Origin of the sequence: Blastopirellula sediminis, from assembly GCF_020966755.1 — a bacterium.
Lineage (GTDB): Bacteria > Planctomycetota > Planctomycetia > Pirellulales > Pirellulaceae > Blastopirellula > Blastopirellula sediminis.
The window spans coordinates 115,344-199,722 of the sequence record NZ_JAJKFT010000001.1 but is presented as its reverse complement, the minus strand read 5'-3'; the positions used below and the strand labels follow the sequence as shown (position 1 = coordinate 199,722).

Sequence of the window (84,379 nt, the reverse complement as noted above, 5' to 3'; positions counted from 1 at the left end):
CCTTTCGCCGCTTTCACTCAGGAGCAAGCTCCCAAGATATCGCGCGACTTGCATGCCTAATCCATGCCGCCAACGTTCATTCTGAGCCAGAATCAAACCCTTCAATTGTTATATGCTTGAACGATCAGCCGAAGCCTTTCGCTATGTAGCAAAATTAAATGGTTTGAACTGCTCTTTGCAAAACAATTCAAATTCAAGTTCATTGTGATTGACTTCTACAAAGACGACCCGAAGGCCCTCTCTGCGAAGCACAGTCTCACGCCGAACTCAACAGAGGTCACAACCAAATTGTCAAAGATCAAGCTCCGAGAAACGTTGTCTCTCGGTTTTGTTTTTCCCCTTGGCCGCGTCAGCAACCAACTGGGAAGAGACAAAGAGTACCAGAACTAACCGGGGCGTCAACGGCCCACGTCCATTCCGCAAAAGTTTTTCGTTCGATTTTGCATTTCGCCCGAGAAAACAAGGACCAAACGCCGCGAAAAAAGTTCACGAGAATCTGAAAATCGACCCTTCGCGAGCCCTTTCGGCGACTGATTTTGGATCGCTTCCGAACGAAATTGCCATCTGATTTACGACTTTGAACCGCGCGCGGTTCGCCCCTTTCGGGAGCCCGCATTCGACGCGCGATTCTGCCGGCAGATCCGATCATTCCGATCGGCGAAAAGAGAAAGCTGCCCAATTGGCGGCGGGTCGGTCCCAATCTGGGCAGGGGCGCCAACGAAAAACTAGGGTTGGAAGTTCATTTTCCCGTTTTTCGCATCGCCGGAGTCCAATCCGATGCCCAAACCGGTCGTTTTGCTGCTGGCCCTTGGTACGTTTTTGCTGCCCATCGGCGTTGTCGTCGTGATGAACGCCGACAAGATCCAGCTCCCAGAGCCTCCCAAGCCGCACGAGATCCAGGGAAAGGTCTACTTCTTCTCCGCGCCTTGGTGCGGAGCCTGCAAGCGAGCCCAGCCCACCTACGAACAACTGCGTGACGAGGGCTATCCGATCAAGAAGATCAACGTCGACAACGATCAGGACCTGGCGATGAAGTACAACATCCGCTCGATCCCGACCTTCGTCTACGTCCGCGACGGCAAAGAAGTTGGTCGAACCAGCTCGCCTGGATCGGTGAAGATGCTGTTTCCGTGGTGGTAACGGTTACTGGGTGAAGCGGAACGAGGTTTTTAACCTCTCAAGGTCGGTCTCGGAAACGAGATTTCGATCCACCACGCCGCGAATATCGTAGACGCCGCTGGCATGCGAAACGGTCATTGAGACCCACCAGACCGGCAATTCTTTTCCTACGGCGCGGCGTTCGACGGCATAGTTGTCGTAGCGGGTTAGCACGTGCTGCAGAATTGGATTTCCACGAAATCTATCTTCTGGCGTTGGGCATCCGCTTAGCTTCTCGATCCGCCGCACCGCCTCCTGGTCCGTTTCGCCGGGGAATCGCGGATAGTAAGTCACTCGAAGCATTGCATATCCAGGGGCAAGTTCTCCGCCACGAAATCCGTCATGGTCGCCGATCCACAGGTATTCCGTGCGGTCTCTTTTGGGGAGAGTAGCGATCCTGGCGGTCGGAAACTTAACCTCAAACGGCTGCTTGTCGCTCTTGAAGGTGTGCCACGTCGGGCCGAAGAGATTTTTGGGCGTCGTCGGTGGTGCGGCCGCCACGGGCATTGCAGGCGAAGGCTTCGGCGTTGGCGGCGCAGCGACCGCCATTGGCGGCTGAAAATCAGGATCCTTCTGAGAACGTTCTGGATTGGATTCCGCCGGCGCCGGACTCCCTGCGTGAATACGAAAGGAATCTCGAGCCGCCATCATCTGCGTTTGCGAATAGGCTTGAACTAACGCAATTCCCGTCACGATGTAAACGCCGGTCGGGTGCGCAACCGAGAGCGAAAACAGCGTCATCTCATCTCCCCATGGACCAGTCGCAGTTCGTTCCACCGCGGTCAATCCCTTGAATTCGATTTGCCGCCGGGAAACCTTCGCTCCCTTTTTCTCCGTTCCATCTGGGGCAATCTGCGCCAGCTTTTCGGTGCGATTAATCGCCCCCATGTCCGACTCCCCAGCCAGTCGGTTGAAATGGCTAACCGCAATGACGGCATACTTGTTCGGGTTTCCCACGCCCAGCCGCTGAGAAGTCCAAACGAAATGTTGCCCCCCTTCGCGTGAAGCGACTTCAACGTGCGTGTTCGGCAAATAGATTTCAAACGGCGGATCGTCCGAGTGATACAACTTCCAATCGCCGATTCCAGCGACTCTGGCTTTCTCGGCAGGCGTCATTTCGTCGGAAGCCACTTTGGGCGTCTTCGGAATCGGATGCATCTGGCCGTCCCCCAGCACGCCGTCGGTCAGGCGAAATGATGCGATAACCGCCTCACGTTCTTCCTTGGGCGAGATTTTGACGTTCACGCGATAGACGAATGACTCGTCGGCGACGAAGAAAATCGAGGAGTTTGGATTTCCCCATTCTCCAATCATCTTGTAATCAACGCCGCGTTTGCCCCCGATCAGCACATCGCGGGTCTCAATCTTCGTGTCGAAGTCTTCCAAAATCTCCTGATGAAAGTCTTGGTCAGTCTCCATCGACTCGTTAACAAGATTGCGAACCGCCAGCGACGGAGTCTCAAACGCTCCGAGCGGGCGACAAGTGACGACCAGAATCCAGTGATCGTAGGAAACGACGGAGACCCCGCGGGCTTTCCAGGCGTAGCGAAAATACCCTTCACCGAGATCTTTCGTGCTGAACTCGCAATCGGCAGGCACACGCCACGAGAATGGATGCTGACTAGAAGCGAAAGAGGCCCACTCCCGCTTCGACGCGTCGATGATTTCCTGCGTTTGCGGCTCATCGAGTTCGACCAGAGGAGGCGGATCCTGTCCAATACCGAAGTTCGGCAATTCTAGGCCGTCCATCTCTGCAACCGCCTGCCAAGCGTAGCTGATCGCAATCCCCACTCCGCCAATCAGCAGCAACACGCCGAGCGTCGCACCGCCAACCAGCAACCAAACGCGATTTCCTTTTCGCGACGCTCGCTTTCGCGGAATGGGCACGGCCCCCTTCGTCGAATCGGCGGCGGCCAGCGACTTTAATTCGAGCAGCGCATCGCCGCCGGAAGCGTCGCCGCGCGCCGATGGCGTGGGGATCGAGATCACCCCTTCGCTACATTTCGGACAACGGATCTTCCGCCCGGCGAACTTGTCGGCGACCTGATAAGTCTTTTGGCATTGCGGACAGCAAACGGAAATCGGCATCGATGCGTCTCGGTCAGGCGTGGGAAAATCAAAGATCACATGGTAGGAAGGCGAGCGACGTGAATCGTCGGTCGTTACTCAACCGGGATTTCCTCCCAGCGGACGTACTGTCCGTTCGGGTCAGGTTGCCCGGAGATATTTCGCGGCGTAGGACGCGGACCTTTGGGGTTGAGAACAGGGATCAGTTTCGAGCCGTCACCTGGCGTGCCGGGGGCGCTGAGGAAGTGGAACGAATTGATGAACCGATCTTCGACCGCGCGTCCTTCTTTCGAGCGAGCCGCGACCGAGTAGACGCCGGTCGGGTGAAAAAAGATTCGGACTCTCTCGGTCAACCCGATACCCGGAATCGACGTTCCGGTGGTCTGCGTAATATCGAGGGCGGTAACGCCGTCGACGGAGATCGTGTTCACGTCAAGGTTCACACCCGGGCTTTTACCAGCCAACGCAAACCCATCCATCAGCGTTTTCATCATCTCATCCGCCGAAATTCCTGCGGCAAGGGGCGCGTAGGTTACGCTAAAAACCGTCCCATAACCGCGAGTCAAATCGGTGTGCAAGATATGCTCGCCATGAACCATTCCTGCGTCGAGCCGGTGCAGGTAATTCACCGGTTGGGTAGCGCTGGGGTTTAACTGATTCTTGGGGAACGCGATGACGTCGCTCGTGGGGAACTCGACTTCAAAGGGATGCAGTTTCGAGCGCATCTTGACCGCCCCACCCCACAAACCGCTGACGTCCAGTCCTCCCAGCAGACCACTCAATCCGGACGCCGGAGCGCTGGAGGTCGGCTGCGCTGGCATCGTCGACTCTGGTTGCGGCGCCGCGGGGACTTCCGTTGGTTCAACTCTCGGCGGCGGCGATGAAGCGACGAGATCGTTGAAGCGGATCGAGTGGACGATGTCCATCCACCGATTGGGAAGACAATTGGCCTCGGCTACCGCCAACAAAACGTAGACCTGCTGGCGATGCGGAATGTAAGCGGCGAAGTTTAACGTTCGCTGCGACGGCATCTCGAAACTGACCATGTACGCCGGGCGCCCAACCAGCGACGCACTACCCAAGCGTGCATTTCTGATCAGACTTTCGTCCGGTGGAAGAGGGCTGACCCGTCGCTTGGCCGCCTCGATCGCATCCAAGTCGTTTTGGTTCGGCTCGCGGGGCAAGACGATCAACTTGACTTCCGTGATGCTGCCGACCTCCGAGTTTTTGTATTGCGGCGAAATCGCCCAACGAAACTGCTCCAGCCCGGCGATCTGCTCCTGCACCACCGGTCCGGATGGAAATCTCACTTCGATTGGGTAGTTCGGCGGTCGAAACATCTGGCCCATATTTGGATCGGACATCACGCTGCTGGGGCCGATTTGATTCACGTTCTGCGGCACGTTCGGCGGCGGAACGTTCGGAGCCGGTCCACCATTTTCGACCGGAACCGTCCAGGGGTTAGCGGGCGGGATCGGATTTGACTTACTGGCGAGGTCCCACGCGTACTTTCCGGCGATCGCCATACCGCCGAGCAAAACGACAAGCCCAAGCAATCCGCCGCCAACCATCAACAGAGTGCGCGTCAGACGACGAGAAGAAGCGTGGGGACGAAGCGGCGGAGAGGCAAACGCATTTGCGGCGGTCGGCTCATCCGGCCGTAACTGCAAATCATCCGACGGGAAGCTCGACGGAGCGGGCACGGCGGCAGGAACCTGAATGACGCCCTCTTTGCATTTCGGGCAGCGCACCTTGCGCCCGGCAAATTTGTCCGCGAGTTGAAATTCGTTTTGGCAGTGCGGGCAGCGGACAGGAATCGGCATCAATTCGACTTTAGCTGGATAAGAAAGCGGGAGTCATGTCACTGCGTGAAACGAAATGAATTCTTGATCGTGTCGAGATCGGCGCCGGACATTTGCGGTCGGGGGGCAATTCCTTGAAAATGATAGATGCCGGTCGGATGCGCCACCGTCAACGAAATCACGCCTAAATGGTTCTCACCCATGAGCTTGCGATCAACGGCAGTATATCCACTCACATTGGTCGCCGCCCGAACAATCGGTGCGCCGTGCAACGCATAGACCTCTCGGCCAATTCCTCGCGTCCCTTCCAGACGCTGGATCGCTTGCTGATCAGATTCCCCGGGCATCCGTTGAAACTGCATGATACGGAGCAGCACGCCGCCATACCGGCCCGTCGGTACCCATTTGTATACGGTTTCGACTCCCATCGGGATGACAAGGACGTTTTGGCTAGGAAGCAAAACCTCGAACGGATGCTGAGCTCCGCGATAGGTCATCAAGGGGACAGAATTGGGGGACGAATACTGCCCAGGGATTGGGGACGACGGGACAGCGACGATCACGGAGGAGTTCATGCGGGAATCTTCGGCATTTCCCGATGGCGAATTCGGAGCCGGTTCGCCCTGTCTCACGTTGACAATCGCCTCGCGAGTCGCAGTTTGCGAAGCTGGCGTCGACCGAAAGCTACCTTCGTCTGGCGCTGACGCCTCATCGCCGACTCCCAAGTCAGGCAATTCAATCGCCCCCAGCCGAGCGACCGCTCCCCAGGTAAAGAGGCTCGCCACGGCAACTCCGCCCAGCAGCAGCATCACTCCCAGAACGATGCCGCTTATCAGCAGCCCGTTGCGTAGCGCTGATCGCGGAATGTCATCCGAAGCCCCGGAGGCCGTTCCCCCAACAGTATCGGCGGAAGCGAGCGGTTTTAGTCGATAGGGCGCATCGGCGTTTGTCGCGGTCGGACCAGGTGATAGAGAGGGGACCGAAAACTCCGCGGCGCCGCACTTCGGGCAGCGGATCTTGCAGCCCGCGAACTTGTCGGCGAGCTGAAAGCTCTGGTGGCACTGAGGACAGCAAACCGGAATCGGCATCGAACGCCTCTGCCGAGATTTTCAATTTGGGAAGAGAAGAGTACCGCTCCTCGGCGTCGAGCGGTCGATGCCGGGCAGACTCTATTGTAGGGGAATCACTTCCCACAAAATATACTCGCCTTGCGGATTTGGTTGGCCGGAAATGTCATAGCCAGGCCACCCCGGATCAGGTCCAGAGGCCAGCGGAATCGAAACCAGGCCGAGCGACGACTCAGCGCGATCGGTGAAATGCAGCGACGTGATAAATCGCTCCAATGCCGCATTGCTCCACCCCTTCGCTTGCGCGGTAATGACGTAAATCCCGCTCGGATGGGCGATGACGCGTCGGCGCATATGGATCAGATTCTGATACTGCTGAGATTGTTGGGGAGAAAGTTCGGTATCGAGAGCAGGATAGCCTTCGTGCTGCGTCACGGTGTGAATTTCGCCAGTCGATGTGCTGTTTCGCGTCGAATCGACATGGGAGACGCGTTGAATCGCCTGCTGGTCAGACTCGCCGGGTCTCCGTGGCCCTACGGCGACCGCAAACATCGTCGGAAAACCAAAGCTCAACGCTCGATCAAGCAGCGTCCTTCGGTTGACGACCCCTTTATCGGGACGCTGCATGTAAAGAACGGCGCCACGCTCGATTGGCGAGGGAAATCCGATCACCTTATTGCTGGGAAACTCGACTTCAAACGGATGGATGGTCGACCGCATGCGCGTTCCACCGCGCCACAAATTCTCGATATCTCCCGCAATCGAACCGCTATTGCCTGCGGTGTTGGGACTTATCGTCATCGGCGCAAAGGAGTCAGCGGAGGGGCGAACGTTCGCCTGGACGGCGGAGGAAAAACCGTCCGCTGTTTGACTGTAGGGGGAAGGACTGGTCGGAGATGACTCCGTTCCCGACGGCATCGAACGCTCAATCGAACTGTTCCCCTGCGAATTGGCGACAAAATTGTCGCCCCCGGAGAGCGGATTGAACGGAGCAGGAGAGGTCTCGAGCGGCTTCACCGTCGGGGTCATGCCAGATTCAACGGCAACCTCACGCCCGGCCATGTCGAGCTCGCCAAAGCCGTACCAAAGATAGTACCCGCACACGATCAGACCGCACGCGGCGACCGCCGATCCGATCCAAACGCGGCCGCGATGCATCCAAAGGCGCGCGGATCGGCTCTTCATGAACGAGCCGCGCCGTTTCGGACTCTCATCCACCGCATTGTGGATCGTTTCGTCCGGCTTCAGGCGAAAACCGCCGTCATCCCATAGCGGCTCACTGGCGGCGATCTGAATCACCCCCACTTTGCACTTCGGACAGCGGATTTTCGACCCAGCGTATTTATCAGCGACCTGAAACGAGCCGCCGCATTGCGTACATTGAACGGAAATAGACATCGTGCGCCCCAAAAAACGATGACACGGAAACCCCGTGATATCCCGCCAGAGGGGTAAAGTCAAGCACGATTCTAGAGTAACTCCACCGGGCTAGGGGCTCCCTTACTCCACCGTCACGCTTTTCGCCAGATTTCTCGGCTTATCGACGTCGCAGCCCCGGAGTTGGGCGATGTGATAGGCCAGCAATTGCAGCGGAACGATCGAGACGATTGGCTGCAAGAATTCTTCGACCATGGGGATCCGGATCACGTCATCGGCGATCTTGGCGACTTGCTCGTCATCTTCGCTTGCGATCGCGATCACCGGGCCGCTGCGAGCTTTGATCTCTTCCAGGTTCGACATCACTTTGTCATACACCACCCCTCGCGGCATGATGAAGACGCTCGGGGTCTGCTCGTCGACCAGGGCGATCGGCCCATGCTTCAGTTCGGCGGCCGGGTAGCCTTCCGCATGGATATAGCTGATTTCCTTCAGCTTCAGCGCCCCTTCCAGCGCCGTCGGGAAGTTAAAGTGCCGACCGAGATAAAGGAAGTTGGTCGCTGATTGGTACTTCTCAGCGATCCGGCGCGCGACGTTGTTCGTCTCCAGCGCCTTCTCGATCGCGGCAGGCAACTTCTGTAGTTCTTCGATGATGCGATACCCCTGGTCGAAGCTGAGATGAGTCAGCCGACCGAAGTAGAGCCCCAGCATCGCCATCACCGCCAATTGCGACGTGTAAGCCTTGGTCGAGGCGACGCCGATTTCCGGCCCGGCATGCAAATAGATGCCCCCGTCCGCTTCTTGGGCGATCGTGCTGCCGACCACGTTACAGATCGCCAGCGTCGGATGTCCTTTCCGCTTCATTTCTCGCAGTGCGGCCAGCGTATCGGCCGTTTCTCCGCTTTGCGTAATGCCAAACACCAGCGTCCGCCGCGGAACGGGAGGATTGCGATACCGCAGCTCCGACGCGTATTCGACTTCGACCGGGATCCGGGCCATCTCTTCGATGATGTATTCGCCGACCAGCGCCGCATGCCAACTGGTGCCGCAAGCGGTCAGCAAAATGCGATCGACGCCCCGTAATTCTTGCGGCGAAAGATTCAATCCGCCAAAGACCGCCGTCGCGTCGTCCAGGCTCAATCGCCCGCGCATCGTGTTTTGAATCGATTGCGGCTGCTCAAAGATTTCCTTCAGCATGTAATGTTCATAGCCGCCGAGATCGACGTCCGACGCGTCGATTTCAATCACTTCGACGCTATGCTCGATGGCGCCATGATCGCGATGGCGAACTTGCAGCGAGTCGGCCTTCAGCAGCGCGATCTGATGATCGGCCAGGTAGACGATCTTGTCGGTGAAACCGGCCAGCGGTGAAGCGTCGCTCGCCAGGTAGTGAACTTCGTCCCCAACGCCAACAACCAGCGGACTTCCCAACCGGGCGGCGACGATCAGATCGGGCCGCTCCTTAAAGAGGATCGCCAGGCCGTAGGTCCCGCGCAGCTGGGCGAGCGCATCTTCCACAATGTCGATCAGTTGTTCGTCGGTCGGGGCGCCCTTCCCTTTCGACTGGGCCAAACGGCGGCGGCGACATTCTTCGAGCAGATGGGCGATCACTTCGCTGTCGGTTTCGGTGGCGAACTCGTACCCGCGAGCAATCAGCTTTTCTTTCAGCTTGGCGTAGTTCTCGATCACGCCATTGTGGACCAGAACGACCTCGCCCCCTTGGCCGATATGCGGGTGAGCGTTGGTTTCGGTCGCCGGACCATGCGTCGCCCAGCGGGTATGGCCAATCCCGGCCGAGCCGACCAGGTGCTGCTTGGCCAATCGTGCCGCCAGATTGTCGATGCGCCCCGCGGTTTTGCAGACGCTGATCTCGTCATCGCCCGGGTCGATCGCGGCGATACCGGCGCTGTCGTAGCCTCGATATTCGAGCCGACGGAGCCCCTGCAGGATGAACTCAACCGCCTGACGATCCCCAACTACACCAACGATGCCGCACATCGCATGCTCCCGAAACGTCGAAGAATAAGGACGCACCCCGAAGGAAAGATACGCCCAATGTCGGCAAACTAGCAAAATTTAGGCAATTTAAGAACAGCGATCGGGTAAGGGGCGGAAATTGGTCTAGTTGTTTTATTTATGCCGAATTTACAATCCGGCGATTCCCAGTTCGTTCTCCAGGCCAAGGAAGGTCGCCATGTCCCCGCAAGCTCCGCTTCGTCTCCATCTTCGCACCGCCGTCATCATTCCGGCTCGTCTGCAGTCGACCCGACTGCCTCATAAGATGCTGCTGGCCGAGACCGGCAAACCGTTGATCCAGCACACCTACGAAGCGGCCGTGGACGCCCTCCGCCCTGAAAAAGTGATCGTTGCAACCGATCACCCCTCGATTCGGGACGCGGTGCTGGCATTCGGGGGCGAAGTCCTGATGACCAGCGAGTCGTGCGCGAGCGGAACCGATCGTCTGGCCGAAGCGGCGACGCAGATGCCCGATTTCGACCTATTCCTCAACGTTCAAGGAGATGAGCCCGAAATCGCATCGACCTCGATCGATACGCTGATCAAGATGATGGAGGAAAACCCCGGCGTGAACATGGGAACGCTGGCGACCCCGATCCGCGACAAAGCGCTCCTTTCGGACCCGGCCTGCGTGAAGGTGGTCCTCGACCAAAACGGCAAAGCCCTTCTCTTTAGCCGCAGTCAAATTCCGTTCGTCCGCGAGTGGGATGACGCCGTTCTGGAGGCCAATCCCCCCCACTTTTTGATGCACCTCGGGATTTACGCTTACCGTCGTGATTTTCTGTTACGGATTGCCGCGGCGCCGCGGACCGAAATCGAAAAGCTGGAAAGTCTGGAGCAGCTTCGAGTTCTGTCGATGGGCGAGTCGATTCATGTCGGCATCGTCAACGAAGCCTCGTCCGGCATCGACACGCCGAGCGACTATGCGGCATTTGTCAGCCGCAAGCTTGCTTGCTAAGATAAAGCCCCAGGGCTGACGGTCCTGGCCGCTTCAGTCTCTTGCGTCTCTCGCGCCCTTAAAAGTTGGTTTAAGGGCGATTAGGGAATTCTGACGCAAATTACACCTCGCCGCTCATCGTTGGGCGGCGTTCGTCTTTTGGGGTACGCTAGCAGCAATGGGCTGCAATTGCAGGGAAGGTTCATGACCAAGCATATTTTCGTGACCGGCGGCGTCGTTAGCTCACTCGGTAAAGGGCTGACCAGCGCTTCCATCGGCATGCTGCTCGAGCAGCGCGGGCTTCGCGTCAAAATGCAAAAGCTCGACCCCTATATCAATGTCGATCCCGGCACGATGAGCCCCTATCAGCATGGCGAAGTCTACGTGCTGGACGACGGCAGCGAAACCGACTTGGACCTGGGTCACTACGAACGATTCACCAACAGCCCGCTGACCCGCGACGCCAACTACACGACCGGTCAGATCTATCTGTCGGTGATCAACAAAGAACGTCGCGGCGAATTCCTGGGCAAGACGGTCCAGGTCATCCCCCACATCACCAACGAAATCAAAAGCGTCATCCAGAAGCTCGCCGATGACGACACCGACGTCGTGATCACCGAAATCGGCGGCACCGTCGGCGACATCGAAAGCCAGCCGTTCCTCGAAGCGATTCGTCAGTTTTCGCTGACCGCCGGCAAAGAGAACTGCTTGTATATCCACCTGACGCTGGTTCCCTACCTGAAGGCGGCGGCCGAACTGAAGACCAAACCGACGCAGCACTCGGTCGGTCAGCTCCGCGAGATCGGTATTCAGCCTGATATCTTGATCTGCCGCACCGAACGGAACCTGAGCCACGACGATCGCGAAAAGATCGCCCTTTTCTGCAATGTGCCGATCGAAGCGGTCATCGAAGAAAAAGACAAAGACTTCTCGATCTACGAAGTGCCGCTCAGCTTGCACGAAAACCGTCTGGATCACCTGATCGCAAAGAAGTTCGGCTTCCCGCGCACCCAGGTCGATCTGACGCAGTGGCAAGAGATTCTGCACACCCTCCGCAATCCAGAAGCGGAAATCAGCATCGCCGTGGTCGGCAAGTACGCCGAACACAAAGACGCCTACAAGTCGATCTACGAAGCGATCGACCATGCCGGGATCGCGCACCACGCCCAGATCCGCATCGGCCGCATCCAGAGCGAATCGATCGAATCGGAAGGCGCCGAGCGTCTGCTGTCGGGCTACGACGGCATCCTGGTCCCCGGCGGTTTCGGCGAGCGCGGGATTGAAGGAAAGGTCGAAGCGATTCGTTACGCCCGCGAGCGAAACATTCCGTTCCTCGGCATCTGTCTCGGCATGCAGTGCGCCGCGATCGAGTTCGCCCGCAACGTCGTCGGCCTGGAAGGCGCCCACTCGACCGAGTTCTCGAAAGATACGCCCCACCCGGTGATCTGCTTGCTCGACGAGCAGAAGAACATCACCGACAAAGGGGGCACGATGCGGCTGGGCGCCCAGGATTGTGCGCTCACGCCGGGCACGCACGCCCATAACGCGTATGGCGCCGATCTGATCAACGAACGTCACCGCCATCGCTACGAGTTCAACAACAAATACCGCGAACAGTTCATCAAGCACGGGCTCCGTTTCTCGGGGCTGAAGCCGGACGGCTCGCTGGTCGAGATCATCGAAAACGAAGATCACCCCTGGTTCGTCGCGGTGCAGTTTCACCCTGAATTCAAGTCGAAGCCGATCCAGGCGCAGCCGCTGTTCGCCGGATTCGTCGGCGCGGCGATCCAGCGTCGCGGCAAGTCGGCGCCCAATGCCGCACAGGCCGAAGAGACGGCCGAAACGTAGTCACGTATTCCGGGAGACACGCCCCATGAGCTCGGAAGAAGAAAAAGAAGCCGGTGCGCCGATTCCTGAAGAAACGGCGACCGAAACGCATCGCGGCGGGAAGTTCGACCCCAGCAAGATCCCGCCGCCGGATTTCAAAATGCTCGTCTCGATGTTGGCCACCCAGGCCTTCGCCGCGATGGGACAAATCCCCAACCCGGAAACGGGCCAGCCGATGCTCGAACTGCCGCTGGCCAAGCACATGATCGACATGCTGGTCGTTATTGACGAAAAGACGAAGGGGAATCTGACCCCGGAAGAAGCGCAATTCATCGAACACGCGCTGCATGAACTGCGGATGGGGTACTTTGCGGTTTCGCAGGGGAAGAAGTAGCGATCAAGCGTAGGTTGGGCGCCGGTCGACAACCTACCGCACCCCCGGCCACTCCAGAAAAAAGCACTCTGGCGGGATCGGGACTGCTTCGTTCGTCCCCGGCACAACCCATCGCAAGCTGGCCACGTTGCTGCCGGCTGTTTCGGCGATGGCGACCTGAATCCGATAGGGGCGCCGTTTTAGTTCCTGAATGGTCGTCTTTCGATAGCTGATCGGAATCTGCGGCTCCGTCCCAGGATCAGAGAAGATCGACGTCTCGTCCATCATCAGGGAAAGCGAATTGCCGCCGATCAGGTCGAGTTCGTAATTCCCATCGACCGGCGGCATGAGCCAGCCAACCCAGCGGACCGAGAAGTTGTCAGGATTCAGTTCCGGCCGGGGCGCCTCTTTGCACCAAAACTCGTTGATGCCGGGCGTTTCGCTGGTCGCCACCAACTGGTCGAAGCCGCTCCCTCGGTAGTACTCGACGTGAAGCCCGTTCTCGCTAGTCAAGTTGCTGTCGGACATCGCCGGAACGTTCGCCTCGGCGGCCATCTTCTCCCCAACAAACAACCAGCTCGCCGGCACGGCGTGTAGCCTTCCCTTGGCATCGCGCACCATCAGCGACAAACAAGAGGGCGCCGGCGTCGTTTGATTGTATTCGACCCGGATTTCCTGTGGCTGATCTGCGAATGTCGTCACGAACTCGTAGCGATCGATCGGCGAACCGTAAAATCGGGATTCACCTTCATTCAGACGATGCTCTTCCCATTTGTCGAGCACCAGGGCATCATCGATCCAAATCCGCACTCCGCCATTACTGACGATGCAAAAGTCATAATCTCCCCCCGAGGGCGTCTTCAGCCAACCTTTCCAGCGCGCGTAGTAGGGTGCGTAGATCTTCTGGCCCGCCGGCGGCAAAACTCCCTTCATCCAGAGGAAGTCGATGTTCTTGTCGACGCGCGTCGCGACTCGGGTCAACATCTCGGGGTCACGGGAAAACGCCGCCACCAAACCATGACCGTCTGCGGATAGCTGGTCAGGTTGAAACTTCTCGAGCGGAAAACCGTCCCTCTCGATCGATGGAGACGCGGTACCACCTTGCGGCTCGGCTTTGTTAATCGCCTGCCAATGGGCATCGGAACGCTTGGCCGTCGAATCGGCCTGGGCGAAGTAGCCGCGATTCAATAGCGCCGTCGACGCCAACAACAGAAAGACGATCAGACCGCCTGCCAGACCATATCCCCAGCGGCGACCAAAGCTGGCGCGTCTCGCAGTCACATTCGCCGCAGCAACTGGTTCCGCAACTATCAACGCCTCTTCCCCACTCGCATCGAGCGATGAAAGCGCCGCTAACAGTTCTTCCGCGTTCTGAAAGCGATCGGAAGGCGATTTCGCCATGCACTTTTGCATGATGTCGGCGATCCCTTGCGAGACGTCGCTACGGAAATTGCGAATGTCGGGCGCCGGCTCTTGTCGATGCGCCATGACGATGTCTTGGACCGACTTCTCCTGGAACGGAGGCGATCCGCTCAACAGGTAATAGAGGGTGCAACCAAGACTGTAGATGTCCCCCCGGCGATCGACCTGCTTCGAGTCGACCGATTGCTCTGGCGACATGAAGGAAGCGGTTCCCATGATGCTCCCCTCAACCGTCAAATTGCGCCGACTCGTCGCCCCCAGAATGCCAGTCTCCGGCGATGCCGTTTCGACGTCATCTTCGGCCGAATCGACGATCCGCGCGATTCCGAGATCGAGAATCCGGACGACGCCCCGTTGATCAAGCAGGATGTTGTCCGGCTTGATGTCCCGATGGACCAGGCCTTGTTCGTGGGCGTACGCCAAACCGGTCGCCGCCTGTTTGATCACGTCGATCGCTTGCGACGGCGACAGCGGACCTTGCTCTTTGACCAACTTCGCCAAATCGGGGCCGTCAATCAGTTCCATCACCAGAAAGTGGAGCCCTTCCGATTCACCGGCGTCGTAGGCGGTCACGATGTTGGGATGGGTCAGCCGGGCCGCCGCTTCCACTTCCTGAAAGAACCGCTGGATCTTTTGCGGATTCCGCATGTGCTTGCGGGAAAGAATCTTGAGCGCGACGACGCGGTTCATCCGAAAATGCCGCGCCTTGTAGACGTGTCCCATCCCTCCTTCGCCCACCTTGTCGAGCACGATGTAGTGCCCCAGGCGAATGCCGCGCGTCTTCCCATGCTCAATCGCACGCAACTGAAACGCCGTCAGCAAACCGCGGCCAATGAGCAGATTGCCCAGTTCTAGCGCCGTACTCACCTGACGATCCTGCAGAATTGCCGCCAGCTCCCGCTCTTCCAGCACGCCGGCCTGCAGCAAGACGTCGCGCAGTGCATCGGCGCTGGCGTACCGCTGGAAAAACTTGGCGCAGCGAGAAGGCTCGTCGGTGGGCATTTCCTGTCCCTGAAGGTTCCTGAAACTGGCGTCGAACTTCCTATCCGGCCAATTGTCGAAAGAATATACCTATCGTATTTCAGCAATTCGACTCGGTCGACAGCCAGTTTGGGGTTCACGCGGTGGACGACCAAACGCTCGCTGGAAGCCTCCGATTGCATTGCCCCACGAGGGCGGATCCAATAGAGCCCGTCCAGTCGGTCCCAACAAAGTAGAATCGCGATGGCAAGTATCGAAAAAGCGGTAGCGATCGCCGCTCAGGCCCACGCAGGCGTCAAAGACAAGCAGGGGCAACCGTACCTGTTGCACCCGATCCGCGTGATGATGGGGGTCGAAGGAGAAGCGGCCCAAATCGTCGCGGTGCTGCATGACGTCGTCGAAGATACTTCCTTCACGTTCGACGATCTAGAGCAAGAGGGTTTCAGCGACGAAGTACTCGCGGCGCTCCGTCTGGTCACGCACGAAAAGGACCAGCCGTACGCCGACTACGTCATCGCCTGCAAAGCGAACCCGATCACGCGACAAGTGAAACTATCGGACCTGCGCGATAACGCCAATCTTTCGCGACTGCTGCTCCGCCCCGATCAATTCGAACGAGACGCCGAGCGGATGCAAAAGTACGTGCTGTCGTATCGCTTTCTGACCGACCAGATTTCGGAAGCGGACTATCGTCGGCTGACGGCGTGACGCTAGTCCCGAACAGCAGTCAGAGCGTTGTTTTGGGCGGCGATCGCCGCCCAAAAAGACCGCCGGCAACAGATCGATAAAACTACGCCTGACAGACCGGCTTTTTCTGTGCGACGAAATCATCAAACGCTTTGACCGCCTGCGATCCGTAGTAGTGCGATGGGCCGCCCCCCATCATCACGGCGACGGAGGCGACTTCCAAGATTTCCTCCCGCGTGGCGCCCAGGTCGGCACAAGCCTTCAAGTGGTAAGAGATGCAGCCTTCACAGCGTGAGGCGATCGCCAGGGCCGCTGCAATCAGCTCTTTCGTCTTGTAGGAGAGGGCGCCGTCCTTGCAGACCGCTTTTTGAATGCCGACAAACGCCGCCCCAAATTCGGGCAGTCCGCGATTCAGTTCCCCCACCACCGCCGGCAATTCTTCCGAGATTTTGACCCACTTCGACTTTTCCATTAGAGACGCTCGCTTCGCTGAAGTTGAAGAAATTTCGCCGCCTGATCGGCCAGCCGCGACTTGTAGAGCACTCACTCCACAAATACAATCGTAGCGAGGACTCCAACTGCGTCAATAGACTTCTGTAGTACTTATTCCATATTTCCGATCAGGGCGCCGAACCAATGCCGAGAACTGGCCGACCGCGAGAGTTTGACCGAGATGACGCCGTCCGCCAGGCGATGCACCTGTTTTGGGAATATGGCTACGAAGCGGTTTCGGTGGCCGATCTGCAAAAGGAGCTCGGCGGCATCTCGGCGGCCAGTTTCTATGCCGCGTTCGGCTCAAAACCGCAACTCTTCGCCGAAGCGATGGCCCTCTACATGGAAACCTGCGGCGATATCATCGCCCCACTCCAAGATCCGCAGCTTCCGCCGCGCGAAGGACTGCGACAAACCCTCCGGCGCACCATCGAAGTGCAAACCGGATCGGAACATCCGCTCGGCTGCATGGCGGTTTTGGCAGGGACCAATCTGTCAGCCAAGAATCAGGAGATCCAAGCGATCGTAACCTCGGCTCGGGCCGCCACGCGGTCCGCGATCGCCGACTACGTCGACCGAGCGGTCAAAAGGGGCGACCTGCCAAAGAAAGCGGATCGCGAGTCGCTGGTTGTCTTATTCGACACCTTCATCAAAGGAATCGCCATCCAAGCCCGCGACGGCATCCCTAAGTCCTCCTTGCTGAAGTCTGCGGAAAACGTAATGAAAGCGTGGGACCAAGCGGGCGGAGCAGCGTAGAGCAACGCTCCTGCGCTACGACTATACCCGGATGTAGATCTTGCGGCGGTCCATCAGCGCCACAATCAGCCAATAAACCGCTAACAGACAAACGCTGAAGAGAAACGAGCCGAGTCGCGGATCGACGTCATCCCAGCGGAAGAAGTTGCCGTAGAGCCATGGCAGCGGACTGGTCCAGCGATCGCTCCCCTCGGGATGCCAGCGAAACAGGGCGAGCAGTTTCACCACCACAGCGCTGAAGACGAAGATGAAGAGCGGGTTCTTGCCGAAGACTTCGAAGAAGCGAAACAGCCCACCGAGAAGCGATCGCGCTGCGGACGAGATTCGCGGGAAATTCGGCGATTCGCCGGCTGGGACTTCCATCCAGTAATTGATTGACGCCAACACCAGCGTCGCCAGACCGCAAGTATGCAACACAAACGACGAAGTCCAGATCTTCTTATTCAGCGGAAAGGTTAGCTGCCACAAGTAGGCGATCAGCAGCAGATGAACGCCGACGAGCATCAACCGCCCGACCAGCGCCAAATTCTTCTCCGAGCGCAGCATCATCTGCCCGACCACCCAACCGATCATTACCTGGGCGATGCCAGGAATCGTGCTGAAGAGCCCTTCCGGATCGAAGGGGACTCCTTCGCCGTGATAGAGATGGCTTTCGCCCAACAGCGCCCGATCAAGCTTCGTCCCAATAAAACCTTCGAGACTGTACGGATCGGTCGCGTCGCCAAGCATGATGCAGGCGATCCAATAGCCGACCAGCAAGATTGCCGTCGCAATCAGCACGCCGCGCGTCTTTCCATCGCGGCCCAGCAACCAGACGAGCGTCGCCGCTCCACCAAAGCTGAGCGCAATTCGCTGCAGCACGCCGAAGATCCGGCAATGCTCCAGAGACTTGAATGCCAACTCGCCAGCGTCGTCCCAACGGACGAAAGGAAACAGATTCAGCAAAAAGCCGATCGCAAAGATTAGGAACGTGCGGAGCGCAATCCGCTGCGCGACTTCAATAGTGCTAGCATTCTCCATTCGCATAAAGACAAACGCCAGCGCGTTGCCGACGGCGAACAGGAAGAAGGGAAAGACCAGATCGGTCGGCGTGCAGCCGTGCCACTCGGCATGCTGAAGCGGCGGATACATCGCCGACCAGGTTCCCGGATTGTTGACCAGGATCATCAGCGCGACCGAAGCGCCGCGGAAAACGTCGAGCGAGCGAAAACGCTGCGGCTTGGCGACCGGCTTCTCGGCAGCATCGGTACCGTCGTGCGTTGCGCTGACGTGCTGGTCCATCGTGGTCGACTTTTTCCGAGAAGGAAGGAAAAGCCGGAGTCTAGCAAATCGGTAGAACCAATCACGGGAAAACAGGCAAAAGCGAGAGACGCGTGCGCATAACGATCGGTTGGAGTCCAAATCGACCGCAAGCGCAAAGAAAAAGCCGCTGAATCCAGGGGACTAATCTGGATTCAGCGGCCATTAATCGGTGCAAGTATCGACTAAAAGCTCGGCTTCCATGCCGAATTTGGCCATCCTTGGATGTGTCTTGCCATCAATCTAAGCACTGTGGACTAAACAGCTTCTCAGTTGACGATCAGTCGATACGAATCACCGGGGGTACGTGATGTATTGCTAGTTGGACAAACCGTCGAGCAAGCTGCGGAACTCAGGCATCTGGGCCTCGAGGTTCGACAGCCAGGCGTCAGCTCGCCAAATCTCCACACAGACGGCGGCGCCAACGATCAGCACTTCGCCTCCTGCTTCGACTCCTAAAAACTCGCGAAATCCTTCTGGAATCAGCAGTCGCCCTTTGGCCGCCAACTGCACGTTGCGTTGACGTGTGGACAACAACCGCCCCAACATCTGCACGTCGGCGATCCGACCTTCCAGGCGACCGGCGTCAATCTTGGCTTTCACCAGGTTGACCCCTGCGTCGAGCTTCGCCTGCCACTGGGCCGAGTTCCACAAACTCAGACAGCCAGGCCGCTCTTTGACCAGGATTAGGTCGGCCGAATTCTCGCAAAGAGGGTCGGCCAATTCCGTTGGAATCGACAAGCGGAATCGCTCGTCGATCTTGCGGTTGAACTCGCCCAGGATGAAGTCAGCGGTCGCCATATCTGTCGAGGAAATCCCCGGGCAGGTTGCGGGCGGAGCCTAAATCCGGTTCTGGGCCGATTTCCCACAAGATTGACTAAAGCTTTCCGTAAGTGGGCTCAAATCCCACGTCCAGAAGTGTAGCGGATCTGGCCTGATTCGCAAGCGCCGCGGGCCAACTTTTCCGTAAATTGCGAAACGCCGCCGCAAAGTGGGTCGAAATCCCACCTAGCCGTATCCCACAGAAATTGGTGTCGCGGCGGATCGAGATTTTTCGTACTCTTCGCCCCGCTTCGGAGACCGCAGTCACCCAGCCTTTTGACCTACTCGGAAAACTACGCCCATTTGGTTTGTTTCGTGATTTCGCATCTTCCTACAGAACCTGTCGTCATCACCGGAATCGGCATGATCACTTCGATCGGCCGGGACCGTGAATCGACATGGCGTGCCGCCCAGCGGGGCGAATGTGGGATCCGCCGAATGACGAACCTCGGGCCGATTCCGGACAATATGGTCCTGGGCGCGCCGGTCGATCTTCCGAATCAAAATCCCGACGTCATGAAGCCGATGCAGCTGAATGACATCGCGGCCGAAGAAGCGATGCGCGACTCGCAAATTGATCTCAGCGACGTCGATCTTGATCGCTTCGGATGCGCCATCAGCGGGCACATGGGAGACGCCGCGGGACGGAGCGTCATCGAAGGGCGTAAAATCAACTGGATCACCACCGGCAATCAGTGGTGGAAACAGCTCTACCCGAACACCTCGTGCGGACAAATCGCCAATCGCTACGGCTTGATGGGTCCACGGATTTGCCATTCGACTGCGTGTGCGAGCGGCCTGGTCGACATGCTCAGCGCCGTACGGGCGATTCGCGACAATCAATGCGACATCGCGCTGGTCGGCAGCGGCGAAACGATCGATCCCCTCTTCGCGGCCGGATTCCGCAGCATGCGGGTTCTTTCGGATAGCGAAGACCCGAAAAACTCTTGTCGCCCGTTCGATAAAAATCGGAACGGTTTTGTGATGGGAGAAGGCTCGGCGATGTTCGTGATCGAGCGGCTGAGTCATGCGATGGCTCGCGGCGCCAAGATCTACGCCGAGATCCTCGGTTGCCGCTGTCTATCGGAAGCGCATCACGTAACCGGGCTCGATATGGAAAGCATCGCGCTTGAGCGTCTGCTGACCGATACGCTCCGCGTGAGCGACTTGACGCCGCGCGACATCGAATACGTCAACTGCCACGGCACCGGCACCAAGCAAAACGACATTAACGAGATCCGCGGCATTCGCGGCGCGTTCGGCATTCAAGCGCAGCGGACATGCGTCAGCAGCCTGAAGTCGATGCTCGGTCATTTGGTCAACGCGTCGGGAAGCGTCGAACTGGCGATCACCACGCTGGCGCTGCGAGACGGCTTCATCCCGCCGACCTCAAATCTGCGAACTCCCGACCCCGAATGTGATCTCGATTGCATTCCCCAAGTGGGGCGTCAGCTCAAGGCGCAACACGCGCTCAAGCTTTCAGTCGCCTTCGGCGGGCATCTGGTTGCAGTTGCGATTCGCCGCTGGAACAAAGCTGCGAGCGGCTTTGGCTACCCCGAAGAAATCCGCCGCGCCGCCTAATCGACAACCACTGGTCGGCCGCCGATCAACGTGGGTGAATCGAAAGCGCGAATCCGCCTGAAATTGGCGCCAAAACCGCTTTTCCTACGTTTGGCATGTGAACTGCAATCCACTTCGAGTTAAGCGGGCGAAGGAAAATCACGTCGTTGACGGTACGTCCTACGACGCCCAGGAAAGGTTAATCGCATGGAGACGCAGCTCCGTCTGATCGAAGCGAAACTGCTTCGCAATACTCGCAACCGTCGATTTCGCACCATCGTCGTCGATCCTGCCGATCGACTCGCACAGATCGGTCAACGTGGATGCCAATCTGATTTCGCGATGACCGTTCAAGTTATGCGACCATCAACGGAACAAGCTACCGAGCAATCCCATGACGGTTCGATGGAATTCTGGTCGCAATAATTGGCCCTATGAATTCACTGCGAAGTGGATCTGGAACCGTGCCAGTTGGATCCTAGAATCGGGTTTTGCCGTGAACCGCAAGCCCCATTTATAGAGTCACAACGTGTCGCCAACCGCTTCTCGCTTTCTTCCGTACGCCGCAACGTTTGTCCGAGTCGCTCTCGCCGCTTCCTTCTTGTCGGCGGTCGCCGACCGCTTTGGGATTTGGACCAAACTCGGTTCAAGCGAGGTTGCGTGGGGAAACATGGAGCAGTTCCTCGCCTACACCCGACTTTTGCTCTGGTTCTTGCCGGGAAACCTGGCGAACACGGTCGGATGGACGGCAACGGTTCTGGAAGTGACGCTTGCCGTCGCGCTGCTCGCCGGGATCGCAATTCGCCGCGTTGCGCTGTTAAGCGGAATCCTTTTGCTCAGTTTCGGGGTAAGCATGACGTTGGCGACCGGCCCCGAAGGCCCGCTCAGCTACTCCGTCTGGACAGCGGCCGCCGCTTCGTTCCTATTGGCGACGCTTGATCCGTCGACAACCGGTCCGTCGCTCTGGCGAAAACGCGGCTGACGAGCCTAAACAATGAAGATTGGAACAAAGCTCACGCAACCGATTGACTTCGAATCGTTCGACGTCTATCGTTTCAAACATGAAACCGAAGCAAACGCCCATCGGGCGTCAATTGGCGCTGACGACCAAGGTAGTCGCTCGCGCATTTGAGGATGCGCTGGCCGAATCCGGAGGTTCGATGCCGACCTGGTTTGTCCTGCTAGCTCTCGTGCAACAGGAACATCGCGCGCAGACCGAGTTGGCGGCGGCTGTCGGGATTCAAGGCCCGACCCTCACGCATCACCTCAATGGCATGGAAGCGGAAGGATTGCTTACCCGAACCCGCGATCCAGAAAATCGCCGCGTTCACCAGGTAACGCTGACCCAAGCGGGTCGCACGAAGTTCGAGCAGATGAAAACCGCCGCGGTCAAGTTCGACAAAGAGCTGCGAGCCGGTTTTTCGGCCCAGGAAATTGAAACGCTCCGCGACATGCTGTGGCGAATGGAAATCAACGTCGGCTCGGACGGGATCGATCCATTTCCTCCTTGTGCCGAATAAACGACCGCAACGTGCGACCGCACCGACGCTCGCACCGACCATGACGCGTGCTACGAGTTCCCTGTCCTTGCCTCTTTCAGGAACGATGCGATGAGTGCGGAATCGAGCGAACCGATCGAACAAGCGGAACCGACGTCGCGGCTAAAACCGCTCCGCATCTGGCCTCCCATTCTCCTGCTGATCGGGATGGCGGTGTTGCGCTACTTGCCGCTCATGCTGGAAGATGGACCGCCGATGCTCTGGATGTCGGCTGCGTTCGGGCCGGCGCTCTGCAGCATCGCCATTTTGCTGTGGTGGTTAATTGCCAGTCGGGCTGCTTGGTACGAACGTCTGACCGGCTTCGTCGTGTTGATCGCCGCGCTAGTGATTACGGTAGCGACGGTCGACAAATCGATGATCGGCCCTGGTACGCTGACTGTCACGTTGCCAATGGGATTCGCCGGGTTCGCACTGGCGACGATCGTCTGTGCGCAGCTGTTGTCGTTCCGTAGGACCGTCATTGCCCTCTTGGTAGCGATCGCGGGGTTCGGCTACTCAACGCTCTTGCGAAGTGCAGGGATGTGGGGAGATTTCGGGATGACGCTCTCTTGGCGGTGGACTCCCACCAACGAAGAAAAGTTGTTGGCCCAACCTGGCGCCGCCGCGCCAGCCCAAAACGTCGTCGCCGAACTACAGGCGGCGCTCGCCAATCCAACTTGGCCCGGCTTCCGCGGCCCGAACCGCGACGCTCGCCAACATGGCCCGAAAATCGATAGCGACTGGAGCGCCAACCCGCCCGAGTTACTTTGGAAGTCGTTCGTCGGCCCTGGCTGGTCGTCGTTCGTCATCGCCGGCGACTATCTCTTCACGCAAGAGCAACGCGGGCCGAACGAAGCGATCGTCTGCTACGCCGCCGACACCGGCAAAGAAATCTGGAAACAGGAGATCGAGTCGCGGATCGAAGACCCGCTCGGCGGTCCCGGTCCCCGCGCCACTCCGACATTGGCTGACGGTGGACTCTACGCGATGGGTTCGACCGGCTATCTGATGCGTCTGGATGCAGCGACCGGCGAAGTCGTTTGGAAGCAGGACCTGCGTGAGTTGGCCGAATGCGAAACGCCGATGTGGGGCTTTTCGGCCTCGCCGCTGGTGGTCGACTCTCTGGTTATCTGCTATTCCGGCGCCCCAGGAGATAAGGGACTGCTCGCGCTCGACGCCGCGACCGGCGAAATTCGCTGGTCGGCGCCATCGGGGACCAAATCTTACAGTTCGCCGCAATTTGCGACCGTCGCCGGCGAGCCGCTGATCTTGATGCTGACCGACCTTGGCCTGGATCTGATCGACCCGGCGACCGGCAAAGTGCGACTCAATTTTGAGTGGGTCTACGAAGGGTATCGAGCCGTTCAACCGGAAGTGATAGACGATGATACGATCCTGATCCCAACCGGGCTGGGGCAGGGAACGCATGCAATTCGGATCAACAAATCGGGGGACGAGTTGACCGCGGAAGAACTTTGGACCTCCCGCAACATGAAGCCCGACTTCAACGACATGGTCGTCCACAAAGGGCACGCCTATGGTTTTGACGTCGCGATCTTCAGCAGCATCGACCTGGCGACCGGGGATCGCAACTGGAAAGGAGGCCGTTACGGCAAAGGGCAAGTTCTACTGCTCGCCGATAGCGACTTGCTGCTGGTGATCAGCGAAGAAGGAGAAGCGATTCTGCTGAAAGCCGATCCGGAGGAATTGGTCGAATTGGCGAAACTGCCGGCGCTGGAAGGCAAGACCTGGAACCATCCGGTCGTCGTCAGCGATCGGCTTTACGTCCGCAACTCGCAGGAAGCGGCCTGCTATCGGTTGCCGCTGGTCCAAGAGGTCGCCGCCCAAGCGGCCCCTTAACTACGTTGCACAAGCGATGGCCGGTTCCGCCGAAATGTTGGCCCCATCGTGAGCCAGACAGCAGTTGCGGCCGCTATGTTTGGCGACATAGAGAGCTTCATCGGCTCGATTAAGGATTGCGCGGAGATCGTCTCCCGTTTTCACTTCCGCGACTCCGCCGCTCAAAGTGAGTCGCAATTCATCCTGGATCCTGGCGCCGCACATCTCGTTGATTTTCGCGCAGACCCGATGCGAAACTTGCAGCGCTTCGTTCAAGTGGGTCGAAACGAAGATCACCGCAAAGACTTCGCCGCCGAGCCGCGTCACCATGTCGGTCGCTCGGAGTTCGTTGTACAAACTTTCGCCGACGACGCGCAACGTCTTGTCGCCGACGTCATGTCCCCAGTCGTCGTTGATTCGCTTGAAGTGATCGATGTCGAACACGGCTAAACTGAAGGGGATGCCGTGACGGCGATTTTCGTGGAGTCGACGCTCCATTTCGCGTTCAAAAGCGCGGCGATTGCCGATGCCGGTCAGCGCGTCGGTCATCGCCTGCGACTGGGCGGTCAGTAGATGCTGCTGTCGCGCCAGCGAATGGCGGATGATTCGCACCAATTGCGGTGATTGGAGATCTTGTTTCGAGAGACGCTCTTGGGCGCCATGGCGAATCGCCTCGAGCGCATCCTGCTCATCTTCGTCGCTCGATAGCACGATCACCGTCGCCGATGGCGCCGCTTCTCGCAAGCGGGTGACGTTCGCCAAACCGGCGCAGTCCGGCAGTTCGAGATCGACGATCAACAGGTCATACGAATGGTCATGCGTCGCGGCAATCGCGTCGCTCAGAGTGGCGGACCGATCGAGCGTAAGCGAAAATTCAGCGCAACTCTCCAGGCAATTCAGAATCAACTGCGCTTCGGAGTCGTTGTCTTCGACCAACAGCAAGCGAACGAAATCATTCATGCGATGTTACCTGAGCAGACCAGCCCGACAGATGAGATTCGAAGGCGTTACGCCTGTTTTGAATCTACGTCAATCGAGCCCAGCGACTCCGATTTATCGCCCCTGATGCGTCATCCCCGCCAGTCCAAGCGAGTTATGTTTGCGAAGACCGGCGCAATCGTTACGACATGAACCAGCCAAAATGACCGCTACACCGCATCATGAAAGATGATCCCCAGCGTATGCCGCCGTCCCGAACGGAGGCGACTGACGCCATGCCGCATGTCGATCGACTCGAATCCGGCCTCTCGGGCCAAGGGTCGCTGCCGCACAGGGAAGATCACCCCTTGGCCTTGTTGGAGCGGAACGACTTCCGCTTGAGGCTGCATGCGACTCCCTTCCGCGGTCAGCACAAACTCCCCTCCGGTGAAGTCGTCGCCGGGAGAACTAAGCAAGATGGCGACCTGCAGCGGGAAAACATGCTCGCCGTAAACGTCCTGGTGCAGACAATTGAAGTCGTCCGCTTCGTACCGCAACAACAGCGGCGTCGGTTTCTGCTGCCCCGCTTCATGACAGCGATCTAAAAACTGCTGGTGCGTAACTGGAAAACGGACGTCGATCTGCAGCGTTTCGTTCCAGCGATTGGCGATCGCCGCCAAACCGGGATAGAGGTTCGTCCGCAGCTGGGCGACCTTCTCCGGCAAGGGATAGACGAAGTACTTGTATTGGCCGCGACCGTACCCCTGCTCTTCCATGATCACGTGCTTGCGGAAGAGTTCATCCGCTTCAAACAAGGTGATCTGAGCGGCGCACTCTTCCGGCGATAAGAGGTCGACCACCGAACAGCCGTAGTGGTCCAACTGATCGGCAATCACGTCCCAATTAAGTTGCAGTGGTTCCATGTTCGACATCATAGCCCGAGGCGCAAGCCGAGGGAATGCGTTTGGCAGAATGACGAATGTCGAAGCTCGAAGCTCGAATGACGAAAGAATGGGAGAGTCGCTATTTCCTCCCGGCCGCATTTCCCTTGCTTGCGCTTCGGGCTACTACTGCAGGATGTCGCTGACCACATTGCCGGCGATATCGGTCAGCCGGAAATCGCGACCTTGGTAGCGGTAGGTCAAATCCAAGTGATTGACCCCCAACTGATGCAGAATGGTCGCGTTCAGATCGTGGATGTGAACCGGGTTTTCGACGACGTTGTAGCCGAACTCATCGGTCTTGCCATATTGAATGCCGGGACGAACGCCGCCGCCGGCCATCCAGATGGTGAAGCAGCGGGGATGATGATCGCGGCCGTAATCGTCGGCGGTCAACTCTCCCTGGCAATAGGCGGTGCGGCCAAACTCGCCCCCCCAGACGACCAGCGTATCTTCGAGCAGCCCGCGGTCCTTCAAATCTTGCACGAGCGCCGCCGACGCCTGATCGACGTCGCGACATTGCCGCGCCAAGTCGCGCGGCAAGTGAAGATGCTGGTCCCAACCGCGATGGTAGAGCTGAATAAAGCGGACGTCACGTTCCGCCAGTCGCCGGGCTAACAAGCAATTCGCCGCAAAGGTCCCCGGCTTTCGCGCATCTTCGCCGTAAAGAGCGAACGTCGCTTCCGGTTCGTCCCGAAAATCGACCAGTTCCGGCGCCGAGGCCTGCATACGATAGGCGAGTTCGTACTGAGCGATTCTCGCTTCAATCTCCGGATCAGGAATCGACTTGGCTTCCAAGCGATTCAACTGAGCGACCGCTTCGATCATCTGGCGTCGCGACTGTCGCGAAACGCCGGCCGGGTCCCCCAGATAAAGAATCGGATCGCCGCTACCGCGGAACTTCACTCCTTGATGCTCGGCCGGCAAAAAGGCGCTGCTCCACAGCTTGTCGGCCAGCGGCTGCTGATTCCCAGGACTGCTACCGCGCGAAATGAGGACGACGAACGCCGGCAGATCGGCGTTCTCGCTCCCCAGGCCGTAGCTAACCCACGCGCCTAGACTTGGTCGCCCTGGCTGCTGCGTACCGGTTTGCAGCAGCGTCATCGCCGGATCGTGATTGATCGCTTCGGTATGCATCGAGTGGATGAAGCAAGCGTCATCCGCGAGCTTCGCCATCTGCGGCACGGCCGAACTGAACCACGCGCCGCGAGCGCCATGCTGCGTGAACGGGAAGATGCTCGGGGTCAGCGGGAACGTCGTTTGATCGGCGGTCATCCCGGTCAGACGTTGTCCGCCGCGGATCGAATCGGGGAGCTCTTCTCCCTGACGTTGCGAGAGGAGCGGCTTGTAGTCGAATAGATCATGCTGCGACGGAGCGCCGGACTGGCAGAGGTAGATTACCCGCTTCGCCTTCGCCGCCGCATTGCGCACAGCGGCCTCCGCCGGCGATTCTCCCAGTGACAGAAGCGCCGCCGCGCCCAGCGCCGTCCCGGCCTGGCCGAAGAAGAGTCGGCGGCTGAGCAAGTTGGCGAGTTGTCGGTTGGCGTCGTGCATACGGTTAGTTGGCGTGAATCGCCTCGTCGAGGTTCATGATCGTACTTATGACCATCGTCATCGCGGCCTGCTGTACGGCGGGCACATCGGCCGCCGGCGCTTCGCCGATCGCAATCAGCAACTTCGCCGCGTCAGGAGACTCTTCATAGTGTGCCAGCTGCGACTGATACAAACGCGTCAGAATCTGCTGTTCTTCCTGGCTGGGCGCACGTGACGTCAGGTCCACGAACGCCGCAGCAATCTGCTCATCGACATCATCGTGCGACTGCATCACTTTGGCCGCCAACACGCGGGCCGCTTCGACGAAGGTCGGATCGTTCATCAGCACCAGCGCTTGCTGCGGCGTGTTGGTTCGACTGCGGGTCAGCGTGCAGAATTCACGATTCGGGGCGTCAAACGCCGACAAGTTCGGTGGCGGTGACGAACGTTTCCAGAAGGTGTAAAGGCTACGGCGATAGAGCCTATCCCCATGATCCTGGGCATACCGCTGGGCGGTGAAGTCGCGTCCATACGAAATCGCTTCCCACAGCCCCGGCGGCTGATAGGGACGAACGCTCGGTCCGCCGAGTTGTTCGTTCAGCAGACCGCTGGCCGCCAGCGCGGCGTCACGCAGTTGCTCGGCCGTGAGACGGAGGCGTGGACCGCGAGCGACAAACTGATTGGTCGGATCGGCCTCCCATTCGGCCTCGGAAACGGCGCTCGTTTGCTGATACGCGGCGGACATCACCATTTGCTTCAGCAGCCGTTTGACGTCCCAGCCGCTTTCGCGGAAGTCCGCAGCAAGGTAGTCGAGTAACTCTGGATTGCTCGGCGGTGAGCTACGCAGACCAAAATCTTCGGGCGACGCCACCAGCGAGTTGCCGAAGAGCGTCTGCCAATAGCGATTGACCGCCACGCGGGCGGTCAGCGGCTGACGATCATCGACCAGCCAATTGGCAAGCGCCAAGCGATCGGCCTGGGCGTTCTTCGGCAGCGGCGGCAAGCCGGCGAGCACATCGGGCGCGACCGTTTCGCCAGGGAGATCATAGCGACCACGCTGTAAGATGCGGGCGGGGCGACGATCGGTCCTCTCTCGCATCACCATCGTCTCAGGAAAATCTTCCATCAGACGACGGCGCTGCCGCGCAACCGCATCGTGTCGCTCGACCGTTTCGGCATACTTCGGATCGCTTTTGCGCAGATAGTAGTCGAGCAGCGTCGCTTGCTCGGCGGCGGTTCGTTCGGAGATCGACTTGGCCAGAATCTCGCCAATCGGATCACCGCCGCCGAGACGCTGGACCTCGAGCGGACTAAGCGTCCGTGCATAGATGCGGACGTCATCCAGCAGCCCGCGAAAACCATCGGTGGCGCCGGCACCGGCAATTTGCAACTGATGCACTTCGGGGGAGGCCTCGTCGACTTCCATCGTGTCGACCCGTTCGCTCTCTGATAATGGAAGCGCGACGCCGTCGCGATAAAGAGCGATGCTCTTGCCGTCGACGGTCAGGGTAACTTGTTGCCAGAGGTTCTTGACCATGACCTCCGTCGTGTGCAGACGGCGCTCAATCGACTCGTAAACCATTTCGCCCCGATCGAGCATCAGCGTAAAGTCAGGCGACGCAGCCAGCACGGTCGGACTCGACGTGGTCGGGTAAACCCAAAGCCCAATCGAGAAGGTGTCGCCCAACTGGATCGCTTCACTCGGCGTGATCAGCGTTCGCCCGTCGCAGAGGAGCGCCTGATCGAATTTGCCCGGCAAAAACAACGGCGGCTCATCGTTCTCGCGGGCGATCTTCACCGCGGCGCTGTCGCCGTCCAACGAAAAACGGGCCGCACTGTCAGCCGGCGGTTTCGCCGCGGCGGCGTCTTTCTCGGCGGAAAGTTCCCACGCGGCGAGAGCCTCCTTCGCATGATCACGCGAAGCGGCAAGCGCCGCGTCGAGCGTCGCAATCTGCTGGTCGAAAACGGCGAGCTGCTCGCGTTGGCGTTTCGTCGGACTGACGATCACGGGCGCCGCATTGCCGCGGCGACCGTCGAGACCGAGGTCGTCAACGTTGTTGAAGAAGGCGTAGAACTGGTAGTAGTCGCGCTGCGAGATTGGATCGTACTTGTGGTCATGGCACTCGGCGCAGGCGAGCGTCAGTCCCAGCCAAACGGTCGCTGTGGTGTTGGTTCGGTCCGCGGCGTAGAAGTGGAGATACTCTTCTGGGATCGCTCCCATCTCATCGTTGATGGGATGATTGCGATTAAAACCGGTCGCGGTGATTTGGTCGACGGTGGCATTGGGCAACAGATCGCCAGCCAACTGCTCCCGCGTGAATTGATCGAACGGCATGTTGGCGTTGTAAGCGTCGATCACCCAATCGCGCCATCGCCACATGTCGCGGTAGCTATCGATGTTAAAACCATGCGTGTCGGCGTATCGCGCCAGGTCGAGCCACTGCCGCGCCATCTGCTCTCCGTAACGTGGCGACGCGAGCAGCCGATCGACAACCCGCTCATAGGCGTCCGGCCTGTTATCGGCGACAAAGTCTTGAATCTCTGCAGCGGACGGCGGCAAACCGGTTAGCGCGAAGGTGACGCGGCGGAGGAGCATCTCCCGATCGGCCGGCTTGGCGGGAGTCAGCCCCTGCCCTTTCCACTTCGCAGCGACCAGGCGATCAATCGGCTGATCGCTCCAGCCGGGATAGGCTGCGGGAAGCTCTGGTTTGACGATCGGCTGAAACGCCCAGTGCCCTTCCCATTTGGCGCCGGAATCGATCCAACGCTTGATCGTGGTGATCTCGTTGAGGGAGAGTGGATCGCCATGCTTGGGCGGAGGCATTTGGGCGTCAGGGTCGCTGGCGACCAGGCGGCGATAGAGCTCGCTATGTGCGGCGTCGCCGGGCTGAACGATCGCCGGTTCATCACCACGACGGTGGAAGAACGAAGCGGCCTGATCGAGCCGCAGGCCGGCTTCCCGTTTGTTTTCGTCAGGGCCATGACAAGCGAAACAGCGCTGCGTCAGGATCGGCAGGACCTCGGCCGCGAAGTCGGGGCGTACACCGTCCGGACTGTCGGCCAGGACATAGCGAGTCCCGATCGCCGAAAGGGCGAGGATAGCAAGCTGGAAGAGCGACAGCTTCAACGGCAAATGCACAAATTGGGGAGATAAGGTGACGTCACCTTCTATCTTATCGCCCTTCGGGAGAAGGCAAATGCGCAAAAAAGCGGGCACAACCTACGTCGTGCCCGCTTGTAACGATTTTGCCGGTGAAAGGCCCGGATTAGCCCAGATTCGTGAGCCGTCCGTTCGAATCGCCAAAGCGATCGGTCTTGGCCCCCATGATTTCGAGCATCGACACATAGAGGTTGGTCAGCGGCGTGCTGTCGGGATAAACCAGGTGACGATTCGGCTTGATCGCTCCGCCGCCGCGCCCCGCCATGATGATCGGCAGGTCGTTGTGGTTGTGGCGATCGCCGTCGCTGATGCCGCTGCCGTACATGACCATGCAGTTGTCGAGCAGCGTGCCGTCTCCCTCGCGGATCTTCTGCAGTTCCTTGACGAGGTAAGCGTATTGCTCGACGTGATAGGCGTCGATCTTGGCGATCTTTTCGAGCTTCTCTTTGTTCCGCCCGTGGTGCGAAATCGAGTGGTGCCCGTCGCTGACGCCGATGTTGTTATAGGTGCGGTTGCTGCCGGCGTTGGTGAACATGAAGGTCGAAACGCGAGTCATGTCGGTCTGGAAGGCCAACACCATCATGTCCATCATCAAGCGGACGTGCTCGCCGTAATCGGCCGGCACACCTTTCGGACGCGGATAGTCCGGAACGTCGACTTCGGTCCCTTCCAGCTTGATCGACTGCTGTACGCGGCGTTCGATCTCGCGAACCGCATACAGGTATTCATCCAACTTGCGTTGATCCGACTGGCCTAGCTTCTGGTTCAAACGCTTGGCGTCGTCCATCACGAAGTCGAGGACGCTCTTCTTTCGCTTGTAACGCAGAGCGCGGCTCTCCGCCGATTCCTTCGCGTTTTCGTTGCCGAACAAGCGATCGAACGCAGCTTGCGGGTTGATCTCTTTGCCGACGTGCGAAGTCGAATTTCGCCATGCCATGTTCGAGGTGTAAACGCAGCTGTAACCGGAGTCGCACTTGCCGGCCTGGGCGCTCGGTTCGCAGCCGAGTTCCAGCGAGGGGAACTTCGTCGCGTAACCCAATTCCTTGGCGGCGAACTGGTCGACCGAGACGTCGTTGCTGATGTCGGCGCCGTCGGTCTTCTTCGGATGCGAGCCGGTCAAGAAGGAGGCGACGCTGCGAGCGTGGTCGCCGCCGCCGTCACCCAATGCGAACGCGCCACGCAAGGTCAGACCGGTGAACGCGGTCATCTCCGACTTCACGTCTTTCAGCGACGAAAGGGTCGGCGAAAGCTGCCAATCGGCGCCTTCCCCTTGGGGACGCCACTGGTCGACGTTCACGCCGTTGGGAACGTAGAGGAACGCCATGCGTACCGGCGGTTTGCCGGTTGCGGCGGCGGCCGAAGCGGCGGGAGCCATCTGTTCCAGCCACGGCAGCGCCATGGCGGCGCCAAAACCGCGAAGCATCGTACGTCGAGAAATCGTGGTGCTCATGTCGGACTCCCTCTCCGTTCTAATTCGTACGGCGCTTCTGGAAGGGATCGCTGTGGACGATCGCTTTCACCAGCGCGGAGAAACGGTAATCGTTACGTTCCAGTTCGTCTTGAATCGCGTCGACGGCGCACATGTCGTAGTACTCGACGCCGCGTCCCAAGGCGTAGGTCAGCATCTTTTCGGAAAACGTGCGAACGAATTCGTCACGATGTTCGGTGAGGATCAGTTGGCGCAGTCCTTTCGCCCCATCAAATTTTATCCCCCCAGGCAACTCGCCGGAGGCGTCAATTTTCTGCCCTTCGTCCTTGTCGCGGAAAGCCCCGACGGCGTCGAAGTTTTCCAGGGCGAATCCAATCGGGTCCATTCGGGCATGGCAAGATGCACAACTGGGATTGGCCATATGCTGTGCCATCCGCTCCCGGAGGGTTCCCTTCAGCTCTTTTTGCCCTTCCAACGTCGGCACGTCGGCCGGCGGATCCGGAGGAGGCGTTCCCAGCACGTTTTCCAGGACCCATTTCCCCCGCTTCACCGGCGAAGTCCGGGTCGGATTTGAGGTAACGGTCAAAATGCTCGCGTGGGTCAAAATGCCGCCGCGTCCCTTGTCGCCAAGCGACACTTTGCGGAACTCTTCCCCATTAACGTCCTTCACGCCGTAGTGCTTGGCAAGCGATTCGTCCAAATAGGTGTAGTCGGCGCCGATCAGGTCGAGGATGCTCCGATCCTCCCGCACGATCGACTCGAAAAAGAGCTCCGTTTCGCGCCGCATCGACTTGGCCAGTTGCGGCGTGAACGAACGGAACTGGCGAATGTTCGGCTTGGCCGATTCCAGGTTCCGCAATTGCAGCCACTGCCCAGCGAAGTTTTCGACCAGCGCGGTGCTCTTTGGCGATTTCATCATCCGCTCGATCTGTTGGTCGAGCTGCGATCGCAACTTTCCTTCGTAGGCCAGCGTCAACAGTTCCTGATCCGGAGCGCTGCTCCAGAGGAAGTAGGAAAGCCGTGCGGCCAACTCGTACTCCGTCAGTTGGCGGACCGGGCCTTGAGCCTCATCCACTTCGACGCGGAATAGGAAGTTTGGCGAGCAGAGGATCGCGATGATCCCCTCACGAACCGACTCTTCAAAGTTCGCTCCGTCGGCCTGAGCGGCGGCGACCAGCGTGTACAAGCGATTGATTTCGTCCGCGGTGACGGGACGGCGATAGGCACGCGACGCAAACCGGGTCAGGTTCCGTCGGGCGGCAACCTCAAACGTGATCCCCTCGTCGCCTGGATAGGCGACGAAAATCTGGCGATGCGACTCGGGATAGCTGTCCGGTTTGATCTCCGGCGGTCCGACCAACTTCACGCTGGTCACAATCAGGTTGCGATCGCGAAGATTCGGATTGGCGTTGTTCGGATCGTAGTGGTCGTTGGTGAACGAGATCTCGAGGTGATGCTTTCCCTTGCTGAAGCGTTTGGTGATCTCGTAGTCTTTCTCTTTGCCGCGCGTTGCGTCGACGGCGAAGTCTTTATTTTGGTCGTCCAACTTGACGTGCATGTTGGGCAACTGGTCGCCGGCTCGCGTGCCGAAGGCGCGAATCGAGATTTTGTACTCGCCCGGCGCATCGACTTCAAAATCGGTCGTCCCAACATTGTGCGATGCGAAGGTGAGTCGATCGTCGCTCTTCGAGCCATCTTTCAGCTTGAAGTTCTTCAAGCGTTCGCTGCGAATCAGGCTCTTCGGATCAGACACAATCGCCTTGTCGGCGATCGTTACCGCAGCGTCGTAATACTTCTCCAACAGAAGCGGCGAGAGGGAAAGGACGTCGCCGATATTGTCGAACCCATAACCAACGTCATCGGCCGGGAACTCTTCGGTGGCCTTAAACTCGACGCCGACCAGATCACGAATCGTGTTTTCGTATTCGGCGCGGTTCAGACGACGGATCGTCTCGCGGCCGGGGTCGGCCGGACCGTCACATGAGTAATCGGCCAGGGCGCCTCGGATCCACTCCAGGGTTTGCGCCATCTCTTCGGCCGAGGGTTGCGTCTCGTCTTTCGGCGGCATCGCTCCCGAGGCGAGTTGATCAAGCGTCTTCTGCCAGCTCTTGCGACCGCTGGTCATCACCTGTTCCGCCTTACTGAACGAGGCGAAATCAATGCCTGACTCGGCCGAATCACCCGAGTGGCAATCGTTGCAGTACTTGGTCAGAAACGGCTTCACTTGCTTGTCGAAAGCGGCCTGATGCTGCGCAGGATCAGCCCGTAGCGACGAGCAGATCGCTAGCGTGAGCGCAGTCGACAAAAGGAGCGAAGGAAATCGCAAGGATGCAGTCCGATGAAAGGCGGGAATCAGGCGTGGAGCTGGGAGGAGCCGAAAGGTAGGCAGGAAATGGCTAAGCCCAGCTGGAGATTATACAAATCGGCGCATGGTACGTCCATCAAATACGCCGAATTGCCCATCATTTCCGATTCCCGCGCAAATCGCTGCAAAAATGTGCGGGATCGGGGGTACTTTGCGGGAAGTCGCCGCCAAAAGTGGGGGCGACTCAATTTCCATCGAATTTGGGTGAATCGCCTTAGGCGACCGCCTTCTTGTTGACGGCGACGTAGAACTGCTCGATCGATTCGACGACTACCCGCTGCTCGGCGGCGGTCAGCTCCGGGAAGATCGGCAGGCTCAACACTTCCTTGGCCGCCTTTTCCGTTTCGACCAGCGAGGCGTGCGGCCCCATGTTGGCGAAGCAGACCTGCTGGTGGAGCGGTACTGGATAGTAGACCTCGCTGCCGATCTTGTGATCGGCCAGGTGCTTCCGCAGGTCGTCTCGGCGACCCTGCGGCACGCGGACGGTGTACTGGTTCCAGGCATGCTTATGTTCCGGCGATTCGCTCGGCAGGATGATGCATTCGTCCATCCCGGCGGCGCGGAACAGTTCGTTGTAACGAGCGGCGTTCTCGCGACGCATTTCGGTCCACTCGTTCAGCTTTTCCATTTTGACCAGCAGCGTGGCGGCCTGGAACGTATCCAGGCGGCTGTTAATGCCGACCACCGAGTGGTAATAGCGCGGTTCCATGCCGTGACCGCGGTACAAACGGAGCTTGGCGGCCAACTCTTCATCGTTGGTCGTCAGCATGCCGCCGTCGCCCATCCCGCCCAGGTTCTTGGTCGGGTAGAAGCTGAAGCAACCGACGTCGCCGATCGAACCGACCGGCTGGCCATCGTATTCGGACAAGATCGCCTGGCAGGCGTCTTCAATCACCCATAGATCGTGAGCGGCGGCGATTGCGTTGATCGCGGTCATGTCGGCCGCCTGGCCGAATAAGTGAACCGGGATGATCGCCTTGGTGTTCGGGGTAATCGCAGCGGCGATCGCTTCCGGGTCGATATTGAAGGTGACCGGGTCGATGTCGGCGAAGACCGGCTTGGCGCCCAATCGCCACACGGCGCTGGCGGTCGCAAAGAAGGTAAAGCTCGGGACGATCACTTCGTCGCCGGGGCCAATTTCATAGGCCATCAAGGCGAGCAAAATTGCGTCGCTCCCGGAAGCGCAGCTAATGCCGTACTTCGCATGAGACGCTTCGGCAATCTGCTTTTCGAGCTCGAAAACTTCAGGTCCGAAGACGAACCGGCCGGAGTTCAAGACGTTTTCCAGCGCCGCAACGAACTCGGTATGCAACGGGGCATTGCCGCGGGCGACATCCAACAGCGGAACCGAGGCGGGACGGCCCGCCGACTCTTGAGCGCTCATCCTTGAATCTCCGTACTTCCTTGCTTCGACCCTCCGTTCGTCCAATGAACAGACCGGTCTGTCGCGAAAAGCTAGATGGAAGCGAAGGAAAGGTCAAGATCAAGCGAAACGCTCGCTAGCAAACGCTCGCTAGACGGCCGAAGCGAACTCTTTGCGGTACTTGGCAATCCCACCGTCGCCGATCGCATCTTCGCAATAGGCGATCATCATGAACGCCTCATCGGGAACGCCGGCCAGTTCGGAACGAACGTTCCACTGCGACGACGGTTGAAAGCCGAACTTCGGGTAGTACTTGGGATCGCCCAGGACGATCACGAAGTTGGCGTCCATCACGCGCAACTGATCGAGTCCCTGGCGGATCAACTCGGCGCCAACTCCGCGCCCCTGCGCTTTCGGTAATACCGATACCGGTGCAAGCCCCCAACCATTCACAACGTGCTTACCGCGCTCGATCGTCGCTGGCGTGAACAAGATCTGCCCGACAATTTGCCCCTCTTCGTCGGCGACAAGCGAGATTTGCTCGCAATCGGCCTCCCGAATCTGATCGACAATTTCATTTTCGATGGCAGTCGGAAAGGCGGCCAACAACAGGGTACGGATCGCCGGAACGTCGTCCGGCGTTTCGGGGCGAATAATCATGGGAGAAGGCTCCGAGGTGAATCGCGATGAGGTCAAACTTTGATGGCGGCCTGGAGTTGATCATGCAGAGCGAGAGTCGACGTCGCGACGACTTTGGGACGATTCCAGTCGAACCGCTCTCCTCCCACGCCGCGAATGACGCCGCCTGCTTCTTCGACGATTAACACGCCGGCGGCCACATCCCATATTTTAACGCTCGACGCCCAGTAGGCGTCCAAAATCCCGGCGGCGACGTAGGCCAAATTGAGCGCCGCCGAGCCAAGCCGGCGCATCGCCTGACAGCGAACGAGAACTTCGACGAACTGATGAATCTCGGGCGAGTCGCGCTGGATCCCGGCCGCAAAACTTGCGGCGACCAACGCCCCTTCCAGATCGGTAATGTCGCTGACTGAAAGCTTCGCGCCGTTGAGCGTCGCCCCTTTGCCGCGCTCGGCTGCAAAGCATTGGTCATGGACGGGATCGTAGACGACGCCGACGATCACTTCCCCCTTATGCTGCAAAGCAAGTGATACCGAATAATTCGCTAGCCCATGAACATAGTTGGTGGTCCCATCGAGCGGGTCGGCGATCCAGCGATAGTCATACTGCGCCGAGGCCGCATTTGCCGGGTCTTCCTCTTCTCCCAAGAATCCATGATCAGGAAAATCACCCAGAACGATTTCTTGGATCTTCTTTTGGGACTCGACGTCCGCCTCGGTGACGAGGTCGGCCCGCCCCTTCTCGCGGATGCGAAACTTCCCTTGCCAATCGAGCAAAACGGCGCCTGCTGCTCGGGCAGCTCTCTCGCAAGTCGTTAAATAATCAGACATTTGGCTCTCTCAACATCGGGCTATCTGGGTCGCCTCTGCGGTCGCCGCCAGGACCAATGATAAGTGATCGAGTCGCCTTTAGAACTACCGATCTGACCAGGATGTGCAGATCGAAAACTTTCAGCGAATATTTTGGGAACCAAAAGGTGGACAATGACGACTACTTTGGTATCATGACGAGTGGAAGAGGGCCACCTAAGGCATCATACCATTCATAAAGCCTCGCCCCACGGGCGCAATTCCGGCCTCTTCTCTGTTCCGGCCCCGTCGCTCACCTTGGTGAGAGACGGGGTTTTTTTATTGTCCGACCGCATCGATTCGCTCTCCATCATGCCTGTCCCTTCTATTAATGAATCTCCTTCCGGTCGCACTTGGCGCTCGACTGGCACGCAACAGTTTGAGTCCATTGTTGGAACTTGCCGACTTGCGGTCGTACAAGACAATCCGCTGCAAGTACGCCTGACGAAACTTGCCCCCAGCGGCCAACAAACGATTCAAATCGACTTCGGCGTACCGCTGCAGTCGGACGTCTATATACGCGAAAATGACCTGGTTTTTACGGGGGAAGAGACCGAAAACTCTCCGGTCCGCACCCAGGCCTATATTCGCGCCGTCTCTGACGAAGCGGCTTGCGACCTGATCTTGTCGCGTCAGACATCGCTCCTCGACTACGCGGCCCCAATCTCCCTCTTCGTTCCCTCAACAGAGAAAACTTTTCGCCTCTTGGATGGTCAGTTGGTCGACGCTCAGTCCGATTCGACGCCAGGCGAAAACGTCGTCCTCGCTGCGCCGATCGATGATGAGCTGGCGATCTGTTTGATGTACTTCCCCGGCGACGCCGACGAGATCGTCGTCAGCGAAAACCAACTCGCCGTTCAGTCCTTCGCCGCTGCTTTGGAAAAAGGGGTCATCCGTCAGGTTCGCGTTCGGGCGCTCTTTGCCGAGCGTGACGGTTTGGCGGAGTCTCTCGCAGCGAAGTACGAAGCGTTTCGTCAGTCGGAATTGCCTCTTACGACCTAGTTCATCCCCCCGCCACTGAAATTCCTGGGGGATGAAATGCGCACACATTTCAGTTACGCTGAGATCTTTGTCACACTCCACTTCACTTAGCCGGTCCCCCCATGTCGATCGAGTTGCGAAAACAGCTTTTTGAACAGCTAGACCAAATCGTTCTGGTTGACCCCCATTCGCACATCAATCCGCTCAGCCCGGCGTCGACGACGCTAGCCGACATCCTGGGGTATCACTACTACACCGAACTTTCGCACTCGGCCGGCATGCCGAAGGATCAGATCGAAGAGCCCGGTCTCGATCCGAAAGAGAAAGTTCGCCGCTTGGTCGAGAACTTTGGTCCGATCGAAAACACGATCCAGTACAGCTGGTTCATCGAGTTCGCGCAGAAGATGTTCGGCTTCGCGGACGAGCGACTGACGACCGACAACTGGGAAGCGCTCTACGACTCGGCCGCCGAGCGGATGGCGTGCGACGACTGGGAAGAAACGGTCCTGCGCGAAAGCAAGTTGGAAGGGGTCTTTCTGACCAACGACTTTGACGACGCGCTGGAAGGTTTCGACACTTCGCGTTACATCCCCTGCCTGCGAACCGACGACTTGGTCTTCCATCTCTCGAAACTGCCGGTCGCCGAACGCCTCGAAAATGCGACCGGGATTTCGATCAGCGGGCGTGCGGCGCTCGAAAGTGCGCTCGATAAGCTGTTCGATCACTTCGTCGGCAAAGGGGCTAAGGCCTGTGCGATCTCGCTGCCCCCGGATTTCGCTCCGCATTATGTGAGCGACAACCGCGCCGACATCGCGATCAAAAACATCCTGGGCAAAGGACTAGACGCCGATCCTAACGATCGCCACGCTGCGTCGAACTTCGTCTTCTGGTCGCTGGCCGAACGTTGCCGTCAGCACAAGTTGCCGTTCGACCTGATGATCGGCGTCAATCGCGGCGTCTACGAAACCGGCGTCTACCAGGGGCAAGACCTCTACGACAGCCGGGTCTCGCTGATTCAGTATCGCCAGCTCTTCAACGCGTTCCGCGACGTCACGTTCCCGGTCTCGGTCCTGGCCAGCGTCACCAACCAAGAGCTCGTCAGCTACAGTTGGATCTTCCCGAACGTCGTCGCCAACGGTCACTGGTGGTACTCCAACACGCCGGCCTACATCGAAAGCGATCTGGCCGCGCGGTTGGAAGCGATTCCGCAAACCAAGGTGATCGGCTACTACAGCGACATGTACAAGCTGGAGTTCGGCATGCCGAAGTTCGCGATGTTCAAGCGGATCCTCGCCAAGGTGCTGGCCGAACGCTTCGTCGTCGATCGCGGCTGGAGCGAAGATCGCGCCCTGGAATTGGGGCGGACCGTCCTTCGCGGCAACGTCGAGTCAATCTTCGGACTCGAAGGCTAATCGCTTAACTTGGTCGAAACGCACTATACGCGTATAGCCCGGTGAAACAGCAGAACAGCACGGTTAACGTGTTGTAGCCCAGCTTCAACCACCAGGTCGTCAGATGCTCCTTCACGTCAAAGACGGCTTGAAGGGGCAATCGCAGGCCCCAAAAGATTGCGACATACAGGCAAAACGAGCGGGCCAGGAAATCTCCCCCTGCCAACTGCGCCGCGTTTAGCAGCGTTATTAGGCCGAAAGCGACGATCGACAAGACGACGTAGCCGCCGTAGACCCAATACATCTGACGATGCAGCGGCGAGAGACAGGCGAGTTCTTGCTTCCAATTCAATCGAATTGGAACTAACGCTGAAGCGATCAGTACGCACAACTGAACGCCGCCGGCGACGCGCAACAGCGTTTCTAACGTCAGGTTCATCCGATTTCTTTCCAGACGAGCAGCATCGGGACAATGATGTTCTCGACAAACCAGTGATGAAATAACCACGCGATTGGCGCGACCAGCACGACCGCGGCGAACGCCCTTCCCTGCCAACCACGATGAAGCGAGGCTCGCTTCCCCAGCCAACTCCGCTCCAGCAGAATGGCGCTCCCTTGCAGCAAGAAATAGGCGGTGGGCCATCCATATCCACCGCCTGCCGGATAAGAGATGACCATGTCATGCACCAGTCCGCTGAACAAAAACCCGATCATCACGGCCCATGCCGCGCCGATGCGCACCGCCAGCGTGCGGAATAAAAAACGATGCGTCAGATCGCGAAAGGCCCCGTTCCAGCGCCGTCCCCAAAACTCGGAAACCGAGCGAGCCAACAGCGGAGCGTTCATCAGCGGCGGAGCGTCGACTCCTCGACTTCTCCACCAGCACGACAGGAGATGAAATAGCCCGAAGTGCAACAGAAGAATCATCCCCACCATGCCGAGCCAGCCGACAGCCAACTTATTAGGAAGTTCCGCCAGACCTGTCGCCATCCCCAACAGAGACATTCCCACCATCATTTTCGCGCCAGCCCAGAACCACTCGGAGGCTTTCGGCGGCGCGATGTCACGCTGGGGTGCTGTCGAAAGAAACGCCGTCGCATCAAGCCCTGGCCAAGCCAACCAGTAAGCGAGGCTCCTCGAGAGAGTCGAGGGGACCCCACACCCGATCCACGTCAGCCATTTGCACCCCAGGTAAATCGCCACCGCTAACAGCCACATTCGCCCCCACCCAGTCATTTCGGGGGAGACGCACAAGATTGCCGCCGTGACGGGTACCGCTGCGAGGATTGCCAGCCAAGTCCAACCTGTCCCTATCGGCGAGGTTTGCCCTTCAGAATCTTCTTTTCGGGCGATTGCGATCATTCGGTTTGGAGCAAAAAGGAACGAGGGGAAACCATTCTGCTATTAACAACCGTGATATTGACCACGTTGGTAACAAAGAATCCCTCCCGAACCGATATCCAAGCAAATCAATTAATCCCGTGGAATTCCCCCTACGCCTGCGAAATACCGTAGAAAGTTGCACATTACGCTGTTTCAATGCAATGATTGTCAGATTGATAGCACAATTAAGAATCCGGTGCCGATCTTTATTCGTATTGCAGGTAGAGACTGGCACCTGCAGCTCTAAGGCGTCCTGATTCGAAGTTGCGGTTTCGCTAGAAATTCAACGCTTCATCCACCACGGTCAGGTTCCGTAGGGAGTACCGAAAGCCGGCGGTCGGCCCTACCATGAATACGGCAAAAACTCCCGATATCTCGCGAAGAAACAGCGAGCTCGCCGCATCGAAGAAAGTGAACGAAGAATCGATTCCCCCAGGAGTTGATCCTTTGGCCGAAGTCGCAGCGGCTTGTCGGCAAGGAAACATGGCAGCGCGTCGTCAGCTGTACGACGCGTGCAGCGAGCACGTCTTTCGCGTCGCCGCCCGAATCGCCGGGCCGCAAGACGCCGCCGACGTCACGCAGCAGGTTTTCCTGCAAGCGTTTCGCTCAATTGACAAGTTCGACGGCCGCTCAAAGTTCGAAACTTGGCTTCATCGAATCGCCGTAAACGAGGCGCTACAGCACTTGCGGCGCAATCGCCGTCACAAGCATAGCGATCTCGACTGGGAGCCGGAGGAAGAATCGACCGCGCCGGGCGAGCGAACCGAACAAAAAGAGGCGCTCGAACAAGCGCTGGCAAGTATCGATCCCGAGTTAAGATCGATCTTCCTGCTACGCGAGGTCGAGGACTACTCGTATCACGAAATCGCTGAGTCGCTCCACATTCCGGAAGGAACGGTCGGCTCGCGATTGAATCGCGCGCGACGAGAATTGAAACGACAACTGCAGGACCTGGGTTATTCCGACATGTAAACGGTTTCGAGCTGAAAAGGCGGATCGGCCCGACCTCCGAAGATGAAACGTAAAATGGACTGCTCTGAAGTTAGAGATCGATTGTCAGAATTCTTCGATGGCGAAATGCCTGAAGAATCGCAGATGGCGATGGCCGATCACCTGGCCGATTGCGAATCATGCGCCCAGGAACTCACCGAATTCCACGACCTGTCGCAAATCACGGCGACGCTCGATCATCCGCTTCCTCCGCCGGGACTCTGGGATTCGCTCGAAGCTCAACTCGCCGTTGCGGACGGCGTCTCTGCCGAAAGCCTGGCGGCGGCCGCGCCGTATCGTTGGACCACCGGCCCTTTTGTTCCGTGGGTGTTGGCGCTGGCCGCCAGCGTCGTCTTTGCGATCGGCTGGTTCGGCTACCAGTCGAATCTCACCATGTTGGGCAACCTTTCGATCGCCACGGTCTTTGACCAGTACTTTGATACGCTCCATCACGATCCTGTCGCCGCCCAGCAATTGTTGCTGGCGGAATACGACGGCCAGCCGATCGACGCCGAAAACGCGGTTCATTTCGTGGGCTATCATCCAGCCATCACCGCCGGCATGCCGGAAGGTTACGCGCATTACTCCTGCAACGTGATAAAGCTGCCGCATGGCGACGCCGTCCACTGCCAATACTTACGACCCGATGGAAGCGCATTGGCGCTCTTCGAGCATGACGGCGAACGTCCCGCTTGGTTTGGCGATCGCCCGGCGACCGAAGCGATCCATGGCGACACCAAAGTGAAAGTGGTCGATCTCGACAAACGAGTCGCCGCCACCTGGCGACAAGGGGATCGGCATATCACTGTCGTTGGCGCGCACGACGCCAATGAAATTGGTCAATTGACCGGCTGGTTCGGAGAGCGAGCCAGTCTTCTCGACGAGTAGCGGCCGCTTAGCGGACGAACGAGACCAACGACTGCGGCGCTCGCGCCCCGGTATTCCAGGCATACTTTCGCCACCGCCGTTCGAGCTCTTCAATCCCTTCGATCTGGTAGATGTCGCGCAAGGCTCGATCGTACCCGCGCTCGATCGCCGCTTCGGCGAAGTCGATCAGCTTGGTAGGCTCATCTTGTTCCGCCAGGAAGTGGACCAGCGACAAGCTCTGGCCGTAGAAGGCGGGAACCTGTTTGGCCGAGGTGAACTGCTCTAAACGAAGAAGCTGAACGACTCGCAGAGCGTCGCCGCTGCGCAGCGCATCGTGACAATCGCGGTGATGCAGCGTCCGCTTCTCCTGTGAATCGGCCATCGTGGCGATTCCTTCATCCAGCCAGCGGGGCGGATGTCCATCTTCAAAACGATCGGCCAGGACGATGTGCGTCAGCTCATGCGGCAGGGCGCTCGCCCCCTTTTTAGCGTCGTAGAGCAAATCGATTCGGCGATTCACGATTACGCCGCGCGATGCCTGAACAAGGCTGCTGCCGGAGGTCTGGGCTCCGCCGCCACCGACGGCGGTCTGATAGCTCGCTTTGGTCGCGTGAACGATTACCTGACAGCGGGGACTCCAGTCGCGGCGATCCGCCTCACTGAGCCAGACCTGCTGGAGGTCCAACCGCAGCCTTTCGCACTGCTCCAGCAACTGCTGGGCATTGGGTCCGCCGCGGAAGGTCCGAATCTGGAAGTTGCTCGATTGGCTATCCCACTCGGCGGCGCCTGCATGTTGGGAAATGACCAGTCCGAGGATTAGGAACAATCCGTGGAAACGAGTCTGCATTCGATGGATTCCGCCGGGGGAAAGTGCACGCATGGGGGAAAAAATATTGGCCACCCAAAGTCGACCGCAACGCCCACGAAGTAGGCGTGCCCCGTGTAAAGACAAATTGCATGCCTAAACCGCGAAATCGACCTGCGGTTTCACACACAAAGACTCGCAACCATCTGTCTTAAAAGCCGTTACAGCTTTTAGACCGCCAATGCGCAACGATGCGAACCGGCCCGTTATGCCCCAAGGACAGGCAGACATGCCGAGCATCTGAGCAGATGCCTAAAAGTTGCCCGGACTGGGCCAATCCCCTCGGCGAAGAATTCATTGGCGACGCTGTGAAGAAACGAGAAGGTCGCCGCATCGAATCTAGCAACGGATCGATTGCCCGCGCCATGTGACGCAGCCCACCAAAGAAAATCGATTCAAGATTCGAGTTAATTGATAGTTTTGAGGAGGTGTGCGATGAAAAAGATGTTCTTGATGGCCCTTTTGGTCGCGCTGATGGCTGGATTGTCGACGACCACCGCGTTCGCCCAACGCGGCGCCGGCGCTAAACTGCGTGGCGACTTCGGCCATGGATTCTGGAGCCGCGACGCAGCTCCAGCCTACCGTTCGACGATGACCTTCCAGGCGACGCCGATGGTAGACGCAAATCGTAGCTTCTCGTACGAGCCGACGGTCCCCGCCGACAACGTGCAGCCAGCCGTTCCGAGCACCGAGGTGAAACCGACAGTACGGTGCACGGATAACGCCGACGTGACCCGACGCTACTCGTATGAACCCGGCCAAAGCAATGCCGGCGTGACCCGTCGTTATTCGTACGAACCGGTCCCAATGGTTCCGTCGTACTCGTATCGTTCGGTCGAAAGCAGCAGACCGTCGTATATGTACCCCAAAACCGATCCCCGTCGTTTCCAGCATTAGTCGGAGACGCACCTCCGTTCCCGTGAAGTTCATTACGGGACAGAGTCGACGCACAGTCGCTCACCATCCAGCCGGGCGATTGTGCGTCGTTTTTTGTTTCTTGGCGTGATTTTTTGACGCTAGCGACCCGATGTCCACCAGAAACCCGATTACCGCAAACCGTTTTGCAGTAGCACCTTAAGGCGAACTGTGATCCATCGCACCTACCCTCGCCGAGTTTTTTAGAAAATATCTTCGTAGCGTGTGAACCAATCAGACGAAGTACCGTCTTACTGGTGTGCCGAGCTCGATCGCATGTTGCGGTCGAACTGTATACTTCGGTAATTTTTTCACAAAGTTGCTGACGTTCCGGCGGCACGATATATTTCAACGTTCCTCGGCCAGGGTAGGTTGAGGAAACGGATTCTATTCACTCTCTCACTGCGCAACCCGCGTAGGAGGAACTCAAAATGCGTAACGACATTATCAACATCCGCGAAAACATTGTTGTCGCTGCAGTCGCCCGCGTCGCCGTGGTCGCCGTTGAAGTCGCTCGCGTTCGTTTCTTCGATACGTGGATGCGCCTCTATGGTCATGCCATGACGCATCTGACCCCGCCCTCCAAACAGGGCGGCGGTTTGAAACCGTCATGGCTCGGCGGCGAGAGTTGGCTAACAGGTTGTCAAGAACCAAGCCAACTACAGCCGGCGTTTTGTTGGGGCTCCGTGCGATCGGAAGGATCGCCGGCCTGGATAGGCAGAAGCTAAGACGCAACCGCGTCAGACAATTCGTCTCGCTTCTCGTCTGCAAGGCTCGCCCCGACGGCGCCTGAGCTAGTCGCGCTCGGCTCGCGTTGACAGTGACCCCATCGGTCCGTTTTCGCGCTCTCCGTACCGCCTCCTGCTCTTCGGCCGAATCGCGGTTGCACGCACCTTCGCCTGCCGCCGCCTCTGCGTCCTCAGCAGTTCCCATACAAAAACCATACGAGAGAGAGTTCAAGATGACTGATTTCGCGCAACTTGACGAAAAAGAGCGGATGATCGCCCTGGTTACGGCTTCGCAGACCGGTGACCGTGACGCGTTCGGCCAACTGGTCGAGCAGTTCCAGGGAGTCGTCTTCGCGATCGCACTGAAGCGACTGCGTGATTACGCTGAGGCGCAGGAACTGTGCCAGGACGTCTTCATCCAGGCGATGCAGAAGATGGATCAGCTCCGCGAGCCGGCGGCTTTCCCCGGCTGGCTGCGTTCGATCACGGTCCGCATGGCGATCAACCGCGCTGTGCGCCGCCCTCCTGACATCGCGACCGAGCCGGATACGCTGGCGGCGACTTGCGTCGACCGTCGCACTCCGCTCGATATGCTGATCGACGGCGAGCGCGCCGAGAACCTGCACGAGGGCCTGGCCCAACTGCGTGATCTCGACCGCGAAACGCTCCGTGCGTTTTACGTCGAAGGTCAGTCGCTGCGTGAGATGAGCGACGAGTTTGATGCTCCGATTGGTACCATCAAGCGTCGTCTGCACGTCGCGCGTAAGCGTCTGGCGAAGGAGATGGAAGAGCAGATCGCCGTCTAACGGCGACTGCACGTTCCAATGACGTTGGCAAAAAAGAAACCGCCTGAGAATCGCTAAGGTTCTCAGGCGGTTTTGTTATTTCTCGGGACCTCTATTCCATCGGCCCCATCGGCTCAACCGGTTGCGGCGAGCGATCGTAGATCATTTCCTTTTTCGGCTCTTCTCCAGCGCCGGGTTCCTCGGTCTCTTCGTTCGCCGGTTCCGCTTCTGCCGGCTCTGACTCTTCCGTTTCCGTCAGTTCCGTTGGAGTTGTGATTGTCGTAGTCGACGGGAGAGATATCACCACGACAACAATCACCAGCAGCGTCATGATCGTCAGGCCGCCGAGCACCACGATCAGCCAGGGAAACCGCGAACCCTCCGGCTTTTCGACCGACATCGCCAGCGGCGGTTCCGCCGCTTCTGCCGTTTGTGCGACGATCGGCTCTTCATCGGTCGGTGGAGTTAGCGTGATCAATCGCGACAGATCATCAGCGATCGTGAATGACTCGCCGCACTTCGGACAGGGAGTCGTCTTCCCCGCCAACTTACGCGGGATCCCAAGCGATTTGCCGCACCGCGGGCAACGCAGCTTCGCCAGCTTGATACTCATGGTGAGATACGCGGAAAGAAGGTCGGAGTAAGAATCGCCCGCAGAAGCGTCGCCCCAGCTCGCATCGGACACGCTCTATCGTAATTACCGCAGTGGGGTCAGGTCAAAAAAAGGAGACGCGATCCCTTGCAAAGCCAAGTCGGTCGAATTGCATACGGGAAACGCATCCACCAAGCAATTTGCGTGGCGACATTTTCCATTGACAAAGCGCACGGTGTTAGGGTCGACTTCAGGTCACTGGGGAAAAGCCAAGACTTCGCCGCCTCCATGCGTCGCATCGAAGAAGGCTGATAAGTCATGACCAGCGCCATGTGACGGTCCGGTCCATGGCGCCACTCGACCTGCTATCCCTCGAAATCACCACCCGATGGGTTGCGATGAACTGGCGAAAAAAAATGCGCAGTCCAGTCCACTGTTGATTTGAGCGCAAACGAATCGCGAAAGTCCCGTTCGCCATATCCCCCTTTTAAAAAAAGCACGGTCCGGTCCACTGTTCATTCGGGTGCGAAAGAATCGTAATGCCCCGTCTTGCTGCTCAGGGAGAGAAAAAAATAGCGTGGTCCAGTCCAGTTCCACCAGCGCTTGTGAGCAAATAACAAAGTCCGGCGATCAGATTTCGCCGGACTTCCATTTCGGAGATCGGGTTATCAGCGTCGGCCAAAGGCGGCCTTGCTAGTTGCCGGGAATCACCTCTCCACCGCTGCGGGTCGCCATAGAACGCCAGGTATTCAGATCGATTGTCTCGGCGACGCTCGAAACGGACCCATCGACCCGCGCGACCTGAACGACGCCCGGGTGCCAACTGCGTGAGGTAATGATGGCGTAGGTGGCCCCTGCACTACCGCCGGTTTTGCCTTCCTGCCATGAGTTGTAGTCGGCGTCGTAGTCGGTACCGCCGCTGGTGAATTTTACGTACGTATTGGGAGTCATCGCCGCAGTGAACCCGGTGTGATGAACGCGTCCGTCCGGCCATTCGGTATGCCCGGTGTCGACCTTGAATTCGGAAGACGCCGCCGCGACGGCCGCTTCTGCGGCGCCCACATTGGCCGGAATCGTCGTCGCCGGCGGTTGCGTGTTGCGTGTGTAAGGGGTGAAAGCTTTCACTTCGGCGGCTAACAGCGTATTGCTGGTCCCGTCAGTTGCGGCGGCGAAGGAGAGGTGACTGTTCGGATAGAACATTCCGTCTCCTCCCCTGCGCGTCGCCGGATCCCAGACGAACCAAGTCCCCATATTAAACCCATACGTCGTCGGATAGAGACTCGGACGATCGGGCGTCGCAGGCGGCGAGTTCGTGCGGGTCACGCGAAACGTATCCGACTTCGGATCGCTCGGACAAGCGAAGCCCGGCACCTTGATTTCATGAATCGAAATCTGGTTGTCCCAAGCGACGTTGAGATTCACTACGCCCGAAAGGTTGGCTTGCTCGAGATAGTCGAGAATCCGTCCATGTACTCCCCAAGAGCCGTTGTTGCTCGCTGAACCAGCATCGATGATGACGCTCGCCGGAAACCGCTTGAACGTACTCTCATAGTTGTGGATCGCCAGTCCCAGTTGCTTCAGGTTGTTGCTGCATTGCATACGTCGGGCCGCTTCGCGGGCCTGCTGGACCGCCGGCAATAGCAATGCGATCAAGACGCCGATGATGGCGATCACCACCAGCAGCTCAACCAACGTAAAGCCTCTCCTGTTTTCCGCGCAGATCATCAATCGCCTCTATCGATTCAGACGTAATAATGGGGTGGGTGTGGTAGTAGCCACACAAGCAATTCAAGTGCCGCTTGGATGTAGAATTCGCCAAGGCCATAAATCCCTATTCCCACTTAACTTGCCCAATCAAAAAAAGCGAGCCAAAGTCGAACAAACCGACACGCATGACGAAAAACCCGACACATCACCCACTCGCGGGCTTTCGATTACCATAAATGGATTCGCCCCCTTCGACTTCCGTCCCCTGATCCCTAATGCGCTGGCCGCTACGAATCCAATTGCTGCTCCCCTTCGCCGCCGTGATGCTGGCGATCATGGTCGGCGTCACGCTGGTCACGGCGCAGATCTCGGTCACCAACGCGAAATCGCGGATCGAGTCCCGCCTCCGGGATGTGGCGGCGGTCTTGCAATCAGCCACTTTCCCGTTGAGCGACGCCGTTCTGGAACAGATGAAAGGGCTCTCCGGCGCTCAATATGCCGTGACCCAAGATGGTCAGCTGATTCGTTCGACGTTGAATGGATTGCAATCAGAGCAGCTTGCTTCGCTTTCGGTGACCGACTCGATCGACGACCTCTCATTGGCCGAGGAAATCTCGATCGACGACCAGGAGTATTTCCATGCGGCGGTCGCGCTACAGGGACGCTCACAGCCGGGACAAGTGCTGCACATGTTCTATCCGGTCGACTCGTATCGCAAAGCTTGGTCGGCGGCGGCTGGCCCGCCGTTTTGGATCGGACTGGTCGGCTTCGTCGTGCTGGTTCTGGTCGCGTTCGCGCTGGCCCGCACCGTCACGGCGCCGATCGCGCAGCTGCGACAGCAGGTAGAACGAATCGCGGCGGGAGACGCTTCGCCGATTCCGCCCCGTGGAACCAACGATGAAGTTCGCGACCTGGTCGATGCCGTCAATCAACTGGCCGAACAGCTGACCGCCTACGATGAGAAAATCCGCACGCTGGAACGCACCCGCGTGCTCGGACAATTGGGCGCCGGTTTCGCCCACCAGGTTCGCAACGCGGCGACCGGATGCAAGTTGGCCCTCGACATCCACGCGCTCCATTGCCCGCAGGCACATGACGAAAGCATGGCGATCGCCAACCAACAGCTGGCGCTGATCACCACGCACTTGCAGGCGATCGTCAACTTCGGCAAAGAAGAGCGGCGTGATTTTCAGCCGCTTGATCTGCGCGAGGTCGTGCTGGAGGCGTTGCCGCTGGTGCGGCCTTTGGCCCAGCATCATCACGTCAACATCACGTTCGACAGCGACGGCGCCTTTCCGATGCAAGGAGAGCCGACGCTATTACAAACGGTAATCGTCAACCTACTGACCAATGCGGTCGAAGCGATTGCCGCACAACCTCGCGTCAATCCGTCAGTCGATGGCGAAGTGCGGGTAGAATTGAACCAAGAGCCCCGCGGCATCCGCCTGACGGTGGCGGATAACGGTCCTGGGCTGCCGCAGGAAATCGCGGCGACCGCATTTGACCCGCTGATCACCTCCAAGCGCGAAGGGGTCGGGCTTGGCTTAACAATTGTCCGCGAAGTGGCCCGCGTCCATCATGGCGAAGCGACCTATCGCCGCGAGAATGGCGAGACGCGATTTGAGATTCACCTGTCCGATATGAGAAACGATTAACCGATGGCGGAAGTTCTGATCATTGACGACGAACCGAGCGTCTGCTGGGCTGTCAGCTCTTTAGCGGAAGCGAAGGGACATCACGCGGAAGTCGCCGCGTCGGCCGAAGAAGCGCTGCAGAAACTGAGCAGCTACCAACCGGCGGCGATCGTGCTCGACGTTCGTCTGCCAGGAATGTCGGGACTCGAAGCGATCGATGCGATTCGCCAGGCATCCGGCAACGCTCCGGTCATCTTGATCACCGCCTTTGGCGATCTCGAAACCGCCGTCGCCGCCGTTCGCAGCGGCGCCTTTGAATACATCGTCAAACCGTTCGACGCGGCGACGATTACCGGCGCATTGGAACGAGCGCTCGCGCCGCGCGAATCGTCCCTTGAAGTATCCCTTGACGCGGCGCCGATCTCGCCCGACGGTATGGTCGGCAAGTCGCCATCGATTCAGGCGGTCTTCAAGAAGATCGCCCAAGCGGCTGCGGCCGACGCCTGCGTGTTGATCGAAGGGGAAAGCGGATCAGGGAAAGAGCTCGCAGCTCGAGCGATTCACCATCACAGCGCCCGCTCGTCCGGACCGTTCGTCGCAGTGAACCTGGCGTCGCTCAGTCCGTCGCTGGTCGAAAGCGAGCTGTTCGGCCATACGCGGGGCGCGTTTACCGACGCTCATAACGCCAAGCCCGGTTACTTGCAACTGGCCAACGGTGGGACGTTGTTCCTGGACGAAGTCGCCGACATTCCGGCGGCCGCGCAAGTGAAGCTGCTGCGGGCCTTGGAACATGGGGAAGTGACCCCGGTCGGCGGCGGGCAGCCGGTCCCGACGCGCTTTCGAGTCGTTTCGGCGACGCACCGCAACTTGCTTGGCCAGGTCGAAGCGGGCGAGTTTCGACACGATCTCTACTTCCGGTTGAGTGCGTTTCGAATGCAGCTTCCGCCGCTCCGCGAGCGGGTCGACGATATTCCGGAACTCGCTCGTTACTTCCTGTCGCAACTTGGCGGAGACCAGGTTGCGATCACCTCAGCGGCGCTCACCGAACTGAAGCGTCGTCCCTGGTACGGCAACGTCCGCGAATTGCGGAACGCGCTGGAACATGCGCAGATCGTCAGCATGGGCGATGCGATTCGGGTTGAGCATTTGCCGACCGCGGCGCCTCCGCTGAACACCACGGGACACGTCGATCTGGCCGATCAGATTCGGGCTTGGGCGCAGCGGCAACTCGCCAGCGGCGAATCGATCGACAACTTGCATGCACGATTGTTGGCCTTGGTCGAACCGCCGTTGATTCGCGCAGCGCTCGAGAAGCACCAAGGACAATTCGTCGCCGCCGCCAAGACGCTCGGCATGCACCGAACGACCGTCAAGAAGAAGGCGGACGAATACGGGATATCGAGCGACTAGAACATCGGCGCCATCTCGGTCGCCCGGCGACGATCAAAGTCGCCGCCGGACACCGCCTGAGTTTCGAGAAACAGCTTCAATGGCTGCGCGAGCTGACGGAACGCGGTGGTCGGCATCGCAATCGTCCGCCACTTCGGCGAAATCCGGCGTGCCCACGCAGCATACAAGTCGATCCGGACGCCCACGAACGCGTAAACCTCTCCCCGGAACGGAAAGAGAAAGTTCTGCGGCAGCGGCGCCATATCGCCGGTTACCAGGTAAGCGAAGACGAAGAGCCCGCGAAACTGCGGTCCGAACAGCAGTTCCCACTGGGCCATCGCTTGCAGGTCGTCAATCGTCGCCCAGTTCTTCCAGTAGCGATTCTTGCGACCGGAAGGAAACTGGCGACCTTTGACGTCAACCAGCCACGACATCTCGCTTCCCGATGGGGAAACGATGAAGTCGACATTCTTGATCGTTCCGTCGGCCGCGATCGAGCGTCGCGACTCATCGACCGCCACATAGGGGGTCTGCAACTGACGGAGATAGGCCTCAAAAGCAGCTTCGTAGTGATTCGACCGAATTGTCATCGTTTTTCTCCTCGGCGGCGAGCGTACGCTCACAGTTTGCCAACCGAGGGTGACAACAGTTTGTCACCGTGTTTTACAGCGACTCCAGAATCTTTTGAATTCGGGCGACGACGGCAGCGGCGTTATCGGCCAAAGACTCGTCGGTCGCGTCCCCACCAAGGAGGTTCTTCACTTGGCACTTTCCTTCGGAAAGCTCACGATCGCCGGCGATGATCGCGATCTTGAAGCCGCGGCGATCGGCGTATTTCAGCTGCTGCCCGAGCTTTTTCGCTTCGGGATAAACTTCGACCCCGATGCCGGCTGCACGTAGCTGTGCCGCCAGCTTCAGGTAAGCGCCCAGGCTTTTCTCGTCAAAATACGGAATAAAGACCGGCGCCGGAGTGCTGACCTTCTCGATCAGCTCCAGCTCTTCCATCGCCGCCAGCAGACGATCCAAGCCGAGCGACGCCCCCACGCCGGGCAATTGCTCCTTCGTGTAGAGGCTCGCCAGATTGTCATAGCGCCCGCCGGAGCAAACGCTACCGATCCCCGGCAGTTGATCGAGGAAGGTTTCGAAGATCGTCCCTGTGTAGTAGTCCAAACCGCGGGCAATCGAGACGTCGATCGCCAATCGCGCGTCAGTCACGCCGGCCGCTCCGGTAGCTTCAAGTAGGTCGCGGAGCTGCGCGAGCCCTTCTTCTCCCTTTTCCGACCCGGCGACCAGCGGCTCCAGTTGCTTCAGGATCTCGGTATTGGAACCAGCGACTTCAGCCAGCTTCAACACCTGATCGGCTTGCTCGGCAGTAGCGCCAGCGGCAGCCATCATTTCTTCGGCGACCTTTTCGCGTCCGATCTTCGCCAGCTTGTCGAGTGCGCGCAGCACCTCGGTCGACCTGTCGGCCAGCGAAAGCTTCTCGAGCACGCCGCTCAGCACCTTGCGGTTGTTGACCCGAATCTGGAAGCCTTCGAAACCGATGGCCCGCATCAAGTCATGAATCACCAGCGCCGTCTCGATGTCGGAGACGAGCGACTTGGTCCCGATCGTATCGAAGTCGCACTGCATGAACTCGCGATAACGACCGCGCTGCGTATTCTCACCGCGCCAGACCGACGCGATATGATACCGCTTGAACGGAGTTCCCAGCACGCCGACATGTTGCGCGGCGAAGCGAGCCAGCGGCACCGTCAAGTCAAACCGCAGGCCGACGTCGCGTCCCCCATGATCTTCAAAGCGGTACATCTGACGATCGGTTTCGTCGCTTCCTTTGCCGGTCAGCACTTCGGCGTATTCGAGCGCCGGCGTGTCGATCGGCGCAAAACCATAAGAGCGATAGACGCGTTTCGCGGCGTCAATCAGCCCTTCGCGCGGCATCATCGCTTCGGGAAGGTAGTCGCGGAACCCTTTGAGCGTACGGGGCTGAATCAGCTTTGTTTTGTCAGACATCAGTTTTCTAGGAACGAAAAGACGGGCGGTAGTTCCGCCCGTTGTGCGTTATTGGAATTGACCTGCAGCGTCGCGCTAGTTGAGGACCGGCAACAGCGGCGGCTTGCGGCTACGAATGCTCTGGCCGGCGCCGCGTGGAGCGATCGCCTCGGCGTACTCCCAGATTTGTTCGGGAGTCTCAAAGTACATGTCGTAAACCCAGTCATCTTCATATTCGCAAGCGTCGGTCGTATAGTCGCGGCAAATCTGCGGACGAGTCTCGTAAATCCCACACAGGTGATCGTCGCGCAAATGCTTGCAGGTGGTGTGAACCAGCAAGTACCACGATTCGTCGTCGACGAACACCGAGGCGCGATCGTGCAGCAGGTACCAGCGAATGAACTCAAAGTCGGCCATTTCTTCCGGCTTATCGATCGGCAAGGCAAAGTAACGACAGCATTTCGCCGTGCAATGTTCGCACAGGACTTCGCCCGGTTTCAGATCTTCGCGATACGGTTTGGTTCGTTTGGCGAGGGACATCGTTTTCCCTGTTCCTTTCCCCCAATGGGGAGCTGAAAAAATAGCGAATTTGCGCTGCTCGCGTGAGCATAAATCTAGCAAAACCGGCAGATTACGACCAGTCTCCAAGGCTTCCCAGCGGCAGGCCGAAGATTTTGTGGCATATTAGTAGTCTGCCGGGCGGAAGCCCCCGGCGGCGGTTCCCCATTCGCTCCCTTCGCCCCAGCTAACTTCGATGCGCATCGTCATTACCGCGGTTGGTCCGGATAACGTCGGTTTGGCCGATCCGATCATTCACTACGTCACCAGCCTGGGCGCAAACATCGCCGAGATCCAGATGTACGACCATGACGAAGAAGCGGTCTTCGCCATGCTGCTACGGATCAACTTGGGAAACGCTCGGCTCGAACAATTGCGGACCGGCATCAAGGAAATTGGGCAAAGGACAAACCTCTCCATTCGGGTCTGGGCTCCGGAAGTTCGCCAAAGTCGCCCGCGGCTGGCGATTTGCACAACCTACCGCCCTGAACCGGCATTGGCCTTACTGCGAGCGATGCGGGACGGGCAAATCAAAGCGGAACCGGCCGTGATGATCGGAAATCGGGACGCCTGCCGCGGCCTGGCCGAGCAGTTCGGCGTCGAGTGGCGAAACATCGGCGACCATGAAGGGCGAGCGGACGACGACAAGATGATCGACGTCCTCGACGAGTTTGACGTCGATTACGTCGTCCTGGCCCGGTACATGCGGGTTTTGCCGGCCAGCAGTTGTTGGAAGTACGCTGGGGGACGAATCATCAACCTCCACCATGGACTTCTGCCAAGCTTCCCCGGAATTCGCCCTTACCACGACGCGTTCGCAGCCCGGATGCTCACTTACGGCGCCACGTGTCATTTCATCGTGCCGGAGTTGGACGCGGGGAATCAGATCATCAACCAGTCGACCTTCACGACCCCTCCGGGCATGAAACTTGACGATATCATGCGAATCGGTCAGGAAGACAACGAACCCCGCTGTCTGGTTGAAGGGGTACGCCGCGTCGTCGACGGCGAAGTGCAACTCCACTTCCATCGGGTGATCGCGGTCGGGTCGTAACGCTTATAGCGATCTTCTCCCCCACCTTCCTGGAAATCCTCTCCCCATCCTATCCGCATCGGATTGCCGCATTCGCTCCGCGACCTATCGTTTCGTTACGCTCGAATAGAAATCGAGCCGACGGCGACCGCGAATCGCGTACGAATCCATATGGGGCTGGCTTGGATTTTCCATGCAACATCGCATCCTAGTTGTCGACGACTCTCCCTTTACTCAGCATGAGTTGCGGGAGCTGCTGGAAACGACTTATGAAGTCGCGTTGGCGGGAAGCGTACGCGAATGCGAGGAAATCGTCGATCAGTTCCGTCCGCACCTGATCTTGCTCGACTTGCAGTTGCCGGACGGCGACGGCGCCCATCTTTGCGAAGACCTCCGTCGCAAAAAAAGCTGTGAACTCTCGCAAATCCTGATCTTCAGCAGCACCGATAGTCCGGCGAAACGACTGGCCGTCTTCAACAGCGGCGCCGTCGACTTCATTTCCAAAAACATCAATCGCCACGAGCTGCTCGCCAAGATTCGCGTTCATCTGCGGTTGCAAGATGCGATCTATCGCGCGGAAGAGGCGGAAGACAAGCTTCAGCAATATACGCAAGAGCTGGAACGGATCGTCGATTCACGCGCCCAAGCGATCGAAGCGACGCAGGACATCGCGGTGTTCGCGCTGGCGAAGCTCGCCGACTCGCGCGATACCGAAACCGGCGAACACCTGGTTCGCATGCGTGCCTACTCGCAGATTCTGGCCGTACAATTGCAGCTGGACAGCGAGTACTGCGATGAAATTGACGACGCATTCCTGTCCGATCTCTATCGCTCAAGCCCGCTACACGACATCGGCAAGGTCGGCATCAGCGACGCCATCCTGCTGAAGCCCGGCAAGTTGACGCCGGAAGAATACGAAATTATGAAAGGGCACGCCGAGATCGGCGCTCGCACCTTGGAGGAAGTCGCCAGCAGCAGTCCCAAGGGGGACTTCTTCCGCATGGCGACGCTGATCGCTCGTCATCATCACGAACGCTGGGACGGCTCCGGCTATCCCTCTGGTCTCAAACAGCGCGACATTCCGCTCTGCGCTCGCATCGTCGCGGTCGCCGACGTTTTCGACGCGTTAACCTCGAAGCGCGTTTACAAAGACGCCTATTCCGCCGACGAAGCGCATGACATGATCGTGACCGAATGCGGCAAGCATTTCGATCCCGTCGTCGTTCAAGCGTTCGCCAAGTGCTACAACAAATTCAAAGAGATCGCGGAAAGCGACGACGCTGCGAATTCGAATCGCCAACTGGCGACGCCACGCTATCGGCGGTCGCTGGAATACGCCGCATCTCCCATGTCGACCAATCCCCAGGTGCTGGTGATTGAAGACGATCTGAGCATGGGACGGCTTATCGAGTTGTGGCTAACTGAGGCCGGGTACGAAGTGACGACCTGCTCGGACGCGGCGTCGGCGCTCAGATTCATCCAGACCTCGAAACCGCAATACGTCATTACTGACTGGATGTTGCCGACGATCGACGGCGAAACGGTCTGCCGCTGGACCCGCGACGCGTTGCTGACGCATTACATCTACACGATCGTCATCACGTCCGATACTCGACCAGAGACCAAGCTGCGAGCCTTTCACGCCGGCGCTGACGACTTCATGCAGAAGCCGCTCGATCGCTGCGAATTGTTGGCCCGACTGCACGCCGCGTCGCGGGTGGTGGCGCTCGAGAATCGTCCGGCTGGCCTGACTCGCAACGATCCCTTGACCGGTTTGGCGACTCGTCGTCAGCTGGACGAGCAACTGGAGCGAGAATGGTTCCGAGCGATTCGCTATCACCTTCCGCTCTCGTGCGTCGCCCTCGATATCGACGGGTTCGAGGAGATTAACAATACGCACGGCTTTGACGCGGGCGACCAGGTGATTCAGCACGCCGCCCAGATTGTGCAAGGACATACTCGCTTGACCGACTACGTCTGCCGCTTGGCGGGAGATCGCTTCCTGGTCGCGATGGTAGAATCGAACGAATCCCAGGCGTCCAAGTTCGCCGAGCGACTCTGCAAAGTGATCGCGGGAAACGCCGTCGTTATCAACGGCCAAAAGCTGACGATGACCGCAAGTTTCGGCGTCGCCCAGACGCATATGGATACGACCAACTTGGACAAGCTAATCCAACTCGCCGAAGAAGCGTTGGTCGTCGCCAAACAATTAGGGCGCAACCGCGTCGTTTGCCGATCCACGACTGCCCAGTCGGCCGAATTGCCGAATACGGCGCAAAATTGGAGCACTCCCCTATCGCAAGCCACGGCTCGCGACGTGATGACTTCGCCGATCGTCGCACTGCAGGACAACGACACCGCTCGCAGCGCACTCCGCTTTTTGCTTCGCTACCGGATCAACTCGGCGCCGGTAGTCAATCGCCACGGCCTGCTTTGCGGCGTCCTCTCTGAAAAGGACCTGATGAGCCACATGAACGACGTCTCGCGTTGGGATCAACCGATTTGTTCGTCGATGAGTTCCGACGTCGTTTACTTCCAAGAGGACGACTCGGCCGAGGCGATCTACAACTTCCTGATGCGAGCCTCGATTCGTCGCGTGGTTGTCGTCAGCGACGGACGCCCAACCGGCGTGGTCAGCCGCGGCTCGCTACTCCGTTGGTTCAACCGACAGCAGGATTCGTTGAGCGCCGAAGCGGCTTGCGAGCTTCTGGAAGATCGCGCTGACGCCGAACTAGCCGAAAGCGTCAGCAATTTGCTGAAAGAGTTGGAGACGTCGATCTCGCTCGAGTTAGCTCACGGGGCTTCGAACGCCCGTTAGAAACGTCTGCGCCAAGTCGGTGATTAACGTTTTCCAGGCATCGCTCTCTGCGACCAGTCGCTGATTGACCTCGAGTTCAACTCCGACGTATTGATCGTCCGGATACCTCTTCCGCAGGTAGGTCGTTAGTCCGTCCGCTTTTCCCAGGTACGGATAGTTAAGACGAACGCGCAGATCAGGCCGCAGCGCGATCAGCCGTGCACGCCATGCCGCGCAAAACGACTTTTCGCCGGGGCGAGAAGGATCGTACAACAGTCCAATTTCGGCCGTGCGGACTTCGCCGTTCAGCTCCGGCGTGAAGGTGTGCAAGCCAAGATGAATCACCCGTTTCCCAACGGCACGATATTCGTCGATCGCCTCCTGCACGTGCGTTCGATGCGGCAGGTAATAACGGTCCAGGATCTCCCGCTTCTTACCGGACGGCAAATCTCGCGTGTATTGCGAAAAGAGCCTTGCGTGTCCCAGCGAGCGATTCAGCTCGACCAATAGCCGCGTCACCGTTGAAGTGATGAGCGGAGCGCCGGTCGAGCGCTGAAACGCTTGCCCCATTTCCAGCGTGCCAGGATCCCAGCCGCGATGCGACGCCAAGACTTGCTCGGCGTCGCGAAAACAATCACGGTATTCGGACGGCACTTCGTTGCCGCCATGCTCACAAGAAAGTACGATCGCATCCATACGCAACGCTCTTTCGGATTAAGCGCCCCCGACAACCGTATATTCGGCATGCGAATCGGCCGGGCGATCAACGGTCGCACGGAGCGTTTCAGCCGGGAACTTCTTCGGATCAATACGCAGATAGATCGGATGCTTGCCCGGCTCCAGTTCCACCGCTTCCGGGGTTCCTTCCGGTAGCAGGTCATCCCCAACCCAGACGCGGACCCCGGTCGTTTCGTTCAGTCCAACTTGCACTTTGCCGCCGACGACCACTTCGACTTCGGCTTGCAGGTAAAAGACCGGACGCTCTTCCGACTCGAGTTCCGCTAGCGGCAACGCCCCGGCGGTCATCCCGTAGACCGGGAACCAAGCGTCTTCCGGCGCCTGAATGATTTCTTCTTCCAGCTGGCCAATGGTCGGAACCGCTTCGACGAGGTCGGTCGGAGTTTCGCGCAACACACTCCACCGCTGGATGGTCGGCTGGGTGCGAATCGCGTATTCGCCCGGCTTGCCCAGTTCGGCGATGAAGCGGGAGAGGTCGAGAAATTCGTCATGGGTCAGGAACTTCGCCAAGCCCTTCGGCATCAGCGATCCCCCTTCTTTCTCGTCTTCGATGTCGTCGACCGGAATCACGGCCATCTGGCCGCTCGCCTGTTTCATGATGATGCGGTCGTCATCTTCTTCCGAAACGATGCCGGTAAAGACTTTGCCGTCGATCGTCAAAATGGTGCGAGTCGTATAGGCCTCTTTGACCGCTTGCTCGGGATACAGGATCGAGGTGACGACGTAGTCAGCCGGGCTACTACCGCCAACGGCGCTCAAATCGGGACCGATCTGCCCGCCAGCGCCGCTCAGCGCGTGACACTTGAAGCAGTTCAAGTCGGCGCGGCGGAAGAGGATCTCACCACGATGGGCATCCCCTTTTTCGAGAACTTCGGCCGCCAGCGATTTGATTTCGTCGGCGGAAAGCGCCGGGGCGTCATCGTCGATGCCGGCCGCTTTCGAGAGAACGCCGACCAGTTCCGAATCGCTCCGACCAACAGCGAACATCTGACGCAGACACATCTTGGCGACGTCTGGCGTCAACTTCGTATCGGCCAGCACGGCGCCAAGTTTGGCCGGGCCCGATTGTTGAGCGAGAAACGCGTCGATCATCACCGCCGGATCAGTTGAAGTATCAGCGCCGGCGAGAATCTGTCCGGCGATCTTCGCCGCTTGATCGACATCCACATCCACCAGCGCCGAAGCCCCCAAGTAGCGAACCGCCAACGGCTGATTCGGCTCGGTCAGGTTTTCCAGGGTTTTGGTCGCTTTCGATCCGCCGATCTTCGCCAAACTGGCGACGGCCGCCTGCTTCAACTTGGCGCCGGTCTTCCTTTCGGTCGCCAATTTGGAGAGCGAATCGAGCGAACCCTCGACCTTCCACAAACCGGCTAATTCGACGGCCAAGGTTTGGATTTGTCGATTGTCGCTATTTAGCAGTTCGCTGATCGCCGACAGATCACCGGCCGGAACGGCATTTCGACTGACGGCCGCTTCGTGCAGGGCTTTCAGCGCTTCGGGACGAACCGAAGCGGGAAAACCGTCCGGCTTGGTCGCCATTTGAAAGACGAACGCCAGGTTTTCGTCGTTGGCCCGTTTGCAAATCATGTCGACCACCTGCGGCAGACGCTGCTCGGTGATGCGACCGCTATCGATCATCTTTACCATTGCGTCGACGCTTCCCTGCGCGGCGACGGAGGAAACGAAGAGCAAACAAGCGACGCTGGCCGTCGCCAACATGCGGGCGTAACGGAAACTCATCTCTGAACCTTTGCGGAATTTCGTTGCGTCATTGAAAAGAGTCACCCGAACGCTTGTCCGGGTGACTCTGCATGGTTTCACAATTGCAGTTCACCAATGGAGTGGCGAACTAGTTCTTGGCGCCAACGCGTCCTTCCAGCGTCTTGATCGTTTCGCCCAACGTGTATTCCAGGTAGTAGTCCTGGTCGTAGGCGAGCGATTCCAACGCGATGTCGAGCGCTTCCTGCGAGCGGAAGAAGCTGAGGGCTCGGACCGCTTCCAAGCGAACGCGCGGGTTCTCGTCGTTCACTTGCGATTGCAGCATCGCGAGCGGCTCTTCCACTTGGTCGCGCCAGTAGCAAAGCACGCGAGTCGCAGCGGCGCGGGCACGCGGATCAGCGGCACGGAGCATCTTCTGCAACAGGTCCTGGTCGACAATATCCAGGCTCTGCTTCACCCAGAGCGCTTCCAGCAAGTTGTGTTCGTACAACTTGTCGTTGGCGTCCAGACCGGCGATCCACTTGGCCAGTTCGGCATTGACCTGCTGCGGATCACGCTCACGCAGTTCGCGACGAACGCGATAGCGAGTCCGATACTCATAGGTCTTCAGCTGTTCCAGCAACGCCGGAATCGGCTCGCCGGCGATCTTGGCCGGTTTGACCAGATCATTGCCGGTGTAGGTAATGCGCCAGATGCGACCGTGCGTGTTGTCACGCTTTGGGTCACGAACCGAGTGCTGCATGTGACCGACCAGCGGGTTGTACCAGTCGACGATGTACAGCGCGCCGTCCGGACCAAATTGCAAATCGACTGGGCGGAAGTTGAGGTCCGACGACTGCAGCAGCGGTTCAACCGGATCGGCCGCGAAGCCTGAGCCGTCTTCCTTCATCTTGTACTGCAACACGCCCTGGAAGCCGATGCAGTTGTTCAGCAGGTAGTTGCCTTGGGCCGACTCGGGGAAATTGCGGCTCGAAACGAACTCGCAGCCCGAAGTGGGACGCCACTGCTTCTTCAAAAACTGCTTCATCCCCGGGTGCTTGTTGGGATAGTCGACGTCGCCGCTGAACGCGGTACCAAAGTAGTTGGCGCCGCCCGAAGCGTCGGCGACGAAGTTCTGTCCCCAATCGTCGAAGGTGTGACCCCACGGGTTGGCGAACGAGTAGGAGACGAAGATGTCGAACTTGTCGGTCAGCGGCTCAAAACGGAAGACCGCCGCGTTCTTCACGCGTTCGGGACCATACGGAGTTTCGACCTGGGTGTGGTGGAACGTTCCTTCCTGGAAGTACAACGCGCCGCCCGGGCCCCAAGTAAAGGCGCTGATCGAGTGGTGCGAGTCGGCCGAGTCGAAGCCGTGCAACAAGTAGGTCTTTTCGTCCGCCTTGTCGTCGCCGTCGACGTCCTTCAGGAAGATCAGGTTCGGCTGAGCTGCGACATAGCAGCCGCCGTCACCCAGTTCGATACCGGTCGGCAGGTGCAAGCCGTCGGCAAAGACCGTCTTCTTGTCCGCTTTGCCATCGCCGTCGGTGTCCTCGAAGATCAAGATCTTGTCGGAAACCGGGGTTCCCGGCAGATACATCGGATAGGTTTCCATGGTGGCGACCCAGAGGCGTCCCTTCGCGTCGAAGGCGAACTGAACCGGGTTACGCAGTTCCGGGAAGTCCTGTTCCGAAGCGAACAGGTTGATCTTGTAACCTTCGGGCAGCTTGAACGACTTCAGCGCTTCTTCTGGAGTATCGAACGAGATCGGGCGATCGACGTTCGATTCGATCTTGGTGAATTCGCCCGTTTCAGAATCATCAATTTTGGCCGCAACTTCTTTGCCCGCGGCGACCGACCAGATCCGCTGATCACGCATCGCGGTCATCTTGCGGAGCTTTTCAAATTCGGCCGGGAAGTTGACGACGCCGAACGGATTCTTGCGACCGCCGTAGATGTAGAAGCCGTTGACCGCACGATAGTCGTAGAAGAACTGCAAGTCCTTTTCGTAGACTTCGGCGTAGAGCTTCTCGAGGTCGCACTTGTACTCCGGCTTGGCGCCGAACAGACCGGCGTCCAGAACTTCGGCGAAGGCTTTGTAACCGTCGTCGTTCAGGTGAATCGTGTTGATCGTAAGATCCGATTCGCCCGCCATCTTTTCTTTCATCGGAGCGTAAACGTCGACGAACAGAACGTTGTTCGCTTCAGCGATCTTCTTCATCGCGGCGGCGTACAGCTCGATGTTCTTGTTGTTCGCTTTGCCGTTGGGGAGCGTGCGGCTATGCAGATCTTCGTTGGGGATCGGCGAAACGATAACCAGTTGCGGCGCCGATTCGCCGTTGTATTTGGTGGTCGAAGTCGTTTTGACGAACTTGTCGAATTCCTCTTCAAACTTCTTCAGGCCGCCGGGACCGGCGAACGATTCGTTGAAGCCGAAGAAGGCCAGAATCACATCCGGCTTGTGGTCTTCGAGGTTATTGCCATGATCTTGGAAGTCTTGGCTACGAGGACGCAATTCGATTTCGTCGGCCGACCAGCCAAGGTTGCGAACTTCCAGTTCTAGTTCCGGGAAACGCGCTTGCAGCAACGTCTCAAACCGGGGGTAATACTGCATCCGCTCGGCCAGGGTGTTGCCGATGTAGACGATCTTGTCCCCTTTTTTCAGTTCGAGCTTCCCTTCCGCTCGAACGACGCCGGCCAGCGCGATGGCGGCGGCAAATAGGGTAAGGGCAAATAGGGTAAGGGCAAAGAGTTTCGACGCGATCTTCATGAAGTACACTGCTCCGGCAATTTAGAAAAATGGACGTGTCGCGCGTCGGCGAATACGTCAGGAGTGGGGTGGGAAGCGGCGAGATCGATGCGAATTACGATCCCGCTCCATCAGGGTGGGGGGCCACAAGCCTTCTATAATACTCGAAGGAGAAGGCGCGAGGAAAGCATTGGATGACGATTTCAATACGTTGAATTGAGAACATTTCCGCAACAATGTCGGATTGCGCCGCAAATGTGTCCCAAAACAACAAACGGGAGGTCCTGTCGAACAGCGCCGCAGTCGCAGGGAAAACGCATTGCGACTCTTCTTACTGGTTCGCTGAAAAGAGGGAACTTCATTCCCGATCGTTCAGATATTTGCAACGCGTGCGGATCCACGCCACTTCGCATGCGAAGAAATCACGCGAAATCGTTATTTCAGCTCACACTGTCCCACCAAGTGTGGCTGGACCCATGGCAGCTGATCGGCATGGAGCTGGAGAATTCGCATCACTTCGCAGATTGCGCCGGGATGCTTATTAAGGTGGGTATGGGTCGCGGAGACCATCACCTCGGAATCGACGCCTGGTAGGCGTGCGCTCTTTACCGGAACGACGCCGTCGGATGCGCCATCATGAATCGACCACCAACCGCGCCCGATGATCGAATGCTCGCTCACTTCCGGCGCAACATCAAGCTGATAGATTCCCTTCAGAATCATGCTGTTGGGCTCTAACAAGTCGATACTGGTTGGCGGACGCCGTCGTAACTCTTCTCGAAACGCCGCAGGATTCGCGTTGACAACTTCTTTATGAACTTTCGAGCGATGCTCGATTCCCTCGATCGCCAGCGAAGTCGCTTGTCCGAGGCAACGTCGCGCCCAGGAGGAACCTTCGTGCGGAGTTGCGATATAAACGACCCGTTTCACGTAAGGAGTCGCCGGAAAGTAGAAGCTTTGCTGCAAGCGAATTCGAATGTCCTTCGGCGCAACGACTTCTTCGATCGGTACGAACGCCGCGTGCTGCCAGAGCGTATTGCCGCTCGGCGCAGCCAACAGCTTCGCGATCAATCCTCCCATGCTATGCCCGACGACGACCATATTGTCGAGCGCCGGATCGGTTCCCTTGGGATCGCTACAGTGGACGGCGCAGTCGAGCTGACGGCGCAGCACCGCGGCCGATTCCAGGAACGGTTCGTCGGTCGGATATTGAAACGCCCAGATTTCGTACCGTTTATGGAGTTCCGGATAGGCGTAAAGTTCGTTTGCCATCGCCGCCCAGGTATAGGGCGCCGAGAGTAGCCCATGCACAAAGACGATCGGAATACGCCCCGGTTGATGCGGCTCCAGCATGAACAACCCGGCCGGGGCTGGTTCGCCGAGACCGTGATGCGACGAACGTTGTAGTTCCGGTTGCGGATGGCTGAGCATATAAGCGAACAGCGCCGTCCAATCGGCCGCCAGCGCCGTTTGGCACTCGCGGAACTCGACGTCGTCGAATTCATCGGGATTAAACAGCTGTAACGTACCGACCAGTCGCTCGACATGCGTCTCGGAGTCGGGACAGGGGATCATCGTCTCTTCCGAACGAAACTCATCGTCCAGCGGACGGAGGACGGCGGTCGCGTTGAACGGGGTTTTCGCCGGCAAAAACTGATCGTCCGGTCGATGATTGCGGACGATCACCAGCGGCACGCCGAGTCCCGGACGTTTGTAATGATGCAGCAGGTACTTCGATTGGTACTCGCCGACGACATTCCACTCGTTGAATTCGTCCGCTCGCCACGCGAAGCCGGCGTATTCAATTTCGAGAACGCGAAACCCGTAGTCCTCTGGAATCCGTATCCGAATGTTCTTCTCAAACCGACCGGTCGACGCCGCAATATGAATGAGTCGCGCCAGGCTCGAATGATAAATAATCCAAGCGCGTCCCGTCTGCTTCGAGATATCGCCTTCGACCGGCGCCGTCTGCATGTAGTCCCAAGCGCCCAAAATGGCGTCGAGGTAGAGACTCATCGCATGTTCGTCCACCTTCTTATCGGCGTCCATCGCCATGGCGTAATAGCTTTCGGCCAATAACAAGCGATCGTCGCGCGGAGGCGGCTTGATTTCGATTTCGGCGATCGGTCCTGACCGCGTCGGCCCCTCAGGAATGGGCTGCGGCATCGGCATGATCGGTTCGCCCCATGACTGATCGCCCGGCAACGGCGTCGGCGGCTCCGGTTCGATAGCCGGCAAACGTTGCGGGCCGACGTTCAATTCTCGGTTACGCCAGAACCCTTCGGCCGGCAAACGCGGCGGAAGATCGGCAGGCTCAGCGGAAGGAATCGGCACGGCATTACCCGGCTCGATCAGTTCCAGCGTCGCAGCGCACGGAACAACGCCAAAGCAAGACGAACGGGGTGCGGCAGAGGGATCCGGAGGCGCCATGACCGGCGGATTCCAGCGTCCCCGAGCGTGGGTGACGCAGCCGACTTGCAGCGCGCAGAAGATGGCTGCAATCCAGGCGACGCCCGATACGGCGTTGATCCTCATGATCTGCAGCATGCTTCCTACTCCGGAAAGAAAAACCGAGCAAGGCTACCTCACCGTTAAGGGGCACGCAAATTTACTTTCCTACGAAATCGGCGATCTCCTCGCAAAAGGAACCGGTATTTCCTCCTGGGACGATTTTGCGGCGAGGGTCTCCCCTGTTGCTTCTCGGGTCGCCGCACGACAGACTCGACAGCAGTGGAATTGTTTTCGAAAGAAGGGACGCCCGTGACGATGCGGTGGGGAATCTTGGGATGCGGCGACGTCGTGCGGAAGCGGGTTGCAGCCGCGATTCAAACGGTCGAAGGATGTGAACTGCTCGCCGTCTGTCGCCGCGATCACGACGCGCTCCAGCAATTCTGCGCCGACTTCTCCGTTTCGCGCGGTTATCCGTCAGCCGATCAGCTATTGGCCGACGAGGAGATCGACGCCGTCTATATCGCAACGCCGGTCGCAATGCATCTGCCGCAGGCATTGGCGTCGCTCGCCGCGGGCAAGCATGTGCTGGTCGAAAAGCCGATGGCGCTTCATCCGCACGAATGTCGCCTGATGATTGACGCCGCGAAAGAGATGAACCGGACGCTCGGCGTCGCCTACTATCGCCCCTTCTACCCGGTGCTGGATCGACTGAGCGAATTGATGCAGACCGGTCAGTTGGGAGAAGTGTTAGCGGTGCAGATCGCTTGTTCGGCGCCGATCGTCGCGAACGAAGATGGTTCGCCCCCCTGGCGAGTCGAGATGAAACATGGAGGGGGCGGACCTCTCATGGATGTCGGTAGTCACCGCATCGACGTGCTGTTGCGACTGTTCGGCGAAGTGGTCGACATTCGCGGAATCTGTTCGCGAACGGCGCCGGAAGAAGTGGAAAACGTTGCGAACTTCGTCCTGCAATTCGCGGACGGCGTCCAGGCGAGCGTCACCTGTCTATTTAACGCGGTGCAAGATCCTGATTCATTTGTCGTGATCGGCACGAAGGGGATCGCCGATCTCAGCCCGCTTAACTCAGGACGACTGATTCTGCGTAACGAGATGGGGGACCAGGTGGAGCAACACGCGCCCAATCCCAATTTCAATGTGCCGCTGATCGCCGACTTTGTCGCGGCGATTGAAGAAGACCGCCAGCCGCAAGTGAGCGGCGAAGATGGCCTGCTCGTCAATGAAGTGATCGAACAGATCTATCGCGATTCGCGGCAAGCGACTTAGCGAGCCGCTTCAAAACGGAACCGAATAATCGTCCCTTCGCCGGGTGCGCTGGTAACTTGAATCCGGCCTCCCAGCAGTTTCGCTCGCTGGCGCATGCTGCCCAGGCCAAACCCGTCGCGACCGGTCGCCTCGGGATCAAAACCGCGTCCCCAATCGCGTATTTCCGCGTCGATCAATCCGTCCGTATGTCGCAAGCGAACGCGAATCCTTTCTGACTGACTATGCTTGCTGGCGTTGTTGATCGCTTCTTGCAGGATGCGAAACAGCGTCGTCTCTTCGATGGGAGTAAGCCGGGGAAACTTCGCGTCGAGATGAAGCGCAACCGGAATGTCGTTATAGGCTTGCGAAGTCGCGAGAAAGTCGTCGATCGCCGCCGGTACGCCTGCTTCTTCCAAACCGGAAGGCTGTAAGCCTCCCATCAAGCGTCTCGCTTCGCTGATCGACTCACGTAGTAGCCGTTTGGCTTCGCGCGTCTCGTCATTCGCAACGTCCGACGCTTCCAAGTGCATTAACGCGCCGGTCGCGAGTTGTACGAAGCCGTCATGAATTTCGCAGGCGGTCAAACGTTGGGCGGTTTCCAATTGCCGAACCAATTCCCGCAGCGCGGTCGCTTCTTCCGCCGGATCGGAGGCCGCTTGGGCGGAAACCTGCGATAGGCGATGGACGATCACCCGCGGTCGCGCATGTCGATCGGCAACGGCGCTTCCCCGATCGCGTAGCAAACGCCACCCTCCGTCGCGGCGACGGACGCGGAATTGAACGTCGAAAGACTTCCGATCTCGCAACGTTTCCTCAACCGTGCGAACGACTCGCACCGCATCTTCTGGATGAACCAACTCCATCAGCGAGAGATCGTGGAGGAGAAACTCGTCCGGTTCGGCCGGCAAGAGCAAACGGATATCGCCAAATACGCCGATCGAAGTCCAACGCGTATCGACCTCGGATACGTAAATCGCCTCGTCGGTTCCAGCGGCGACTGCGTCGAATATTGCGGCGATACCTCCGCCGGCGTCGATATTCGTGCGATCCAGGTGAGAGATCAGTTCGTTGATTCTAGCGGCTTGGCTATATTGGTTGGCAGCGTCCGTCGTCACGGAGAAAACTCCTCTCGAATATGGACTGGAAACGTCCCCCTACACCCGACATCGACATAAGGAAACGCCGATGGCGACCGATCTCTCGCAGCTTATGGATCACCTCAACAGCGACGAAATTTCCGTTCGCCTGGCTGCTTGTGAAAAACTGGCTCAAATCGGCCCCGATGCCCGCAGCGCCGCGGTTCCGTTGTGTCGATTGACGGCCGATCCCGATGAGTCGGTACGTGAAGCGGCAGTCAGCGCACTAGAAACGTTGGAAACTCCGGCGATCGAGGATGCCTCAGCTCTCGCCCAGTTAATGAGTTCATCCGCAGCGGACGTCCGGTTTTGGGCGGCCACGCTTTTGGGCCGTCTTGGTCCGTCCGCTGAGCGACAAGCACCTGCCTTGCTGGCCGCAATTACGGGCGATCAAGCGATCCCAGTCCAACAAAAGGCGGTCTGGGCGATTGATCAGATTGGCGTGCGAACCGCTTCCGCGAAAGCGGCTCTCGAACAAGCGGCGCAGTCGACTGACCCGCGACTCGCTCGTTTGGCGACAAAGGCTCTCGCAAACTTTTAAGCGCCCCCATCTCTGGGTATGACTGCATCATACCCCAGCCCCAATATAGGAATAGAGATATTCCGTACAAATAGGGGGCCAGAGATATTTCGTGAAAAACCGGGCCCAAAAGACGATCTCGGCACAAATCAGGCCGATTCCGCATCTCCGCCTTTTGAGCGAGGAGCGGTCACGCGTTCAAATTCGGCGTAGTAATCGGGGTGATTCGTGCCAAACCACTGGTCCCAAAAATTGAAGTAGAGACCGTAGTTCGAGCTGACGCAGCGATGATGCATGTTGTGATGCACCCCGGTGTTATGCCAACGGCGCCAGGGACTACGCAGAAACCAGTGGGGAAATAACTCAAATCCCAAGTGCCCAAATACATTCATCCCGGTCATATACAGCATCCAGAATATGACCGTCAGCGGATGCATCGGCAGAAGAATGGCAGCCAGCGGCAAAATGATCGCTTGGACAAACGCCTCGACGGGATGAAATGCAAACGCAGCCCACGGAGTCGGATTATGACTCTGGTGGTGAATCCGATGAACCTTGGCGTAGAGCAACTTCGTGTGCAGCAGCCGATGCGTCCAATAGAACCACGCGTCGTGGATCACGATCATCGCGACGACCGAGAACCAGAAGTAGTAGTCGACCAGGGGATTGCCCCCGTAGTAGAACTGCAAGACTCCCGAAGCCTTTCCCAAGTAGACGATGACTCCGACGCCGGCGAAGATCGTCAGCGACGAGATGCTATAGAAGATCTCACGCCGCATTTCGGGGGCTGCGGCCAGTTTCTTTTGGATGGGGGTAATCCAGCCCGTTCGCCAAAGAATGACGTAGAAGAGGAGAAACGCTCCTCCCGCCGCGACGACGTACCGAATCAGGTTCGTCATATAAACCAAGGCGAATACGGTTCGAGCGCGGGAGACGACTTGCATATCCCAGCCGAGCGCCCAGTCAAGCGTCGTAATCGTCGCCGCCAACAAAAACAGACCGCCCAACCATGGGGCGACCGTCTTCAAAAACGGGAGAAAAATCGGCTTCGCGCGAACGGCTCGGTCGGCTTGCGGCGACTCCCATCGATCGGCAGTGCTGGCCGATTGCTCACTGGCGACGCTCATCGGATCCCTCGTCGGTTGGCAACGCGCAGAGAAAACTGAATTCTCGCGCAATCCCTTCAGCCTGGTCAACTCTATTTGAGCTAACTCTCTGCGGGAGGCTCCGGTTTCAGTACGATTCCGATCGGCGCATAAAAAAAGCGGCCCGAGTCGAAACTCGGACCGCTCGCTTACCACCAGGCCAGGGACCTCGATCCTGCCAACAGGCGTCGAGGAAGCTGGACGTTCTTGGCCTAGTTACTAGGCGCCGCAGCCGCAGTCGCTCTTGCAGCAGCAAGGAGCGGGGCAGCAAACCGTAACCGGAACCGTCTTGCAGACCACTTTCGGGACGCAACGGGTAACGGTGTAGGCTTCCTTACGCGGCACGCACTTGCAGACCTGAATGGTCTTCGTGTAGTGAACCGGCTTGCAGACGGTGTAGGGAACTTGCTTGGTGCAGGTTTCCGGAACCATCTTGCAGACGGTGTAAGGAACTTCCTTCGTCTTCACTTCACGTTCCATGTGGCAGACCTTGTAGGTGCACACTTTGGTGTGAGTTTCCGGGACCATGTGGCAGACCTTGTAGGTGCAGGTCTTGGTACGTTGTTCCGGAACCATCTTGCAGACCTTGTAGGTGCAGGTCTTGACGTGGTTTTCTTTCACCATGTGGCAGACCTTGTAGGTGCAAGTCTTGGTGACCGTTTCCGGAACCATCTTGCAAACCTTGTAGGTGCAGGTCTTGACGTGGTTTTCTTTGACCATGTGGCACACTTTGTAGGTGCAGGTCTTGGTGCGAGTTTCCGGAACCATCTTGCAGACGGTGTACGGGCACTCTTTCTTGATCACTTCGCGTTCGTACTTAACGCAGTTGATCGTCTTTTCCTTCACTTCCGGAATCCAAACCTTCTTGCAGCACTTGCGCGGCGGGCACTGGACTTCGACGACTTTCGTCTCGCCCGGGCAGTAAACGCACTTGCAGCAGCAAGGATCCCAAGTCCAGCAACCCGGTTCCTGGACGCACTTCTTCACGACCGGACCAGGAATTTCGGTAACTTCGGTTTCGTAGTGACCGCAGTTGATCTGGATGGTCTTGGTGTAGTGGACCGGCTTGCAGACGGTGTGGCAAACTTCACGAACTTTCGTTTCGTAAACCGGCTTGCAGACCGTGTAGCTGATCTCTTTCGTCTTGGTTTCCCAGACCGGCTTGCACGTGGTGTAGCAAATGTCCTTGGTCTTGGTTTCCCAAACCGGCTTGCACACCGTGTAGCAAATGTCCTTGGTCTTGGTTTCCCAAACCGGCTTGCACGTGGTGTAGCAGATGTCCTTGGTTTTGGTTTCCCAAACCGGCTTGCACACCGTGTAGCAAATGTCCTTGGTCTTGGTTTCCCAGACCGGCTTGCAGACCGTGTAGTTGATCTCTTTGGTCTTCGTTTCCCAAACCGGCTTGCAGACCGTATAGGTGCAAGTGCGGACCTTGGTTTCGTAGACCGGCTTGCAAACCGTGTAGGTGCAATCCTTGTACAGCGTTTCCTTTTCGTAACGCACGCAATCAATCGTCTTCTCTTCCATCACCTTGTCGTACACAGTCTTGTAGCAGGTGATTTCTTGTTTTTCGTACTGGACCTCTTTGCAGGTCTTGTTGACCGTATAGCACTGTTGCTTGCAGCACTCGTAGCTGACCGGCTCGCAGCAGCAGCAGTTACGGAAGCTGAACAGGCCGCAATAGCCCGCTTCAGCCGTAGTTACCGAGCCTACGGTCAGCAAGACCGCGAGCACCGGCGCCCAAAGAAACGCTCTCATTTCCAATTCTCCTTAGCTGACAGAATCGCTGTGTTGTGACAAAGGGCCTGGCCTGGTTTGGCGAAGCGCTCGCCGTGTCCTTTAGCCCTCAAATCCGAAAAATCCGTGCAGAATCCTCCGACCGCTCCAGATCTGATTTGGGCGTCGACTGGGGCTGATGCTGTCGCGTACAGTCTTCCCAGTCATCCCAAGCATTACCTGGATGTCCTAACTTATCGTCAATCTGGGTCAACAGCTTGAGATAGTTCGACTAGATAAAATGTCGTCATAGAGCGAATGGGGAATGATGGAGAAATTGAATCGACGGCACACTGCTAGCATCCGTTGCAACCGAAACATCTCGTACATCCGGCCCAAGATACTACCCTTCTTAGGGAATTCGCGAGTAACGCCGCTTGAAACGCACCTGATTTGCTTGACGCGACATCGCTGTAACGTAAGTAGAAGAAGCGGATCGCAATTTCGCGTCGCCACTTGAGAAACCGTACTTACTTTTGCCGGGCGGCAAGTAATTCGCAGGAGACAATTCCCCATGTCCAACAAGAAACATTCTGGTTTCACGTTGATTGAAGTTCTGATCGTCGTCGTGATCCTGGCCGTGCTGGCCGCGACAGTGATTCCCCAATTCACCGACTCGACCGATGACGCCAAGTCAAGCAGCGTGAAATTCAACCTCCACACGCTTCGTTCGCAAATTCAGCTCTATCGCGCTCAGCACGAAGGTCGCCTCCCCAGCGCCACGCTGAATGAATTGCTGATCAAGACGAACGTCGACAGTTCCTCCACCGGCTCGCCGGAGCTTGGTCCCTACCTGTCGAAATTGCCGGTCAACTCGTACACCAATTCGGCGACCGTGAAGACGATCACCGCCGTTCCGACTTCGTCGGACGTCACCGATACCCACGGCTGGCTCTACAATACGACCAACGGAAACATTTACATCAACCACGAAGATATGCTGGCTGAGTAAACGCTTGCCCGGCGCAAAAACTCGTACAGGTTTCGTATCGAAGCCCCTTTGCCGATCTCGGCGAAGGGGCTTTTTAATTGCGTCCTCCCAAAAATCGCCAATGGAAGACTCGCGGCCGTAATACCTGGAAATCTCCCCTGCGACGTCTTGGGTTGCCTTAGAAGAACCCGAAGCGATAGAGTAAAGGCAGGCAGTGACAGAAATTACTCGTCCCCGCGGATCCGATGAGCAAGTCGAAAGACAAGAACAAACCGACCTCCGACGCCGTTCCCAAGGCGGTCGTCAGTCGACTTAGCTTATATCTGCGAGAATTGCAGCGACTTCAGCGTGACGGAGTCGTTACGACTAGCAGTACGCAACTCGGCCAACTCCTTGGATTTACAGACGCCCAGGTTCGCAAGGATCTGGCCCATTTCGGGCACTTCGGCTATCCCGGCGTCGGCTATCGCTGCAGCGAGTTGGTCTCCGCCATCAAACTGATCATTGGAACGGACCGTACCTGGCCCGTCGTCTTGGCCGGCGTTGGTAACTTGGGACGAGCCCTACTCGGTCACCGCGGATTCAGCCACCAAGGCTTTGACATTGTCGCCGCAGTCGATTCCGACCCGACGAAATTCGGGAAGACGCTCGATGGAATCGAGATCCGTCCGATATCGCAGCTTCCCGAAATCGTCGTGCAGCATGACGTCCGTTTGGCGATAATTGCGGCGCCTGCGTCGGCTGCTCAAGAAGTGGCGGAGCGGATAGTCGCAGCCGGAATTTACGGCATTTTGAATTTCGCCCCGATCACGCTCCATTTACCGCCGGAAGTCGCGGTTTCCAGCGTTGATCTCGCGATTGAAATGGAACAATTGTCGTTTGCGATGACGAACCTGCGTCCGCAAAGCGAGCTCCTATCAGGGGAAGAGCCGTCTGGCGACTAAGGGCCTCTTGTCGACCAGTGGACCTGTTGGTTAAGATAGCCCCTTCACATTTTTACCCCCTAGTGTAATGGTAACACTACAGTTTTTGGCACTGTCATTCAAGGTTCGAATCCTTGGGGGGTAGCTTCTTCAGACGCCGACTTCGGCGTCTTTTTTTTGCCGCTATGCTAGAATCGGCGTAACGCCGACGACCCGCACGGAATCGAAGGCATCGTCCGCCCGGTCTTTGATGGCGACGCCCCTACTTTCGGGGGGCGACACGACCATCGAGCAATTTTGGGGGTCTCGATGACCGAGAAAATTTGGCACCTGAAGAACTGCCGTATCTTCGAGCAGTTGTCCGCCGCAGAAATCGAACGACTCGACGCTTGCTCACGTGTTCGCCGTTTCGCGAAGCGATCTCCGATTTACCTCCCCGCCGAACGTGCGGATACGGTACTTCTGCTCGCCTCCGGACGCGTGAAAATCTGCCACCTGACTCCTGAGGGAAAACAGTCGATCCTGGCCTTCATTGAGCCGGGCGAGCTATTCGGTGAATTGTCGATTCTCGACGGCGAAGCGCGTGACGAATACGCCGAAGCGGTCGAAGCGTCGATGATCGTTTCGATCCCGAAGGAAGCGATGCACGAGTTGATGGAATCGCGTCCCGGTCTATCGATCGGCGTGACTAAGCTGATCGGCCTGCGCCGCCGTCGCATCGAGCGTCGAGTGAAGAACCTTCTCTTCCTGTCGAACCGCGACCGCTTGGCCCATTTGCTGCTGGAATTAGCTGAAAGCTACGGCAAACGAACCGACGACGGCGTCGAGCTTGAAATTCGCTTGTCGCACCAAGATTTGGCGAACATCGTCGGCAGCACCCGCGAGACGGTGACCGTCGTGCTGGGCGAACTGCAGAATGACGGCCTGGTGAAAGTCGGTCGCCGCCGCATTGTCCTCCGTTCGCTGCAACGTCTGGCCCAAAGCGTTCAGGCTCCGGAACCGCAAATTCCAGAAATCCACGAAGCGCCGGCCCAGGAACCGAGCTTTCGGTTTGGCTTCGGCACGTGACGTTTTTCCGCGAAATCACCCCAGTTCGTAGAACTCCACACCAATCTCTCGTCGAACATTGCGTACGATTAGGTAGTTTTCCGTTTCCAGCTGCCTGCGGCCCCAACTTCCAACTGCATGAACGAGCACGACCCAGAATCTTGGCGACCCTGCCGAGCCGGCGAATTTGCCGAGGTCGCCCGGAACCTCGTTACGCTCCGTCGTCGCCGCTTGGCGATCCAGACGGTTGGGAGTTTGTGCTCCGTCTTCTTGGTAATTGGCATCGTCCTCTGGTTGGGACCTGCGCGTCCCATTCCGATTTACGCCGGCATCAGCTGCAGCCAGTGCCGGAACCAAATGCCGGCCTACCGTTCGCAAACGCTCAGCGTCAGCCAGATGCAGCAAATGGACGCCCATTTCCAGCACTGCCCCGGCTGCAAAAGGCATTACGATGCGATGAGCGAGTGCGAAGAGAAGAAGGACTGCGATAAAGAGAAATGCGACGAAGTCGGCGACTGCAAAGCGGTGGAGAACTGCAAGGTCTCCCGCTGCATGCTCTGGAAATGCCAGGCACAGACCTGTAAGTCTTCCTGTAAAGAAGCGCCCGCCTGCGAACAGACGCCAGAGTGCGACGCCAAGCCTCACTAGCTGTCCGGCGGCGATTCGCCCCCTATTCTGCAAGAAAACGATCGGGCGAAACGCGGGGGGGACGGCGTTAATCGCCCGACCGTCTTACGGTGCACTACTTCTTATTTTTCCGCGCCGCAAAGTCTGCGTCGGCGAAATGTCTTACGAACGCCGGGGAAAACAACGCCAGATGGTTTGAGCATTCTTGCTCCTTCGCACTGTATTCGAGCACGATCTGCCGTTAAAATTTAAAAAATATCACCTTGCTTCCCCCCTACTCTTGCCCCCCAAATAGTTGATGTCGACGCTGATTGTCGCTGCGCTCTCTTTCTTTGGCTTCATCCTCGCCTACCACACCTATGGACGTTGGCTTGGTCGAAAGATTTTTCGACTCGATCACGAGGCGGTCACCCCCAGTCACCAATTGCGCGATGACGTCGACTACGTGCCGACCAATCGCGAAGTCGTCTTCGGACACCACTTCACCAGCATCGCCGGAACGGGACCGATCGTCGGCCCCGCGATCGCCGTCTTTTGGGGTTGGCTCCCTGCCCTGCTCTGGGTCGTTTTCGGCTCGATCTTCGTCGGCGCCGTACATGACTTCGGGGCGCTTGTCGTTTCGCTACGCAATCGCGGGCAAACGATCGGCGAAGTCGCTGGCCGTCTGATCAATCCACGGGCAAAGTTCCTGTTCCTGATGGTCCTGGCTTTGGCTCTGACCGTGGTGTTGGCGATCTTCGGTCTGGTGATCGCCCTCATCTTCGCCAAATATCCGCAGTCGGTTCTCTCGGTCTGGGTCGAAGTTCCAGTCGCGATTGCGATCGGCTACTACGTTTGCCGCAAGGGAGGAAACCTCCTCTGGCCGTCGCTCGCCGCCCTGGTGGTGATGTACGGCGCGATCGTCATCGGCGTTTATTGGCTGCCGATCGACCTGACTCAGTTGCTGGGCGTGAACTTGTTGACCCCGGCCGAGATGCCGGCCGATGCGACCTGGTGGCAGTACTACGGCAACGCGGTCGTGATCTGGACGGTGATCCTGTTGATCTACTGCTTTATCGCGTCGGTAATGCCGGTCTGGACGCTGCTGCAACCACGCGACTACATCAACAGCCATGAGCTGGTTTTGGCACTCTTCCTGTTGGGGCTTGGCCTGGTTGTCGCTTCGCTTACCGGCGCCGCCAACTTGTTCGCCAGCGCCCCGCCGGTCGCCGAAAATATCCCGCTCGACGCTCCCCCGATTTTCCCGTTTCTGTTCATCACCATTGCGTGCGGCGCCTGTAGCGGCTTCCACTGCTTGGTAAGCAGCGGCACGTCGAGCAAACAGGTCGCCAACGAGAAGGACGCTCAGTACGTCGGCTACGGCGCCATGCTGCTCGAAGGAGCGCTGGCGGTCGTGGTAATTCTCGCCTGCTGTGCCGGCGTCGGCATGGGGCGTTACGAACGAACGCCGGATGGCACTTACCAAGCGGTGATGACGGCCGAAGGACAACCGATGGTCGGCCGCGCCTCATGGGAAGCTCGCTATGACGCTAGCGCCGGCTGGGCGAAGTTTAACAACCTGGGCAACATGGTCGGCGCGTTCGTCGACGGCGGCGCCAACTTCCTGACCGCGATCGGCATTCCGCTTCGCTTGGGTCTCGGGATCATGGCGGTGCTGGTCGCCAGCTTCGCGGCGACGACGCTCGACACGGCGACGCGACTCCAGCGATACGTCCTGCAAGAGCTATTCGCCTCCTCGCCGGTAACCAAGCCTCTCTCCGACAAATACATTGCGACCGGCATCGCAGTTGGTCTCGGCGGCCTGGTGGCGATCTTCGCCGGCAATTCGCCTGGCGCCGGTGGAATGCTGCTGTGGCCGCTGTTTGGCGCCGTCAATCAATTGCTAGCCGGGATGGCGTTGATGGTCACCATCTTCTATCTCTGGCGCCGCAAGATTCCGGTCTGGTTCGCATTGCCGCCGATGATCCTGATGCTTTTCCTGCCGGCGATCGCGACGCTGTGGAACATGTTCAATGGCGACACCGCCTGGTTTATCGAGAAGTACCCGCAACTGGCCTGGCTCGGAGAGTTCTTCCGCGGCGACACCGGCTTCTTCTGGAACGGCAAGTATCTCCTCTTCGGGTTTAGCGTCGGTACGCTGATCCTACAGGCCTGGATGATGGTTGAGGCGGTCCTGATGTGGCCGAAAGCCAAGGGCGTGCTCGAAGAAGCGCTGCCGCCGCTGACGGGAGCCGCTGAAGCAGGCGTAGCCCCCGAGTACGCGACGGCCGGCGGTCAAAACTAAGATGGCCGATCCGGGGAAGTCGGCGGCATGTCCTAACTGCCGACTTCCAATGGCGTTGCCAGAAGATTCGCAGACCGGCGAGATTGCCTGCCCGGTCTGCACGCTGGCGCTCTATTACGTTTGCCTGGAGGCAGACGGAGAAATGGCGCCGATGCTGATTCGGCAAGGTTCGATGCCGGTCTCCGATTGGCGCGAGCTCTGCCAATGCTTGCAGCGCCGCGATTCGCTGTCGACCGTCGACGCGGTACTCTTGCTCGAGGAGTACCGCGATACGCAATAGCGTTACTGGCGAAAGCTAGACGCGCTGCCCGGTCACCAGTTCGCGGAATCGCTCGAACAGGTACTCGCTATCATGCGGACCGGCCGAAGCTTCTGGATGGTACTGCACACTGAATGCAGGCAGCGTCTTGTGCTGCACGCCGGCGATGGTGTTGTCGTTCAGATTGCGATGGGTGATTTCCAGGCAATCGGGAAGCGACTCTTCTTCGACGGCGAAGCCATGGTTTTGCGACGTGATTTCGACCTTGTTGGTCGTGACGTCCAAAACGGGCTGATTGGCGCCGCGATGACCGAACTTCAACTTGAAGGTCTTCGCGCCGCAGGCCAGCGACAGCAGCTGATGCCCCAAGCAAATGCCAAAGATCGGCTTCTTGCCCAAGAGGCCTCGAATCGTTTCGATCGGGCCGACCAGCGGTTCCGGATCGCCAGGGCCATTCGACAGGAAGACGGCGTCTGGGTTTTGCGCTAGCACTTCTTCCGCAGTCGAAGAGCCAGGCATCACGGTTACTTTGCAGCCCATGTCCTGCAGATGCCGCGGGATATTCCATTTCATGCCGAAATCGAGAGCGACGACGTGCAGGTCAAGTTCGCTGCGCGATTTCTCGGCTCGATTTCTGTCCCCCATCTTCACCCACGGGCTCAGCTTTTCGCTCCAGTCAGATCCTTCCGCCGGCATGACCTCTTTCACAAGGTCACGGCCGACCAGACCGGCGCTGTTGCGAGCTTTTTCGACCAGCGAAGCGTCATCCAGGTCGATCGTCGAGAGAACGCCTTTCATGGCGCCACTGTTACGCAAGCGTCGAACGAGAGCTCGCGTATCGATCCCGGTGAGTCCAACGACGTTGTTTTCTTTCAGGAATTCGTCGAGCGACTTGTTCGCGCGGAAGTTGCTGACGCGTCGACTACATTCACGCACGATAAATCCGGACATGTGCGTCTTGGAGCTCTCCATGTCCTCGGTATTCACCCCGTAATTACCGATCTGCGTGTAGGTCATGGTCAAAATTTGGCCACGATAGCTAGGATCGGTCAGGATTTCCTGATAACCGGTCATCGACGTGTTGAAGCAAACTTCCCCGTCGACTTCTCCCTCAGCACCCAAAGAAAGACCAGTAAAAACGGTTCCGTCTTCCAGCGCCAGTTTCGCGATCGGTTGCGTCATTGCGTTATCGTCAGATTCTGTTTCAGGTGAATCGAATGCGAACTCTTTCTCAAACGGCAAGGTCGTTCTCTTCCTAACGACCGTCTGAGCCAAGCGTCGCTTAAAGTATTGCGGGTGCGAAGCCCGATATCCATCAGTACGGCTGTGGGTCTCCGGGCTTCGGTCCGGACAGCCAATTTGGGAGGACTCTTGTTTCGGCGAGCGAGAGTCCTCCTTTTTTCATGCGCCGGGGGCGCAAATTTGGGTCATTATAGGAATCTCCGCTAGCTCCGACTAGGACCAAGTCTTGTGCAGCTCGGCAATCTGGCCGATTCCCGCCCAAACAAAGAAAAAAGCCCCGAATCTTACGATTCGAGGCTCGAAATTTACGGGAATTGCGGTCTACTGCCCTCTTAGGACTGGGCACTGACCAGCTCTTTTTCTTCCTGCTTCAGGCAGCGACCGATCTGACGGACCGCCTGACGCAAGCGTTCTTCGTTTTCGACCATCGCCATGCGGACGTAACCTTCGCCGCACGGGCCAAAGCCGCTACCGGGGCTGACGGCGACGTCACCCTTTTCCAGCAGCATCATGGCGAAATCCATGGTATTCATCCGCTGCATCCAGACGTCCGGAATCTTCGCCCAGACGAACATTCCAGCTTTTGGCGGCGTCACGCCCCAGCCGAGTCGCGTCAGGCCGTCGACCAGCACGTCGCGGCGGCTCTCGTAAATGCGGCTCTGTTCTTCGACCGCGGCGTCCCCTTCGCGGAGAGCAACGATCGCGGCGATCTGGATCGCCTGGAACATGCCGTAATCGTAGTAACCCTTGATCGTGGCGAGACCTTTGATCATTTCGGCGTTGCCGGCACAGAAGCCGACGCGCCAGCCCGCCATGTTGTATCCCTTGCTCATCGTCGTGAATTCGACGCCGACCGACGACGCACCAGGCGCCGACAGGAAGCTGGGAGGCTTATAACCGTCAAAGGCGATATCGGCGTAGGCGAAGTCGCTAATCACCATGAATCCGTACCGCTTCGCCAGCTTCACCACTTCAACGAAGAACTCGGGCTCGACCGTCACGGTCGACGGGTTGTGGGGATAGCAGATGATCAGCAGCTTCGGTTTCGGATAAAGGTGTTCGCATGTGTAAGCGATATTTTGGAGAAACTTCTCGCTATCGCCCACTTCGAGCGCGATGACGTTCCCGGAAGCCAAGGCGACGGCATAGGTGTGCACCGGGAAATAGGGCGCCGGCACAATCGCGGTGTCGCCAGGGCCCATCATCGCCAGGCACATGTGCGAGAAACCTTCCTTCGAGCCAAGGCAGGCGATAATTTCCGACTCAGGGTCCAGGCGTACGCCGTATTTTTTCAGGTACTTGCCGGCGACTTCACGGCGCAAGTTGCGAATGCCGTTCGACTTGCTGTAGCCATGGTTCCGCTCGTCCCGGACCGCTTCGCACATCTTTTCCATGACGAATTCTTGCGGCGGATCGGACGGGTTCCCCATCCCCAGGTCGATGACGTCATGTCCGGCGACCCGCTTTTCGTACAACAAGGCGTTGATGCGGCCGAACATGTAAGGGGGCAGGCGGTAAACGCGCTGCGCATATTCGACTTTAAAGGGGGTCTCGCCACCGATGGGGTGGCCGGATTCGGAGCTCATGGACCTAAACCTGATAAACGCCGCATAGCGGCAAATGCGTAAATGGAAATCGGCCGCGGAAACGTTAATTCTAAGAATCGGCAACCTAGTAGGAAAGGACGACTTGAGCGGAGGATACCCTGCGTAAACCTCAGGTTCGGCCTCGACCTACAAAAAGAAGCCCCGACGCTGGTCGGGGCTTCCAAGATTTGCAGAACTTCTGGAGAAGTTTCGGCATTAACGAGTCGGTTGCTGTCGGGCGGCAGCTTCCAACTTTTTACCCATCTGGGTGGTGTTGGCCAGGAAGTTGTCGATCTGGGCTTCTTCCCGCAGTTCGTCGAACGCCTTGGCCATTTCCAGGCGAATCTTCTTCTCGTGGATGTCCTTCACCAGTTCGTCGCGGACGACGTTGATGTCGGTGATGGTCGGCTTGGTCCGGCCCAAGGCCTTCAAGATCAGCGACTGACGGCCGATGTTGACGATGCTCGATAGCTCGCCCGGCTGCAGACGGAAGGCTTCTTCTTCCAGCTTCGGCTGACCGCCGTTGCGGCGAATCGGCGGAACCTGGCCATCGTTGTTCTTCGAGACCGGCTCGATCGAGTACTGACGGGCCAGTTCGCCGAAGAACTGTTCGCTCGGGTTTTTGCGGGCCATATCCCACACTTCCTGAGCGCGACGCTGGTTGTCGAGCACGATCGCCAAAACCTGGACGCGTTCGCCATAGTTGGCTTCAAAGCCCTTTTGGACGTCCTCTTCGGTGACTTGGATCTTCTCGGCGACCAGCTTTTTCAGGGCGACGGTCGGCCAGACGGCGTCACGAACGTAGACCTCGACGGAGATGTTCTGCTCCTTGGTCACTTCCTCAAGCCAGGCTTCAAAGTCGGGCGAACCATCCTTCTTCAGGAAGCCGTACGAGTCAGCGGCACGGCTGATTTCGTCATTCAGGTCCTGCTCGGTAACGTCCAGGTTACGCGACTTCAGGGCCTGCTGCAGGACGCGGCGATTGATTTCGCCATCCAGCACTTCGACGCCGTGACGCGTGATGCATTCTTCTTCCAGATCCTTCTGCATGATCGGCAGACCGTTGAGGGTCGCAATCACATCCGGATTCGGCTGGCCGGTCGGATCTTCCATGAAGTTTTGGATCTTGGCGACCTTTTGCAACTCTTCGTAAACGTCGCCGGCCGACGAACGGAGCTTGTGCTCACGAATCGCTTCGACCATGCGTTGGGCGATTTCCGGCTGCTTGGCGGCGTCGACTTCGGTCGGCGGCAAGTGCGATTCGCACTTGAAGATCAGGTACTGACCCGCGGTAAAGAGAACCTGCGAGACTTCCCCTTCTTTCAAGGCGAAGACCAGGTCTTCGACTTCCGGGGTGCCCATGTGCTTGCTGATCGGCGGAATCAAACCGCGAGCGGCGGCGCTGTTCGGATCTTCCGAGAAATCCTTCGCCATGTCGGCGAAACCTTCCGGATTGGCGGCCGCTTTGGCACGTAGTTCTTCGGCCAAGGCGCGATCGCTGACCGAGATCATGCGGCACTTCACCTTCGGGCCGAATTGCGATTCCCAGGCTTCGTTCAGCTCATCCTGGGTCACTTCCAAACGATTGGCGGCCAAGCGACGCAGGGCCATCGTCGGCCAGACGATGTCATTGCGGTACTGAGCCGGCGTGACGTTCCGTTCGTCCTTTAGCAGGCTGAACCACTTGTCGACCGACAGGCCGAACTTTTTGGCGGTGTTTTCGATTTCGGCGTCGATTTCAGTCGACGTAATCGTGATGTTGCGCTTTTGGCATTCATCCGCGATCAGGCGTTTGTTGATGACGCTTTCCAGAACGGTTTCGCCAAAGCGACGAGCCGCTTCGCGTCCCAGTTCATCGCGGGTAATCGGTTCGCGATTGACGACGGCGACAGTTTTGATCGCCGGAGCGGCGGCCGGTGCGGCCTGGCCAGCTTGCGGCTGCTGGGCGACGGCATTGTTTTCGCCTCCCAGATTGCGAACGGCGATCACGCCGACAGCGACCAGAACGAAGCCGCCCGCAATAATGGCCCAGGTTGCTCGATGGGCGTTTCGAAACGTAGTCACACTCGCCTCCTTGCTTCTGTGAAAATCGATCGATTTTTTCTAAAGTTTGCGTCCATGCGGGTCGATCCCTAACAAGTTAGGGCGCGGGAATATAGATCTCATTGCGAATCAGGTCAAGATTGATTCGCGTAGCGCAACAAAAAGGACGGCGCGATCACTCACGCCGTCCCAATTATTTTCTTACTGCTGCTAGCACAGCTGCTATTTGCGAATCGCGGCGCCGATCTCAGCCGGTCGATCGGTGATGATGCCGTCGACGCCGAGGTCAACCAACTCTTTCGCCTGCTTCGGATCGTTGACCGTGTAGACAAACAGCTTCTTGCCGTGCTTGTGAACCATCGCGGCGGCCGCCTTATCAACGAACTTGTAGTTCCACGCGATCACGTCGACCTTGTCGACGATCGGGGCGATCCGCTCGGCCGTTAGTTTGTCGCTACCGAGGGCGGCGATCGCCAGCGTCGGTTCCAGTTCGCGGCAACGAGCGACGAAGTCCCAATTGAACGACTGGACAACCAGCTTTTCGGTCCAGTCTCGTTCTTTGAGCAGTTTGACCAGCGAGTCGGCGTCACCTTGCTTATGTTCGATCAGGGTGACGCTGCCGTTTTGGATCGTCTCAATCGCTTGATCGAGGGTCGGAACCTTCACGCCGGCGAACTTGGCGTCAAACCAGCTTCCCGCGTCCAACGCTGCGACATCCGACCAATTCTTGGCGGCGATCTCCGTCTTCTTCTCATTCCATAACTTGTTGGCGTCGGTCGTCCGGTCGTACGTTTTGTCGTGGATGCAAAACGCAACCTTGTCTGAGCTCAGGTAATAGTCGAGCTCGACCAGATCCGCCTTTTGATCAATCGCCAATTGGAACGAAGGCAACGTATTCTCGGGAGCGAACGCACAAGCGCCACGATGCCCGATCACGAGCGGTTCTTTCGTTTCGAGGATCCGATTCACTCTGGCGTCTCCCGCCGAAACCTGGGAATGAAAACCAAAACCGGCGGCAAACGCCACTGCGGCGAGAATCAAGGAAAACAAAGGACGCTGGAAACGAAGCATCGGGTCGATCTCATCTTGAGGTCACGTAAACGAAAAAAGGTCGCCAGCACCCGAGTGAGCGCCGCGACCTTGGCGAACCGCCATATTTTACGTGGGAAGTTAGCCTTCCATCACTTCGTTTTCGCGGGTCTTGGCCAATTCCGTCACTTTTTCTTCAAACTTTTTTGTGAGTTCCTGAATTTCGTTCTTGATATCGTCCCGGATGTCTTCGCCGATCTCCTTGTTCTTCTCGGCGGTCTCGGCCGACTTGTTGCAGTCGCGGCGGACGTTGCGGATCGAAACCTTCGCTTCTTCCGAGAGCTCTTTAATACGAGCGACCAGCTTCTTGCGAACTTCGGTCGACAACGCAGGGACGTTCAAGCGAATCACGCGACCGTCGCTTTGCGGCGCCATCCCCAAGTCGCTGGCGACAATCGCCTTCTCGATGTCTTTGATCGCCCCGGTGTCGTAAGGACGGATCAGCAACTGAGTCGGTTCCGGAACGCTGACCGAAGCGATCTGCTTGATCGGTTGCAGCGAACCGTAAACTTCGACCCGCAGCGAATCGACCAGGCCCGGGTTGGCGCGGCCGGTGCGAATGCCGGAGAGATTGTTCTTCAGATGCTCGATCGCTTTCTCCATGCGATCTTCCGCTTCCGTCGTAATGTTGTCAGCGCTCATGGCTCGGTCCCACGATTGAATTTGAGGTGTCCAGCAGACTAGAACGACGCCCTGCGTCGTGAATAATCTTCATAAGGCTACCTTACTTTAGCCCGGAAGAAAATATGCGGCTCCGTTAGAGTTGTCCTAACAGGAAATTCGCCGCTATTGACGGGAGCAGGGCAAATTGGATAAGCCCAATAAGTTCGCTGCTGACTCCCGTGCGTTAAATCAAGCGAACGCTAGTTCACCGGTTGCAGTTCCGGCGAGATCAACGTGCCGACATGTTCCCCCATGACAGCTCGCTGAATGTTCCCGTCGATACGATAGTTGAACACCAAGATCGGCATTCCATGTTCGCGGCAATGGGTAATCGCGGTCGAGTCCATTACCCGTAGGTTTTGCGCCTGAACCGTGGCGAAGTCCAA

At 58.3% G+C, this 84,379-nt stretch carries 69 protein-coding genes and 1 rRNA gene (1 of these 70 running past the window's edge); 30 read left to right on the top strand and 40 right to left on the bottom strand.

Going from position 1 to position 84,379, the window contains the following annotated elements; translation table 11 throughout:
* A 16S ribosomal RNA gene (locus LOC68_RS00865) occupies positions 1 to 108 on the bottom strand; the annotation flags it as partial.
* A gap of 669 nt (positions 109 to 777) precedes the next feature.
* Here LOC68_RS00865 and LOC68_RS00860 point away from each other — a divergent pair.
* Complete coding sequence (locus tag LOC68_RS00860; protein WP_230214452.1) at positions 778 to 1,140, top strand: thioredoxin family protein; 363 nt, start codon at positions 778 to 780, stop codon at positions 1,138 to 1,140.
* Positions 1,141 to 1,143: 3 nt separating this feature from the next.
* Here the strand turns inward: LOC68_RS00860 and LOC68_RS00855 are convergent, their stop codons facing one another.
* From LOC68_RS00855 to glmS, 5 genes are all read right to left on the bottom strand, one after another.
* Complete coding sequence (locus LOC68_RS00855) at positions 1,144 to 3,246, bottom strand: zinc-ribbon domain-containing protein (protein WP_230214451.1); 2,103 nt, start codon at positions 3,244 to 3,246, stop codon at positions 1,144 to 1,146.
* A 74-nt stretch (positions 3,247 to 3,320) separates the two neighbouring features.
* Positions 3,321 to 4,928: a hypothetical protein gene (locus LOC68_RS00850; RefSeq protein WP_230214450.1), complete on the bottom strand. Its 1,608-nt coding sequence runs from the start codon at positions 4,926 to 4,928 to the stop codon at positions 3,321 to 3,323.
* Positions 4,929 to 5,086: 158 nt separating this feature from the next.
* Complete coding sequence (locus LOC68_RS00845) at positions 5,087 to 6,115, bottom strand: zinc-ribbon domain-containing protein (RefSeq protein ID WP_230214449.1); 1,029 nt, start codon at positions 6,113 to 6,115, stop codon at positions 5,087 to 5,089.
* Positions 6,116 to 6,196: 81 nt separating this feature from the next.
* Positions 6,197 to 7,492 (bottom strand): hypothetical protein, encoded by a 1,296-nt coding sequence (locus LOC68_RS00840; RefSeq protein WP_230214446.1) that lies wholly within the window; start codon positions 7,490 to 7,492, stop codon positions 6,197 to 6,199.
* Positions 7,493 to 7,594: 102 nt separating this feature from the next.
* Positions 7,595 to 9,469: a glutamine--fructose-6-phosphate transaminase (isomerizing) gene (gene glmS / locus LOC68_RS00835; RefSeq protein ID WP_230214445.1), complete on the bottom strand. Its 1,875-nt coding sequence runs from the start codon at positions 9,467 to 9,469 to the stop codon at positions 7,595 to 7,597.
* A 196-nt stretch (positions 9,470 to 9,665) separates the two neighbouring features.
* Here glmS and kdsB point away from each other — a divergent pair, with 196 nt between their 5' ends.
* The 3 genes from kdsB to LOC68_RS00820 all read left to right on the top strand — a co-directional run bounded on the left by kdsB (position 9,666) and on the right by LOC68_RS00820 (position 12,648).
* Complete coding sequence (gene kdsB, locus LOC68_RS00830; RefSeq protein ID WP_230214439.1) at positions 9,666 to 10,445, top strand: 3-deoxy-manno-octulosonate cytidylyltransferase; 780 nt, start codon at positions 9,666 to 9,668, stop codon at positions 10,443 to 10,445.
* 183 nt (positions 10,446 to 10,628) lie between these two features.
* Positions 10,629 to 12,275: a CTP synthase gene (locus LOC68_RS00825; protein ID WP_230214437.1), complete on the top strand. Its 1,647-nt coding sequence runs from the start codon at positions 10,629 to 10,631 to the stop codon at positions 12,273 to 12,275.
* A 25-nt stretch (positions 12,276 to 12,300) separates the two neighbouring features.
* On the top strand, positions 12,301 to 12,648 hold the full coding sequence (locus LOC68_RS00820; protein ID WP_230214435.1) for a DUF1844 domain-containing protein: 348 nt from the start codon (positions 12,301 to 12,303) through the stop codon (positions 12,646 to 12,648).
* A 33-nt stretch (positions 12,649 to 12,681) separates the two neighbouring features.
* On the opposite strand, the gene LOC68_RS00815 is transcribed toward LOC68_RS00820, so the two are convergent.
* Positions 12,682 to 15,051, bottom strand: a complete 2,370-nt coding sequence (locus LOC68_RS00815; protein WP_230214434.1) for a protein kinase domain-containing protein — start codon at positions 15,049 to 15,051, stop codon at positions 12,682 to 12,684.
* Between the two features lie 222 nt (positions 15,052 to 15,273).
* On the opposite strand from LOC68_RS00815, the gene LOC68_RS00810 reads away from it, so the two are divergent.
* Positions 15,274 to 15,738: a hypothetical protein gene (locus LOC68_RS00810; protein ID WP_230214427.1), complete on the top strand. Its 465-nt coding sequence runs from the start codon at positions 15,274 to 15,276 to the stop codon at positions 15,736 to 15,738.
* Positions 15,739 to 15,820: 82 nt separating this feature from the next.
* Here the strand turns inward: LOC68_RS00810 and LOC68_RS00805 are convergent, their stop codons facing one another.
* Complete coding sequence (locus tag LOC68_RS00805) at positions 15,821 to 16,189, bottom strand: carboxymuconolactone decarboxylase family protein (protein WP_230214425.1); 369 nt, start codon at positions 16,187 to 16,189, stop codon at positions 15,821 to 15,823.
* Between the two features lie 164 nt (positions 16,190 to 16,353).
* Between LOC68_RS00805 and LOC68_RS00800 the strand changes: the two genes are divergently transcribed.
* Positions 16,354 to 16,965: a TetR/AcrR family transcriptional regulator gene (locus LOC68_RS00800; protein ID WP_230214424.1), complete on the top strand. Its 612-nt coding sequence runs from the start codon at positions 16,354 to 16,356 to the stop codon at positions 16,963 to 16,965.
* Between the two features lie 21 nt (positions 16,966 to 16,986).
* On the opposite strand, the gene LOC68_RS00795 is transcribed toward LOC68_RS00800, so the two are convergent.
* Both LOC68_RS00795 and LOC68_RS00790 read right to left on the bottom strand, forming a co-directional pair.
* Positions 16,987 to 18,246, bottom strand: a complete 1,260-nt coding sequence (locus LOC68_RS00795; RefSeq protein ID WP_230214423.1) for an acyltransferase family protein — start codon at positions 18,244 to 18,246, stop codon at positions 16,987 to 16,989.
* Between the two features lie 336 nt (positions 18,247 to 18,582).
* A complete protein-coding gene (locus LOC68_RS00790; protein WP_230214422.1) occupies positions 18,583 to 19,065 on the bottom strand; it encodes a division/cell wall cluster transcriptional repressor MraZ in 483 nt (160 codons plus the stop codon).
* A gap of 336 nt (positions 19,066 to 19,401) precedes the next feature.
* Between LOC68_RS00790 and LOC68_RS00785 the strand changes: the two genes are divergently transcribed.
* The 5 genes from LOC68_RS00785 (at position 19,402) to LOC68_RS00765 (ending at position 24,044) form a co-directional block, all read left to right on the top strand.
* Complete coding sequence (locus LOC68_RS00785; protein ID WP_315858764.1) at positions 19,402 to 20,667, top strand: beta-ketoacyl-[acyl-carrier-protein] synthase family protein; 1,266 nt, start codon at positions 19,402 to 19,404, stop codon at positions 20,665 to 20,667.
* Between the two features lie 186 nt (positions 20,668 to 20,853).
* The gene (locus LOC68_RS00780; RefSeq protein WP_230214417.1) at positions 20,854 to 21,072 is read left to right on the top strand and encodes a hypothetical protein; all 219 of its coding nucleotides are present in this window, start codon (positions 20,854 to 20,856) and stop codon (positions 21,070 to 21,072) included.
* 103 nt (positions 21,073 to 21,175) lie between these two features.
* Entirely contained in the window at positions 21,176 to 21,628 is a 453-nt protein-coding gene (locus LOC68_RS00775) for a DoxX family protein (RefSeq protein ID WP_230214416.1), read from the top strand.
* Positions 21,629 to 21,707: 79 nt separating this feature from the next.
* Entirely contained in the window at positions 21,708 to 22,166 is a 459-nt protein-coding gene (locus tag LOC68_RS00770; RefSeq protein ID WP_230214414.1) for a MarR family winged helix-turn-helix transcriptional regulator, read from the top strand.
* Positions 22,167 to 22,256: 90 nt separating this feature from the next.
* The gene (locus LOC68_RS00765; RefSeq protein WP_230214412.1) at positions 22,257 to 24,044 is read left to right on the top strand and encodes a PQQ-binding-like beta-propeller repeat protein; all 1,788 of its coding nucleotides are present in this window, start codon (positions 22,257 to 22,259) and stop codon (positions 24,042 to 24,044) included.
* On the opposite strand, the gene LOC68_RS00760 is transcribed toward LOC68_RS00765, so the two are convergent.
* From LOC68_RS00760 to LOC68_RS00720, 9 genes are all read right to left on the bottom strand, one after another.
* The gene (locus LOC68_RS00760; RefSeq protein WP_230214410.1) at positions 24,045 to 24,983 is read right to left on the bottom strand and encodes a diguanylate cyclase; all 939 of its coding nucleotides are present in this window, start codon (positions 24,981 to 24,983) and stop codon (positions 24,045 to 24,047) included.
* Between the two features lie 188 nt (positions 24,984 to 25,171).
* Positions 25,172 to 25,864, bottom strand: coding sequence for a 2OG-Fe(II) oxygenase (locus LOC68_RS00755; protein WP_230214408.1), 693 nt, complete (start codon positions 25,862 to 25,864; stop codon positions 25,172 to 25,174).
* 144 nt (positions 25,865 to 26,008) lie between these two features.
* Positions 26,009 to 27,436, bottom strand: a complete 1,428-nt coding sequence (locus tag LOC68_RS00750; protein ID WP_230214406.1) for a DUF1501 domain-containing protein — start codon at positions 27,434 to 27,436, stop codon at positions 26,009 to 26,011.
* A gap of 4 nt (positions 27,437 to 27,440) precedes the next feature.
* Positions 27,441 to 30,542, bottom strand: coding sequence for a DUF1553 domain-containing protein (locus LOC68_RS00745; RefSeq protein ID WP_230214404.1), 3,102 nt, complete (start codon positions 30,540 to 30,542; stop codon positions 27,441 to 27,443).
* 139 nt (positions 30,543 to 30,681) lie between these two features.
* Entirely contained in the window at positions 30,682 to 32,025 is a 1,344-nt protein-coding gene (locus LOC68_RS00740) for a DUF1552 domain-containing protein (RefSeq protein WP_230214401.1), read from the bottom strand.
* Between the two features lie 19 nt (positions 32,026 to 32,044).
* A complete protein-coding gene (locus LOC68_RS00735; RefSeq protein ID WP_230214400.1) occupies positions 32,045 to 34,330 on the bottom strand; it encodes a DUF1592 domain-containing protein in 2,286 nt (761 codons plus the stop codon).
* A 253-nt stretch (positions 34,331 to 34,583) separates the two neighbouring features.
* On the bottom strand, positions 34,584 to 35,753 hold the full coding sequence (locus LOC68_RS00730) for a DegT/DnrJ/EryC1/StrS family aminotransferase (RefSeq protein WP_230214399.1): 1,170 nt from the start codon (positions 35,751 to 35,753) through the stop codon (positions 34,584 to 34,586).
* Between the two features lie 129 nt (positions 35,754 to 35,882).
* Positions 35,883 to 36,392: a GNAT family N-acetyltransferase gene (locus LOC68_RS00725; protein ID WP_230214398.1), complete on the bottom strand. Its 510-nt coding sequence runs from the start codon at positions 36,390 to 36,392 to the stop codon at positions 35,883 to 35,885.
* Between the two features lie 32 nt (positions 36,393 to 36,424).
* The gene (locus LOC68_RS00720) at positions 36,425 to 37,201 is read right to left on the bottom strand and encodes an inositol monophosphatase family protein (RefSeq protein WP_230214397.1); all 777 of its coding nucleotides are present in this window, start codon (positions 37,199 to 37,201) and stop codon (positions 36,425 to 36,427) included.
* A gap of 330 nt (positions 37,202 to 37,531) precedes the next feature.
* Between LOC68_RS00720 and LOC68_RS00715 the strand changes: the two genes are divergently transcribed.
* On the top strand, positions 37,532 to 38,221 hold the full coding sequence (locus LOC68_RS00715; protein WP_230214395.1) for a hypothetical protein: 690 nt from the start codon (positions 37,532 to 37,534) through the stop codon (positions 38,219 to 38,221).
* A 101-nt stretch (positions 38,222 to 38,322) separates the two neighbouring features.
* Entirely contained in the window at positions 38,323 to 39,612 is a 1,290-nt protein-coding gene (locus tag LOC68_RS00710; protein ID WP_230214393.1) for a glucuronate isomerase, read from the top strand.
* A gap of 4 nt (positions 39,613 to 39,616) precedes the next feature.
* Here the strand turns inward: LOC68_RS00710 and LOC68_RS00705 are convergent, their stop codons facing one another.
* On the bottom strand, positions 39,617 to 40,030 hold the full coding sequence (locus LOC68_RS00705; RefSeq protein ID WP_230214391.1) for a hypothetical protein: 414 nt from the start codon (positions 40,028 to 40,030) through the stop codon (positions 39,617 to 39,619).
* Positions 40,027 to 40,596 (bottom strand): wax synthase family protein, encoded by a 570-nt coding sequence (locus LOC68_RS00700; protein ID WP_230214389.1) that lies wholly within the window; start codon positions 40,594 to 40,596, stop codon positions 40,027 to 40,029. Before LOC68_RS00700 ends, LOC68_RS00705 begins: the two co-directional genes overlap by 4 nt.
* A 726-nt stretch (positions 40,597 to 41,322) precedes the next feature.
* On the opposite strand from LOC68_RS00700, the gene LOC68_RS00695 reads away from it, so the two are divergent.
* On the top strand, positions 41,323 to 41,946 hold the full coding sequence (locus tag LOC68_RS00695; RefSeq protein WP_230214387.1) for an RNA polymerase sigma factor: 624 nt from the start codon (positions 41,323 to 41,325) through the stop codon (positions 41,944 to 41,946).
* A gap of 42 nt (positions 41,947 to 41,988) precedes the next feature.
* Positions 41,989 to 42,852, top strand: a complete 864-nt coding sequence (locus LOC68_RS00690) for an anti-sigma factor (protein ID WP_315858763.1) — start codon at positions 41,989 to 41,991, stop codon at positions 42,850 to 42,852.
* Between the two features lie 7 nt (positions 42,853 to 42,859).
* Here the strand turns inward: LOC68_RS00690 and LOC68_RS00685 are convergent, their stop codons facing one another.
* Complete coding sequence (locus LOC68_RS00685; protein WP_230214383.1) at positions 42,860 to 43,678, bottom strand: peptidase MA family metallohydrolase; 819 nt, start codon at positions 43,676 to 43,678, stop codon at positions 42,860 to 42,862.
* Positions 43,679 to 44,131: 453 nt separating this feature from the next.
* On the opposite strand from LOC68_RS00685, the gene LOC68_RS00680 reads away from it, so the two are divergent.
* The 3 genes from LOC68_RS00680 to LOC68_RS00670 all read left to right on the top strand — a co-directional run bounded on the left by LOC68_RS00680 (position 44,132) and on the right by LOC68_RS00670 (position 46,145).
* Entirely contained in the window at positions 44,132 to 44,593 is a 462-nt protein-coding gene (locus tag LOC68_RS00680; protein WP_230214381.1) for a hypothetical protein, read from the top strand.
* Between the two features lie 449 nt (positions 44,594 to 45,042).
* A complete protein-coding gene (locus tag LOC68_RS00675; RefSeq protein ID WP_230214379.1) occupies positions 45,043 to 45,339 on the top strand; it encodes a hypothetical protein in 297 nt (98 codons plus the stop codon).
* Positions 45,340 to 45,572: 233 nt separating this feature from the next.
* A complete protein-coding gene (locus tag LOC68_RS00670; RefSeq protein ID WP_230214377.1) occupies positions 45,573 to 46,145 on the top strand; it encodes an RNA polymerase sigma factor in 573 nt (190 codons plus the stop codon).
* A 91-nt stretch (positions 46,146 to 46,236) separates the two neighbouring features.
* Here the strand turns inward: LOC68_RS00670 and LOC68_RS00665 are convergent, their stop codons facing one another.
* Together LOC68_RS00665 and LOC68_RS00660 are read right to left on the bottom strand one after the other, a co-directional pair.
* The gene (locus tag LOC68_RS00665; RefSeq protein WP_230214375.1) at positions 46,237 to 46,737 is read right to left on the bottom strand and encodes a hypothetical protein; all 501 of its coding nucleotides are present in this window, start codon (positions 46,735 to 46,737) and stop codon (positions 46,237 to 46,239) included.
* 672 nt (positions 46,738 to 47,409) lie between these two features.
* A complete protein-coding gene (locus tag LOC68_RS00660) occupies positions 47,410 to 48,441 on the bottom strand; it encodes a DUF1559 domain-containing protein (RefSeq protein ID WP_230214373.1) in 1,032 nt (343 codons plus the stop codon).
* Positions 48,442 to 48,698: 257 nt separating this feature from the next.
* On the opposite strand from LOC68_RS00660, the gene LOC68_RS00655 reads away from it, so the two are divergent.
* Both LOC68_RS00655 and LOC68_RS00650 read left to right on the top strand, forming a co-directional pair.
* Positions 48,699 to 50,078 carry a sensor histidine kinase gene (locus tag LOC68_RS00655; protein WP_230214371.1) on the top strand — a complete coding sequence of 460 codons (1,380 nt, stop codon included), beginning with the start codon at positions 48,699 to 48,701 and terminating at the stop codon, positions 50,076 to 50,078.
* A 3-nt stretch (positions 50,079 to 50,081) separates the two neighbouring features.
* Positions 50,082 to 51,467, top strand: coding sequence for a sigma-54-dependent transcriptional regulator (locus LOC68_RS00650; protein ID WP_230214369.1), 1,386 nt, complete (start codon positions 50,082 to 50,084; stop codon positions 51,465 to 51,467).
* On the opposite strand, the gene LOC68_RS00645 is transcribed toward LOC68_RS00650, so the two are convergent.
* The 3 genes from LOC68_RS00645 to LOC68_RS00635 all read right to left on the bottom strand — a co-directional run bounded on the left by LOC68_RS00645 (position 51,464) and on the right by LOC68_RS00635 (position 53,978).
* Positions 51,464 to 52,036, bottom strand: a complete 573-nt coding sequence (locus LOC68_RS00645; RefSeq protein WP_230214367.1) for an HYExAFE family protein — start codon at positions 52,034 to 52,036, stop codon at positions 51,464 to 51,466. The genes LOC68_RS00650 and LOC68_RS00645 overlap by 4 nt on opposite strands.
* Before the next feature lie 73 nt (positions 52,037 to 52,109).
* Positions 52,110 to 53,441 carry a histidine--tRNA ligase gene (hisS, locus tag LOC68_RS00640; protein WP_230214458.1) on the bottom strand — a complete coding sequence of 444 codons (1,332 nt, stop codon included), beginning with the start codon at positions 53,439 to 53,441 and terminating at the stop codon, positions 52,110 to 52,112.
* A gap of 93 nt (positions 53,442 to 53,534) precedes the next feature.
* Positions 53,535 to 53,978 carry a YkgJ family cysteine cluster protein gene (locus tag LOC68_RS00635; RefSeq protein ID WP_230214365.1) on the bottom strand — a complete coding sequence of 148 codons (444 nt, stop codon included), beginning with the start codon at positions 53,976 to 53,978 and terminating at the stop codon, positions 53,535 to 53,537.
* A 214-nt stretch (positions 53,979 to 54,192) separates the two neighbouring features.
* Here LOC68_RS00635 and LOC68_RS00630 point away from each other — a divergent pair, with 214 nt between their 5' ends.
* Entirely contained in the window at positions 54,193 to 55,050 is an 858-nt protein-coding gene (locus tag LOC68_RS00630; protein WP_230214363.1) for a formyltetrahydrofolate deformylase, read from the top strand.
* 172 nt (positions 55,051 to 55,222) lie between these two features.
* The gene (locus LOC68_RS00625) at positions 55,223 to 57,847 is read left to right on the top strand and encodes a response regulator (protein WP_230214362.1); all 2,625 of its coding nucleotides are present in this window, start codon (positions 55,223 to 55,225) and stop codon (positions 57,845 to 57,847) included.
* Here LOC68_RS00625 and LOC68_RS00620 read toward each other — a convergent pair.
* The 4 genes from LOC68_RS00620 to LOC68_RS00605 form a co-directional block, all read right to left on the bottom strand.
* Positions 57,818 to 58,522, bottom strand: coding sequence for an N-formylglutamate amidohydrolase (locus LOC68_RS00620; RefSeq protein WP_230214360.1), 705 nt, complete (start codon positions 58,520 to 58,522; stop codon positions 57,818 to 57,820). The genes LOC68_RS00625 and LOC68_RS00620 overlap by 30 nt on opposite strands.
* Before the next feature lie 18 nt (positions 58,523 to 58,540).
* Positions 58,541 to 60,304 (bottom strand): hypothetical protein, encoded by a 1,764-nt coding sequence (locus LOC68_RS00615; RefSeq protein WP_230214359.1) that lies wholly within the window; start codon positions 60,302 to 60,304, stop codon positions 58,541 to 58,543.
* A 109-nt stretch (positions 60,305 to 60,413) separates the two neighbouring features.
* Positions 60,414 to 63,029, bottom strand: a complete 2,616-nt coding sequence (locus LOC68_RS00610) for a PVC-type heme-binding CxxCH protein (RefSeq protein ID WP_230214358.1) — start codon at positions 63,027 to 63,029, stop codon at positions 60,414 to 60,416.
* Positions 63,030 to 63,443: 414 nt separating this feature from the next.
* A complete protein-coding gene (locus tag LOC68_RS00605) occupies positions 63,444 to 65,555 on the bottom strand; it encodes an esterase/lipase family protein (RefSeq protein WP_230214353.1) in 2,112 nt (703 codons plus the stop codon).
* Between the two features lie 183 nt (positions 65,556 to 65,738).
* Between LOC68_RS00605 and LOC68_RS00600 the strand changes: the two genes are divergently transcribed.
* Positions 65,739 to 66,743, top strand: a complete 1,005-nt coding sequence (locus tag LOC68_RS00600) for a Gfo/Idh/MocA family protein (RefSeq protein WP_230214351.1) — start codon at positions 65,739 to 65,741, stop codon at positions 66,741 to 66,743.
* On the opposite strand, the gene LOC68_RS00595 is transcribed toward LOC68_RS00600, so the two are convergent.
* A complete protein-coding gene (locus LOC68_RS00595) occupies positions 66,740 to 67,837 on the bottom strand; it encodes a sensor histidine kinase (RefSeq protein ID WP_230214349.1) in 1,098 nt (365 codons plus the stop codon). The two genes, LOC68_RS00600 and LOC68_RS00595, sit on opposite strands and share 4 nt — an antisense overlap.
* Positions 67,838 to 67,907: 70 nt before the next feature.
* On the opposite strand from LOC68_RS00595, the gene LOC68_RS00590 reads away from it, so the two are divergent.
* A complete protein-coding gene (locus tag LOC68_RS00590; protein WP_230214346.1) occupies positions 67,908 to 68,399 on the top strand; it encodes a HEAT repeat domain-containing protein in 492 nt (163 codons plus the stop codon).
* A 128-nt stretch (positions 68,400 to 68,527) separates the two neighbouring features.
* On the opposite strand, the gene LOC68_RS00585 is transcribed toward LOC68_RS00590, so the two are convergent.
* Both LOC68_RS00585 and LOC68_RS00580 read right to left on the bottom strand, forming a co-directional pair.
* Positions 68,528 to 69,505, bottom strand: a complete 978-nt coding sequence (locus tag LOC68_RS00585) for a sterol desaturase family protein (protein ID WP_230214345.1) — start codon at positions 69,503 to 69,505, stop codon at positions 68,528 to 68,530.
* Positions 69,506 to 69,742: 237 nt separating this feature from the next.
* Complete coding sequence (locus LOC68_RS00580; protein WP_230214342.1) at positions 69,743 to 71,281, bottom strand: hypothetical protein; 1,539 nt, start codon at positions 71,279 to 71,281, stop codon at positions 69,743 to 69,745.
* A 532-nt stretch (positions 71,282 to 71,813) separates the two neighbouring features.
* Here LOC68_RS00580 and LOC68_RS00575 point away from each other — a divergent pair.
* The 6 genes from LOC68_RS00575 (at position 71,814) to LOC68_RS00550 (ending at position 77,391) form a co-directional block, all read left to right on the top strand.
* The gene (locus LOC68_RS00575; protein ID WP_230214341.1) at positions 71,814 to 72,251 is read left to right on the top strand and encodes a type II secretion system protein; all 438 of its coding nucleotides are present in this window, start codon (positions 71,814 to 71,816) and stop codon (positions 72,249 to 72,251) included.
* A gap of 224 nt (positions 72,252 to 72,475) precedes the next feature.
* Positions 72,476 to 73,174 carry a redox-sensing transcriptional repressor Rex gene (locus LOC68_RS00570; RefSeq protein WP_230214339.1) on the top strand — a complete coding sequence of 233 codons (699 nt, stop codon included), beginning with the start codon at positions 72,476 to 72,478 and terminating at the stop codon, positions 73,172 to 73,174.
* Positions 73,175 to 73,462: 288 nt separating this feature from the next.
* Positions 73,463 to 74,221, top strand: a complete 759-nt coding sequence (locus LOC68_RS00565; RefSeq protein WP_230214338.1) for a Crp/Fnr family transcriptional regulator — start codon at positions 73,463 to 73,465, stop codon at positions 74,219 to 74,221.
* 117 nt (positions 74,222 to 74,338) lie between these two features.
* Entirely contained in the window at positions 74,339 to 74,848 is a 510-nt protein-coding gene (locus tag LOC68_RS00560; RefSeq protein WP_230214336.1) for a zf-HC2 domain-containing protein, read from the top strand.
* A gap of 277 nt (positions 74,849 to 75,125) precedes the next feature.
* The gene (locus tag LOC68_RS00555; protein WP_230214333.1) at positions 75,126 to 77,111 is read left to right on the top strand and encodes a carbon starvation CstA family protein; all 1,986 of its coding nucleotides are present in this window, start codon (positions 75,126 to 75,128) and stop codon (positions 77,109 to 77,111) included.
* A gap of 49 nt (positions 77,112 to 77,160) precedes the next feature.
* The gene (locus LOC68_RS00550; protein ID WP_230214331.1) at positions 77,161 to 77,391 is read left to right on the top strand and encodes a hypothetical protein; all 231 of its coding nucleotides are present in this window, start codon (positions 77,161 to 77,163) and stop codon (positions 77,389 to 77,391) included.
* A 15-nt stretch (positions 77,392 to 77,406) separates the two neighbouring features.
* On the opposite strand, the gene carA is transcribed toward LOC68_RS00550, so the two are convergent.
* The 6 genes from carA to pyrH all read right to left on the bottom strand — a co-directional run.
* Complete coding sequence (gene carA, locus LOC68_RS00545) at positions 77,407 to 78,552, bottom strand: glutamine-hydrolyzing carbamoyl-phosphate synthase small subunit (protein ID WP_230214329.1); 1,146 nt, start codon at positions 78,550 to 78,552, stop codon at positions 77,407 to 77,409.
* A 392-nt stretch (positions 78,553 to 78,944) separates the two neighbouring features.
* Positions 78,945 to 80,198, bottom strand: a complete 1,254-nt coding sequence (locus LOC68_RS00540) for an aminotransferase class I/II-fold pyridoxal phosphate-dependent enzyme (protein ID WP_230214327.1) — start codon at positions 80,196 to 80,198, stop codon at positions 78,945 to 78,947.
* Positions 80,199 to 80,414: 216 nt separating this feature from the next.
* Positions 80,415 to 82,262: a peptidylprolyl isomerase gene (locus LOC68_RS28465; protein WP_230214325.1), complete on the bottom strand. Its 1,848-nt coding sequence runs from the start codon at positions 82,260 to 82,262 to the stop codon at positions 80,415 to 80,417.
* A gap of 201 nt (positions 82,263 to 82,463) precedes the next feature.
* The gene (locus tag LOC68_RS00530; RefSeq protein ID WP_230214323.1) at positions 82,464 to 83,210 is read right to left on the bottom strand and encodes a glycerophosphodiester phosphodiesterase; all 747 of its coding nucleotides are present in this window, start codon (positions 83,208 to 83,210) and stop codon (positions 82,464 to 82,466) included.
* A gap of 201 nt (positions 83,211 to 83,411) precedes the next feature.
* Positions 83,412 to 83,972 (bottom strand): ribosome recycling factor, encoded by a 561-nt coding sequence (gene frr, locus LOC68_RS00525; protein WP_230214316.1) that lies wholly within the window; start codon positions 83,970 to 83,972, stop codon positions 83,412 to 83,414.
* A 221-nt stretch (positions 83,973 to 84,193) separates the two neighbouring features.
* Positions 84,194 to 84,379: the 3' end of a UMP kinase gene (gene pyrH, locus LOC68_RS00520; protein WP_230214314.1), read on the bottom strand. It continues 570 nt past the right edge of the window; 186 of the gene's 756 nt are visible here — the last part of the coding sequence; its start codon lies beyond the right edge, outside the window; the stop codon is at positions 84,194 to 84,196.

Excerpts from the sequence above, each read along its gene's own strand:
- LOC68_RS00860 (WP_230214452.1), top strand. The coding sequence starts at position 778 with ATGCCCAAACCGGTCGTTTTGCTGCTGGCCCTTGGTACGTTTTTGCTG.
- LOC68_RS00855 (WP_230214451.1), bottom strand. The coding sequence starts at position 3,246 with ATGCCGATTTCCGTTTGCTGTCCGCAATGCCAAAAGACTTATCAGGTC.
- LOC68_RS00845 (WP_230214449.1), bottom strand. The coding sequence starts at position 6,115 with ATGCCGATTCCGGTTTGCTGTCCTCAGTGCCACCAGAGCTTTCAGCTC.
- LOC68_RS00840 (WP_230214446.1), bottom strand. The coding sequence starts at position 7,492 with ATGTCTATTTCCGTTCAATGTACGCAATGCGGCGGCTCGTTTCAGGTC.
- glmS (WP_230214445.1), bottom strand. The coding sequence starts at position 9,469 with ATGTGCGGCATCGTTGGTGTAGTTGGGGATCGTCAGGCGGTTGAGTTC.
- kdsB (WP_230214439.1), top strand. The coding sequence starts at position 9,666 with ATGTCCCCGCAAGCTCCGCTTCGTCTCCATCTTCGCACCGCCGTCATC.
- LOC68_RS00825 (WP_230214437.1), top strand. The coding sequence starts at position 10,629 with ATGACCAAGCATATTTTCGTGACCGGCGGCGTCGTTAGCTCACTCGGT.
- LOC68_RS00820 (WP_230214435.1), top strand. The coding sequence starts at position 12,301 with ATGAGCTCGGAAGAAGAAAAAGAAGCCGGTGCGCCGATTCCTGAAGAA.
- LOC68_RS00815 (WP_230214434.1), bottom strand. The coding sequence starts at position 15,051 with ATGCCCACCGACGAGCCTTCTCGCTGCGCCAAGTTTTTCCAGCGGTAC.
- LOC68_RS00810 (WP_230214427.1), top strand. The coding sequence starts at position 15,274 with ATGGCAAGTATCGAAAAAGCGGTAGCGATCGCCGCTCAGGCCCACGCA.
- LOC68_RS00805 (WP_230214425.1), bottom strand. The coding sequence starts at position 16,189 with ATGGAAAAGTCGAAGTGGGTCAAAATCTCGGAAGAATTGCCGGCGGTG.
- LOC68_RS00800 (WP_230214424.1), top strand. The coding sequence starts at position 16,354 with ATGCCGAGAACTGGCCGACCGCGAGAGTTTGACCGAGATGACGCCGTC.
- LOC68_RS00795 (WP_230214423.1), bottom strand. The coding sequence starts at position 18,246 with ATGGACCAGCACGTCAGCGCAACGCACGACGGTACCGATGCTGCCGAG.
- LOC68_RS00790 (WP_230214422.1), bottom strand. The coding sequence starts at position 19,065 with ATGGCGACCGCTGACTTCATCCTGGGCGAGTTCAACCGCAAGATCGAC.
- LOC68_RS00780 (WP_230214417.1), top strand. The coding sequence starts at position 20,854 with ATGGAGACGCAGCTCCGTCTGATCGAAGCGAAACTGCTTCGCAATACT.
- LOC68_RS00770 (WP_230214414.1), top strand. The coding sequence starts at position 21,708 with ATGAAACCGAAGCAAACGCCCATCGGGCGTCAATTGGCGCTGACGACC.
- LOC68_RS00765 (WP_230214412.1), top strand. The coding sequence starts at position 22,257 with ATGAGTGCGGAATCGAGCGAACCGATCGAACAAGCGGAACCGACGTCG.
- LOC68_RS00760 (WP_230214410.1), bottom strand. The coding sequence starts at position 24,983 with ATGAATGATTTCGTTCGCTTGCTGTTGGTCGAAGACAACGACTCCGAA.
- LOC68_RS00755 (WP_230214408.1), bottom strand. The coding sequence starts at position 25,864 with ATGGAACCACTGCAACTTAATTGGGACGTGATTGCCGATCAGTTGGAC.
- LOC68_RS00750 (WP_230214406.1), bottom strand. The coding sequence starts at position 27,436 with ATGCACGACGCCAACCGACAACTCGCCAACTTGCTCAGCCGCCGACTC.
- LOC68_RS00740 (WP_230214401.1), bottom strand. The coding sequence starts at position 32,025 with ATGAGCACCACGATTTCTCGACGTACGATGCTTCGCGGTTTTGGCGCC.
- LOC68_RS00730 (WP_230214399.1), bottom strand. The coding sequence starts at position 35,753 with ATGAGCGCTCAAGAGTCGGCGGGCCGTCCCGCCTCGGTTCCGCTGTTG.
- LOC68_RS00725 (WP_230214398.1), bottom strand. The coding sequence starts at position 36,392 with ATGATTATTCGCCCCGAAACGCCGGACGACGTTCCGGCGATCCGTACC.
- LOC68_RS00720 (WP_230214397.1), bottom strand. The coding sequence starts at position 37,201 with ATGTCTGATTATTTAACGACTTGCGAGAGAGCTGCCCGAGCAGCAGGC.
- LOC68_RS00715 (WP_230214395.1), top strand. The coding sequence starts at position 37,532 with ATGCCTGTCCCTTCTATTAATGAATCTCCTTCCGGTCGCACTTGGCGC.
- LOC68_RS00710 (WP_230214393.1), top strand. The coding sequence starts at position 38,323 with ATGTCGATCGAGTTGCGAAAACAGCTTTTTGAACAGCTAGACCAAATC.
- LOC68_RS00705 (WP_230214391.1), bottom strand. The coding sequence starts at position 40,030 with ATGAACCTGACGTTAGAAACGCTGTTGCGCGTCGCCGGCGGCGTTCAG.
- LOC68_RS00700 (WP_230214389.1), bottom strand. The coding sequence starts at position 40,596 with ATGTCTCTGTTGGGGATGGCGACAGGTCTGGCGGAACTTCCTAATAAG.
- LOC68_RS00695 (WP_230214387.1), top strand. The coding sequence starts at position 41,323 with ATGAATACGGCAAAAACTCCCGATATCTCGCGAAGAAACAGCGAGCTC.
- LOC68_RS00690 (WP_315858763.1), top strand. The coding sequence starts at position 41,989 with ATGAAACGTAAAATGGACTGCTCTGAAGTTAGAGATCGATTGTCAGAA.
- LOC68_RS00685 (WP_230214383.1), bottom strand. The coding sequence starts at position 43,678 with ATGCAGACTCGTTTCCACGGATTGTTCCTAATCCTCGGACTGGTCATT.
- LOC68_RS00680 (WP_230214381.1), top strand. The coding sequence starts at position 44,132 with ATGAAAAAGATGTTCTTGATGGCCCTTTTGGTCGCGCTGATGGCTGGA.
- LOC68_RS00675 (WP_230214379.1), top strand. The coding sequence starts at position 45,043 with ATGCGTAACGACATTATCAACATCCGCGAAAACATTGTTGTCGCTGCA.
- LOC68_RS00670 (WP_230214377.1), top strand. The coding sequence starts at position 45,573 with ATGACTGATTTCGCGCAACTTGACGAAAAAGAGCGGATGATCGCCCTG.
- LOC68_RS00665 (WP_230214375.1), bottom strand. The coding sequence starts at position 46,737 with ATGAGTATCAAGCTGGCGAAGCTGCGTTGCCCGCGGTGCGGCAAATCG.
- LOC68_RS00660 (WP_230214373.1), bottom strand. The coding sequence starts at position 48,441 with ATGATCTGCGCGGAAAACAGGAGAGGCTTTACGTTGGTTGAGCTGCTG.
- LOC68_RS00655 (WP_230214371.1), top strand. The coding sequence starts at position 48,699 with ATGCGCTGGCCGCTACGAATCCAATTGCTGCTCCCCTTCGCCGCCGTG.
- LOC68_RS00650 (WP_230214369.1), top strand. The coding sequence starts at position 50,082 with ATGGCGGAAGTTCTGATCATTGACGACGAACCGAGCGTCTGCTGGGCT.
- LOC68_RS00645 (WP_230214367.1), bottom strand. The coding sequence starts at position 52,036 with ATGACAATTCGGTCGAATCACTACGAAGCTGCTTTTGAGGCCTATCTC.
- LOC68_RS00635 (WP_230214365.1), bottom strand. The coding sequence starts at position 53,978 with ATGTCCCTCGCCAAACGAACCAAACCGTATCGCGAAGATCTGAAACCG.
- LOC68_RS00630 (WP_230214363.1), top strand. The coding sequence starts at position 54,193 with ATGCGCATCGTCATTACCGCGGTTGGTCCGGATAACGTCGGTTTGGCC.
- LOC68_RS00625 (WP_230214362.1), top strand. The coding sequence starts at position 55,223 with ATGCAACATCGCATCCTAGTTGTCGACGACTCTCCCTTTACTCAGCAT.
- LOC68_RS00620 (WP_230214360.1), bottom strand. The coding sequence starts at position 58,522 with ATGGATGCGATCGTACTTTCTTGTGAGCATGGCGGCAACGAAGTGCCG.
- LOC68_RS00615 (WP_230214359.1), bottom strand. The coding sequence starts at position 60,304 with ATGAGTTTCCGTTACGCCCGCATGTTGGCGACGGCCAGCGTCGCTTGT.
- LOC68_RS00610 (WP_230214358.1), bottom strand. The coding sequence starts at position 63,029 with ATGAAGATCGCGTCGAAACTCTTTGCCCTTACCCTATTTGCCCTTACC.
- LOC68_RS00605 (WP_230214353.1), bottom strand. The coding sequence starts at position 65,555 with ATGCTGCAGATCATGAGGATCAACGCCGTATCGGGCGTCGCCTGGATT.
- LOC68_RS00590 (WP_230214346.1), top strand. The coding sequence starts at position 67,908 with ATGGCGACCGATCTCTCGCAGCTTATGGATCACCTCAACAGCGACGAA.
- LOC68_RS00585 (WP_230214345.1), bottom strand. The coding sequence starts at position 69,505 with ATGAGCGTCGCCAGTGAGCAATCGGCCAGCACTGCCGATCGATGGGAG.
- LOC68_RS00580 (WP_230214342.1), bottom strand. The coding sequence starts at position 71,281 with ATGAGAGCGTTTCTTTGGGCGCCGGTGCTCGCGGTCTTGCTGACCGTA.
- LOC68_RS00575 (WP_230214341.1), top strand. The coding sequence starts at position 71,814 with ATGTCCAACAAGAAACATTCTGGTTTCACGTTGATTGAAGTTCTGATC.
- LOC68_RS00570 (WP_230214339.1), top strand. The coding sequence starts at position 72,476 with ATGAGCAAGTCGAAAGACAAGAACAAACCGACCTCCGACGCCGTTCCC.
- LOC68_RS00565 (WP_230214338.1), top strand. The coding sequence starts at position 73,463 with ATGACCGAGAAAATTTGGCACCTGAAGAACTGCCGTATCTTCGAGCAG.
- LOC68_RS00560 (WP_230214336.1), top strand. The coding sequence starts at position 74,339 with ATGAACGAGCACGACCCAGAATCTTGGCGACCCTGCCGAGCCGGCGAA.
- LOC68_RS00555 (WP_230214333.1), top strand. The coding sequence starts at position 75,126 with ATGTCGACGCTGATTGTCGCTGCGCTCTCTTTCTTTGGCTTCATCCTC.
- LOC68_RS00550 (WP_230214331.1), top strand. The coding sequence starts at position 77,161 with ATGGCGTTGCCAGAAGATTCGCAGACCGGCGAGATTGCCTGCCCGGTC.
- carA (WP_230214329.1), bottom strand. The coding sequence starts at position 78,552 with ATGACGCAACCGATCGCGAAACTGGCGCTGGAAGACGGAACCGTTTTT.
- LOC68_RS00540 (WP_230214327.1), bottom strand. The coding sequence starts at position 80,198 with ATGAGCTCCGAATCCGGCCACCCCATCGGTGGCGAGACCCCCTTTAAA.
- frr (WP_230214316.1), bottom strand. The coding sequence starts at position 83,972 with ATGAGCGCTGACAACATTACGACGGAAGCGGAAGATCGCATGGAGAAA.